Source organism: Micromonospora sp. NPDC049047, assembly GCF_040649135.1.
In the GTDB taxonomy this organism is placed as follows: domain Bacteria; phylum Actinomycetota; class Actinomycetes; order Mycobacteriales; family Micromonosporaceae; genus Micromonospora.
The window spans coordinates 343,469-458,811 of record NZ_JBEZEY010000002.1 but is presented as its reverse complement, the minus strand read 5'-3'; the positions used below and the strand labels follow the sequence as shown (position 1 = coordinate 458,811).

Sequence of the window (115,343 nt, the reverse complement as noted above, 5' to 3'; positions counted from 1 at the left end):
GTGTCCCGATGCAGGTATCCGGTGCGCAGCACGTCGTACTTGCGGACCAGCGCGGTCATCGCCGCTGCCAGCCGCAGCGGGTCGGTCGCGCCGACCAGGTCGGCCGTCACCTGCAGGTGGTAGATCGACCCGGCACCGGCACCGAACCGGCTGTGCGCGAGCATCCCGCGCTGGATGGCGGTCAACGGCCGCACGTCGGTGAGCTTCTGCCCGGCCGACCAGGTGTCCACCTCGTCTTGCTCGACGCTGACCAGCGGGAAGTCCGACGGGCTGTGCCCGCCGACGCCGGGGGTGCGACAGTGCGCCACCAGCAGCCGCAACGCGCTGAACCACGCCTGGGCGATCTCCTCGGCGTCCGGGCGGTCCAGCGCGCCGGGCGCCCAGAGCCAGTCCGCCACCAGGTGCGGGCCGTCGGCGCGCTGCTCGGTGAACGGGGTGACCGCCAGGGTGTGCCGCAGCGGCAGATCCGGGTGGAAGCCGGTGCCGATGCCGGTGCCCGCGTCCAGGGTCCACGGCGCGGACCCGTCCGAGGCGACGAACCGGCCCAGGTAGTTGAACCCGATCCGGGGCGGCTCGCCGGTCAGCAGCCGGGCGGTCTGCGGGTTGAGGTGCCGCAGCAGGCCGTGGCCGACGCCGCGCTGGGGCACCGCGTGCAGCAGCTCCTTGACGTGCTTGAGCAGGTCGCCCACGCCGGAAGGGCCGGACCAGGCAGCGTCCGGGTCGAGGCCGGCGGTGCTCAACCGCACCGGGAAGACGCTTGTGAACCAGCCGACGGTGCGGGACAGGTCGAGCCCGTCGCGCAGGTCCTCGCGGCCGTGCCCCTCCAGCTCCACGGTGTACTCGGTGATGCCCCGACACTCGACGATCGCCAGCGTCAGCGCGGTCAGCAGCACGTCGTTGATCTCGGCGTGGAAGACCGCCGGTAGCTCGGTGAGCAGCGCCGTGGTGGTGGCGGCGTCCAGCTCCAGCCGCAGCGTCGCGGAGGTGCCGTAGGTGTCGACCGCCGGGTCGGGCGACCGGGTGCCGAGCACGGCGGGCGCCTGTTGGCCGAGCCAGTAAGCCATCTCCGCGACCCGCGACGGGACGCGTGCCTCCTCGGCGAGCGTCGCCGCCCACCGGCGGTAGGAGACCGGCACGGCCTCCAGCCGCGGCTGCTCCCCCGCAGCGACAGCGGTCCACGCGGCCTCCAGGTCGGCGAGCAGGATGCGCCAGGAGACGCCGTCGACGGCGAGGTGGTGTACCACAAGCAACAGCCAGCCGGGCTGGTCGCCGTCGTCGAGCAGCGCGGCGCGCATCGTGGCGCCGCTGGCCGGGTCGAGCCGGTCGCGGGCGGCGGCCAGGTGCCGCTCGATCTCGGCGGGAACGTCGCGGCCGGCGCCGCGCGGCAGTTCGGCGTACGCCAGCAGCTCTCCCGCGTCGACCCGGCCGGCCGGCACGACCCGCTGCTGCCAGAAACCGGGGGACGGGCTGTCGACCGTCATCCGCAGCATGTCGTGGGTGTCCACCAGCGCCTGGAGCACCTGGGCCACCCGCTCGCGCCCGGCGCCTCCCGGCGTCCGGATCACCACGTGCTGGCTGTACGGCCGGGCCGCACCGGACAGGTCGCCCGCGTCCTCCCAGAGCTGGGCGGCGATCGGGGTCAGCAGCACCTCGCCGGTCCCGTCCGCGGCCACCGGCGGCGGCTCGGTCACCGTGGCGGCCGTCAGTGCGATCCCGTGCGGGGTGACCCCGGTGAGCACGTCGCGCGGTGTCACCACGACACCCCGCTGCCGCAGATGGCTGACCATCTGGATCGCGGTGATCGAGTCGCCGCCCAGGGCGAAGAAGCTGTCGGTGGCCGCCACCTGCTCCAGTTGCAGCACCGCGGCGAACACCTCGCGCACCACGGCGACCAGGTCGTAGTCGCCCGGCGCGGCGATCGCGGCCGCTGACGGGATCGTGGTCGTGGTCAGGGTGAGCAGCTTGGTGCGGTCCACCTTGCCGTGCGCGGTCAGCGGCAGCGCGTCCACCACGTGCCACGCCGCGGGGACCATGTAGTCCGGCAGCACGCTCGCCAACCGGGTGCGCACGAGCGCGGCGTCCGCCACCCCGGTCACGAAGGCCACCAGGCGGGTGCCGGCCGGGCCGGCCACCGCGGCCACCGCGGCGTCGACCACCTCGTCGACCGCCCGCAGCGCCGTCTCGACCTCGCCGAGCTCGATGCGGTGCCCACGAATCTTGACCTGGTGGTCGCGGCGCTCGATGAACTCGAGCTGACCGTCGGCGCGGCGGATCACCCGGTCGCCGGTGCGGTACATCCGCGTGCCGGGCCCGGCGAACGGGTCGGCCAGGAACCGGAAAGCGGTCTTGACCGGGTCGCCCACGTAACCCGGCCCGACGCCGACCCCACCGACGTACAGCTCGCCGGCCACCCCGACGCCGACCGGCGACAGGTGGTCGTCGAGCACGTAGAGCAGCGTGTTGCGGACCGGGTAACCGATCGGCACCCGGGCACCGACCGGATCGCCGGCCCGGATCACCGCGTGCGTCACGTCGTCGGAGCACTCGGTCGGCCCGTACGCGTTGATGATCGGCACCTCGGGGTGCCGGGCGAACCAGCGCTCGCACAGGTCGGCGGGCATCGCCTCGCCGGTGACCATGAGGTGGCGCAGCGTCGGCCGGACCGCCGGCGCGGGCAGCCCGGCGTCCCAGAGGTCCAATGCCGCGCGCAGCAGCGACGGCACCACCTCCAGCACCGTGATGCCGTCCGACCTGACCAGCCCGAACAGCTCCTGCGGGTCGCCCGCTCGGCGGCGGGAGACAGCCCGCACGGTGCCGCCGACGATCAGCGGGGCCAGCATCTGCCACACCGACACGTCGAAGGTCACCGGCGCGTTCTGCACCACCCGGCAGTCGGCACGCAGGTTCAGGTCCTCGACCTTGGCGAGCAGGTGGTTGACCAGCCCGCCGCGATGCACCATGGCGCCCTTGGGCCGGCCGGTCGAGCCGGACGTGAAGATGATGTACGCGACGTCGCCGGGCCGGTCGAGCGGCTCGGTCCATCGGCTGGGGATGTCGGCCTTGCGGGTCACCCGGGTCCGCCGCACCGCGGAGTCGCCGGCCTCGGCCAGGATCCGCTCGGCGAGCTCCGCGCAACGCGGATCGACGAGCAGGTGCTCGACGCCGGCGTCCTGCAACATGGCGACCGACCGGGCGACCGGCGCGTCGATGTCGAGCGGCGCCCAGACCGCGCCAGCGTGCAGGGTGGCCAGCACCGAGGTGATGAACGAGCCACCGGGCGGGGCGAGCACCGCCGCAACCGAGCCGGGCGCCAGCCGCCGGGACAGCGCGTTGGCCCGACCGACCAGCTCGCCGTATGTCATGGTGCCGTCCTCGTCGAGGACCGCCACGTCGTCCGGCCGGCTACGGGCCACCGCGCGGATCCGCTCGAACACGCCGACGAACTCCTCCGGGTGCACCTCGCCCTGCCAGCGGCGCAGCAGCTCGGCCTCGGCCTCGGTCACCATCGGCAGTGCGCTGACCGGAGTGTCGGACTCGGCCTGCGCGAACTCCTGCAGGAACGCGGTGTAGCGGGCCAGGTGGTCGTCCAGCTCGCTCTCGGCGTACCGGTCGGCGTTGCCGTTGAGGTGGACCTCGACGGCGTCGTCCGGCGCGTCCAACACGGTGATCATCAGGTCGTCGACGATGCCGGTGGACAGGTTGTGCAGCCGCGCCTCGGCCCCGCCCAGCTCGAAGGAGGGCTCCTGCGGCAGCACGTTGACGAACGGGCCGAACGGGCGGCGGTCCGCGGCGGTCATCCCCAGCTCGGTACGGATCTTGTCGACCCGGTACCGCTGGTGGCGCAGCGTGCGCAGCAGCGTACGCGAGGTCTGCCGCAGCAGGTCGTCGACCGTGGTCGCCGCGGTGAGACGCTGCCGGATCGGCAGGTAGTTGGCGACCATGCCGGGCACCGCGCGGGTGCCGGCACCGACCCGGCCGGCCACCGGCAGAGTGAGCAGCACGTCCTCGCGGCCAGCGGCCCGGCCGAGGTAGGCGGTGGCCGCCGCGAGCACGAAGGCCGGCCAGCTGACCTGGTACGCGGCGGCCCGGTCCCGCAGCTTGCGGCCGGTCATGCCGCCCAAGGTGAGGCTGCGCCGCAGCAGGCCGGTGGCCGGGGTGGCCGGGCGCGCCGACAGGCTCATCGGCTCCGGCGCCGGGCTCATCTGCTCGACCCAGAAGGTGCGGTCGGTGGCGAGGGCGGGCGAGGCCGCGTACGCCCGCTCCGCGTCGAGCAGCAGCCGCAGCGGTGCCAGCGGCTGGCCGCCGATCTCGGTGCCGGCGGCCAGCGCGGTGTAGATGTCGCCGAGCCGCCGGTACAGCACGACCCGGCTGTAGCCGTCGCAGAGCAGGTGGTGCATGGCCAGGTAGCACAGCGAGCGCTCGTCGGCGACCCGGAACACGACGACCCGGAACAGCGGGAAGCCAGCCGGGTCGAACGGGTCGGCCAGGTCCCGCCACATGGCGGCGACGGCCTCGCCGGCCGGGTCCTCGTGCCCGCGCAGATCCACCGAGCGGATCGGCAGGTCGGGCAGGTCGCGGACGACCACCACCGGACCGTCGTCGCCGAGCGAGAACTGCGATCGGGTGCACTCGGCTTCCTCCGCCAGCCGGTGCAGTGCCGCGCGGAACGTCTCGGCGTCGAACGGGCCGCGTACGTCGAGGTAGTCGGCCATGGTGTAGGCCAGCCGGTCGGTGGAGAACGCCTCGTCGAACCAGACGTCGGTCTGGGCCGCGGTCAGGGTCAGTCGCTCGCTCATGCCGACATCCGCTCGCTTCCGGTGCTGCCGGGGGCGGCGTGGTCGCCGTCCATCATCTCGGCGCCGTACAGGTCGGTGAACCACTGCGTCTGGTACACGGTGTCGAGGTAGCGCTCGCCGAAGTCCGGGCCGATCGCCACCGCGGTGCCGCCGGCGGCCTCCGGGTGCTCCTCGTACCAGCGGCTCGCGCCGGCGATCACGGTGCCGGTGGAGCCGCCGAACAGGAAGCCGGAGCGGGCCAGGTGCCAGCAGGCCCGGACGGTGTCGACCTCGGGGACCATCACCACGTCGTCGACGTACGAGACGTCGAGTTGCTTGGACGGGAGGGCTGAGCCCAGCCCCGGGATCATCCGGGGCAGGTTCGGGCCGCCGAAGGTCACCGAGCCGATGACGTCGATCGCGACCACCCTCACCGACGGGCGGTGCTCGCGCAGGTAGCGGGTGGTGCCCATCAGCGTCCCGGCCGTGCCGACCCCGACGAACAGCAGGTCGAGGTCGGGGAACGCGTCCAGGATCTCCGGGCCGGTCCGGGTGTAGTGCGCCACCTGGTTGGCCGTGTTCGCGTACTGGTCGGGCCAGAAATAGTCGTCGTTGTCGGCGCAGAGCTGGCGTACGCGCCGGACCCGCGCGCCGACCAGCCCGTCCACCGGGTGCGGCTGGGTGACCACGTAGACCTCGGCGCCGAACGTACGCATGATCTGCCGGGCCGTGAGGGTGCAGCGCGCGTCGGTCACGCAGATGAAGTGGTAGCCGCGGCTGACCGCGACCATGCTGAGCGCGACCCCGAGGTTGCCGGAGGAGCTCTCCACGATGGTCGAGCCCGGGCGAAGCGTGCCGGCGCGCTCGGCGTGGTCGATCATCTCGACCGCGGCCTTCAGCTTGATCGACCCGGCGAAGTTGAAGCCCTCGCACTTCAGGAAGATCCGCTGGCCGACCAGCCGGGTGAGGTCCACGAAAACGTCGGGGACGTTGAAACGGTCAGGGGTGGTGACTATCTGCATCTCATCTCCGTCAGATCAGGCCGGGCGCCCAGCGCTCGATCCGTAGCGGTCGAGGTCGTGGAAGAAGCCGTCGACAGTGGTGAGCTGACCGGTGCGGGCCAGCTCGTCGTAGACGAACCTGCCGACCGCGAGGTCCAGCACGCCGAGGCCGAACGGTGAGAACACCAGCGGGCGGCCGGCGTCCGGGCGCACGGCGCCGGTGAGCACGTCGTGAAGGGTTCCGACGAGGAAGTCACGGTTGCCGGTCTGCTGCTCGGCGAGGTGCACCGAGGTGTTCGCGGTGAGGCAGTGATGGACGTCGTCGACCACGTTGGTCGCCGACAGGATCACCTCGGTGCCGAGGTCGCGCAGCGACACGTGCAGGACCAGCGGGTTGTGCGCGAACCAGGAGGGGTCGTGCACGTGCGGAGTGCCGGCGGTGGTGGCGTAGACGACCAGGTCGCTGTCGCGCACCAGCTGCTCGTGCGAGTCGTGCACGACGATCTCGCCGCTCACCCCGGTGCGCCGTAGGTGGTCGCCGAAGGACTGCGCGTACCCGGCGGACAGATCGTGCACGCCGAGCTGCTCGAAGGACCAGCCGGCGGCCTTGAGGTAGGTGTGGATGTAGCGGGCGATCAGCCCGGCGCCCACGAAGCCGATCCGGGTCGGACGAGTGCGGCCCTCGCTGAGCCGGCCGGCGGCGAGTGCCGCCGAGGCGGCGGTCCGGCTGGCGCTGATGATCGAACTTTCCAGGCACCCGATCGGGTATCCGGTCGCCGGGTCGTTGAGGATCAGCACGGCGGAGGCCCGCGGGATGCCCCGCTCCAGGTTGGTCGGGAAACTCGAGATCCACTTGATCCCGTCCACCGGGGCGTCGCCGCCGAGCGAGGCCGGCAGGGCGATGATGCGGGCGGTCGGCCGGTCCGGGAAACGCAGGAAGTACGAGCGCGGATTGATGGTGAGCGCCTCGCCGTGCAGCCGGTAGGCCTGCTCGACCACATCGATGATCGCCTTCTCCTGGCCGTCCAGCACCGAGCTCACCTGCGCGCCCGGGACAACCGAGAAACCCGGCAGATCGACTGACATGACGACTCCCTTGCACGATTGGACGAACTGTCTTTCACGGCAAGATCAGGCTCGCGGAGAGCGCTGACGAGTGACTGACCGCGGGCTGACCGGCCGTGCGGGTGCGCTATGTTCGGCAGGCCCGGCGGAGGAGTGCCGCCGACGACACGGGGGGACACACCGGTGCGCCTGATACTCGCGGAGGACCAGTTCCTGCTCCGTGAGGGCCTGGTCAAGCTACTCGAGGCGCACGGCGACGAGGTGGTCACCGCAGTGACCAGCGGGCCCGAACTGCGGGACGCTCTGACCACTGAGGATTTCGACCTCGCCCTGATCGACATCCGGCTGCCGCCCACGTTCACCGACGAGGGACTGCAGGCCGCGCTCGAGGGCCGGCGGCTGCGTCCCGGCCTGCCGGTGCTGCTGCTCTCGCAGTACGTCGAGCAGCTCTACGCCACCGAGTTGCTCGCCGACGGCGCGGGCGGCATCGGCTATCTCCTCAAGGACCGGGTGTTCGACGGCGAGCAGTTCATCTCGGCGCTGCGGACGGTCGCCGGCGGCGGCACGGTGATGGACGAGGACGTGGTCTCCGGCATGGTGCGCCGCAGCGACCATCTGGCCCAGCTGACCGCCCGGGAGCTGGAGACGCTGGCGTTGGTCGCGCAGGGCCGGTCCAACGCGGCGATCGCCGCCGCCATGTTCGTGACCGAGAAGGCGATCGCCAAGAACATCAACAGCATCCTGGCCAAGTTGCAGCTACCGCCGTCCACCGACGACAACCGGCGCGTGATGGCGGTGCTCGCCTACCTGGGCCAGTGAGCCCGGCCGGAGAACACCGCGAGGAGACTCAGCGCAGGTCGTGCCCGAGCAGTCCCGGTATCACGTTGAGCCGCTGGATGTTCGAGGTGCCTTCCATGAACTCCAGCCCCTGAGCGTCGCGGACGAACTTGTCAAGCAGCGGATGCTCGATCCGGGCCGCCGGGCCGAGCAGCGCCGCCGCGCGCAGCGTCACCGACGCTGCCAGCCGGCAGGCGCTGACCTTCGCCACCGACGCCGGCTGACCGTCGCCGTGGGCGTCGACAGCCCGCGCCGCCCGGTGCACCAGCGCGCGGCTCAGGTCGATGCGCGAACCGAGCACGGCGAGTTCCTCCTGCACAGCGGGGGGCGCCAGCCTCCGCTCGGTCCCGGCGTACTCCAGGGCGGCCCGCGCCACGCCGACCGCCATCGCCGCGACCGTGGGCCGCAGCCGGTTGAAGACCTGCAGGAAGCCCCACATGCCGCGACGGGTCGTCGGCAGGTGCGCACCCAGCAGCCCCTCGACCGGGACCGGGACGGCCTTGAGTTGCAGGTGCGAGATCTGCACCGCGCGCAGGCCGATCATGTCGAGTGGTTCGGCGGTGAACCCCGGGCTGTCGGCCTCGACGATCGCCGCCGACACCCCGAACGGCCCCGGCCCCGTACGGCAGAACACCGCACCGAACGTGGCCCGCGAGCCGTTGCCGATGTAGCGTTTCGCGCCGTCCAGCAGGAAGCCGGACTGTTCCGGTACGGGGGTCAGCGCCGTGGTGATGGCGGTAGCGTCCGAACCGCGGTCCGGCTCGGTGAGCCCGAAGAACGTCCACGTCGGACGCTCCAGCAGGCGGTCGAAGTAGGTCGTCTTCTGTTTCTCGTTGCCGAGCTGGCACAGCAGCACGCCGAACATCGACGGGCCCGGTGCGGCGAGCAGGATGCCCGCGTCGCCGAACGCGAGCTCCTCCAGGGAGACCACCCGCTCGATCGCCGACATGCCGTCGTACCGGTACCCGCCCACGCGCAGCACCGGCCCGCCGAACTCCGGTGGGATGCCCAGCGTCTCCATGTAGGCGACACCGGGCTGCGCCAGCAGCTCGTGCACGCGGGCCGGGTCGGCGTCCACGTCGAGCGAGTGCCGGCGCAGCTCGCGCGCCCATCCGTACACCTCGCGGCGCAGCGCGTACAAGCGGTCGTCCACGGGGTCACCCCCTTCCTTCGGCATAGACGTCGGCCAGCAGCTCGGACACGTGCGCCTCGCCGCCCGGGCCGTCGCGCAGGAAGCCGGCGGCGCCGAACAGGCCGAGCACGGCCCGGTCGGCGGCGGTGATCCGGTCATGCAGGTGCAGGGTCATGGCCGGGCTCAGCGAGATGCCGTCGAGCGCGGCCGCGATCTCCTGGTGCTCCACCAGCACGTCGGCCAGCTGTCCTTTGATCATTTGGAAGCGGAGCAGGTCGCCGCCACCGGAACGGCGCGAGGCCAGCCACCGTACGCAGGTACGGCGCCGACCGGCCGACGATCCCAGCCGCAACCAGAGCAGGCCGAGGCGCCACCGGTCCGGTGCCAGGAAGGGCGCACCTCGTCCGAACGACACCGCGCCGCCCGGCAGGGTGAAGCCGGCCAGCGGCGGGACCCCCGGGACCCCGCCGATGACGCTGGCCGCCACCCCGCCGTCGCGGTGCGCCGGCGGCTCCGCCTCCATCAACACGCTCAGCGCCCGCAGCGCCGGGACGATCCCGTCCTGCTCGGCGGCCCGGAACACCGGCTCGTAGAGGCCGGCGTCCAAGGCGAACGGCGTGCCCCGGCGGGTGTTCATCGCGGCGGCGCTCCGGTGTCGAGCCGGCATCCGGACAGGTCGCCGGTACTGGGATCCAGATCGATCAGCACCACAGTGCCGCGCGCCGTACCGGAGTGCCGGGCCGCGGCTTCGCGCCACAGTCCGGTGCCCGGCTGGCCCGGAGCCACGTGCCGGACGTCCACCGCGCTGATCGGCAGCGACCAGGCCGGATCGACGCCCGGCCCGAACAGCACCGGGGTGTCCTCGTCGTCGGCAAGCTGCTTCCACAGCCGCCCGATCCGCTCGGTGAACTCCGCGGCCGGCACGCCGCTGTCCTGCTGGATCTCGTAGCCGCCCCGACCGTCGTCCGCACCGGGGCGCTCCAGTACCAGCACGACCACCGCGTCGCCGTCGACCCGCACCGCCGGGGAGTCCGGCACCTCGTACGGGAAGCTGGCCTGGTCCAGCAGTAGCACCACGATCCGTTCGAGGCCGGTACGGGCCGCGTACAGCTCGGCCAACGCCAGCGCGGTGAACGGTGCCGCGACGCCCTGATCGGTGACCGCGAACGCGGACGGGTTGCCGGGCAGGACCGCGGTGGCCAGCGGGCCGGCCACCGCACCCGGCACGGCGTCCGGCGTCGCGTACGCCAGCACGACCAGGTCGACCGGTCCGCGCAGCTCGGCGAACGCCGGGCTGAGGCGCTCAATCATCGCGGAGTAGGTGTTACCGGGGCGCTCCAGCGCCCCGGGCCGGAAGGCGAGGCCGCCGCTCGCGACCACCGCCGGCAGAAACGCCGTGGTGACCGGGTCGTCCAGGCGGGTGCCGCCGGTGTCGAAGGTTTGGCTGATCATCTGCGTCACCGTGAGGACCGGCCGCCGGTCGGTGAGCCGCGGTGACGCCGCAGTCGTCCGGAACACGACTACGACATCTCGGTGTGGATGAAGTCGGCGAGCGCCCCGACGGTGAGGAAGTGGCTCATCTCCAGGTTTTCGGTGTAGAACTGCATCTCCAGGGCTTCCTCGAGGTACATCATCAGGTCCAGGACGCCGGTGGAGTCCAGCCCGATCTCCTCGAAGAGCTTGGTGTCGCGGTCGATCTCGCCGATGTCGCGCTCCAGGACTGCGCTGAGCGCCTCGGCGACCACGTCGATGACGCGGTCTGTGCTCGGCTGCGCTGCGATGGTCATGACAAGGCCTCTCTCGATTCGTCGCATCAGGTGCCCGCGACGGCCACGGCGGCCGGCGCGGGTAGTTGCTGGCGGGCCAGCAGGTCGGTGGGCTGGTCGCGGCGGCTCACCAGGTGCGCGACGCCGTCCAGGACCAGCACCTCGGCGGGGTAGCCGTGGCTGAGGAACAGCACCGGCGAGGCGGTCGGCCCGTACGCGCCCGAGCGCAGAACGCCGATGAGGTCGCCGGCCTTCAGCGGCGGCAGGTTCACCTTCTTGCCGACGGTGTCGTTCGGGGTGCACAGCGGTCCGGTGATGTTCCACGCCTCGGTCGCCGGCCGGTCCATCGCGGTCAGCGCCACGATCGGGAAGTTGCGCTTGACGAACGATCCGATGCCCACGGCCGCCATGTGGTGATTGGTGCCGCCGTCGGCGATCGCGAAGTTCTCCCCGTACGACTGCTTGGTGTAGCGGACCCGGGTGACGTAGACGCCGGCCGTCGCGGTGAGGTAGCGGCCCAGTTCCATCAGCATCCGGGTGCGCGGGTGCGCGTCGGCGAACGCGGCCAGCACCGGGTTGAGCAGCGCGGCCAGGTCGGGCACCGACAGGTCCCGCTCGTTGTCGAAGTAGGCGACGCCGAGGCCACCGCCGACGTCGACCATCTCCAGCTCGAAGCCGAGCACGCCGGCCAGGTGCACCGCCATGGAGAGGATCTGCTCGGTGTTGCGGGCGATCGACTCCTCGCTGAGGATCCGGGTGCCCAGGTAGCACTGCACGCCCATCAGCCGCACGTGCGGGAACCGGGCGGCCAGGCCCGGATCGTCGAGCAGATGCTGCTCGTCAATGCCGAACTGGCGGGCCTTGCCGCCCATGGTCAGCCCGGAGCCCTTGGTCTGGAAGCTCGGGTTGACCCGCAGCGCGACCGGTGCCCGCGTACCGCGCCGCCCGGCCAGCGCGTCGATCAGCTCCAGCTCGGCCGGCGACTCGCAGATGATCGCGTAGATCCCGTGGTCGAGGCAGGCCTCGATCTCCTCGGCGCTCTTGCCGGGCCCCAGGAACACGATGTCCCGCGGGTCGACGCCGGCGCGCCGGGCGGTGAGCAGCTCGGCGAGCGAGGAGACCTCGGCGCCGGCGCCGGCCCGGTGCAGGGTCGCGCAGACGGCGACGTTCGGGTTCGCCTTGAGGGAGTAGACGACACCGAGGCGCTCGTGCAGCGCCGCGGCGAGAGTGGTGAGCCGCTCGCTCAGCACGTCGCCGTCGTAGACGTACAGCGGAGTGCCGAACTGCTCGGCGAGCTCGGTGATCCCGATTCCCTGGACTTCGTACTCGCGAATCATCGCCCGCCTCCCGCAATCTCGTCGACTCGTTCGCTGATCGCCCGGTCGAGCCCGCTCAGCCGCTCGGCGGTGGGCGCCACCAGGAAGGTGTAGAGCCGCCCGTCGAACTCCTCCGCCGTACCGGCGGCGGCGTTCACTGTGGCGAAGTTCGCGATCACGACACCCTCGCCACCGGGTCCGGTCAGCAGCAGGTCGCCGAGGGCGGTGCGGAGGCCGGAGAAGGGCAGGGGCTGACGCAGGCGTACCGGATAGTGGCGTGCGAGCGCGGCGTGACCGCCCGGCAGCAGTTTCTCCTGCAGTGCCACCTGGTAGGTGGACATGTTGTTCCGTGCGTTGATCTCCAGCACCGGGTAGAGCCCGTCGTCGTCGGTGCGGATGGCATCGATGCCCACCACGCCGAAGAAGCCGTCGGCGGCGAGCTTCTTGCCGAGCGCCTCCGCCGTGTCCCGCACGATCTGCAGGTGCCGGTCGCCGAGCTGTGCCGGGATCCGGTGACCGCGGTGCACGCCGCCCTCGGTGAGCGCGGTCTTGACGAAGTCGAAGTGGACGCCGCCGTCGCGGGAGACGGTGAACTGGTAGTTCAGGTCGCCGCGGTTGCTGACCCACTCCTCGATCACGAACGCCGCGTGGTCCGCGCCGGACCGCTCGACCTTGGTCGCGATGATCTGCTGCAGGCGCCGCAGCCGGGCCACCTTGTCGACCACCGCGATGCCCTTGCCGGAGACGCCGAACGCCTCCTTGACCACTACCGTGCGGCCCTGCTCGATGAGCGCGGCGGCCTCCGTGCATGCCTGCTCCAGCTCGGCCAGGTTGCTTGCGGCCCAGCCGCGCGGCTGGACGATGCCGAGCTCGTCGGCGGCCCGACGGCTGTACACCTTGCTGTTTACCGCTTTGCAGACCTCGGCGGCCGGTGCGGCCGCGGCGATGCCGGCCCGCAGGGACAGGTGCTCCTCGTCCGTGGACATGCCGTGTGCCAACAGGTGGGCGCCCGCGGCGCCCAGGCGGCCGAGCGTCTCCTGCAGCCGCTTGTCAGCCAGCGCGTCCTTGGTCACCGTACGCATCGGATCCTGCTCGGCAGGCGTGTGGATGGTCGGCAGCGGCAGTCCCAGCGAGCGCAGGTGCTCCAGATGGTCCTCGTCCGGTGCCGCCTTGACGATCACGTGATCCTCGGCGCCGCCCAGCAGCACCGCGAACTCGTCCATGCGGTTGACCATCGCGGCACCGGACGCCGAGGTGAGCCGGGGCAGGGCGACCTCGCCTCGCGCCCACTGCTCCTCGACCTCGAAGTTGCCCACGAAGATCAGGGGCGCCCGGTCGGCGAGGACCGCGGTCCTCAGTCGTTCGACAAAGGGTGTCTCGTGCGACATTCTTCTCGCTTCCGTCATCAGTGTTCAAAGACCATCGCGGAGAACGTGGCGCCGAGACCGACGGAGGTCATCACGTACTTGTCGCCGGGGCGCAGCAGCCCCTGTGCGGCCACGGTCCAGTGGTTGAGGAACGGGTCGGCGCCGAAGCAGTGCCCGGTGCGCGGCACGTTGTCCAGGAAGACCCGCTCCAGCGGCAGGCCCAGCCCGGCGGCCAGGCCGATCCAGGCCACCCGGTTCACGTTGTGCGGCAACAGCAACGCGATGTCGTCGACGGTCACCGCGGCGTCGTCGAGCGCGGCGCGCAGGACGCCGATCAGTGTGGGTGCGTACGTCTTGCGGAACACCTGGTAGTCGTCGTGGCCCATCACCATGCCGGCGGCGGGCATCGGGACGGTCTCGGAGGCGTACGACAACAGTCGGTCGGTGGACCCGCTGCCCGAGACGAGCACCGCCGCGGTGCCCTCGCCGGTCACCGCGACACCGGGGACCACCTGGCTGTACCGCTGGACCGCCTTCTCACCGGCGAGCACCAGCGCCAGCGCGGTGGGGTCCGGGTCGGCAGCCAGCAGCATGCCGGCGAGGTCCAGGGCGAGCAGCCCCGACGCGCAGGCGTGCTCGGTCACCGCGAACGTCTGCGCGTGCCGCAGGCCGAGCGCGGCGCGCACGTCCTGCAAGGGGCTCTGGGGGTACGGCGACGGCGAGCGCACCGTGCGGCCGCGTACCACGTATTTGACGCGCTCGTGCTGCCCTTCCAGCTTGGACAGGGACCGCGCCGCCGATGTCAACAGGTCAGCCTCGGAACGTTCCTGCTCCCACAGCACTTCGCGCAGGCCGAAACCGCGCTTGTATCGGCGGAGCTCGACATCGGACAGACCCAGGGCCTCCTGGCGTTCGCCTATCTCCACGGCGGCGGGCCAACACGTTGCTATCTCAACGATTGACGTCACGAGCAATCAGGCCGATCTCGGTAGAGGGTCGGTGGAACGATCCCTTCGTGGGTCGTTGCCGAAAAGCTACGGAGCGGCGTTGACGAGTCGCTGACCAACCGCTGACAAGGACCGGGGGCCCTCAGCCGAGGCGTTGTCGGCGTCGTATCGGGGCGTGCACTCGCACATGATTGCCCCGAGCGGTCTCTGGCCCACCCTCTGGCTGCCACCTAAACTTCGCTCGTGCGGGGAGGACACTTTCCCGGACTCACCCGGCACGCGACATAGCGGTAGACTCCTTGCAAGACGCCTCAGAGTTTCCGCAAATCGAACAACGAGGGGCCGATTTCGAACGCAGTCTTGCCGCACATCGAATGCGAACGCCCCCGCAGATCGAAACCGAAGCCGGTCACGATTCCGCCTTGCGTGGGCTCTCCGAGGGCGCTCGATGCTTGTCCTCGGCAGCCGCCGTCCACGTATCGCCGCTCCACAGAGATGAAGCCCTCCTCGCCCTCGCCGAGCCGCCGACAGTGGTTTCGACAGGCGCGTCTTCGCCGACGCGCTCGGTCAAGCCACCCGGCTCGATTGCGAGGACTTCGCCCAGTACGGCGTTACGGGCCGAGCACTGGACAAACTCCGAAGCCGATTTGCGGAGTGGCGCCGCGAACTGCTCGACGACAAGGCAGGATGACTCGGCTCTCGACTCGCGGCAGCGTCAAGCCCGCACCCTCAAGACCGACACCGTTCCGGCTGATCTTCGGCAAGCGATCGCAGCGAGCCCGCGAAGCGACCGACACACGAAGGCGCGAAATAAGAAGTCCAGGGATGTCGGACCGCAGGCGGATGGTCTGGGCGATGACCACCGCGTCGCGGGCGTCGGTCTGGTTCTCACCGGCAAAGGCGGCGGCCAGGTGGAACGCGACGGTCCCGGAGACGTAGCGACCCTGAACCTGGCGCCGCCACAGCAGGGTCAACAGCAGGGCGGAGAGGCCGGTGGTGACGTCGACCGCCCAGCAGACCGGACGGCCCACGGCGGAGACTTCGGCCATGACGGCAAGGAGGGCAAGATCCGCTGGCTGCGGTTCATGTGGCAGCCGACGCCGGACCGACCACACCGTGCAGGAACACGTCAACAAGCGTCTCGACGGGAGTCTCCGCACTGCCGTGCCCTCCTCGACGGCCCATGAGAATGCCGAGGAAAATGACGGCGAGTTGTTCGATCGGCAGTCGCAGCGCGGCCCGGTCGGGTTCGAGCAGTCGAATCACCGCCCGGTCAGTGCGCTCGGCCGCCGCTGCCCGACCGCCGGTCGCACTGCTGTCGACCGGCCCTCGACGCTCCCCTCGGCGGCCACTGACCCGCAGCGCCCCGGTCACCGCGCCCATCCGATCCAGGTAGGCATGCAGGGTCGCTGCCGCCTCGGTCAACCTGGCGGCCAGGGGCTGATCCAACGGCACCGCGTCGAGTTCGGCCAGAACATGGTCGTTACGCAGGGCAGCCGACATGCATGCGACCAACAGCTCGTCCTTGTCGGCGAAGGCCCGAAAGACGGTCGCCTCACCGATCCCGGCCGCTTTCGCTATCTGCAGGGTGGTCACCGCCGAGCCGTGCTCGACCAGCAGCGGCAGTGCCGCAGCCACGATCATCTCGCGTCGATCTTCCGCACTCATCCCCGGCGCTCTGCGCCGGCTGGGCGTCTCAGTCATGCCGATCAATCTACGGAGTGAGTACTCACTCCGTCAACGGCGTTTACTGCAAGAGATCGAACTCGACGCCAGGAGTCCGAGTGCGGTGCCGATCCCGGGAACGCGGGGGTCGACGGGACACCCTCCTCCGATCCCTTTCGGTGCGTACCACCTCCTTCATAGGCGCATAAAACGCCCACTGTCTCACCCTCTGCCCTGATTTCGGGCTTAAGTAGTCGCCCGGCTATTTAGCGTAAAAACCGACATCTCTCCTCTAGAGGGATTTGGCCTTTACGGGCGCTTGCCACAAGTTGGTAGTGTGATACACGTCACAGTCATTTCCCGCGCCTGGACTACCCCTTGCGTCAGGGGTGGGGGTAGAGGATTGTTCGCAACGATCTTTTCGGCTGACACGGGGGTTCAGTTGACCATAGAGGTTGTTCCTGTCCACGACGGCTCTGTTGCGATGTACGGCGCCGTCGAATTGTTACGAGCCCATGAATCCTTCACCTTGCTTGATGCAGCTCAGACGACGCGTGACCTACCGGCTCTGGGCGGCGGTGAACGGGTAGTCCTCCTCGTCGACCCGTTCAGCACGTGCGACGTGCACCTCAACGACATGCCCGACGTGCCGAAGCGGTACGCCGTACTCGCCATGTCGGCCCGCACCCATCCCGACACCGTGCGGCAGGCGCTTCAGGTCGGTGTCGCCGGCTACGTCAGCAAGGCGGTCGACGCCGCGACGCTCCTGGACGCGATCAGCGCGGTCGGGGTCGGCGGCATTTACCTTGGCCAACTCCTGAACGATCTGTTCAAGGACGAGACCACTCCTCCGCCGGCACCCCGCGCGGCCCTCGACAAGCTCACGCCGCGCGAGCGCGACGTGCTGGCGATGGTGGCGATGGGACTCACCCACCGGCAGATCGGATCCAAGCTTCAGCTCTCGAAAGCGACTGTCGACACGTACGTGCACCGCGTGCGGCAAAAGGCCGGAACTGTCAACAAAGCCGGTCTCACACGGCTGGCCATGGATCTCGGGCTGCTGTATCCCGAAACCGTACAGAGCAGCGCCTGACGATGCATGACACAGCATTATGACATTGATCGACCATATCGGCTGTGGCAGCGTCGGTCGCATGTCGACCGAAGATGAACGGGCCACCCCAGCCGCCGAGACCGCCCTGTCGCCGAACGGTCCGGAACTCCCGGACAGCGCCGCGCAGAGCGAACGGGTGCGGGCCATCGCCGCGCACGGACCGGTTGGCCACCTGCGGCACTGCCTCACGGTCGGCATCGAGATCCGCGGCCCGGTCGACGAGGACGAGCTACAGGCCCGCCTCGTCCGTCTGGTGGCCCGGCGCCCGGCGCTCGGCTGCGTGTTCACCGACGGTGGCAAGCACCTTCTCACCACCGGCGCGAAGCCCCAACTGCTCCGTCGGCAGGTGGAAGCGCCGAGCGCGGTCGCCCGATGGGCGATCGCGCACGACATCGCGGGCTTCGAGGCGGAGCGACCGTTCGCGCTCGGCGAGCACCCACTGGTGCGGGCGACCCTGCTCAGCGCGGAGCCGGACCGGCACCTGCTCGTGGTCAACCTCGATCAGCTCGTGTGTGACGCCTGGTCGGCGAACCTCGTGGTGACCGACCTGCTCAGCGCGGACACCGACGAGACGCCCGACGCGTACCCGGCGGCGCGGCGGGCGTTGGCGGAGTGGACGAACGGGCCCGAGGGCACGGCGGCGATCGACCGCCGGCGCGAGCACATCGCCGACGCGTGGAACCGCTGGCCGGTACGGGTCGAGAACGATCCCGCCGACCCACACGAAGCGGTCGAACGGTTCCTCGCCGTCGACGACCGGATCACCGGGTTGCTGCGCGAGCGGGTCCGCACCGCACGCGGTTCCCTGCTGGCGGCGGGCGCCCTGGCCCTCGCGACCGCGATCACCGACGACGCTACCGTGCCGCTCGCGCTGCGGACCACCCTCGCCGGACGCCAGTCGACGGCCGAGGAGACGGTGGTCGGCTGGTTCGCCAACGAGGCGGTGCTCCGGCTGCCACCTCGGGCCGGGACCATCCACGAGTACGCCACAGCTCTGCGCGGGGAGATCTTCGCGGCCCTCGCCGATCAGCGGGTCCCGTACCCGCTGGTGTCGGACGCGTTGTCTGATGGTGACGAATCCGGGCCGTCGTGTGCGCTGGTCTTCCTGCCACGCGGGCTCAGTGGCGGCGAGCAGGCCGGACAGCGCCTCGGCGATGCGATCGCCACCCGTACCGCCGTTTCGATCTGTCCCACCGGCGCGGACGTCGACTTCTTCATGATCGAGGACGCGCCGCCGATCGAAGGTAGTCCGCGCGCGATGCTCACCGTCGGTGCCACGACCCGTCGGGCCATCGCCGACCCGGCGGCCGTCGACGACCTGCTGGACCGGTGGATCGCGGCCTTGGACGAGCTGACCCGCCACGACTGGACCACCTACCCGGTGACCCGGATCGGCGGCTGACCGCTACCCGGTCAGCCGCCGATCCACAGGGCTTCACCCGCCCGTCGGCCCGCTGTCGGCGCTCATCTCGTCGATCTGGGCGGCCAGACCACGCACGGTCGGGAAGCCCATCACGGCGGAGGTCGGGACGGGCACCTTCAACGTCTTGCGGATGCGGGCGACCAGTTCGATGGCGAGCACCGAATTGCCGCCGAGGCGGAAGAAGTCGTCGTCGAGTCCCACCATCTCCAGGCGCAGCACCCGCGACCAGACCTCGGCGAGCTGCACCTCGGTCCCTTCCCGGGGAGCGATGTACGGCGTGGAGAGGTCCGGACGAGGGTCACGCTCGCCGTCGTCGTCGGAGAGCGCCGCGCTCATGCCGCCCCGCTCGACGACCCACTGCTGGTACCGGGCCGGCAGGGAGCCGGTGGAGATGACCACGTGGTCGACCTGGTCGATCGCGGCGAGCGCCCGGTCGAAGACCGCCACCGCCTCGTCCGGGCTCATGTCGAACTCGCCAGCCTCCTCGCCGTTCGACTTACCCCAGGTGTCCCAGTCCACGGTGATCCAACGGATGCCTTCGCGCTCGCGCGCCAGCAGCACGTACGCGTCGAGTGCCGCGTTCGACGCCGAGTACGGGCCGAGGGCGAGACCGCCGAGCACTGCCGACAGCGAGGACAGGGTGATGCCCGCGATGTCACGGCCGGTCAGTGCCGTACGGAGGTTCGCCAGGCCGGTGATCTTGGCGTCGAAGTGGGTGTCCGCGTGGGTGTGGGCGACGAGATGGGCCGGCCCGAACGCGCGTGGGTCGGAGATGCCGGCGGCGTGCACCACCAGGTCGAGGCCGCCGAACCGCGCGTCGATCGCGTCGATCGCGGCCCGGGCCTGCTCGCCGTCGGTGAGGTCGGCGGCGACGGGCAGGATCTCCGCGCCGAGCGCCTCGAGTTCGAGCAGGGTGGCCACGATCTGCGCGGTCCGTGTTTGACCTGTCGCGTGCTGTGCCCACTCCGCGTGCGGTGGCAGCGTGGTGCGCGCGACGAGGGCGACCCGGCATCCTCGTGCCACGGCGAGGTGTCGGGCGAGGAGCAGTCCGACGTACCCGAGGCCACCGGTGATCATCACCCGTGAGCCGGGCGGCAGCGGCTGCTCCGGCTCGGGCAACGCGAGCGGCGTGAACGTCCGGACCCAGCGGCTCGTGCCCCGCAACGCGACCTGGCCCGGGTACGGGGCGACCGCCTCGGCGACGATGGCGCTGGCCTGGTTGGCGACGGCCCGCTGGTTTCCGGGCACTGCATCGACATCGACGTGCCGGGCGAGCCAGCCCGGGTTTTCCTGGGCCAGGGTCGGCAGTAGGCCGGCAAGCGCGGCCTGGGCCGGCCGGGTGGGCGCGACGCCCGCGAACCCCACCGCCCCCGCGGTCACGGCGAGCAGGTTCAGCTCGATGTCCGGCGCCTCCCTGGAGTACGCGATGGTCACCGCGACCGCCGCGTCGTAGCCGGCGGCCTGGTCTCGGGTGACCTCGTCGGTGCGGTCACCGAGGGTGTGGGCGAGGACCACGGTGCGTGGGATGGCGGCGCGGGAGGAGAGCAGTTGGCCCAGGTCGTCGGCGCAGTCGGCCTTCACCTCGTAGTCACCGTTGCCGACGTCCCGGAACCCGGGACCGATGCGGGCGACGGCCACGTCGGCCCCGATCTCACGCAGGTGGGCTGCGATCGCCTCACCTCGTTGGTCATCGGAGAGCACGAGCCATGGACCCACCGAGCGCAGACTCTCCGTCCGGTTCTCGACCGGCAGGGGTGCGCTGCGCCACGTCGGGAGGTACGTCCAGGAGTCGAGATCGTCGACCCGCCCATCGGGTTCCGCCGCGGCTGCCGGGTCGAATCCCGACTGCCGTTCGACCCAGAACCGCTTGCGCTGGAACGGATACGTGGGCAGCGGCACGCGCCGGGGACTACCGGTGTGCAACGCGGCCCAGTGTGGTTCCGCGCCGGCACACCAGAGTCGGGCGATCACCCGGTGCAGCCAGTGGGCCGTCGACGCGCCGTCCGGCGCCAGGGCCACCTCGGCCTGGCACTCGGTGTCCTGGTTGAGGCCCAGCTCGACGGCGAGCTTCGCGACCTGCTCGGCGGCGCTGTCCGGGCCGCTGATCCGCCCGACCGACAGACCCACGTGGCGCAACGCGTGCGCGACGGCGAGCGCCGCCTCGTACAGCGTCGCATCGGCAGGCGGCTGGTCGGTTCCGGTGAGCCGGCCGGCGGCGGACCGCACGGTGGCGCACCAGGCGAGGTCGACCGCTGCCGGGTCGGGCAGCGTCAGCGCCACCTGCGTAACCCGTTGGCGCACCTCACCGACGATGTCGGTGGCCGTCTCGGCGAGCCCGTCCCGTCCGTCCGGCAGGTCGTCGCAGACGACGGCGCGCCGGACCGGGAAGTACGACCGGGACTGTTGCAGGGTGTACGCCACGTCGGCGATGTTGAGCGCGGGAGACCGGTCCAGGTGAGTGGCCAGGTCCGCGGCGGCCTGCTGCACGGCGGCGTCATCCCGGGCGGAGACGGTCAGCAGATGGGGACCGGGGCGCTCGGGTGCCGGCGGCAGGGTAGGCGGTTCCTCGATCACCACGTGCGAGTTAGTGCCGCCGAGACCGAACGAGCTCACCCCCGCCCGCCGCGGCTCGCCATTCTCCGGCCAGGGCTGCGTCTCGGTCCGCACTGTGAACTTCTTGCGTTCCGCGGTCAGCGCCGAGTTCGGCGTGGAGAAGTTGGGGGTGCCGGGCAGTACGCCGTGGCGTACCGCCAGCGCGGCCCGGATGAGGCTCGACGTGCCGGCCGCCCGATCGAGGTGACCGATGGATGCCTTGAGCGAGCCGAGCACCAACTGGTTGTCCGGGCGGTCCGGGAAGACCCGCGCCATGGCCGCCAGCTCGATGGAGTCACCGAGCACCGTGCCGGTGCCGTGGCACTCCACGTAGCCGATGGACCGGGGCTCGACACCGGCGAAGCTGATCGCGTCCGCGATGACCGTGGCCTGACCGTCGACGCCAGGGGCGGTGTAGCCCGCGCAGGCGCTGCCATCGTTGTTGACCGCCGAGCCGAGGACCACAGCGGTGATGTGGTCGCCGTCGGCGATCGCGTCGGCGAGCCGCTTGAGCACCACAGTGGAGACGCCGCTCGCCGCGACGCTGCCTCGGGCGCCAGCGTCGAAGGCACGGATCTTGCCGTCCGGGGAGTAGATGCTGCCCTCCTCGAACATGTATCCGGTGTCCTGCGGCAGGGGAATGAACGAGCCGCCGGCGAGGACGTACTCGCACTCGAAGTTCAGCAGCGCCTGGACCCCGAGGTGGACGGCCACCAGCGACGAGGAGCAGAAGGTCTGGACCGTGACGCTGGGTCCGCTCAGGTTCAACTTGTACGACACCTGAGAGGTGAACGAGTCGCGCTCGGTGCCGATCCCGAGCATCAGGGCGCCACCGGCTTCCGCGCCGAGGCTCATCACGTTCCACAGGTACTCCGGGAAGCCGCAGCCGCCGAAGACACCGACCCGTCCCGGCATCCGGGTGGGCGGATAGCCCGCGTTCTCCAGTGCGGCGTAGCAGCACTCGAGAAACAGCCGGTGCTGCGGATCCATGGTCTCCGCCTCGCGCCGGCTGACGCCGAACAGCGTCGCGTCGAACCTGTCGTACCCGTCGATGCTGCCGCTGGTACGCACGTACGACGGATCGGCGAGTTGTGCCGGGCTGACCCCGGCGGCAATCAGCTCCTCCTCGGATAGCTCACGCAGCCCGGACACACCGGCGAGGAGGTTGTTCCACAGCCCGTCCACGCTGTCGGCACCCGGGAATCGCCCGGCCATCCCGATCAGCGCGACGGCGGAGTCGTAGTCGACGTCACTCATTATCGGATCCCTTGACGTTGGCCCGGCGACGGGCGAGCCGCTGTTGGCGTTGCGCTGCCCGGGCGTCGCCGGACTCCTGCTTGGTCGGTTCTTCCTTGGTGCTCGTCACGGTGGCTGCGAGCGCCGACACGGTGGGTGCCTGATAGAGGAGATGGGCCGGAAGGTGGTCGAGATCCAGCGCGCGTCGGATCGCGTCCATGAGGCCGACACCGATCAACGAGTTACCACCGAGGTCAAAGAAGTTGTCGTGCAGACCGACCTGTTCGATACCGATCCACTCGGCCCAGAGGTCCGCGATGGTGGCCTCCGTCTCGTTCGACGGCGCCAGAAACGGAGTGGACAGATCAGGTCGCGGATACCGGGCTTCACCCCGGCCCTTGCGCGCCCCCGCCTGCAGGTCGTGGACGGTGTAGCTGCGGCTGCCCTCCACCGAGGCCGCGAAGTCCTGGGTGTTGACGACCAGGTACGGCTCCGGGCGATCGAGGATCTGTTGCAGGCAGCGCCACCCGGCGTCGAACCCGATACCGAACACCTTGCGGTGGTGGATGTACAACTCGCGTAGGACGGGTTCGTAGCCCTCCAGGCCGTCGGCCCAGCCGTTCCACGTCCACTCACCCCACCCGATCGACACGACCTTCGCCTGGGGCAGTGCCCCGCTGCGGGCGAACGCGTCGAGAAAGGAGTTCGCGGCGGAGTAGTCGGCCTGTCCGAGCGCACCGGTCCACGAGGCCACCGACGAGAACAGCACCAGGAAGTCGAGTGGCTCGTCGCGCAGCACCTCGGCCAGCGCGAGCGTCCCGCCGACCTTCGACGCGAGCACCCGGTTCATGTCGTCGACGGTCTTGAACTGCATCATGCCGAGCGCCGGCACACCGGCGGCGTGCAACACGCCGTGCAGCGCCCCGAAACGTGTCCTGGCCGCCTCGACCGCACGCCGGACCGCCTCGACATCGGACACGTCGCCGGAGACCAGTTCGAACTCGATGCCCTTGGACTCGAAGTGGCGCAGACCCTCGATCCGACGCCGGACCTCCGCGCTCACCGTGGGATCGGCCAGGATCTCGTCCCAACTCTCCCGAGCCGGGACCGGCGTGCGTCCGAACAGCACCAGCTTGCCACGGTAGGTGTCCGCGATGCGCTCAGCCAGGGCCATGCCGATGCCGCCGAGGCCACCGGTGACGAGGTACACCCCACCCTCGCGGAACCGACCGGTCGGCACCGGCGGCTCCTCGTCGGCGTCGGTCAGCTCCAGGACGTCGAAGTCGGGGATCCACCGGCGTCCCGACCGCAGCGCGATGATCTGGTTGCCGGGGTCGGTGCGCAGTTCGGCGAGTACGTCACCGACGGGTGCTGGTGCGTCGTCGCGCAGATCGACGAGGCGGACGGCGGCACCGGCGTACTCGACCGGCAGGATCGTGCACGGTCCTTGGGTGGTGGCACGGGCCGGCACGATCGGCTCGTCGCCGGTGACCTGGAACGTGCCGGCGGTGACCACGTCGAGTTTCCAGTCGCCGAAACCGACCTCGTGCGCGGCGCGGGCGATGGCGACAAGCGTGTGCAGGCCGCGGCTGATGTCCTCGGTCGCGGACGTCCCGCTCAGTGTCCACATGTGCACGACCCGGTCCGGCACGCAGCCCCGTTCCTTCAGGGCGGCGAACAGGTCGAGGGTGTCCTCGATGTTGCCGGGTCTGATCCGGTACCCCTCGCCGTCGAACCCGTACGCCGCCCCAGGTCGGACGAGCGTCACCTGCGCCTCGCCGGTGTGGAACGCCTCGACAATCGGGCCGGCCAACGCGTCGGCCCGGCCCTCGTCGGTGAAGACGACCCACTGGCTACCCGGGTCGGTCATCGGGGGCTTCGGTGCGCGCTCCCGCCAGACCTGGAGGTTGAGCCATTGCCGCTCGGGCAGCAGCGGGAGCTTCGCGTACTCGCTGAACATCTCCTCGCGGCTCTTCGAGTCACCGGAGTCGAGCAGGGGCGTACCGCCGACGGTGTCCTCGTTGAACCAGTACGGCTGCCGCTCGAACGGGTAGGTCGGCAGCGGCACGCGGCCCGGGCACCACACCTGGTTCGTCTGGTGGTACGCCGCCCAGTCCACGTCGACGCCGTTGAGCCACAACTCGGCGAGCGCGGTGGCGAGGGCCCTGGCACCGGAGGTGCTGTCCTCACCGGCGCCCGGCATGGTCGCGATGATGAACGGCCACCGGGCGCGGTCGCACTCCGGATGCGACCGGGCCATCGCGCCCAGCGACCGACCCGGCCCGATTTCGAGCAACGCGTTACTTGTCCGTTCGAAGGCTGTGGCGAGGCACGCGGAGAACTGCACCGGGCGGCACATGTGCTCGGCCCAGTAGCCGGGATCGGTGACCAGCTCGGCGGTGGCCAACTCGCCGGTGACGTTGGAGACGTACGGCAGCGTCGGCGGGTGCAGCGTGATGTTGTCGGCGATCCACCGGGTCAGTTCGGCGGCCACCGGCTCCAACATCCGGGTGTGGAACGCATGGGTGGTGTCCAGCTCACGACAGACCACGCCGTTCTCGCGCAACCAGACGGCCAGCTCGGCGACGGCCGCGGTCGGGCCGCCGACGACGACCTGCCCCGGCGTGATGGCGGCGAGGTCGATGTCGCGCTCGGCGAGGTCCGCCCGCAGCGCGCTCAGCTCCTCCCAGGTTTTGCCGACGGCGAGCATCGCACCGGGCGGCATGCCGGCGATCAGGTCGGCCCGGTGGGCGACCAGCCGTACGGCGTCCGGCAGGGTCAGCACACCGGCGAGGCAGGCGGCGACATATTCGCCGACGCTGTAGCCGAGCACCAGGTCGGGCGCGACGCCCCAGTCCATGAGGGTGCGGGCGAGCGCGTACTCGGCCAGGAAGACGCCGGTCTGCGCGACCCGCGTGTCGCTGAACGGGCTGGGCCCGGTCGCCTCTCCGGTGCGCCGGCCGAGCAGCGCGGCGAGGTCGTTCGTACCGGCACCGGCCTGTCGTTCGCCGGTCAGCAGCGGCACCACCTCCAGCGACGCCGCCGCGGAGAGGAGCTTCTGACCCTCGTCGAGGTGGAGACGGAAGTTGGGTTCGGTGCGGTACAGCTCGGCGACCATACCGGCGTAGTGCTCACCCACCCCGGCGAACAGGAAGCTGGAGCGGGTGCCCCGCACCTTGACCTGCCGGGCCAGCAGGTTGGCGTCGGGTGTGACGTGCATGCCGAACGCGGAGGCGGCCGACCCGGCGTCGCTCGCGACCACGACCCTGCGGTGCGGCAGCAGGGTTCGGCCGACCTGGAGCGTGTACGCGACGTCGCCGAGTTCCTGCTGGTGGTCGCCACCGAGGTGGGTGGCCATGCGCTCGCAGTAGGTGGCGGCGGCGCTCTCCGTCTTGGCGGAGAGCGGCAGCACCTGCCAGCTGCGACCGTTCGCCGTGCGCGGCGCCGGTTCCGGTGCCTCCTGCAGGACGATGTGCACGTTGGTGCCGCCCATGCCGAGGCCGTTCAGGCCGGCGATGCGCGGTCTGCCGCTCTGGCGGGGCCACGGCACCGGGTCACCCGCCACGTAGAACGGGCTGCGCTCGAAGTCGATCTCGGGGTTGGGCGACTCGTAGTTGAGCGACTTGGGAATGAGCTCGTGGCGCAGGGCCTCGACGACCTTGACCATGCCAGCGATGGTCGCGGCCCGGTCGAGGTGGCCGATGTTTGTCTTCACCGACCCGACCGCGCAGTACTGCCGATCGCGTAGGTCAGCGCCGGAGCGGGCCACCTCGGCGGCACGGAAGGCACGTGTCAGCGCCGCGACCTCGATCGGGTCGCCCAACTCCGTCGCCGTGCCGTGGGCCTCGACGTAGGAGACGTCGGCCGGTGCGACGTCCGCGTCGGCGAGGGCGTCGGCCACCGCCGTCGACTGGCCGACCACGCTCGGCGCGGTGTAGCTGAACTTCGCGGCGCCGTCGTTGTTCATCGCCGAGCCGCGGATGACCGCGAGGACGTGGTCCCGGTCGGCGATCGCCTTACGCAGCGGCTTGAGCAGCACCGCAGCCGACCCGTCACCGAAGATGCCGCCCTGGGCCTTCGCGTCGAAGGTGCGGATGTGACCGTCTGGCGAGGCCATTCCACCCTCGACGTAGACGTGTCCGATCCGGTCCGGCACCCGGACACAGACACCACCGGCCACCGCCATCTCGCACTCGTTGCGACGCAGGCTCTGACAGGCCATGTGGATGGCGACGGCGGAGGTCGAGCAGAACGTCTGCACGGAGACGGCCGGTCCGGTCAGGTCCAACCGGTAGGCGACCACTGTGGTGAGCGCGTCCTTGTCGTTCCCGATGATCATTTCGTACGGGTCGACCCGCAACAACGTCTCGGGATCGTTGAACCTGTCGATCATGTACGTGCTGACGTTGTTGCCGGCGAAGATGCCGACCCGGCCCCGCTCGCCGGCGCGGCCGTACCCGGCCCCTTCCAGCGCCTCGTGTACGCATTCCAGGAAGATGCGCTGCTGCGGGTCGGCGACCGCCGCCTCCCGAGGGCTGTAGCCGAAGAACCCGGCGTCGAAGCCCTTGATGTCGTCGAGCACGGGCCGCACCCGAACATAGTCCGGATGGTTGGCGAAGATTTTGTGGTACCCCGAGTTCGCGATGTCCTCGTCGGTTATCTCGGCGAACGACTCCACACCGTTACGCAGGTTTTCCCACAGGGTGGGGACGTCGGGCGCGCCGGGGAACCGGCCCGCCATTCCAATCACGGCAATATCGTGGTTACGTAGCGGTTGTTCGTGCATCACATTCCCCAATCGCACCGCCTCGGCAGTCCGGTCGAGTTGATCCCGTCTGCCGTGGCGCGTCCACCCCTTCGCCGCTGACAGCAAGGTGCCGTCCATTAGTTGCCAGGCACACGCACTACGACAACGGGGCCGGGTGACCGACGATCGTGAGTCGACGGGACATGCGCGGATCCACCGGAGGGGAGCATCAATGGCCGTGACAGGCGTCGCCGGCGCCGGCGTGATGGGTGTCGGAGTGGCCCAGAACCTCGCTACGGCTGGTCACGAGGTAATTCTCATGGACGTCGACACCGGGGCGCTCGACCGCGCCCGGGCCGACATAACGCGCAACTGCCGATCGAGTCGACTGCTCGGCGGGCCGGCTGTCGATCCGGACGCGGTACTCGGCGCGATAACCTTCGGCGTCGGCGCCCCGGCGCTGGCCAAGGCCGAATTGGTCATCGAGAACATCGTCGAGGACTGGGCCACCAAGCGCACGCTGTACGGCGAGATGGACGAGATCTGCGGGCCGGGAACCATTTTCGTGGCGAACACCTCGGCGATCCCGATCACCCGGATCGGCGCCGCGACGAGGCGACCGGAAAAGGTCATCGGCGTGCACTTCATGAACCCGGTCCCGCACAAGGCCGTGGTGGAGTTGATCCCCGGGCTACTGACCAGCACCGACACAATCGATCGCACCCGTACCCTGCTCGCCGAGATGGGCAAGCGCCCGGTCGAGGTGAAGGACTCGTGCGGGTTCGTGTCCAACCGGGTGCTGATGCCCACCATCAATGAGGCCGCGTTCCTGGTGCACGAAGGCGTGGCCTCGGCCGCTGCGGTCGACGAGGTGTTCCGCGGCTGCTTCGGGCACCCGATGGGCCCGCTGGAGACCGCCGACCTGATCGGGGTCGACACGATCCTCTACAGCATCGAGGTGCTGTACGAGCACTTCGGTGATCCCAAGTACCGGCCCTGTCCGCTGCTGAAGCAGATGACCGACGCCGGCCTGCACGGCCGCAAGACCGGCCAGGGCTTCTACCCGTACTCGACGCCAGGAAGGTGACCAGAACCGTGGAAGACGCACACATCCACAAGGCACTGTTCGAGTTCATCGAGGGTCGCCACCCCGACATCCGGTTCGGTCCGGCGGACGACATCTTCGCACTCGGCTTCGTCAACTCGCTCTTCGCCATGGAGCTGGTGCTGTTCCTGGAGAGCACGTTCGAGTTCACGGTGCCGGTCGATGCCCTGCGGTTGGAGAACTTCCGTACCGTCGAGGCCATGGCCGCGCTGGTCAACAAGTACGCGGCCGCATGACCGTGACGGCGCCGGCCGTCGACGTCACGGCCGCTCGAGAGTTCGTCGATCGCCACGTCATCGGCGAGGCGGACGCCTGGGACCGGCAGGAACGGATTCCCGAGGCCGTCCTCGACGCCGTGTCGGCGGCCGGCATGTGGGCCCCGTTCCTCTCCCCCGAGGTGGGCGGATCCGGCCTCTCGTGGCGAGCGTTCGGGCAGCTGCACGAGGAGTTCGGCAGGGGCTGCTCATCGCTGCGTAGCCTGCTGACCGTCCATTCGATGGCGGCCTGGACGGTGATGCGGTGGGGGTCATCGGCACTACAGGCCGAATGGCTGCCCCGGTTCGCCACCGGCGAGGCGCTCGGGGCCGTCTGTATGACCGAGCCGCAGGCGGGCAGCGACACTGCCGGATTCGACACCCGCGCCACCCGCAGCGCCGACGGTTGGCGGTTGTCGGGTGTGAAGACCTGGATCACCGGAGCCCTCCGCGCGGACGTCTTCCTGGTGTACGCCCGTAACCGGCACGGGCTCGCCGCGTACCTGGTGCCGCGCGACAGCGCGGGACTGTCCGTCGAGCCGGTTCCGGACCCGCTCGGCACCCGGGCGAGCATGATCGGCACCGTTCGCCTGGACGACGTGCGGGTCGCCCCGGACGCCCTGGTGGGACCGGAGTCGTTCCTGTCCGGCGCGGTCCTCACCGGCATGCTGGACATTGGACGGCTCAGTGTGGCCGCCGGGTCTCTCGGCATCCTGCAGGGTTGCCTCGACGCCTGCGCGACCTACACCACCGAACGCACGGTCGGCGGTACCAGGCTGCGTGACCTGCAACTGATCCGAGCGAAGGTCTCCGACATGGTGACCGACGCGGCGGCGGCCCGGCTGCTGGTCACCCAGGCCGCGGAGCTCAAGGACGCGGGCGACCCCGAGACAATCATGGCGACCTGGATCGCGAAGTACTTCGCCTCGGTCGCCGCCGCCCGGCACGCCCGGGAAGCCGTCCAGGTCCACGGCGCGCACGGCATGAGCTCCCGGTTTCCGGTTGCCCGCCTTTACCGCGACGCCAAGGTCATGGAAATCATCGAAGGCAGCACCGAACTGCAACAGCTGACCATCGCCGACTCCGCGTACCAGAGGTGATACCGAATGACGATCGATGACGACAGCCGGCGCGGCCGGATCAAATGCGTGGTCTGGGACCTCGACAACACCCTGTGGGACGGGGTGCTGCTCGAGGGCGACGCCGGCGGCCTGCGCCCCGAGATGAAGACCGCGATCGACGCACTCGACGCCCGGGGCGTCCTGCAGTCCGTGGCGAGCAAGAACGATCCGGACACCGCCCTGGAGCGCCTGCGGGCGCTCGGCCTGGCGGACATGTTCGTGTACCCACAGATCGGGTGGAACGCGAAGTCCGAAGCGGTGGCGCACATCGCCAAGTCGCTCAACTTCGGCATCGACGCCATCGCCTTCGTCGACGACCAGGAGTTCGAACGTGCCGAGGTGGCGTACGCGCACCCCACGGTCTGGTGCCTCGACCCGGCCGAGGTGACCGCGGCGCTGGCCGCCCCGGAGATGAATCCGCGCTTCATCACCGAGGAGTCGCGCCAACGCCGGCAGCTGTACCTGAGCCAGATCGCGCGGGACGAGGACGAACGGGCCTACACCGGTACGAGTGCGGAGTTCCTCGCCTCACTCCAGATGACTTTCGTCATCCGCGAGGCGAGCCGTGACGACCTGCAACGAGCCGAGGAACTGACCGTCCGGACAAACCAACTCAACTCGACCGGACGGACGTACTCCTACGACGACCTCGACGCGCTGCGCAGCAGCCCGGACCACCTGGTGCTGGTCGCCGAACTCGAGGACCGGTTCGGTGCCTACGGCACGATCGGGCTGTCACTTGTGGAGCGGGGAGAGGAGTACTGGCACCTGCTGCTACTCCTGATGTCCTGCCGAACCATGTCCCGCGGGGTGGGCACCATCCTGCTGAACCACATCATGGCCCAGGCCCGGGACGCGGGAGTGCGGCTGCGTGCCGACTTCGTGGAGACCGGCCGCAACCGGATGATGCAGATCACCTACGCGTTCGCCGGGTTCGTCGAGGTGGCGCGCAGCGGATCGCAGGTGCTGCTGGAGTCCGACCTGACAAACGTGCAACCGCCGGCTCCGTACGTGAAGGTGGCGACGGTGGCCAACCGGTAACAGCCGATCCGGCGGCGTACGGCTCAGCCGGCGACGCGGGAGATCGGCAGCGTGGTGACGCGCAGCCGGCGCGGATCGATCATGCCGGCTGCGGTCGCCATGACACCGGCCTGGAATCGGCTGACCGCGTCGAGATCCGCCAGCATGCCGGCGATGTGCCGACGGCAGGTACGGACCGAGATGCCCAGACGTCGGGCGATCGCCTCGTCCGTGAAGCCGTTGGCGAGGAGCTCGACGATGCTCTGTTGCATGCTGTCGGCCGCATCGTGGTATCCGATTCCCACCGGCGAGTAGGCCTGCGCCGCGTCCCAGGTCGGTTCGGCCAGGTCGCGCAGCAACCGGACCGTGTCGGCATGCCGGATGACCACCCCGATCGGCCCGGCCGGCGACTCGTCGTGCAACAGGAACGCCACCTCGTCGTCGAAGACGATCAGCTGCTGCGGCAGTGGGCCGGTCGTACGGATCTCACCCCCACCGGCGACCAGATCCTTGAGCTGAGCCCGGACGCGCAGGTCGGAGCGGCGCACGTGGGACAGCAGCAGCCGGACGGACACACCCTGGCGGGCAAGCTCGATGGCGCGATCCAGTCCGAGCCAGCCCTCCGGACGGAAGCCGAGGATGTCGCGACGACACCGCTGTAGCGCGAGGTGCAGGTGCCCGGCCATCTCGTTGGCATCGTGCAGAGCCACGATTCCGCCGCCCGCCGCCGCCCCCGTCCGCAACCGGTCGTACTGGGGGCGGAACTCGTCGAGCTGAGCCCGGATGCGACTGATCTCGGCCCGGCGGCGGTGGATCTCGTCGCCGATCGGGGCGATGAGCGATGCGGCCGCCACCTCCGGGCTCACCGGCACGTACCGCACCCGCCCACCCTCGCGGTCCTCCCGCAACAGACGCAGCGTCAGCAGGTCGGCCAGCGCCCTGGCCAGGAGGGTGGGTGACAGCTCGAGTTCGGCACCGACCTGGTCCTGCTCGTCGGCCGCGATGCCGCCCTGGCGCACTGTGTACGAGTAGACGGCCATCGACTCGGCCTGGATACCGACGTCTGGTGATTCGGCGAGTCTGGTCATCACGACCGACCGGCGGCGGCTTCGGAGTCGATGAAGTCCGCCAGGGCGCGCACCGTCGAGTACTCAAGCACTGCGACGCCCGGTACGTTCACCCCGAACCGCTCCCGGATCCGCACCGCCAGTTGCACCGCCACCAGCGAATTGCCGCCGAGGTCGAAGAAGTCCTCGTCGAGGCCGAGGTTGCTGACCGCGAAGGCGTCCTCCCACAGCGGTAGCAGCGCCTCCTGGGTGGGTGTCTGCGGCGGGCTATCGGGCCGGTTCGCCGGTACCACCCGAGCCGCGGCGTTGGCGATCCGCCCGCTGCCGGCAGCGGAGATCATCGCGGCGAGGCGGGCCGCGATGCCGGCCAGCCGCTTCGTCTTGGCGGGAATCGACTCGACAGTCACCACGTACTGGTGCTCCGTCCGGCTGTCGAGCATGCGCCAGAGCAGGTCGAGGGCGTGTGCCGGCTCGATCAGCAGTTCCTCCCGACCCAACGACGGGCGGGCCGGTGTCGCCTCGCCGGTGTCGAGACCGGTGTGCACGGCTTCGATGTCGATCAGACGCACCGAGAAGCCTTCGATGCTCACCAACTCGCGGCCGTCGTCATCGATCAGCGACACGTCGTAGGACAGGATGCCGCTGGTGGCCGCAGCCGAGCGGCGGTTACGCACGTGGCTGTGAAAGCGCGGCGGCAGTTGGCCCCGGACGACGATCCGGTCGTAGGCGATCGGCAGGATGCTGCTCTCACCGCCCACCGCCTCTGGCACGTAGAGCGAACAGGCGGTCGCGCCGTCGAGCAGTGCCGGGTGCAGCTGGTAGGCGGAGGTGTCGTCGTCGACATCGGCGGGCAGTTCGAGGCGGGCGATCTGCTCCTGCGTACCGAGCCGTACATCCTCGACGCCCTGCCAGCGCGGTCCGAAGACCACCACGTTGTCCGGGCCGTCGAGGTCGGGCTTCCAGCGCAGGACGTCGCAGCGATCGATGATCGCCGGCACGTCGACGCGGGCGGGCTCGCCCGCGTCGATGGGCGCCGCGCTCGCGTCGGCGTGCCGTTCCCACTGGGCGCCGGCCTCCGAACGGCGCGAGGAGACGGTGAACTGGTAACCGCCCGAGCCGAGCGGAGTGCCGGAGACCCGCAGCTCGCGTGGGCCGTCGATGGGAATCGGCTGGCCGAAGATCACGTCCCGGACCTCGACCGAGTCGGCCCCGGTGCTGGCCCGGCAGGCCGCCACGATCATCTCGACGTACGACGTACCGGGGAAGACCGAGCGACCCGACATTTGGTGGTCGGTGAGCACCCAGTGGAAGTCCGGTCCGATCGCGTTGGAGTAGATGACGTCGGTGGTGTCGAGTACGCGCCGGCCCAGCAGCGGATGGACCACCTCACCCAGCCGTACCGCCGGCTCCGGCGGCCCGGCGGGAGTGTCCTTCAACTCCTCCGCGAGCATGCCGATGCCCTCCCAACCGCACCAGTTCACGGTCAGCGTGTGCATCCGACCGCCGGCTCTGGCCTGGGCGTAGGCGTCCATGAACGCGTTGCCGGCGCAGTAGTCGATCTGGCCGTACCCACCGGTGACCGCGATGATCGAGGAGAAGAGCACGAACAGGTCGACCTCGTCGCCGAGCAACCGGTCGAGGATGAGGGTGCCGTCCACCTTCGGAGACAGCACGGCGTCGGATTGCTCCCGGCTGCGCATCGAGCTGAGGCCACCGCCGGCGACCCCGGCGGCGTGGAAGACACCGTCGATGCGGCCGAAACGGTCCCGGGCCGCGTCGACGGCCACGCGCATGGCTGCCTCGTCACGCACGTCGGCCGCGACGGTGAGCACCTCACCGCCGAGGGCCTCGAGTTCGCGGACACCGCGGATGGCCGCGCTGATCTTGTCGGCACCGTGCTCGGCGAGGTAGTCGTCCCAGGTGTCGCGCTGCGGCAGCCTCGTTCGTGCGGTGAGCACGAGCCGGGCGGACACGGTCCGGGCGAGCTCCTGCGCCACCCGCAGACCGATGTCGCCGAGCCCACCGGTGACCAGGTAGACACCCCGTCGGCGGAGCAGGTAGGGGACCGCCACCGGCTCCTCGGGCAGCTTCGCGGGCTCGAAGCCGGCGATCCAGCGCCGGTCTCCCCGGTACGCCACCACGCGGTCGGCGACCGGCGCCGTCACCTCCTCGAGCAGCGTCTCGACGCCGGTGGTCGCGGACAGGTCGATGAGCTGGCACGCGAGTTCGTTGGTCTCGATCGGGATCACCCGGGTGGGACCCAACAGCAGGGCCTTCGCCGGCTCGATCCGCTCGGTGCCGGAGACGTCGGCCGAGCCCGTCGTGGCGATGCGCAGCCGTACCTCGTGGCCCGGCCAACGGGTGACCATCGCCTGCGACAGGTAGAGCAGGCTGTAGTAGCCCGCATCGCGGACGAGGTCGACCTCGCTCTGGTCGAGAGCCGCACCGGTCGCCGCGTGCGCAGTCCAGCCGTGCAGCACCGACGCCGGCCGCCCGCCGCCGACCTCCATCGCCGCGCACAGCTCGTCGTAGTCGCCGCGGTGCGCGACGCGGATCTGGAAGCGACCGTCACCGAGGTCGGCGAAGCCGTCGCCGGCCACGACCCGGACGACCGTCTCGCCGCGGGTGGCCAGGCGGTCGGCGACCTTCTCGACGATGCCACTGCCGGTGGTGAAGACCAGCCACGGGCCGCCCGGCGATCGGGCCGGCTGCGACGCCAGACGGGCCTGCCGCCAGGCGGGCACGATGGTGATGTCCTCCCCTTCGGCCGGCGGTTCCGCCTCGACCTGCTCCGCCTTGTCGAGAGTGCGGTCGACGCTGTCGATCCAGTAGCGGGTCCGCTCGTACGGGTACGTCGGTAGCGCGACCCGGCGGCGGCGCTCGCCGGCGTGCAGCGCGGTCCAGTCGATCGTGGCGCCAGCCGCCCAGAGCTGCCCGAGCGCCTGCGCCAGGCTCTGCCCGTCCGGCTGGTTGCCGCCGACCCGCCCGAGGGAGGGGATCGTGGGGGTGGACTTCGCGACCGTTTGCCTGGCGAGTTGGGTGAGGCTCCGGCCCGGTCCGACCTCGAGCAGCACCGCACCGGTCTCCGCCGCGGTCTGGCAGGCCTGCGCGAAGCGCACCGGCTGGCGCAGGTGGTCGGCCCAGTAGCCGGGATCGGTGGCCTGCTCGTCGGTGATCCAGGTGCCGGTCAGGGTGGAGATGAAGCGGCGGGTCGGCGGCTGTAGCCCGGCATCGGCCGCAGCCGCCCGCATCTGCCCGACGATCGGGTCGAGCATGGCCGAGTGGAAGGCGTGCGAGGTGCGCAGCAGGGTGCCCTGGACGCCGGTCCGGGTGAGCAGGTCGTGCAGGGCCGCGATGGCCTCGGTCGGCCCGCCGACGACGGTGGCCTGGGGCGCGTTGACCGCGGCGAGACTGATCTCGTCCGTCAGCACCGGCTCGATGTCCCGCTCGGCCAGCGGCAGCGCGAGCATCGCACCGGCCGGCATCGACTGGATCAGCCGACCGCGGGTGGCGACCAGCTCCAGGGCGACCGGAAGGGGGAACACCCCGGCGAGGCAGGCGGCCACGTACTCGCCGATGGAGTGGCCGACCATCGCCACCGGTTCGACACCCCAGCTCATCCACAGCCGCGCGAGTGCGTACTCGATCACGAAGAGGGCGGGCTGGGTGATGCTGGTCTGCCGCAACCGCTCGGCCAACTCCTGCTCAGCACCGGCGGCACGAGCGCTGAACAGCACGTCGCGCAGATCGAGACCGAGGTGGGGCACGAGGAGTTCCGCGCACTCGTCGATGGTGTCGCGGACCACCCGCTCGGTCCGGTAGGCCTCCTCGGCCATGTCGACGAACTGGGCGCCCTGTCCCGGGAAGAGGAAGGCAACCGGAGTCGGCTGCTTCGGCTTCACAGTGCTGCTCTCGCCCACGGCGAGGCCGACCACCGCGCTGTCCACATCGTTACACACCGTCACCGCCCGATGGCCCAGCTCCGGCCGCCCCACCTGCAGCGTGTACGCGATATCGGCGAGTGACTTCTCTGGATGGTCCTTGAGGTAACCCGCCAGCTCGGCGCCCATCGTCGTCAGTGCGGCCGGCGTCTTGGCCGAGAGCGGGAGCACCTGCCAGGTGCGACCCTCGTCGGTCGGCGGCAGCGCCTCGGCCTCCTCGAGAATGACGTGGGCGTTGGTCCCGCCGATGCCGAACGAGCTGACTCCGGCCCGCTTCGGGCCGTCGACGCGCGGCCAGCTGCGCTGTTTGCGAACCACGTGGAACGGCGTCTCCGCAAAGTTGATCTGCGGATTCGGCCGCTGGTAGTGCAGCGTCGCGGGTAACTTGCCGTGCTGCATGGCCAGCACCGTCTTGATCAGGGCCGGTGCGCCAGCGGCCGCGCCCAGGTGCCCGATGTTGGTCTTCACGCTACCGATCGGGATCTGCTGGGCGCCGACGGCGCCGGCCTGCCGGTACGCCGCCGAGAGTGCGGCCACCTCGATGGGGTCACCGAGCGCGGTGCCGGTGCCGTGCGCCTCGATGTAGCCGATCGAGTCCGGCGGGACGTTGGCGGCGTGCAGCGCCCGCCGGACGACAGCGGTCTGGCCGTCCACACCGGGAGCGCTGAAGCTGGCTCGACGGGCGCCGTCGTTGTTGATGGCGGAACCGATGATCGTCGCGTACACGGTGTCGCCGTCGGCGACCGCCTCCTCGTACCGCTTGAGCACGAGGACGCCGGCCCCGTGGCCGAAGTTGGTCCCGGAGGCGTCCGCGTCGAAGGCACGGATGTGCCCGTCGCGCGAGTAGATGCTGTTCTCCGCCCACATGTGCCCGCGTTGGTTCGGGACCCGGATGTTGACCCCGCCCGCCACCGCCATCGCGCACTCGTCGTCGGCCAGCGCCTTGCAGGCCATGTGCACAGCGACCAGAGCGGTGGAACAGGCGGTGGTCACCGACACGGCCGGGCCGGTCAGGCCGAGTGCGTAGGCGACGCGGGTGGCGATGTAGTCGGAGGCATTGTTGATCTCGATGGTCAGATCGCCGACCGTGGCCCGTACGGACGGGTCCTCGTAGACGTACTCGTTGCTGTACGTGTTCGGGGCGCCACCGCCGAACACACCGATCGACGGGTGGCGGGCCGGGTCGTACCCGGCGTGCTGCAGGGCGGTGTGGCAGACCTCGAGAAAGACCCGCTGCTGGGGATCGGCCACCTGAGCCTCGCGTGTGTGGTACCCGAAGTAGCGCGCGTCGAAGGTCGCGATGTCATCCAGCAACGGTGCGAGTCGCACGTAGTTCGGGTTGGCGATGACCGAATCGGAGACACCGGCGGCACGGAGCTGGTCCTCGCTGATCTCGGTGAGAGATTCCACGCCGTTGACCAGGTTCGTCCAAAATTCGTCGATGTCGTCTGCACCTGGAAAACGGCCGGCCATTCCGACGATCGCAATGCGTCGGCCATTCGTCGTGGAGACATCCTCTGCTGCGCTCACCGGCACGGCTCCTCTCGCGGGTCGGAGCGAGACTAAGCCGAACCCTGTCGACGCGGGTACATCCGTTTTTGGTGACTCGTGCCCCGCCGGGTAATACCGGCCATGCGATCTACCGCTGCTAGACGTGGATGGTGCGTTCGATGGACAGCCAAGTAGGACTACCCATCGCAGGAGTGGATCAGTTTAGGCTCGGGCCGTTCTAATGGGCGTGCGAGGGAGCAGGCATGTCGGACGTTGCCAACGACGACCACATCGCGATTGTCGGTATGGCGTGCCGGTTCCCCGGTGCTAACTCACCTGACGAATATTGGGAGAATCTCGCAAAGGGCGTCGGGTCGGTCACCTGGCTGACCGACGAGGAACTCGCTGCCAGCGGAGTCTCCGCGCGGGAGTACCGGCATCCGCACTACGTCAATGCCGCGTACCTCATGGACGACATGGAGGGCTTCGACGCCCGGTTCTTCGGATACACCCCGCGCGAGGCCGAAGTGGCCGACCCGCAGAACCGCTGGTTCCTGGAAATGTGCCACGCGGCCATCGAGGACAGCGGGTACGACCCGACCCGCATCGACGGGCTCGTCGGCGTGGTCGGCGGCACCGCGCACAACGGCTACGGCGAACACCACGTCAAGAGGAACTCGGCGCTCAACACCACAGTCGGCACGATGGCCATCGATGTCGGCAACCGCTCCGACTACCTGGCCACCACCGTGTCGTACCGGCTGGGCTTCCAGGGGCCCAGCATCAACGTGCAGACCGCCTGTTCGACGGCCCTGCTCGCGATCCACACGGCGAGCCAGATGTTACGCAACGGGGAGTGCGACTACGCCCTGGCCGGCGGGGTGGAGGTGGAGCTGCCGTACCGGGCCGGCCAGATGTGGGTCGAGGGAAGCATCTACACCCGCGACGGACACATCCGACCGTTCGACGCGGACGCCTCCGGCACCATGTTCAGCACCGGCGTCGGCGTCGTCGCGCTCAAACGGCTCACCGACGCGATAAACGATGGCGACCACGTCCACGCGGTGTTGCGCGGTTCCGCGGTCAACAACGACGGTGGCAACCGGGCCGGCTTCACCGCCCCGGGCGTCGAGGGTCAGGCGCAGCTCGTCGTCGAGGCCCTGGCGGTCGCCGAGGTGCACCCGGACAGCATCGGTTTCGTCGAGGCGCACGCGACCGGCACCCTGGTCGGCGACCCGATCGAGGTGGCCGGGTTGACCCGGGCGTACCGGGCGGCCGGCGCCAGCGGGGTCGGGACGATCCCGATCGGCTCGGTGAAGGGAAACATCGGCCACCTCGGGCCGGCCTCCGGCATGGCCGGGCTCATCAAGGTCTGCCTCGCGATGCGCCACGGTGCCATCCCACCCACCATCAACTTCTCCCGTCCCAACCCCAACCTCGACCTTGAGAACAGCCCGTTCTACGTGGTGTCCGAGCTGACGCCGTGGCCGCAGGGCGAGACACCGCGCCGCGCGGGGGTGAGCTCGTTCGGCATCGGCGGCACCAACGTCCACGTCATCGTCGAGGAGCCGCCGGCCAGCGCGAACCGCCCCCGGCCGGGTCCTGCCTCCCGCCGCTGGCACACCGTGCCGGTGTCCGCCAAGACCGCTTCCGCCTGCGAGGCGGGCGCCCGGGCGCTCGGCGCCGCACTCGCCGGCCCGGCCGGTGGGTACGAACTGGGCGACGTCGCGTACACCGCGCAGGTCGGGCGGACCGCGTTCCCGCACCGCGTGGCCGTTGCGGCGTCCGGAGCCGTGGACGCCAGCGAAGCCCTCACCACGCCGAGCCGGCACATCAAGGGAAAGGCGGTGCCGCGCCGGATCGCGATGATGTTTCCGGGCCAGGGCACCCAGTACCCCAACATGACCCGCGACCTGTACGACACCGAGCCGGCGTACCGGGCCGCGTTGGACGAGTGCGCGACTCTGCTGCTCCCGCACCTCGACGACGTCGACCTCCGTGAGCTGTTGTTCTGCTCGGCGACCGACGTCGAGGCCGCGGCGACGCGACTGCGCGAGACCCGGTACAGCCAACCCGCGCTGTTCGCCGTGGAGTATGCGTTGGCGACACTGCTCGGTGCCGCCGGGATCACGCCGGCACGGATGATCGGCCACTCCGTCGGCGAGTACGTCGCGGCCTGCCTCGCCGGGGTGTTCACGCTGGCCGACGCCCTGGCCGTGGTGGCCGCGCGGGGACGCCTGATGCAGGCGATGGCACCCGGTGCGATGCTCGCGGTGGACGGTCCAGCCTTCGTCATCGGGCAGTTCCTGTCCGGCGACGTGGAGGTGGCGGCAGTCAACGGCCCGCGCGCCACAGTCGTCGCCGGGACGGTCGAGGCGGTGGCCAAGAGTCGCGAGACGCTCGACGCCAACCACATCGCCTACACCGCGTTGGTCACCTCGCACGCCTTCCACACCCAGCTGATGGAGCCGTGTCTCGAGGAGTTCACAGCTGTCGTCGCCGGGGTGCCCCGGTCGGCGCCGCAGGTGCCGTTCGTGTCGAACGTGACCGGCACCTGGATCACCGACGCGGAGGCGACAGATCCGGCCTACTGGGCCCGGCACCTGCGCTCGACGGTGATGTTCGCGGACGGCATCACCACAGTCGCCGCCGACGACGACACGTTGCTGGTGGAGGTGGGACCGGGCGACACCCTGTCCCGGCTCGCCCGTCAGTCGGTGGCGCGCAGGGCGGTCCCGATGGTCGCCACGACACGTCATCCGTTGCGCAACGTGCCGGACGACAGGGTGTTCGCCGAGGCGTTGGCGGGGATCTGGTGCCGTGGCGGCGACGTCGACTGGGCACTGTGGAGCACCGGCCGCCGGGTGCCGCTGCCGGGGTACCGGTTCGAGCGGCAGCCGTACTTCGTGGAGCCGGACCCGGCGCTGCCAGCGGCGCAGGCGGGACCCGAGGAGGAGGCCGGCTGGCCGCTGCCCGCCGACCGCTGCTCCTTCGTCCCGATCTGGCGCGAGGCGCCGCACTCGGAGCCGCCGAGTGATCTCACCGGCCGGCACGTCCTGGTCTTCGACAGCGGCCACCCCGTGGTCGCGGCGCTCACCGCGAACCTCACCCGCGCCGGCGCGGTGGTAACCGTCGCGCGCCCGGGCGGGACCTTCAACCGGGTCGGCGACCGGGAGTTCCAGCTGCGGCCGGGGGACGCCGGGGACATGAGCGAACTGTTCACGGCCCTCTCCAGCGATCCGCCCGTGGACGTGGTCCACGCGCTGAACCTCACCGAGCCGGCGCCGGACACCATCGGCGTGGACGCGATCGGTGCGGGCCAGCGCGACGGCTTCTCCGATCTGCTGCATCTGGGCCAACAACTGGCAATCCTCGGCACCCCCGCCCGGGTCCACGTCCTCTCCAGCAACATGCAGGAGATCTCCGGCGCGGAACGGCTGGAGCCGGCCAAGGCACTGCTGCTCGGCCCGGTCCTGTTGATGCAGCGCGAGGTCGTCGAGGTCACCGCCCGCAGCGTGGACATCGCCCTGCCCTCGGAGCTGCCGGCCGCCGCGCTCGCCCGCCAACTGAGCACCGAGATCGCCACCCCGAGCCCGCAGGCGCAGGTCGGCTGGCGCGGTCGCAAGCGCTGGCGCCTGGACTACCAGATGGAGCCGATGGACACGCCGCCGCGCGCTCAGGATGCCGGCGGGGTGTACGTGATCACTGGGGGCCTCGGCGCACTCGGGCTGATCACCGTTGCGGAGCTGGCCGACGGCAGCGCGCACACCGTCGTACTGCTCGGCCGCTCCCCCGTGCCGGACCGGGCGGATTGGCCGGCCCTCATCGCCAGCCCGGAGACCGGCGCGCAGCTGCGCACCACGTTGTCCCGTCTGCGCGCGGTGGAGGAGCGCGGCATCACCGTGGTGCCGCTGCGCTGCGACGTCGTCGACGACGCCTCGCTCGCGGCGGCGGTGGCGACGGTGCACGAGAGGTACGGCCGGATCCGTGGGGTGTTCCACTCCGCCGGTGTGGCCGGCGGCGCGATGATGGCGGTACGGACCGACGCCGACGCGGCCGCCGTGCTCGCCCCCAAGGTGAACGGGACCTTGAACCTGTACCGGCAGCTCGGTGACGAGGTCGACTTCTTCGTCGTGTACTCCTCGTTGACCGCCGCGACCGGGACCTTCGGGCAGGTCGACTACTGCGCGGCGAACAACTTCCTCGACGCCTTCGCCCGATGGGCCGCACAGCGTGACCGGCCCGTCTACTCCATCGGCTGGACCCAGTGGACCGAGTCCGGCATGTCCGCCGACTCCGAGGCCGCCGCACCGCAGGCGTTCCGTGAGTTGCAGACCGGTGCCCGCTCGGAGCCCGCCGCCCATCCCCTGCTGGATCGTCGCATCCTCGCCCCCGGCGAGGTGGTCGCGTTCAGTACGACGCTCACGCCGGGCAGCCACTGGATCGCCAGCGAACACCGGTTGGGCGACCGGGAGGTCGTCGTCGGGACCGGCCTGCTCGAGATGGTCGACGGCGCGTACCGCGAGGGCGTCGGCGGCGTTCCGGAGATCCGTGACGTCATCTTCCTCGGCCCGGTAGGGGTCACCGAACCCACCGAGATCCGCATCGAGCTGCGCCCGGACGGCGCGGGACATGATGTCGTGGTCACCGCGGCCACCACGGGCCCGGACGGTCCGGTCCGGACCGAGCGACTGCGCTGCCAGGCCCGCCCGTACCAGGCCGAGCAGGTGCCGGTGCACGATCTCGAGGCGATCAGGTCCCGTTGTTCCCGGTTCACAGTGACGGCCGAGGAGCTGCGGTCCGCGGGCGGCATGATCGACCATGGCCCGCGCTGGGCCGGCAACATCAAGGGCACCTCGGTGGGTGACCGCGAGGAGCTTTCCCGGGTGGAGATGGCCGAGCAGTACTGGCCCGAGTGCGGGCAGTTGCGCCTGCACCCGGCGCTGCTGGACACCGCGGTCGCCGAGGCGAACTACGCCGAGGACCGGTTGCAGGCCGGGGAGAACTACCTGCCGTTGGGCTACGGCCGCATCCGGGCGCACGAGCCGTTACCGCCACGCTTCTGGGTGCACATCCGCCATCTCGGTGAACCCGGGGCCGAGATCGACCGAATGACCACGATCCTCATGCACGACGACGGCCAGGAGATCGCGCGAATCGACGAGTACGCCGAGCGTCGGGTCGATCCGGCCGCGATCCGCGCGGCGGTGCAGGGGGCGGACGTCCCCGTGGCGGCGGCACCGCACGCGCAGACAGTTCAGGATGTGAGCATCACCCCGGAACTGGGCCGCGATGTGCTGCGCCGAATCCTGCACTGGCGCCCGGCTCCGCACCTGCTCGTGGTGCCCGAGGGCATCCACCGCAATCTGCGCCGCACGCAGGCGATCACCATGGACCTGGTCCAGCGCGAGCTGGTCGGTGCCCGGCTCACCGGCACGTCCGCGGCGCAGGACCGACTCGTCGAGACCGATTACGTCGGGCCCGAGACGGACCTACAGCGCAAGCTGGCGGACCTGTGGGGCGCCGCGCTCGGGATCGCGCAGATCGGCATCGACGACGCCTTCCTCGAACTCGGCGGGAACTCGCTGGTCGCGGTGCAGCTGGCGTCGCGGATGCGGGACACGCTCGGGGTGGAGCTGCCCATCGCCATCCTGTTCGACCATCCCACGGTCCGGTCCCTTGCGGGTTTCCTGGGGAGCGCCGCGTGAACGAGACCGACACCGCGTCGCTCGCTCCCTGGATCCAGTACGCGCAGCCGGTACCCGGGGTCCGGCTGGTGCTGCTCTGCATCCCGCACGCGGGTGGATCGGCTTCCAGCTTCCGAGACTGGACGACAAAGCTCGCCAGCCGGGGCATCGAGGTCTGGCCGGTCCAGTTGCCGGGACGGGAGACGCGGTACAACGAACCGCTCCTGACCGACCTTGGCGGGATGGTCAAGGCACTCTCCGATGTCGTCCTGCCGCAACTACGCGACCGGCCGTACGCGGTGTTCGGGCACAGCGCCGGCTCGGTCATGGCGTACGCGTTCGCCCGGCACGCCGTGGCGCACGGACAGCCGCCTCCCCGGCACCTGTTCGTCAGCGCGTGCCGACCGCCCCAGCACCCGGATCCGGACTTCCCGATCCACCTGCTCCCCGACGACCGGTTACTCGACCGCCTGGTCGGATACGGGCGGATGCCCATGGAGGTGCTGCGCTACCCGGATCTCACCAAGTCGATGATCAACACCGCCCGGGCCGACCTGCAGCTGGTCGAGACCTACCCGTGGCCTGACGACCCGGCGCTCGACTGCCCGGTCACCGCGCTGGGCGGCCTTGAGGACGTGGACGTTCCGGTGCATCTCCTGCCGGACTGGCGAGTGATCAGCCGGCGCCGGACCGAATCCCACACCGTGCCGGGTGGGCACTTCCCGGAGGCCGCCGGCCAGCAACGGATCCTTGAGGTGGTGCGCCGTGCCCTCAGCGAGTACTGACGTCGGTGGCCGGCAGGCACCGGCGCTGAGCAGTCGGGCACCCACGGTGCCCGCTGTGGAACTCGTGGACCTCACCAAGTTCTATCCGAAACGGCGCGCCACCGACGGCTCCCCGATCGCCTCGGTCGACCACGTCAACCTGACGATCGACGCGGGCCAGGTGTACGGCCTGCTCGGCCCGAACGGCGCGGGCAAGTCGACGACGATCCGCATGATCGCCACGCTGCTCGAGCCGACCTCCGGTCAGGTCCGGGTCGGTGGGCTCGACACCCGCACCCACGAGCGGGAGATCCGGGCGATGTTGGGCGTCGCCCTGGGCGGTGAACGCAGCGTCTACTGGAAGCTGACCGCCAGGCAGAACCTGGAGTACTTCGCGGCCCTGCACGGTCACTCCCGGCGCCGGTCGCAGCGGCGCATCATCGAGGTGCTCGACCAGATGGAGCTCGCGGACCGGGCCGACGACCACATCGAGACCTGGTCCACCGGCATGCGTCAACGCCTGGTGATGGCCCGGGCCCTGCTGAACCACCCGCAGGTGCTCCTGCTCGACGAACCGTCAAGCGGCCTCGACCCTCATGCCAGCCAGAACATGCACGAGCGCATCGTCGCGTTGAAGGACATGGGCCACACGATCCTGCTCACCACGCACGACATGGCCGAGGCCGACTCGCTCTCCGACCGGCTCGGCATCATCGATGGCGGCAAGCTCGTCGGTGAGGGCACGTCGGCGCAGCTCAAGCGATCGGTCGGGGTCACCACCATCGCGCACGCCCGGATCATCGCGCGCTCCAGTGCGGACGTGGACAACCTGGTGCTCGATCTGGCCGGTGCCGCCACCACCACTGTCGAGTCGGAGGGCCAGGACGGCTACACCCTGACCCTGCGCGGCGACCTCGGCGACGAACTCATCCCGACGTTCATCTCCGCCGCGCTCCGGCACGGGGTCACCGTGCTGCGGCTGGAGAACGAGCCGGTGAGCCTCAAGGACGTGTTCCTCGCCCTCACCGGGAGGAGGCTCTCCGCTGAACCGGATCCGAGCTGACGTCATCGCGTTCACCGCCACCGCTCGCAAGGAGTGGCAGGTGATGATGCGGTACAGGAGCAACTTCCTGCTGCTGCTCGCCGAGACGGTCCTCATGCCGATCGCCTACTGGGCGCAGGCGGCGGGCTTCGAGGGCGGCGACCCGAACGCTGCCGACGCCTTCGCCCAACGGTCCGGCACCTCCAGCGTCGCCGGCTTCATCTACCTCGGCTGGGCCGTTTACATGTGGATGACCGAGGTGGTCTGGGGTCCGGGCTCGGCGCTGCGCAAGGAGCGGATGCAGGGCTCGTTGGAGAGCCTCGTGCTCACCCCGGTCTCCGGTTTCACGCTGCTGTTCGGGCCGGCCGCCACCCAACTGTTCCCCGCCGCGCTGGTGTTCACGGCGGTCGGACTCATGATGCGCTTCGCCTTCGGCGTTCCGCTGGACGCCGGCCAGATCGTGGGTGGCGTGCTGGTGGTGCTCGCGTCGGTCCCGGTGCTGTTCGCGCTGGGCGCTGTGGTGGGGGTTTCCGTCATGCGGATACGGGACTCCGCCGGAGTGAACTCCTCCGTCCGCGGTCTGGTGGGCATCCTCTGCGGGATCACCTATCCCGTCGCGGTACTGCCCGAGTGGGTGCGTCCGGTCAGCGAGGCCATCCCGATCACACACGTGCTCGACGCGCTGCGGTTCGCGGTGCTCAACCACGGTGGCATCGCCGAGTTGTGGCGGCGGGCACTCGTCCTGCTGTTGTTCGCCCTGGTGATCGGCACTGTCGCCATGGTGATGTTCCGGCTGACCATGATCAGCGTGCGCCGGACCGGCCGATTGGGGCAGTTTTGATCCGCGAAGCCGTCGCTGTCGTGGTGCGGGAGTGGCAGGTCCAGCGCCGCTACCCCATCAGCATGGTCAATCTCGTGCTGTTCACCCCGCTCTACCGACTCGCCCTGCCAACGCTGCTGCTCGGTGCGACGTTCACGGTGGGTGGCACCTCCCTGGGGCTGTCCCGGATGACCGGGACGACCGACCTGGCCGGCTGGATCGGGCTCGGCGTGCTCTCCGCCTCACTGCTGGTCGGAGCGGTCACCAGTGTCTTCTCGACGCTCGACGCCGACCGGTCCACCGGGGTGATCGAGCACTCCTGGTGCTCGCCCGCCCCCCGCGAGGCGTACGTGGTCGGCGCTGTGCTGACCGGATCCATGTTCGCCTCGGCGGCCAGTCTGGTGCTGCTGGCGTTCGCGGTGATCGGATTGGGTGCGTCGTTGTCCGCCCTCGGATCGTTGCTGTCACTACCCGTCCTCGCCGTCATGATCGTCGGCAACTGCGGGTTCGGCTACCTGGTCGCGGCGGCGCTGCTCGCGATGCGGCGGGCGGAGGCCCTGGTCGAGGTGACCGCGATGGTGGCCATGCTCTTCTCCGGGGTGTCGTTCCCGCTCACCCTGCTGCCCGGCGTCAGCCGTTGGCCGACCTACCTGTTGCCGGGCACCTGGGGCTTGGACCTGACCCGTCATCTGACGATGAATACGCTCCCGTTGGTACCGCTGCCGGTGGAGGTCATCGCGCTGGTACTGACCTCGACCGGCTGGCTGCTCGTGGGCCGGCGCGTATTCATCCGCACCGAACGGCGACTACGCGTCACCGGCTCTCTCGCACAGTTCTGATCCGACGAGGGGAACGAGATACCGATGAAACACGCACAACGGCCCGTGGTGCTCTCGGCCCGGTCCGGGCCCGCCGACGAGCAGACCGGCCGGGCGCGGATCGCCGAGGAACTGGGCGTTGACCAGATCTGGATCGAGCAGCAGCCCGACCAGCGGGATTCGACAATCGTCGCGGCCAACTACCTGCACCATGCGCCGTCCGCCGCGGTCGGCACCTCGGTGCTACCGGTCTACACCCGAAACCCGGTGACCACCGCCCAGGCCGCGCTCACCCTCGCCGACTTCTCCGGTGGCCGGTTCATGCTCGGCCTGGGCTTCAGCCACCAGTTCGTCAACGAGTACGTCCTGGGTTGCCAGCAGGGGCCACCGATCGCGGTGATGCGGGAGTACCTGAAGATCGTCAAGGGCATGATGCACCAGGGCTCCGTCATGTTCGAAGGCAAGTACTTCACCGCCCACGCGAACTACCTCGGCTTCCGCCACCCCGTACCGCTCTATCTGGCCGCGTTGCGACCGCAGATGATCCGGCTGGCGGTCACCGAGTGCGATGGCATCGTGCTGTGGCTGTGCAGTCACCGGTTCGTGCGTGAACACATCACACCCATGGTCGAGCGGGTCTGTGCCGAGGTCGGCAAGGACCCCGACGAGTTCAAAGTCATCACCATCCTGCCGACGTACACGGGAAAAACCCATGCGAAGAGCACGTTCGAACAGTTCTGTCAGACCGTCAAGGCGTACCGGCTGATCCCCTATTACCGCTACGTCCTGGAGGCGCACGGCACCATCGAACCGGAACAGCTCTGCCTCATCGGCTCCGAGGAGCACATCCGCGAACGCATGGCCGAGTTCCGCGACGCCGGTTGCACACCGATCCCCTCGCCGCTCGGCGCCACCTACGAGGAGTTCGCCGAGGACGTGCTCGCCGCCTACGGGCCGAAGCCCAGCTGAGCCCGATGCTGCACCACTGGTTCCTCGACAGCGTCCGCAAGACCCCGGACGCGATCGCGCTCGTCGTGGGCTCCGCCGACTACACCTACGCGGACCTGGACGCGGTGTCGCGCGGCATCGGCCACCGGCTGCGGCAGGTGGCCGAGCGCCCCCGGGTGGGCCTACTCGCGTCCCGCTCGGCCGCGGCCTACGGGGGATATCTGGCAGCATTGCGCAGCGGCGGCGTCGCCGTACCGATGAACGATGCCAACCCGCCCGAGCGGCTGGCACAGCTCACCCGGGCCGCGGGGCTCGACGTGGTGGTTGTCGACCGCGACCAGGACGCGTCGTTCGCCGGCGCCGTCCCGGTCGTCCGGATCGGTGCGCAGTCGGTCGCCGGATTCTGTGCCACCGACGCCGGTCCGGACGATGTCGACCACCTCGACGGCACCCCGGACGACCTGGCCTACCTGCTGTTCACCTCCGGCTCGACCGGCGTGCCCAAGGGCGTACCCATCCGGCACCGCAACCTCGACGAGTTCGTCAGCTACAACATCGCACGCTACGACGTGGGGCCGGGATCGCGGCTGTCCGCGACCTTCCACCTGACGTTCGACCCGTCGGTGTTCGACATGTTCGTCGCCTGGGGGGCCGGCGCGACGCTCGTGTCCCCGTCCCAACAGGACCTCTTCGACCCGGCCGCGTTCGTGAACCGGCACCGGATCACCCACTGGTACTCGGTGCCGTCGATGATCTCCACCGGGTACGCGGCGGGGTTGCTGCCCGCCGGATGCATGCCGGAGCTGCGCTGGAGCCTGTTCTGCGGTGAACAGATCACCCTTGACCAGGCGGCCCAGTGGATGGACGCGGCACCGCACAGCACGCTCGAGAACGTCTACGGACCTACCGAGTTGACCGTGACCGTGGCCGCCTACCGGCTACCGGCCGAGCGGGCGGCCTGGCCGCAGACCGTCAACGGCACGATTCCGATCGGGGCCATCTACCCCCACCTCGAGCACCGGGTCGACCCGGAGACCGGTGAGTTGCAGGTGCGCGGGCCGCAGCGGTTCGGGGGATATCTGGACCCGGCGGACAACGTGGGGCGTTTCGTGCCGTCGCCGACCACCACCGACGGGGTGCCCGGCCCGGACGCCTGGTACCGCACCGGCGACCGGGTCGGCCGGCACGACGGGCAGTTCGTCCACCTGGGCCGGATCGACCATCAGGTGAAAGTCTTCGGCCAACGCGTGGAGCTGCCCGAGATCGAGCATGCGATGCGCACCTGGGCCGGCGTGACCGACGCGGTGGTGGTACTCGTCGACGTCGCGGGCGGGCGGGAACTCGCCGCCGTCTACACCGGCCCGGAGGTGGCCGCCCGCGAGCTGCGCGGCCGACTCCGGCCGCACCTACCGCTCGCGCTGATCCCGAAGCGGTACCTGCGGGTGGACCTCCTGCCCCTCAACGACCGCGGCAAGACCGACCGGTTGGCCTGCCGCGACCTGCTCACCGCGAACCCGGCTTAGCGTCCCCGGTCGGTCGGCGCCGACGCGGGCCGGCCGGGCGCCGCCCGGATCAGCCACGGTCGACAACGGCGATCCGCAGTTCGCTGGTGCAGCGCTCGCCCGCGTCGCCGGACGGCAGCCAGACCTCGTCCGGGCCGGGGTACATCTCGGTGACGGTGACGGCCGAGTCCGGTGCGGTGCGGGCCGCCGCACGCACCGACGCCGCGATCATCGAGATCAGCAGTGGGCTGGTCAGGTCGACGTAGTACGGCTTCGCCTGCCCGGCCACCCGGACGAAGACGTAGCGGGGCAGCCCGAGCGCATCCGCCCAGCGCCGGACGGCCCGGTAGCGGTCGGCTTCGTCACGCAGCCCCGCCCAGCTCACCTCGGCGACCGGGACGGTCCACTGCTCGCGGCTGACCACCAGTCGGTCGATCGCTATGCGGGGGCGGTGCGCGGCCGCCGCGAACGGGTGGAAGAGCTGCCCGACGCCGTCCAACAGGAAGTCGCCGAGCACCGCCAGCGGATGCCAGAACCGGCCGTCCTCGGCCTCCACCCAGAGGTCGTCGTGTCGATCCCGGACCAGGCTGAGGGCCGAGATCGGCACCCCCGCCGGCACCCCGTCACGGGGCGGCTCCGCGGCGAAGCGCAGGTACTCGTAGGCGTCACTGGCCAGGTAGGGCGGCGGGTAGGACCGCCCGCTGACCATCGGCCAGCTCGCCGGGAAGATCGGAACGAGACCGGGCACCCGACGGGCGTCCTCGGTGGCCATCGCCCGCGCCCGCGCGGGATCAGGGTGCGACAACATGAACACGCCCTGGTTGAGGCTGTTCTGCCCGGAGTGCAACTCGCCGAGCACCCATTCGTACTCGCCACGGGACACCGCCTCGACGTCGGAGGCGGCGATCATCACGTCGGGGCAGTGGAACCGGCCGGACAGCCACTGCGCGGGCGGCGCGGCGAACCGTTGCCGCACGGCGGCGGCGATGTCGACGGCCGCCGCCCGATGACGCGACACACCGTCGGGCACCGCGATGATCTCTGCCCAGTGCCGGCGCAGCTCGGCCATGTCGGGGGCCATCTCCTGCTCCACCACGTCGGCGGCGCAGCGCGGCCAGAACTCGTAACAGACAGCGGCGAGGCCGACCCGGTCAGCGCCGCGCGCCATCGTCCGGTGGATGTCGCCGAGGATCGCGAGGTAGCGGGTCGCGACCCGGTCCACCATCCACCGGGCCGAGGTGAGGACGAGGTCGAGCGGCGCGGCGAGGTCGTCGCGCATGCCCAGCGGCAGGTCGATGTCGACAGCGCTGCGGCAGTCCTCGACGAGGACGGCCCGGCCGGTGGCGTGCGTGTCGTCCGCCGGCCGCTCCGGCGCACGTCCGCTCGCCGGGGCGAAGGCGCCGGCCAGCTCACGGAACGCGCTGTCGAGTGCCACCGGATCACCGGCCGCCGCGCGCACCCGCTCGGCCGCCGCCGACACACCGTCCAGCAGGTCAAGCGCTCGTTGCCGGAGCCCGGCGTCCGGAATTGCCTCGAGTCGCCGCCGCAGGTACCGGTCCGGGTGACAGGTCGGTGGCACCGCCATCCCGACACTCACCTGCCCGGCTCGTTCCAGCCCGGACAGCACCCGCTGCACGTCGTCGTGTCCCGAGACGCCGGGAACCCCGGCGGCCAGCAGCCGGTCAGTGATCTCGGCGACCGTTCGCGTGCCGTCGCACAGCGCCAGCACGTCGAGCCGTGGGCGGGGCATCTCGAACCAGCCCCGCACCGCCGACCAGACCTTTCCGTCCGCGACCCGGACGGTCGGGGCGAGGACCGGCGTGAGGTACGGCCGCAGCAGCGGGTCGGCCGAGAACCGGTCGGCGATCGCCTGCACCGCCCAGTGCTCGAACTGGACCCGGCGCTCGACGATCTCGCCGTGCCGACCCCGGACCGCGAACGCCGAGCGCTCGTCGTCGGCCCACCGCGCCCAGCCCACCGGCCCGAAGAAGCCGATCGACTCGTTCTTGGCGTGGTAGCGCTGCGCGTACTTGGTGAGGGCGACCTCGTGCTGACGCTGGCTCTTGTTCCGCGGCGCGCCCGCGCGGTGCCCGGTGAGCCACGGCTCCAGCACCCAGCCGACGAGCTTGCGGTTCTGCCACAGCAGCGCGGCCCGGAAGGGGTCGCTGTCGACGATCTCGGCCAGCACCGCACAACTGTGCGCGACCGCCGTGTCGTACGTGACCCGGAAGCCGTCGGCGTCGGCGTCGGCATCCTCGGCCAGTTTCGGCTGCCCCAGACGGAGCAGGTCGTCGACGGGAGATCCGGCACCCCGGACCGCGACATCCCGCCACATCCACAAGGACCCGGCGAGTTGCACGCTCAACGGCCAGTCCGAGCCCGTCATGACGCCTCCGGCAGGGTCGTGTCGGCCACCACGAGCCGCAACTCGCTGGTGTACCGACGGCCCTGCGCGTCCGGCAACCACAGCTGGCCGGGCCCCGGCAGCATCTCGGTGAAGGTGACCTCGTCCCCGTCGTCGAGACGCCGACGGATCTCGCGCTGCAGGACCGCCGCGAGCAGAGGGCTGTGCAGGTCGAGGTAGACCGGCTTGACACCGCTGCCGATCCGCCAGTAGCTGTGCCGCGGGATGCCGTACTCGGCGGCCACCCGCCGCAGGGCGGCGTAGCCGTCCGGTTCGGAGAGCCGGGCCAGCGGCGCGATGTCGTCGCGGAGCCGCCAGGACTCACGGGCCACCACCAGACGGTCGATCACGACCCGTGGGGTGTGCGGCCGAGGTGGCAGCATCCGGAGCCGGTTGGCCAGCGCGTAGGAGATGTATTCGCCGAGCACGTTCTGGATCGGATGCCGCGCACCGTTGGGCAGTTGGGCCACCAGCGCGGCGTTGTCGTCGACGACGGTGACCGCCGAGGCCGGCACCGGATCCGGCATCTTTCGCTCTCCGATCCGGGTGCCGAAGGAGAGGTAGGTGTAGCCCGGCACGTGGGCGTCCGGCGGCGGGTGGTCCCACCCACTGGTTGGGGTGCTCGCCCAACGACCGTGCAGCGGAACGAACCGTGGCTGGCCGTCGAGGCTGCCACGGGAGATCAGTCGTGGCACGAGATCGGCGTCAGAAGCGAAGTCGAGGAACGATTGACCGTCCACGGTGACCATCGCGGCGTGCACTTCGCCGAGAACAGCGACATAGTCGCCCGCATTGATCGCCTCGGGACCGCTCGACGCGATCATGACATCGGGACTGTGGTGGCGACCGGCGAAGAATGCCGGAGCGGGTCCCCCGAACGCCCGCTGTACGCCGTCGGCCAGCTCCGCAGCGCTCCGAACGGTAGACGTGGCGGTGAAGTCCGGACGCAGCACATCGACCCAGCGCCGTTGGAACTCCACGGTGAGTGGATCCAGCCAGTCTGGTTGTTGGGTGGCTGGAACGAGCCTGGCGCACAGCGCGTCGAGCGGCACGGCACCCGCCGCGAACAGGGTTGCCAGGTCCCCGTACATCGAGCGGGCGAGTATCTCGAACTCTTCGCCCGCACGTCGGGCGAGCCACCGTGCGCCGGCCAGTACGTGTTCGAGCGGACCGGCGAGGTCGTCTATCAGCCGGGTCCCGAGCGTGACCGAAACGTTCCGCTCGGCCTGCGCGACGAGCGGACGGCGACCGATCTTCGAGTCGTCACCGTTGCGCGTGGCGGACGTGCCGGCGGTCGACGTGAAGAGATCGTCGAACTTGGCGAACGCGGCGGCGAGGTCGGTGGAGGTCTGCGCCCTGGCGACCTCGGACCGTGCGGCCTCGATCTCGCCGAGCGTGGCCAGGGCCCGCCGCACGGCCGGCCCCGGCGCGAGGCAACGCAGTTCCGCTTCGACAGCTCGTTCGGCGCGCAGCTCGTGCGGAACGTCGAAGGTGCGGGTGACCAGCCCCTGCGCGGACAGCGCGTTGAGTACGTCCTCGACGTCGTCTTCCGGTATGCCCAGGTCGACGGCGATCATCGCACCTGTCCGGACGCCGTCCACCCGCTTGACGACCTCCAGCTCGAGCTGGCCCAGACGGACGAGACCGCCCTCCGGCCGGCTCAACGCGCGGCCCGTACGGCTGACCGCCGGCGCCAGGGCGGGAGGTAGTTGCGCGGCGATCTCCGGGTCCGCCGCGAAGGCTCGGCCAACCGCATCCAGCGCCCAGTCCTCCACGTAGACCTGGGACCGGCGCACGAGGGGTGTCTCCGCCACCACCGCGATGCGGTCCGGACCGGATCCCGTCGTACCCCACACGACAGGGCCGAAGAAGCCGACCGACTCGTTGCGGGTGTAGTAACGCTGGAGATACTTGGTCACTGTGCGCTCGCTCGCCCGGCACCGCTGGTTGCGCGGAGCGTCGGCGGCGCGCCTTCGCAGAAAGTCGACGGAGAGGGCGAGCACACCCGGGTTCTGCCACAGCAGCGCGGTGCGGATCGGTTCCGATGCGGCGAGTCCGACGGCTCGGGGGGCGGTGGCCGACCGCGCGGAGGACCAGTCGGTGACCTCCTCCTCGCTCACCGCGGCGGTCAGGTCAGCGAAGGGAAACCCCGTGCTTCGCAGCACGAATTGCGGCCACACGAGAAATCCACTGCTGCCCAGTGGAATCCGTTCGTCTCCAGCCATCGGAGCGTCCTCTCCGGCTCTCACTCGCACGGTCACCGCGTTTCGCGCTCGTACGCGGCGTGGCTGCGTCGCGCCGCGATGCGCTTTCCCTGCTCGCGTTGGCGGGAAGCTCGAGCCTGCGCGGCCGCGGGGGCCGGCGCGGGATCCACTGTCAGGCTGCGGGCCAACGCCCGTACCGTGGGGTTCTGGTACAGCGCCAGCAGCGGAATCGGCTGTTGGAGTTCGCGTCGGATCAGGGTGTGCAGCCGCAGCATGCTCAGCGAGGTGCCACCGAGGTCGAAGAAGTTGTCGGTGACGTCAACATGTTCCTGCCCGAGCACTATCGACCAGAGCTTGGCCAGGCGGTCCTCCATGCTGTTGTCCGCTGTGGCACTGACCCGGCCCACCTCGGTCGGTGCGGACAGTGGTCTCTCCCGTAGCGCGGCCCGGTCAACCTTGCCGTTGACGGTCAGCGGTAGTCGGTCGACGATGACGATCCTGGTCGGCAGCAGATACCCGGGCAGCGACCGAGCCAGCCGGGAACGTAGCTCGACCGGCGTGGCACCTTCGGCCACCACGTAGCTGACCAGCTCAGGTCCGTCAGGGCCGTCGTGCGCAACGGTCGCGGCACCGGACACCCGGTGATCGCCGAGAAGCTCGGCATCGGTCTCGGCGGTGGCTGCGCGAAATCCACGGACGTTTACCGTCTCGTCGGCACGTCCGAGGTACGCCACGGTGCCGTCGGTGCGGTACCGCCCGACATCGCCAGTGACGAAGCGTCCGACGCCCGGCACCTCCTCAGCCGGGCGGTCGGTGTCTCTGGCCTCCAGGGGCTCCGGACCGCTCTCGCCGTCCGCACCCCGGTCCGGGTCGCTCAGGAGGGCCGCGAGGTGACGGCTACGGACCACTATCGCACCGGGCTCGCCGATCCCGCAGCGGGCTCCGGTTGGGTCGACCACGAGTAGCTGACTGCCCGGAGCCGTTGCCCCCAGTGCGACGGGGGCACCGACCTTGAGGACGTGCCGCGAGACGAGCTGCGGAGTCTCGGTGGTGCCGTATCCGTTGAGCAGCACCGCAGCGGGGGCGAGGCGGGCGAGCTGCGCGACGTCGACAGCCGTCACGGCGTCCCCGGCCAGGCAGAGCAGGCGTACGTCCGGCAACTCGACGCCGGTATCGGCGAGGAGGCGGGCCAGCGGTGGAGTCAGGTGGACCACTGTCACCCGCTCCTCCCGCAACCATCCGGCGAGCTCGTCTGGTGACCGGTAGGTGTCAGGTGCCGGAACGCACAGTGTGGCGCCGGTCCACAGTGGCAACAGGACGTCGCGGAAGACGGGGTCGTGGGAGACCCCGGCCAGCAGCGCGAAACGGTCGGTCGCGGTCATCTCGTGCTCGGCGGCGTACCACTGAAGGAAGTGTTCGAGTGGGCCGAAGTCCCCCACGACGCCCAACGGAGTGCCTGTCGACCCCGAGGTGAACGCGAGATAGGCCCCGTTGGCTGGCCCGCCACCGGCAGGCGATGTTCGGTGCACCTCGGGTGGAGCATCGTGGTGCAGGGCAACGAGTGCCTCAGTGCTCAGATCGAGACGGCTCGGCCCCGTACGGATCAGGCAGCGGGCCCCGCCCCTGGCGACGTAGCGCGCCAGACGCGCTACCGGGTAGCTGGGGTCCAGCAGCAGCAGCCGGCCGCCGGACGCCCAGACCGCGAGCATCGCGGTCACCAGGGCGCAGGTCCGGTCCGCGGACACGGCGACGGTGTCCCCGGGCCGGACGCCGGCATCGTGGAGGGCCGTGGCCGCCGCACGAACCTCGCCGCGCAGCTGGGCGTAGCTGTGCACGCCAGCGGCGTCGCGAATGGCCACCCCATCCGGGTTGGCCCGCGCGACCCGGGCGAGACGGACGCCGAGATGCGGTGCGGCGGGGATGAGCAGTGCGTCGGTCGGGTCGGGTAGGCGTAGGGACCGGGGCGTGTCCGGTCGGTGTGCACGTAACGGCGCGACCGGTTCGTCGAGCGCCGCGGCGAGCACCGTCGTGTACTGGTCGAGTAGCTCCGAAGCGGTCTCCGTGGAGCAGCGCGGCAGTTGGTGGACGAGGTCGATCCGGATGTCGTCGTCGTGCTCGGTCACGTACACGTTGAGATCGAAAATGGCCGGTGGGACTGCCGCATCGCGGATCGAGGTGCGCAGACCGTGCAGCTGTGGCGGCCGCTCGGCGTCCCCCAGGTGGTTGAACCAGATCTGGAACAGCGGGCCCCGGTGACCCCGCTCGGCGGCGACCGCCTCGCCCAGCGCGTCGAACGGAACGGCGTCCGCGGCCGCGGCGACGAACGCGCCGTGGGTTTGGTCCACCACCGATTCGAAGGACGGTCGACCGTCGAGGTCGACGCGGAGCACCCGCGTGGTGATGAAGAAGCCGACGAGTTCGCGCGCGGCGGTTGGTTCGCGCACACTCACCGGGTACCCGACGCAGACGTCGTCGCCGCCCGACCAACGGGCGGCGATCTCCGCGAAGGCGGCGAGCAGGGTGACGAACACAGTGGTCCGCCGGGTGTGTGCGAGAACGCGTACCGCCTCGGTGAGACCTGGCCCCAGCCAACGGGTCTGCCGGGCGCTCGTCACCGCCCCGGCCTCGCCCGACGGCTCCAGCGAGATCGGTCGGCCCTGCGCGCCGCGGAGCCGCGCCACCTGGCGCCCGAGCCGATCCGGCAGCCCGTCATCGTCCCGGCCGATCCGCCACGCGGCAATGTCGCCGTAGCCCGCCGTGAGCGGGTGGAGGTCCGCCTCCCCGGCGGTGGCCGCAGCGTTGTACAGGCGGCTCAACTCGTGCCGGATGATCGCGAGGGAATCACCGTCGGTGGCGATGTGGTGTATCGAGAGCACCAGCCAGTGCCGTTGCGCCTCAAGCTCGATCAACATCACCCGGAACGGCGGTTGCGCGGCGAGCGCGAATGGGCGCCGGAGGAACTCCGTGGCCAGACTGTCCGCGTCGGACTCGTCAGCTGCCGCCGCCACGGGCACCGGGACCGGAGCGGGCGGCAGGACACGAACGGTAGTAGCGTCCAGCACGACGCTGCGCAGCGGTTCGTGCCGGCCGACGATGGCCGTCAACGCGCCGGCCAGGGCGGAGCGATCGAGGTCACCGATCAGCTCGAGGATCATCGGCACGTTGTACGACAGGTCTGTCGGCTGCAGTTGGTGCAGCAGCCACAGCCGCTGCTGGTCGGGCCCGAGGGGGTGCACTGTCGGATCTGGGCGGGGCGTCAGCACTGCCGCCGGTTCACGCAACGACTCGAGATAGCCGACGAAGGCGCTGAACGTCGGGCGCTGGTGCAACGCCAGGATCGGCACCTGCAGCCCGAGGGCATCCCCTACCCGACGGGCGATCCCGGCCGCTGCGATCGAGTCCCCACCGAGGGCGAAGAAGTCGTCATCTGCCGTGTACGTGTCGTCGTCAAGGACGTCGGCCCAGGCAGCGGAGACGACCTCGACAGCGCTGGCAGCCAGGTTGAAACTGGTAGCGGCCCGTGAGTCGCCGGAGGGTAACTCCACGTCGATCATGCTTGCAGTGGCACCCAGGTCGGGCAATACCACTTTGCTTGTCATGCATCGCCGCTACAGCTGTGGTTTTGTCGTGCGACAACCACGGTGGTCAGTAGCACCCCTCGGACGATCCGCCAGCGACCGGTAAGCATGGACAGCGGACCGCCTCCGAGAGCAACTCCCGGCTGATGCACTGTCGCGGTGAAGGTCTCGGTAGGCGGATCGAAGCGCAAGCTGGCTTCCTGGAAGCCGAGCCAGCGCCGCATCAGCGGATACCAGGCCTTGTAGATGGACTCCTTGGCGCTGAAGGTCACCCGGTCCCAATGCACCTCACCATGGGCCGACCGCAGCGCTGCCAGCGAGGCCAACTCGTCGGGGCGCGCGATCAGGCGCAGGAGCCCGTCGGGAAGTGACTCGTGCGGCTCGGCATCGATCCCGATCGAGTCCAGCATCGTGGCCGGAGCCAGCGCCGCAGCCCGGTAACCGGCACAGTGCGTCATGCTGCCCACGATGCCGGCCGGCCAGATCGGTGCCCGGTCGGGGCCGCTCGGCACGGCCACGGGTGGCAGACCCAGTTGGGTGAGCGCAAGCCGGGCGCAGTGCCGGACGGTGGCGTACTCCAGGCGGCGCTCCGGCACCGCCCCGGCGATGGCCGCTTCCTCCTGCGGGTACAGGCGCGCCTCGGCCGGGTCGCGCAGGAACTCCGCGACAGCTACGCCCTCGGGCAGGATCTTCGCGAGCACAGCCGATTGTGGATGACGCACGGGCCGTCCGTCGACACGATCTTTACCGAGACCGGCGCGGAACAGGATCCCGGGCCCTCAGATCAGGCCGTGGCCCAGCGCCGTGATGACCGCGGCGGTGCGGTCGGCCACGTCCAGCTTGCTGAAGACGCGCAGCAGGTACGTCTTCACTGTGGCCTCACTGATGTGGAGCTCGCGTCCGATGTCGGCGTTCGTGAACCCTCGCGCGACAAGGCGCAGCACCTCGGTCTCGCGGGCTGAGAGGGCCGGCGGTGCGGGGCGCCGTACCTGCCGCACCAGCGTGGAGGCGACGCTCGGCGCGAGCACCGTCTCACCACGGGAAGCGGCCCGGATTGCCTCCGCCAGCTCCGTTGGCGAGGCGTCCTTGAGGAGATAACCGCTGGCACCGGCCTCGATCGCCCGCAGAATGTCGCGGTCCGACTCGTATGTCGTGAGCACCACTACGCGTACGCCTGGAGCACGCGTGAGGATCCGGCCGGTCGCCTCGACTCCGTCGCCGCCCGGCATGCGTAGGTCCATGAGCACGATGTCGGGGCGCTGCTCTGCGGCGACCTCCACGCCCTCCGGCCCCGACGACGCCTCGCCGACCACTGTCAGGTCCGCCTCGGCGTCGAGCATGCCGCGCAACCCGAGCCGCACAACCGGGTGGTCGTCGACGAGCACGATGCGGATCACGCGGGGACCTCCAGCTCGACGGTAGTGCCGCCCGGTCGTCCGCCGTCAACGGTCAGAGTGCCACGCACCTGCTCGACGCGTGAGCGCATGCCGGCGAGCCCGAACCCGTCGGCGCGGTCTGCGGCGATGCCGCATCCGTCGTCGCGCACGACCAGGCGCACGCCCCGCTCGCCGTACGCGAGCACCACCTGCGCCTCGGTGGCGTGAGCGTGCCGGCGCACGTTGGTGAGCGCCTCCTGAGCGGCCCGCAGCAGTACGACCTCCACAGGTGTGGGCAGCTTCCGCGGCGTCCCGGTCACTCGCACTGTGGCGTGCACCCCGGCCTCCTCGGTGAAACGGACAGCCTGACGGTGCACCGCGTCGGGCAGCGATCCCGACGCGAGCGCGGCGGGCGAGAGCGCCGCCACCAGGGCTCTCGCCTCGGCCAGGTTCTCCTTTGCGGTGTGCACCGCCAGCGCCAGGCGCTCGTCGCGTAGCTGCGGGTCGTACGCCTGCAGCAGCGTGACGATACTCGTGAAGCCCTGCGCGAGAGTGTCGTGGATCTCGCTGGCGAGACGGGCCCGCTCGGTGGCGATCCCCGCGTCGCGCGAGAGTCGGGCCACCTCGGCGCGGCTCGCCTCGAGTTCGTCGATGAGCATGCCGCGCTCCACGTGCTGCCGGAGCACTCGGACGATCCAGAAGCTGACCCAGGTGCTCGCTGCCCCCGTGATGACTGCGATCAGCAGGTCGGTGGTCACCGCGTGCGGGTCCTCGACGAGGTCGACAGCGGGGGTGACCAGGTTCGCGAGGATCGCCAGCACGATCCCGACACGTACGTCCACGAGCTGGAAGATGAGCGGGATGACCGCGAACAGCAGCCAGCTCGTGAAGGGTGCGGCCGCCACTGCGACGACGTAGAGCATGAGGTACGTCAGCGTGACGGCCAGGACCGCGCCGTCCTCGACGTTGCGCCGGATCTGCCGCCGCCCGACCGTCACGTGCAGCAACGCCATGGCGGCGATGGCACCCGTGGCCAGCCCGCGGCGCCACGGCTGGTGGTCGTCGACCACGAGGGTCGCGGCGGCCACCGTCACCGCCACCACCCCGAAGTAGGTGTCCCACCAGCGGGAGTGGCCAGCAAGCGCCTCGCCACCCCTCAGCGATCTCTCTGATCCCACCGGAAGGTCACCAGGCATAGCACCAATCCGATCACAGTCCAAGCGCCGAGCACCAACGCCGTGCGGCCGAGCTCCCACTGGCCGGCGGCCTCAAGCGCCTTCATGCCGTCGGGCAGAAAGACATAGCGGAAGCCTTGACTCATCCATTTCACGGGAAAGAACGAGGCCACCACAATCAGCCAGTGCGGCAGCTCTGTGATGGGGTGGATGAACACGCCGGAGACGAACTGCAACGCCACCACCGGCACATTGAGGATCGTGCCCGCCGTGCGGGCCTGCTTGACCATCGCGCTCACCGCCACGCCGAGCAGGCCGCACGACGCGGTCGACAGCAGGAAGAGCCAGGCGAACGTGCCCCAGTGCGACGCGTCGGGCATCGGCATGCCGAAGACGAGCGCGCCCACGCCGACCAGCACGATCACCTCGGCGGTGCTGAGCACGAGGACCAACACGAGCTTGCCGATCAGATACGAGGCGGCCGGGATCGGCGTGCCGTGCAGGCGCTTGAGCGTGCCGTCCTCGCGGTCCATGGCGAGACCGGAGCCCATTGTCACGAACGCGGTTGTCAGCACGCCATACGCGATCATGCTGGCCGCATAGACCTGGCTCGCACTGACACCGATCTGATCCTGCTCGTTGTCGAAGATGGTCCCGAACAGCAGCAGGATCATGGCAGGAAACGCGAACGTGAACACCATGGCGGTGCGGTCGCGCAGGAACAGGAGCAGTTCGGTACGGCCCCGGCTCAGACCGTTCCGCACCGGCGAAGGAAGGGCGGTCGATGGCCGGGCGGCGATGGTCATTTCGTGGCTCCGATCAGGTTCAGGTAGACGTCCTCGAGGGTGGGGCGGGTGATCGTGAGGCTGCTCAGGTCGACGTCCTCGGCGACCAGCTTGCGGATCAGCTCGGTCGGATCAGTGACCTTCTCGACGCGCGGCTCGCCGTTGTGGCGCCACCGCACTGTGGCGCCGGCCGCACCGCGCCCACCCAGCGTCGCCGGGGTGCCCTCGGCGACGATCTGGCCGTCCGCGAGCACCGCGAGCCGGTCGGCCAACGCCTCGGCCTCCTCGAGATAGTGCGTGGTGAGCAGGATCGTGGTGCCCTCCGCGGCGAGCGCGCGCACCAGCTCCCAGAACTGCCGGCGCGCCTGCGGGTCGAAGCCGGTCGTGGGCTCGTCCAGGAAGAGCAGATCCGGGCGTCCCACGATGCCGAGCGCCACGTCGACGCGGCGGCGCTGCCCGCCGGAGAGCGCTCGAATCCTGCTGTCGCGCTTCTCGGTGAGGCCAACCAGCTCGATCACCTCGTCGGCCGGTCGCGGATCGGGATAGAACCCGGCAATGTGCCGCACCATCTCGCGGACCGTGAGGTCGGCCGCATCGTTGGCGTCCTGCAGGACGATCCCGATCCGCGAGCGCCACGTCCGCCCCGCAGTGCCCGGGTCCTCGCCGAGAACCCGGACGTCGCCAGCGTCGCGGCGGCGGTGTCCCTCGAGTATCTCCACAGTCGTGGTCTTACCCGCCCCGTTCGGGCCGAGCAGCGCAAAGGCCTCCCCTCGGTCGACCGTGAGATCGATGCCACGGACCACCTCGTGCCCCCGATAGGTCTTCCGGAGGCCTCTCACCTCGATGGTTGTCATACCGTCGAGAGTGCCGGTTGCCAACCTTCCCGAGGAACGACCGCCCGGCCGTCAGCGGCTGTCCACCGATCGGTGGACACTCGCGGGTCTCGTTGATCGGGCGACGATCGGCCGTGACCTGGCTCCGCACTCGGCAACGTGCTTCCTGGACGCTCATGACGTCTGCGATGCTCTGGGCGTGCAGTACGTGTCCAGAGTGCCGCGACCGCCGCTGGACGGGCTGATCGACGACCTGTACTACCTGGAGGGTCCGCCGCCGTACGCCCGGCTGACGCTGCCGCCCGCGCCGTCGGCGCTGCTCATCGTCAACCTCGGGGCACCGTTTCACATCCGTGCCGGCACCGACATCGAGGCGGCCGAGTACGCCGACGGCTGCGTGGTCACCACGCCCACCCGCGCGTGGGAGTTCGGCTACCCCCGGCGGACCCGGTCCGTCGGCGCGCACGTCAAACCGTGGGGACTGGCGCCGTTCCTGCCGATGCCCGCGGCCGAGCTGGCTGACCGGCCGGTGACGGTGGAGCAGGTGTGGGGCCGACCCGCCGTCGCTGAGCTGCGAGAGCGGCTGGCCTCGGCGGACGGACCACACGAGATGCTGACACTGCTCGAGGAGGAGCTGATGCGGCGGCTGCGGGCGACCGCCGGCCTGGGGTTGGTCCGCCATACGAGCAGCGTCATCGCGGCGACGAGCGGGGGCGTGACGATCGGCGGCCTGAGTGTGGCGGCCGGTGTCAGCAGCACCCATCTGGCCCAGCGGTTCAAGGAGCTGATCGGCGTCACGCCGAAGCGGCTGGCCCGCACCTACCGGTTCACCGCCACCGTGTTCGCGATCGACCTCGCCGGGCCGATCGACTGGGGCGAGCTCGCCGGTGCCGCGGGTTACTTCGACCAGGCCCACTTCGGCCACGAGTTCCGGGCGTTCACCGGGCTCACGCCGACCCGCTACGTCGAAGTCCGGCGGCGGTTCCAGCGCGAACATCCCGGCCACGTGGTGGACGGTTGGCCGCTGCCGGCGGATTGATTTCCTACAAGAGGGACAGCTCCCGAGACGCTAATTTGGGGTTCCCGAAATCAGAGGAGAGCTCCGTGGGCAAGGTGGTCATGTACAGCTCGGTGTCGGTGGACGGCTTCGTCGCGGACGTGAACGACAGCCCCGGACCGCTGTTCGACTGGTTGTCCGGTGGGGACGTCCCGTTGGACGACAGCGGTGCGCTGAAGGTGTCGCAGACCTCGTACGACTACACCCGGCCGTACTGGGACCAGATCGGGGTGACGGTCGTCGGCCGGCACGTCTTCGACATGACCGACGGCTGGGACGGGAAGCCTCCGGGCGGAATCGAGCACGTGGTCGTCGTGACGCACCGGCCGGCGCCGGCGGGCTGGGACCCGGCGGCGCCGTTCCACTTCGTCGCCGGCGTCAAGGCAGCCATGGCCACGGCGCAGCAGCTGGCGGGTGACCGCATCGTCGAGGTCGCCGCCGGCGACGTGGGCGGCCAGGTGCTGGCCGCGGGCCTGATCGACGAGGTACGCATGGACGTCGTACCCGTCGTGTTCGGGTCCGGCAAGCGCTACTTCGGGTCGGTCGACGCACAGCACCTGTTGGCGGATCCGGACGCGGTGATCCAGGGCAACCGGGTGCTTCACCTGCGCTATCAGGTGCGCCGTTGACCAACCTGAGCCGGTACGCGAGGAGACGTCGCGGAGGTGCCGGTGGGTTCCGGCAACCAGTCGCGGTTCGGGTCGTACTCCAGCCAGCGATTGCTCCCGGCCTCCGCCACGTAGGCGTTGATCAGGACGCCCAGCAGTGGATGCTCGTCGGTGCGCCACAGCAGCGACCAGGCGTAGAGGGGTGTCGGTTCCACAAGCGGGACCAGCCGGATCCTCGGATCATCGGGGAGCGGCACGTCCGCCGGCAGCAGAGAGAAGCGGCGCGGGTCCGCAGCCACGTCGGCGAGAAAATGGTCAAGCCCCAGGTTGGCGCCCTCAGCGTGCTCGCGGATGCCGAAACGCTCGGCGAAACTGTGGAGGAAGTCCAGCCGGTTCAGCGCTCCCGGTGTCCACAGCACACTGTCACCCAGTTGCTCGGGCCGCAGCACGGGCTCGGCCGCCAACGGATGATCCGCGCTGAGGATCGCGTCCACCGGCTCCAGGCGTACGAGGCGGTGGGTCAGCCCGGCGGGCAGGGGCGGGTGAACGCGGCCGAAGGCGGCGTCGATCTCGCCGTGCAGCAGCGCGGCCGCCACCGACGGCAGGTCGCGCCCGTGTCCCAACTCCAGCCGTAGCTCGCTGGTACGCGCCGCCACCTGCGCCAGCGTGCGCATCGGCGCGTACAGGTGGCCCCACACATCGACTCGTAGCGGCCGGCGCAGATCCAGCACCGCGGCCACGGCCAGGTCACCGGTGGCCAACGCCCGCCTGGCCGGTTCCAGAAACCGTTGCCCGGGTTCGGTGAGCCGCACTCCCTGGCCGCCGCGTTCGAACAGCCGCATACGAAGCCTGAATTCCAGGCGGGCGATTCGTTTGGACAGCGCCTGCTGTGAGATCGACAGTTCCTCGGCCGCCCGGCCGAAGTGCAACTCCTCCGCCGCGACCACGAACGCGCGAACCTGAGCCAGGTCAAGATCCACGCCGTCACCTTAGTTGACAACCGATGGTTGTCGCTCGATCTCGAATGTTGTTGGAGGGCGCGGCACCACCGCCGGTTTCATGATCGGCATGAAGAGATTGGTCCCCACCGGAGATCCAGCCCGTCCGGTTGAGTTTGCCCAGGATGCCCAGCCCGTTCCGGCGGCGGACGAGGCATTGATCAGGGTTGAGGCGTTCGCTCCGAACCGGGGCGAGACGTTCCTGCTGGAAGAGCCGGGTCCAGATCTCATTCCGGGCAAGGACGTCGCAGGCTTGGTGGTTCAGGCGGCGGCCGACGGTTCCGGCCCGTCGATCGGCACCCGGGTGGTGGGCCATCCGGCGATGGGCGGCTGGGCCGAGTACGTGGCCGTGCCCACCCACTCGCTTGCCGTACTGCCCGACGAGATCAGCGCCGTCCAGGCGGCCGCCCTGCCACTGGCCGGGATCACCGCCCTCCGGTTGCTACGAACGGCCGGCGCCGTGGCGGGCCAGCGGATACTGCTGACCGGCGCCTCCGGCGGGGTGGGTCACTACCTGACCGAACTGGCCGCCGCCGCGGGCGCGGAACTCACAGTGGTGACCGCCACGCCAGCGCGTGGTGAGCGGTTACGCGAAGTGGGCGCGACAACTGTCGTACACGATGTGGACGACGCGCAGGGGCCATTCGACCTGGTGCTGGAATCTACCGGCGGCGCCCAGCTACCGGTCGCGCTTGCCCGACTGGCCGCCGGAGGCACGCTTATCTGGTTCGGTCAAGCCAGCCGCACTCCGGTGACGCTCGACTTCTTCGACTTCTTCGCCGGCCCGGAAGGGGCGGCGATCCGGCATTTCCACTACGCCGGCGCGCCGTACGGCCGGGACCTGGCCACCCTGGTGCGTCTGGTCGACGGCGGGCGGCTGCACCCGGAGATCGACCGCGTGGCCGACTGGAGCCAGACCGCCCAGGTCCTGGTCGACCTGCGGGAACGCCGAATTCGCGGCAAGGCTGTCCTGACGACGGGAGTAGCACGATGAGCGTCGCAGAGTTCGCCGCCGCCAATCTGACCCGCGCCACCGGCGCCGGACTGGACCCGCACGAGTACCGGCGCGTCACCGCCGAACTGGCGTCCCTCAACGATTGGGGTCAGGCCTTCATCCGCGCCGCACGGCAGCACCTCGCCCGCGCGGAACAGGCGACCTCGCCCGTGTCGGCAGGCGAGCACTACCAGGTGGCGGCGCGCTGGTTCCACTTCGCCACCCTGGCACCGGATCCCGAGCACGCGCTGGCCGCCAGCGAAGCCGACGCCGCCATGGGCCGCGCGCTGGCTCTCCTGGAGCCGCACGCCCGGCGGATCGAGGGGCCCGGCTTCACCGGTTGGCTGCGAGGCTCCGCCGACACGCCGACCACCGTCATAGTCGTGCCCGGCATGGACTCCAGCAAGGAGGAGTTCCACACCGTCACCTCAGCCTTACTGCGAAGGGGCATGGCGGTCTTCGCGATGGACGGCCCCGGGCAGGGCACCCTCGCGTCCACCTCGACGGTCCGGCCCGACTACCACCAGGTGATCGCACAGGTCATCGACGCGCTCGGCGTCGCACGTGTCGGGCTCATCGGGCTCAGCCTGGGCGGCTACTACGTCGCGGAGACCGCCGCCCACGAAACCCGCGTCGCGGCCGCCGCCACCGTCAGCGGCCCTTTCCGCCTGGACTGGGATGCCCTGCCGCCCTTCGTGCAGGGCCTCCTCAGTTGGCGAGCCGGCGGGGCCCAGGCGGCCCGCGATTTCGCCCGCCAGGTCGACCTCTCCACGCTGGCACCACGCATCACCGTCCCACTGCTGGTGGTGGACGGTGGCCAGGACGTCATCCCCGGCGTGACAAACGGCGAACCGCTGGCCCACCTCGCCCCGCGAGGCGAATACCTGCTCGTACCGCACGGCGACCACCTGCTCGGCAGCGCCCAACCCGACTGGCTCGCCGCAACCGCCGACTGGCTGTCCGGAGAACTCAGATGAACCGTCTCAGCAACAAGATCGCCCTGATCACCGGTGGCACCAGCGGCATGGGACTGGCCGCCGCGCACCGCCTCATCGCCGAAGGCGCCCACGTGGTCATCACCGGCCGTACCCATCAGCGGGTGGAAGCCGCTGTCGCCGAGCTCGGCCCGCGTGCGCTGGGCGTGGCGGCCGACGCCGCCGAGCTGGCCGGGCTGGACGCGCTGATGGACACGATCAGAGCCCAGCACGGCCGGCTGGATGTCATCTTCGCCAACGCCGGCGTGGGTACCTTCCTGCCCTTCGCCGACATCACCGAGGCGGACTTCGACCACGCCGTCGGCGTGAACCTCAAAGGCGTGTTCTTCACCATTCAGAAGGCGCTCCCGCTGCTTACCGACGGTGGCTCGATCATCATCAATGCCTCCTGGACCCTGCATCGGGGCAACGGCGTCCTCACCCTGTACTCGGCGACCAAGGCGGCAGCACACAACCTGGCGCGCACCCTCGCCGCGGAACTGGGGCCGCGGGGCATCCGCGTCAACTCCATCAGCCCGGGGTACATCGACACGCCGATGTATCCGGCAGCGGCGTTGAGCGAGGCTGAGGCTGCGGCCGTGACCAGCCGAGTGGTAGCCGGCCGGTTCGGCAGACCGGAAGAGGTCGCCACCGCGGTGGCGTTCCTCGCCTCGGCTGACGCGTCCTACATCAACGGCCAGGACCTGGTCATCGACGGAGGCCTGGTGACCGCCATGCCAGCCTGATCGATCCGGCTACGACGCCGGTACCTCGTTGGCGTCGTAGCCCCCACGGCCCTCATCATCGTGCCCCTTCCCGACCAACGAGCTGCGCTGACGCAGCCATCGTCGACTGCCTACGCGCGGTTTGCCCGGACGGCACGGCGACGTTCAGTGAGGCGTCGCGCCTTCACCGCGTTGCCGCAGTCGGCCATGCGACACCATCTGCGGGAACCGCTGCGACTCTGGTCCAGGAACATCCAGCCACAACCACCTTCGCCCACCGGGCAGCGGCGCACCCGGGTCAGGTCGGCGGTCAGCATGACGTCGAGGGCGGCGTCGGCGATCCGGTCGGGCACCATCATGGCCGGCACCGTGCCGTAGGTCAGCCGCACCCGCGACGAGTCGAGCACGAAGCTCGCTCGGGCGGCCGCGCCCGACCAGCGTTGATGTAATGCGACAAGCGCGGCGCCGGCCGCGACAGGGTCACCCGTCGTCCCACCGTCCGCGATCGTCGCGAGCAGCACGAGATGCAGCCCTTCGCGCACGTCCCGCACCGCGGCCAGACCGGCCTGCGCCGCCGCGGGCTCGTCGCGCCAGACGCGGCCGACCTGGTCGGCCTCGGCGTCGCTGACCACGCCCACCCGGACCGACCAACGCAGCAGAGCGGGGCTGTCGCCCAGGAAGTCGTGTGGCGAGCCACCCCCTCGCTCGAGTGTGTTGACCAGGTCGAGCGCGGGGTGGCCGCCAACCAACGGTAGCTGGGAGACATCGAGCGGCATGCCCAGGATGCTACCAGCTATATCGGCATAGACGGTGGTTATGAGCCGAGCAGATGGGCCCGGCGAAGTTCGCCGTGGCCTGTGTCCACCCGTGATACACCCCCGCTCGACGACAACGGGCAGAGATAACGGCACGTCTATGCTACCTTCAAAACCCAGCTAGCAGGAATCACTCCGGTGTGGCTCGTGCCATTGATCGCGGGTCGGCTGCGTACCGCTTGCGTGGCGGCTTCTTGCTGCGTCCTGTCGAGAATCTGGGAGGTAACCAATGGCGCACCAACGACGCGCGGTGTATGCCCTCGCCGCGTTGTCCGCCGCGACCTTCTGTTACGTCACCACCGAGGTGCTTCCGATCGGGTTGCTCACGCTGATCGCGCCAGACCTGGGACGCACCAGGTCCGAGGCAGGTCTGCTGGTGACCGGGTACGCCGTGGTGGTCATGATTGTGGCGCTTCCACTGACCCGGATCACCCGGCGAGTGCCCCGGCGCCCACTGCTCGCCGGCTCGCTCGGTGTGTTCGCCGCGGCGACTGCGGTGTCGGCCTTCGCGTCCTCCTACGAGGTGTTGCTCGCCGCACGGCTGGTCTCCGCCACCACCAACGGCATCTTCTGGGCGGTGGTGTTCCCCGTGGCGATCTCGATGTTCCCCGCGAACATCCGCGGCCGCATCGTGGCCCGACTGTCGATCGGCAACGCTCTCGGCCCGGTCCTCGGCGTACCGCTGAGCACCTGGCTGGGCGGGCAGGCCGGGTGGCGGGCGGCGTTTCTCGCGATGGCCGTTCTCGGCTTCGTCACGTGCATCGCGGTGGTCCTGCTGCTGCCGAACGTCACAACACAGGAGAGTGCTGCCGACACCGGCCCACTGCCGGATCGGCACCGCTTCGTCGTAATCCTTGTCGCCACCGTCCTCGCGGTCACCGGCGCCATGGGCGCGTTCACCTACATGACCGTCTTCCTCCTCGACGTCAGCGGGTTCGCTGCGGCGTCTCTCGGCATACTGCTGTTCGTCCAGGGCTCGTTCGGCGTCGCCGGCACCTGGGCGGTGGGCCGGGTCCTGGACCGGTTTCCGCTCGGTGTCGTGCTGGCACTGCTCGGGCTCATTACCGCCGCGATGCTCGGCCTCTACGGGGTGGGCACGAGCAAGGTACTGACGATCCCGTTGCTCGCCGTGGCGGGGATGTCGTTCAGCTCGCTCATCGCAAGCATCCAGCACCGCATCATGCAGGTGACCCCGTCGACCACCGACATGGCGTCGGCAAGCCTCAGCGTCGCGTTCAACGTCGGCCTCGCCGTCGGCTCGCTCATCGGCGCGGGCCTGCTGGCGACGGCCGGGGTACGCGTCATCCCGTTGTTCGCCGGCCTGCTGACGGGCGCGGCGTTCGCGTTGCTCGCCTGCCACGAGCTGTCCCGCAGGAGGGGAGTCGGCCAGGAGACTGTCAGTCGTGGTCGCGATCCACAGCCGGTCGGACACTCCGCAGCCGGTGCGTGAGTCCCACGGCCCGAAAGGCGTGACTCACGATGCCGACAGCTCGGCCGTCGTCACGGCGCACACCCCCGGGCGCCCGTGCCGCAGGGCCCGGCGTGGAGGATGCTCCTCCGCGCCGGGCCCTGGCATCGGGTGTGGTCAGCTGGCCGCGCAGGTGACGGTCGTGCCCGGACCGGTGCCGGTGCCCTGGAAGCCGAAGTTGGTCGACTGCCCGGCGCCGACGCGTCCGTTGTAGCCCACGTTCGTGTATTGGACGGTGCCGCTGCTGCCACTGGCCTGGGCGTTCCAGACGCTGGTGACAGCGGCGCCGCCGGGCAGCGTGAGGGTCGCGGTCCAGCCGTTGATGTCTGCGGAGCCGGCGGTGACCGTCACGCTGGCGGTGAAGCCGCCGGGCCACTGGTTGACCGACACCGACGCGGAGCAGCCGTTACCGGTCGGCGGCGGGGTGGTCGGCGGGGCCGTGGTCGGCGGGGCCGTCGTGGGCGGCGCCGTGGTCGGCGGCGCGGTCGTCGGCGGCGCGGTCGTCGGCGGCGCGGTCGTCGGCGGCGCGGTGGTGGGCGGGTTGGGCACACCGTTGGCCAGGCTGTAGGCCAGGTCGGGCTGGAACGAACCGGCCGTGTAGCGGCAGCCGTCAGCCTCCCCCGGCGGCTTCACCCAGAGGTACGCGTCGATGTTGCTGTCGCCGGTGTTGGTCGTCGGGTACTGCCCGATGCGCCGGTCGGTGTTGTCGTCGCCGCACCAGTCGCCGCTGGCACCACCGTTGCGGCTGGTGTCGATGACCTGGCGCTTGCCCGAGAGGCCCATGCCGTTGAGGGCGGAGATGACCGCCCGGCCGAAGTTCGCCTCGCTGGAGGTGGAGTTGTAGTTCGACACGTTGCTGAAGAAGCCGTCGGCGTACTGCACTCCGGCCGCTCGGAGCCGGTTGGCCGTCTCATTCGCGCTGTTCCAGGTGGAGTGGCCCGCGTCCAGGTACACCTTGGCGTTGGGGTTGGCCGACTTGATGGTCCGGGTGGCCGTCGAGATCGCCTGGTTACGCGCGTTGATCTCGCTGCTGTTCAGACACGTCAGCAGGGCGAGCGAGTCGGTTTCCAGGATGATGATGACGGTCTGGTTGCCCAGCCCTCTGGCGAAGTTGGACACCCAGGTCTGGTACTGGTTGAGGTCCGGTGCCCCACCGGCGCTGGCTCCGCCGCAGTCCCGGTTGGTGATCTCGTACACCGCCAGCACCGGGATCTGCTGTGCCGAGTTGGCGGCGCCGATGAACCCGGAGACCTCGGACTGCACTGTCGAGGGGTTGAAGTTGGCGAACCAGCGGGCCTGCGGCTGACTCGCGATCTTGTCGCGGATGACGGCGGCACGCGAGTCACCGGGGTTGGCGGCGACCCAGCGTACGACGGCCGAACTCGGGTCGCGGTAGAGCGATCCGGACAGCGTGCCGGCGGAGGCGCTGCCGACGGCCAGACAGACGCCGATGGCAGTGGCGCCCGCGACGGCCGCCACGCTGGTGGCCACCGATCTGCGGAGGAGCGAGCTAAACATAGCCACGACGTGTTGCCTCCTGATCACATAGATGTTACCGAATTCATGGGAGCGTTCCCATGGACGGTAGCGGAGGCACGCCCCGCTGCCAAGGTGTCCGGACTCGTTCTTGAGGCAGTGATCCTTGTTTATATTCCAAACTCACTACCGCATCGCGCCGGCGCGCTCGCCGGCCTCCACGGCAGCCGGGGTCGCCCTGCTGACCTCGGTCAGCGCCGGGCTCCATGCGCCACTTATGTTGTCCCGCTTCCCGGTCCGCCACCTACGCGACGCCGCCTACCCCTCGGGTCCGACCCGGAGCGGGCGGTCGGGACGAGCCGCCCGCAGTCAACCGGCACGAAGGCGCTGTCGGAAGGTCGGACCTTCCCGCCGGACGTGACCTTGAGCCGCGAGCGGCAGCCGTCGGGAGCCGGGCCGGCAGCGCCGCAACCCAGGAGCCGGCCGGCGGCGGGCGCCCGGCACGGGTCGAGGGCGGCGCGGTACGGCATCGATCGCGGAGACGCGCCCCTGGAGGCACCGGGACTGGCCCGCATTTTGCCGGCCCGGGCCCGACGGGGGCATGCCGCCACCGGCGCAGACGCGCTAGTGACAGTCGCCGTACCGGAACCGGTCGCGCCGACGGGCTCGGGGCCGAGTCGCAACCCGCCGGACACAGCATTGACATACTTCACTGCTCAATCTAGCGTCGGGGCGAATCGATTCAAGGGTCGAGCGGGGTGCTCCGGCACCGTCCGGCGGTCGGCCGTCGAGGTTCGGGACGCCCCCGGTGTCGGCCACCAAAGATCCGACGACCAACTGGTCCCGCATGGGCGGCGAGACCAGCCGCAGGGAGCCGTGGCGATTAGCGGCCGGATGCCGTGGACAGGTCGCGTCTGCCGAGGTTCCTCCGCGCCGAGCATGGTCGGCGGAGTGACCCGAGGTGGCGCGTGGTAGCGGTGCGGGTGTCGCCGTGGACTCCCCGCACCTGAGTCAGTTCGTGTCGAGTGGCGGGAGCCCCATCGTGACAAGACGTAGACCCATCCTTGGCTTTCTGGCAACGGCGGCGGCTGTCGTCGTGACCGTGAGCGCGGCGGCACTGGCTGGCGGCCTGAGCACCACCGCGTCGGCCGCGGACATCGTGCCGGCCGCGGCGACCGCCGGGTGCGGCAAGGCGCCCACGCTGACCAGCGGTTCACGAACCATCCAGAGCGGCGGCCAGAACCGCACCTTCATCCTGAGGATTCCTGACAACTACGACCGGAACCACCCGTACCGGTTGATCTTCGGGTTCCACTGGAACGGCGGCACCGCCAACGACGTCGACGGCGGCGGGGCGGACGGGGCAGCCTGGTCCTACTACGGGCTGCGGCAGCAGGCGAACAACAGCACCATTTTCGTCGCCCCGCAGGGCAACGGCAACGGCTGGGCCAACCCCGGCGGCCAGGACGTCACCTTCGTCGACAACATGATCAGCCTGATCGAGGCAGACCTCTGTGTCGACACGACGCAGCTCTTCGCGCTCGGCTTCAGCTACGGCGGCGGCATGAGTTACTCGCTCGCCTGCTCCCGGGCGAATGTCTTCCGCGCTGTCGCGGTGTACTCCGGCGGGCAGCTCAGCGGGTGCGGCGGCGGTACGCAGCCGATCGCGTACATGGGCATCCACGGCATCGGGGACCCGGTGCTGAACGTCTCCGCCGGACGGTCCCTGCGAGACACCTTCGTCCGGGCCAACGGGTGCACCGCACAGAACCCACCCGAGCCGAGGGCGGGCAGCCTGACCCACATCACCACCACCTACTCCGGCTGCCGATCCGGCTATCCGGTGGTGTGGGCGGCCTTCGACGGCGGGCACACCCCCGGTCCGGTGGACGGCGGCGGGGACAGCGGAGCCAGGACCTGGACCAAGGGCGAGGTGTGGAGGTTCTTCACCCAGTTCGGCAGCACCGACCCCACGCCGACTCCGACGACGTCGCCGACCGCCAGCCCGACCAGCACCCCGCCGCCGGGTGGCACCTCGACCCTGCGCAACGCGGCCTCCGGACGGTGCCTGGACGTCAACGGCGCCTCCCAGACCAACGGCGCGGCGGCGATCATCTGGGACTGCCACGGCCAGAGCAACCAGAGCTGGACGTTGACCGGGGCCCAGGAGCTGCGCGTCTTCGGTGGTAAGTGTCTCGACGTCAACGGCGCCAGCACCGCGAACGGCAGCTCGGTGATCATTTGGGACTGCAACGGCCAGTCCAACCAGCGGTGGCGGCCCAACGCCGACGGTTCGATCACCGGCGTTGGTTCGGGCCGGTGCCTGGACGTGGTCAGCAACGGCACTGCCAACGGCACGCGCGTCCAGATCTGGGACTGCAACGGCGCGGCCAACCAACGATGGAGCCGCATCTGATTCCGGCGGACCTCTCGGGAGGCCACCGGTAGGCCCGGTTCGGCGGCGGAACCAGCCGGTTTCGCCGCCGGACCGGTCGGGCGCGCGGCACCGCACATTCATCTGATATTTCTGCGCCCCAACACATGTCCCACCGGCACCGATCGGCGACTTTTACCTGGTCCACACGGTTGACCGGCGATCGATTCGGTGCCTAACATACGACGTCTATTTATTAGTGATCTTCGATTGAAGCGACTGCGCGCAGTACGCCAGCTCACCGTGTGACGTACGGCTTCGCTGTCGAAACCGGCTGGGGAGGCGGGTCAGATGTTCGATCGAGAGAGTCATCGGCACAGTGCAGGCGAGGTGGAGCCACGCGGACGGTCCCGGCGGCGCCTGTGGCGTCCGCGCCAATGGACCGCCTCGCTTGTGGGATCGGTGGTGATGGCGGCAGCGGTGCTCACCGGCTTCGCCTCGCCGGCCCAGGCGGCAACCGCCATCACGATCAACGGTGGGTCCGGTGGACGGGCGCTCGACGGGATCGGCGCGGTAAGCGGTGGCGGCGGCAACAGCCGGTTGCTTGTCGACTACCCGGAACCGCAACGCAGCGACATCCTGGACTACCTGTTCAAGCCGGGCCGCGGCGCCGCCATGCAGCTACTGAAGACGGAGATCGGCGGGGACACCAACTCCACCTCCGGCGCGGAGCCCAGCCACGAGCACACCCGGGGCAACATCAACTGCAACCGGGGCTACGAGTGGTGGCTGATGGAGCAGGCGAGGGCGCGTAACGCCAACATCGCCCTGGCGGGCCTGTCGTGGGGAGCGCCGGGCTGGATCGGGAACGGCAACTTCTGGTCCAACGACTCGATCGACTACCTGGTGGCCTGGCTGGACTGCGCGGCCACCCACGGGCTGACCATCAACTATCTCGGCGGGTGGAACGAGAAGGGCTTCAACGCCACCTGGTACAAGAACCTGCGCTCGGCCCTCAACTCCCACGGCTACAGCAGCGTGAAGATCGTCGCCTCGGACGACTTCGGCTGGGGCGCCGCCGACGAGGCCCTGCGGGACCCGGCGTTCGCCAACGCCGTGCAGGTCTTCGGCAGCCACTACGTCTGCGGCTACCGCAGCGCGCAGACCAGCTGCCCCAGCTCCGGCAACGCGGTCTCCACCGGCAAGTCGCTGTGGGCGAGTGAGAACGGCTCCGACGACTACAACGCCGGGGCACAGGCGCTCGCCCGGGGCATCAACCGTGGCTACATCGACGGCAAGATGACCGGCTACATCAACTGGCCCGCCATCGCCGCCATCACCCCCAACATCCCGTGGGCGACCACCGGCGTGGCGGTGGCCCAGCAGCCCTGGTCCGGCGCGTACTCGATCGGCAAGAGCGCGTGGGTGATGGCGCAGACCACGCAGTTCACCGCCCCCGGCTGGCGCTACCTCGACGGTTCGACCGGCTACCTCGGCGGTAACCGCAACAACGGCAGCTACGTCTCGCTGAAGTCCACAAACAACAGCGACTACAGCACCATCATCGAGACGATGGACGCCGGGTCGGCGCAGACCCTCGACTTCACCGTCACCGGCGGGTTGTCCTCCGGGACCGTGCACGTCTGGTCGACGAACGTCCGGTCGAACAACACCGCCGACCACTTCGTCCGGGGCAACGACATCACGCCGAGCGGGGGGCGTTTCTCACTCACCGTCCAGCCCGGCTACGTCTACAGCATCACCACCACCAGCGGCCAGGGCAAGGGCACGGCGACCAGCCCGGCACAGGGCACCCTGAAGCTGCCGTACAGCGACACCTTCGACAGCTACGACGTCGGGCGTGAGGCCAAGTACCTCATGGACCAGCAGGGCTCGTTCGAGATCGCCGCCTGCGGCGGTGGCCGCTCCGGCCGGTGCGTACGGCAGATGTCCGAGCAGACGCCGATCTTCTGGACGTCCGGCCAGGCCGAGCCGTACACGCTGCTGGGTGACCTGAGCTGGCGCAACTACACGGTCTCCTCCGACGTCATGCTGGAGAAGTCCGGCTACGCGCAGCTCGTCGGCCGCGCGAACACCTACAACCACCAGGGGCCACAGAACCTCAACGGCTACTACTTCCGGGTGACCGACGGTGGCGCGTGGTCGATCCGCAGCAACAACACAAGCGGCAACTGGCGCACGCTGGCCAGCGGTAACACCTCCGCGCTGGGCACCGGACGCTGGCACACCCTGGCGCTCACTCTCAACGGAAGCACCCTCACCGCGAGCATCGACGGCGCCACCGTCGGCACGGCCTCCGACTCGACCTGGGTCGCCGGCCAGATCGGGTACGGCACCGGTCAGGGAGTCACCGCCCAGTTCGACAACCTCACCATCACGCCGGTCGGCAACTCCGGTGAGCCGGGCGCGACCACGGCTATCCGCGGCGCGGGCTCCAACCGGTGCCTGGACGTCAACGGCCAGAGCCAGGCCGACGGTTCGGTCGTGCAGATCTGGGACTGCAACGGCGGCGCGAACCAGCAGTGGACGCTCACCTCGAGCAACCAGCTGACCGTCTACGGCAACAAGTGCCTCGACGTGGCGGGCACCACTGCGGGAAGCCGCGCGCGGATCATGTCCTGCAGCGGCGGTAGCGGCCAGCAGTGGCGGGTCAACGCCGACGGCACGATCACCGGGATCGGATCGGGGCTCTGCCTGGACGTCAACGGCGCGGGCACCGCAAACGGCACCGCCGTGCAGATCTGGACCTGCACCGGTGGCAGCAACCAGCAGTGGATCCGCGGCTGACCGGCTGACCTGCGGGCGAAGGCCCGTACCCGGGTCGTGGCTGCCGGCCGCTCGACTGAGCGGCCGGCAGTCGTCTGCCGCGGCTCGGGCGCTTCGGCGCGCGGGCCGGGTTCCTGCCGGGTGGTGCGCTGCCTATGCTCGACGGGTGCAGGACAACGATCAGACCGTGCTGGCCGGGATGCTCCAGTCGGCCGAGGAGGCCGCGCCCGTCGAGGCGGTCGAGGCGGTCACCGACACCATCGCCAAGGCCCTGGACGCGCTCGACGTGTCGCTGCTCATCGCCGACCTCAGCGGCCGAGCGCTGGTCCGGCTGACCCACCAGACGCTCGCCGACCGCCCCGGTCGGCGGCAGGGCGAGGAGGCCGCCGAGGTTCTCCACTTCGACGGCGGCCCGCACGAGCAGGCACTGCGCCAGCAGACCACGCTCGTGCTGCCCGGTGAGCGCCGCTGGACGGTGCTCGCACCCGTCACCGAGCGCGGCGAGACCATCGGCCTGCTGGAGATCGACCTGCCCGTCGAACCGGGTGCCGCCACGATCGCGGAGATCGCCCGCACCGCGCACGCGCTGGCGTTCGTGGTCATCGCCAACCGCCGGCACACCGACCTGTTCGAGTGGGGGCAACGCAGCACCCCGTTCACGCTCTCCGCCGAGATCCAACGCCGCCTGCTACCCGCCGCGTTCACCTGCGAGGCGAACACATTCGCCCTCTCCGGCTGGCTGGAGCCCGCCGCGAGCGTCGGCGGAGACACCTTCGACTACAGCGTGGCCCGCGACGCGTTGCACGTCAGCGTCACCGACGCGATGGGCCACGGCGTGGCCAGCGCACTGACCGCCACCCTCGGCGTGGGTAGCCTGCGCAACACCCGCCGGCGCGGCGACAGCCTGATCGCACAGGCCGAGACAGCCAACCGGGCCATCGCCGAGAACGCGAACGTACGCGGCACGTACATGACCGCCGTACTGGGCCGCATCGACCTGGGCACCGGTCGGGGCGAGCTGCTCAACGCGGGGCACGTGCCGCCGATGCTGGTCCGCGACGGCCGGGCCGCGCCTGTGGAACTGCCCGCCAACTTTCCGTTGGGCATGTTTCCCGACGAGGGCTACCGCAGCGGCGAGGTGTCCCTGAGGCCCGGTGACCGGCTGGTCATCGTCACCGACGGGATGCGCGAACGCAACGCCAGCAACCTCGACCTGCCCGCCGCCCTGCTCCGCATCGCCCATCTGCATCCACGCGAGGCGGTCCGGGCGCTGTCCGACGAGGTGCTGGCGATCGCCGGGCCGGCCCTGGCCGACGACGCGACCCTGCTCATCATCGACTGGTACGGGAGCCAGGAACCGCGGTCGAGCCGGGCCGGCGCCGACACCGCCCGCGCCAGCGACTTTCCCTAGCGAGGGTGGTCACGACGCCGCCCGTGCCGCCTCCTCGGCGTCGTCCACCGTGTCGAAGATGTCGATCACGCGGTCCACCGAGGTGATCGACAACACCTTACGCACCGTGCGGCGGACCCCGGCCAGGGCGAGCGAACCGCCCCGCGCCTGCAGGTCCTTGTAGGCGACCACGAGCGCGCCGAGGCCGCTGGAGTCTATGAATCCGACGTCGGTCAGGTCGACCACCACCACCTGGACACCGTTCTGCACCAGTTGGTGCAACTGGTCCCGTAGCTCGGGCGTGGTGCTCATGTCGAGGTCGCCGGCGGCCTCCACGACGGTGCCGACCCGCCCCTGCCGCGTTGACAGCGTGAAGTTCACCCAACCCCCTCGGTACGGCCGTCGCCGGCAACTCGGCGACCCAACGCGCCACCCTCACCGTGCCAGAAGTCGGCGGCAACCGCTCGTCGGGGCGCGCCCCCGTCACGGAACTTCCCGCCCCACCAGATCGGGACGGGTGGCCCATTCGACGGCCACCCGCAGCGGGTCGCCGGTGCGGAAGATCGGCGGTTCGTGCAGCAGGAAGTCGCGGTGGCTGATGTTCCAGGCGTACGCGCCGGCCATGGCGAAGGCCAGCACGTCACCCACGCCGATCGGCCCGGCGGTGGCCGAGGAGGACAGCACGTCCTTCGGCGTGCAGAGCTGCCCGACCACGGTGATCGGCCCACCGTCGGTGCGGGCGCCGTCGACACCGCGCCGCCGGTGCACGGTGAACGGCTGCGGGTGTCCCTTCGCCGCCGGTGTGCGCAGGTGGTGGGTGCCGCCGGCGACCACCACGAACCACTCACCGTAGGAGCGCTTCACGTCGATCACCTCGGTGAGGTACGCCCCGCAGTACGCGGTGACCGACCGGCCCGGCTCGATCCGCAACCGCACCCCCGGGTACGCGTCGAGGACCTCGCCAAGTGCCCGGCCGTAGCCGACCCAGTCGAATCGCGCCGCCGGGTCGGCGTAGTCGACGGCCATGCCCCCGCCGACGTCGACCTCGACGGCACCGAGCTCGGCCGTCGCCCAGCGGACCACTGCGGCGGCGACAGTGGCCGCGAGCGGGGCGTCCAGCCCGCTGGCCAGATGCGCGTGGACTCCGCGTACGTCGATGCCGGCGGGTGGTCGGCTTGCGCACTCCACCGCGTCGGCCGGGTCCATCCCGAACGGGCTGGGCCCACCGCCCATGACCAGGCTCGCGCCGGGCGCGTCGACCGGCAGGTTCACCCGCAGCAGCACCTGGGCGGACCGGCCGGCGGCGGCGGCCAGCGCGCCGAGTCGCCGCAGCTCGGCCGGCGATTCGACGTGGATGCGGCGCACCCCGGCGGCCAGCGCGGCGGCGAGGTCCGCGTCGGTCTTACCCGGCCCGGCGTACGCGGCCGGGACGCGACCCGGCGACACCTCGGCCAGTCTCCGCAGCTCGCCCCGACTCGCCGCCTCGAACCCGTCGACGATCGGGGCGAGGGTCCGTAGGACGCCGGGATCCGGGTTGGCCTTTACCGCGTAGAGCAGCTCGACCGCCCGGGGCAGCGCCGCCCGGATCGCGCCGGCATGTGCGGCAAGCGCATCGAGGTCGTGGACGTAGACCGGGCGGGTCACCGCGGCCGGCCCAGCGGGTTGGGCACCGGCACGAACGGTGCGGCCCGGTCCGCGTCGCGCCGCCACCGGACCAGCAGGTTGGCCTTGGCCACAAGCGGCTCGCCGGCCAGCAGCGCACGCAGCTCGGGCGGATCGTCGAGGTCGGCGGCGACCGCCTCGACGACGGCCCGCAGCTCCTGCCACAGCCGCCGTTCGAGGCCCGGCCGCGCATCGGCGAGCGCCCCGCAGATGCCGCCGAGGTGGTTGACGAACAGGCAGTAGACGATCCGGCGGTGGGCGTCCCGGGGGCCGTAGCGGACCTGCGCCGGAACACCCTCCGGCCAGGCGGCCCACCGGTCGGCGGCAAGCTTCACCCCCTCCAGGTCGCGCAGCAGCATGCGTACCGGGCTGCGGTCGCCGTCGAGGACGACGACCACGTTCTGCAGGTGCGCCTCGTACACCACGCCGTGGCTGAGCCAGCCGCGCAGCACCGCCGGCACCAGCAGCTCGACGTACGCCCGCCACCAGGCCACCGGGTCCGGTGTCGCCAGCGGCTCGGCGGCCAGCGCCGCCGCCAGGATCGGGGTGTCCTCGGGTCGCAGGTGCGGGCGCAGGCCGGTGCGCAGGATCGTCCCGTACGCCTCGTCCGGGCCGGGGATGTCGACAGTGCGGTAGGCGGGCTCGGCGAGCAGCCCGACCCCGTCCGGCAGCGGCACCCGGGACAGCAGGTCGGTAAGCGCGACCGCGCCGGTGAGTTCGTAGCGGGCGTTCTTGCGCAGGCAGTTGGTGATCCGCACGTGCAGGCTGGTCTTGACGAAGAGGTCGGCCGCCGGGGCGTAGAGGGTGCGCACGCTCGCCGTCGGCCGCACCGGTACGCCGGCCGCCCCCAGGTCGCGCAGCCGGGGGTGGGCGGGCGGAAGCAGTGCCAGCTGCCAGGGGTGCACCGGCAGGACGCGGTGCCCGCGCGGCGGCCGGGGCGGGTCGAGGGCCGCCACGAGTGGATCGAACGGCCCGGCCCCGGCGACCAGGTCTTCCGGTACGGCGAGCCAGTGCAGCCGGAACGAGGTGCGCAGCTCCGGCGCGTACGCCCGCCAACGCTCCGGGTCGCCGCTGCGCCACTTCGGGGTGGGGTGGTGGGGGTGACCGAAGACGAGTGACTGCTCCGAGTCGACGTACGCGTCGATGGCGGCCTCGCCGGTGCGGGCGCGATCCTCGGTCGGTCGTTCGGCGAGCAGCCGGGCCACGGTGTCCCGGCTGGCGTGGACCTGCTCGACGAACTCGTCGTTCACCAGGCCGGTCCGGGTGGTGAGTTCCGCCGCGACCAACGCGGCCAGCCCGTCGGCGTCCAGGTCCGCCCAGCACCCCGCGTCGGTCATCCGCTGCACCGGACCGGCGTAGCGGTGCGCGCCGAGCGGGTCGGCCCGGGCGACCGCGCAGCGCAGCGTGACCTGGAGGTGTGGCAGCAGCACCCGGGCTGCGCCGTCGACCACGGTCGGTGCACCGTCCGGTGGGGCGAGTTCGCGGATCAGGCACCCGAAAACGGCGTGGGCGGCGGCCAGGTCGGCGAGCTGGCCGGAGGCGGTGGCCGGCCGGGAGCACAACCGCACGCTCGTCATTGTGTCTCCCGCAGGTAGTTCGGGCCGGTACGCAGGTAGTACTTGTTGATGTCGGCGCAGCCCAGCCGCTGTTTGGGCAGCAGGGTGCCGGCGGTGAGCATCGCCTTAACGGGCAGGTGGGCGGCGCGCAGCACCCGTTCGGTGAGGGTCCGCGCCGCCGGTCCGTCGCCCCACCGGTCCCGGGCGGCGGCGAGCCGGGGCGCCAGCGCCTCGGCGGGGGACGGCACGGGCAGCCCGCGGGCGGCCAGCGCGACGAGCGGCGCCGCCGCGGCCAGGTGCAGGGTGATGGTGATGAACACGTCGGCCAGTTCCTGTGGATCGCGCGCCCACATCCGGTGGTCGTGCAGGGTGAGCCCGGTCGGGCCACCGTAACGCGGGTCGAGTCGGGCGCCGTCGTTGTCCTTGTAGAGCAGGCCGACCGAGCCGTCGGCGTGCACCAACAGGTGGATGTTCTGCGGGTGTGCCTCAAGGGCGATGCCGTGGCGCAACCACAGGAAGACGTGCCAGTCGAGGAGCAGGTCCAGGTAGGAATCCAGCAGTGCCGCGGGCCGGTCGGGGCTGATCCGGGCCAGCACCGTGCCCGCGACCGGGTCGGGTGCGGCCAGGGCCGCGACCGGCACCACCTGGACCCCATCCAGGTCGCGCGGAAACCGGCGGAGCAGGAAGCCGCGCCGTTCGTCGCCGTCGACGTGCGCCCAGGTGCTCTCGTCGGCGTGCCGGATCCGCCCGGCGAAGGCGGGTTCGGCGTGGGCGGTCCGGTCGAGCAGCGCGGCGACCGCCGCGCCGTCGGCGAGCGAGCCCGGGTGCAGGGTGCGTCGGTTGCGGGCGCCGAGGCTCGCGGTTGGTAACGGCAGCTTGAGGTGCAGGTACGGGTCGCTGTCGAGCGCCACCGTCCGCATCGAGAGGGTGGGCCGCACCGGTGTCACAGGCAGGTCGGTCACCGGGAGCGCGGCGCGGGCCACGGTGATCGGATGCGCGGGCAGCAGCAGCTGGTCCGGTCGCGCCGCGCGTGGCCACCAGGCCGGCAGCTCACCCGCGAGCCGGACGTCCTGGGCGGGTACGGCGTACCAGCGCAGCGCGAACCGCGGGGCGTGCTCCGGGGCGTACCTGAGCAGTTCGTCGTCGGTGAGACCGTGCCGGCACCGGTCGGTGGGGTAGACGGGGTGCCCGTGGTGGGCGGCGAGCACGTCGTCGAGGAGCGCCGCCGGCAGCCCGGTCGGAGTGTTCGCCCGGGCGGCGGCCACGTCGGCGAGCACCCGTGGCCGGTGCCGGGCGGCGAGCCGCCGGGCCCGGAGGTCGGCGCGGCACTCGGCGCGGAAGTCCCGCCAGCCGGCCGCCGCCTCGCCGTCGTCCCGGGGGGCGAGCAACGTCAGCAGCCCGGCCACGGTGTCCGTCCGGTGGGTGACGGCGTCGGCGAGCACCAGTACGGCCGGCGCGGCGCTACGCAGGGCGTGTTGGAAGCCGTCCGGCCGCACCGGGATGCGCAGCAGGCCGGCGGGGTGCGGCACCTGCCACCAGTCCGGCCCGTCCGGGCGGCCGGTGCTGAGCAGACCGAGGTGATCCTCGCGCAGCAGGGCGTCGAGCACCCGGGTGAACACCTCCCGCTCGCAGTCGTCGCTCACTCGACGATGGTCCACTCAAGACCGCTGCGGAAGGCGGCCAACGACGTCCGGACGCTGTCCCGGTCCGGGGCGATCGCGTGCAGCACGGCCAGGTAGTCGCGGTTCGTGCCGGTGCGCTCGGCGAAGCGGCCCACCGCGCGCAGCGGACGGCAGCCCAGCCGGACCTCGCCGTGCCGGGTGTCGAGCGGCCCGGGTGCGGCGGTGAGTCGGCCCGACCGGTCCGCGCAGACGTACTCGACCTGGGCGTATCCGTCGACGGTGGCGGGCAGCGCGAGGGCGGCCAGCGGCTCGCCGAGGTGCAGCCGGATGACGTGTTCGAACAGCGGAACGCCGAGCAGGTCGGCGAGGATCAGGTCCATCCGGTCGCCGATGAGGCGGTAGTTCACCTCGATCAGCCGGACCCGACCGTCGCCGGTGACGACGTACTCGGTGTGGCAGGCACCGAAGCCGACCCCGAGCGCGGCGAGGCAGGCCCGCAGTCGGGTGCTCGCCGACTCGGTCGGGGGTGACCAGGAGAGGCTCTCCTCGGTGAAGGTCGGTGGTGGGCCGAGGCCGGTGCGCCACCCGCCGAGGGAGGCGAGACCGGTGCCGTCGCCGAGGGTCTCGAAGGTCCGCAGCTCACCGTCGAGGTACTCCTCGACCACCAGGGCCACGTCCGGCCGGCGGCTCCGGATCTCGGCGACCCGGGCGACCAGCTCGGCGTGGTCGGCCACCAGGTACGCGTCCTCGCTGGCCACCCCTTCGCGGGGTTTGACCACCGCCGGGAACATGCCGACCGGCACCCGCGGCGCGGCTGCCGGGTCGACGGTGACGGTGCGTACCAGATCGAGGCCGGCGGCGGCGATCGCCCGCCGGGCCGCGGCCTTGTCCTTGCAGAGCCGGGCGGCCTCCGGGTCCTTGCCGGGCAGGCCCAGCTCTCGGGCGGCGATCGCGGTGGCCTCCTGGAGATGGTCGCTGTTGGACAGTAGCGCCATCGGCGGGTTCGGTGCCGCCGCCGCGACCACCGCTGTCGCGTCCCGGACCGCGCAGCGCGTCACCGGCACGTCCGCCGGCCATTCCGTGGGCCGATCGGTGAGCACCGTGGCCGACAGCCCCAGCGCCGCCGCCGCCGGCAGGAACCCGTCCAGGACGGCGTCGGTGGGGTTGAGCGCGGTCAGCCAGATCCTCATACCGCCCTCCGTCTGACTACCCGATCACGCCGCTGCCCGCGCGTCGTGCGGCACCGGCTGCTCCACGATCGGGTCGGCGCCGGGACCCGGCCGGTGCGGGAATCGCCGCTGGTGCGCGAGGCCGAGGACGACGCCGGCGGCCACCAGCACGATGGCCGCGACCGCGACCGCCGGGTAGCCGACCCGGTCGGCCGCCGCGAGGCCGACGGACGCCGCCACGAACGAGCAGACCAGGCCGAACGACGACAGGACGGTGAAGTCGGTGCCGCCGGTGTCGGGGCGCGAGTAGTCCATGTTGACCGTGTAGAGCACGACGTTGGCGACGGTGTAGGCCACCATGAAGCAGCAGAGCGCGACGACCGTCGCCGCCAGCGGCGCACGCCCGTTCATCAGCGGCAACAGCAGCAACGTCGACACCGTGAGGGTCACCCCGCCGACCACGAGCACGCCACTGCGCCCGAAGCGACTGACCCCGAGCCCCGCGACCAGGCCCGCCACGATGGCCGGAGCGCTCGTCACCACGCCCGTCACGACACCGATCCGACCCAACGACCAGCCCGCGTCGACAAGGGCCGGCGTGACCAGGGCGTACGCCATTCCGGCGCCGACGTAGACAAGCGGCACCACGCCGAAGGTCCACCATCGGCAGCCCGGCTGGCCGAACACCGACAGCAACGCCCGGTAGGCAGTGCCCACCCGGGCCACCCGATCGGTCCGGGCCGGCTCCCGGAACCGCCACACCACGAGCAGACCGACAGCGGTCATCGCGGCCAGCAGACCGATCGCCGGTGCCCAGCCGAACCTGTCGTAGACCAGCACGCAGGCACCGCCGCCGAGCAGGTTGCCGAGGTAGCTGGCGGCGACCTGGATGCCGTTGCCGGTGCCCCGGGCCGACTCGGCGAGCATCCGGACGGCCACGGCGTCGACGGCGATGTCCTGGGTGGCGGAGAAGAAGACGTACGCGGCGCAGATCGCGATGATCGGCCCCAGCGCGTCGGCCGGGTCGGCGAACGGCAGCAGCGCCAGCAGGGCGAGCACCAGGGCGCTCTGGAGCACGAGCAGCCAGGATCGGTAGTGGCCGCGGTGTCGCGACCCGTACCTGTCGAGGATCGGCGCCCAGAGGAACTTGATGGGCCAGATCAGCCCGACGATCTGCAACAACGCAAGGGTGTCGAGTGAGGTGCCGCCGTCGCGCAGGATGGCGGTCAACCCGACGGTGATGAAACCGACGCCGAGGTACTGGGTGACGTACAGCGCGGTGAGCGTGCCGAGCCGGCCCTTCATGCGGCTTTCCAGTAGCCGAGGGAGGTCAACCGGTCCTTGTCGACGCCGAGCGTCCGTCGAATGTGCCGGGTGATGCCACGGGTGCTGGCGGCCTCGCAGGCCACCCAGTAGTGCGCCGCGCCGCTGGCCGGCAGCGCCGCGCACACAGTGTCGACGAGGTGTTGACCGGCGTCGCGCCGAGGCACCCAGGTGACGTCGTGGTGCTCGCGGGTGCGCAGCGCGAGCGCCTTCTCGCCCTCGTGGGCGTACTCCAGCCAGACCGTGGCCGGGATGTCGGCGCCGGCGTCGAGCAGGCTGTTCACCGCGGGTAGCGACGCGGCGTCGCCGACGAGGTAGAGGTGTTCGGGCGCCGGGTCGGGCAGTTCGAACGCGCTGCCCTGGACGGTCGCGGTGATGGTGTCGCCGACCTGCGCCCCGGTGGCCCAGTTGGCCGCGCAGCCGTCGTGGAGGGCGAATTCGAGCGTGAACCGACCGGTGGCCGGGTCGGGGTCGACAAGCGTGTACGCGCGCTGGTGGGCCCGCCCGTCGTTGTCGAACCACAGCCGGATCCACATCGTGGGGTGCACCCCGCACGCCGCCAGCAGGCCGCCCCCGTCGAGGAGCAGGCGCTGGTAGTGCCCGTCGATCGACTCGGTGCCCAGCACGGTCAACCGAAAGTCCCGGCCGCCCATGGCCTTGAGGACCAGGGCCTCCCAGTTCCGTTTCACGCACCCCTCCAGGTAAGGTCATCCTTGGTTAGGGGAGGTTAACCTAAGTTGCGCCCCCGATGGAACAGAGGAGCGCGCCCGATGACACACCTGGAGAAGGTCGCCGGTCTCGGTGAGTTGTCGTTGCTGACAGTGGACCCCGACCGGCACGCCGCCCTCCTGCACGGCTGGGTCAGCCAACCCCGGAACTCCTTCTGGGGCATGGGCGCACACACAGTCGACGAGGTCCGCGACATCTACGCCTTCGTGGACAGCCTGCCGACGCACCACGCGTACCTGATCATGGTGGAAGCCGAGCCGGTCGGCCTGTTCCAGACCTACCAGCCCGAGGCCGACCCGGTCGGCGAGCGTTACCGGGTCCAGCCCGGCGACATCGGGATGCACCTGCTGCTCAGTCCGGACCGGCGGATCGCCCGCGGCCTCACCAACGCCGTCGGGCCGGCGCTGGCCCGCTTCCTGTTCCGCGACCCGGCCGCCCAGCGGATCGTCGTCGAGCCGGACGTCCGCAACCACCTCGCCCTGCGCCGGTTGGAGATCGAGGGCTTCACCTTCGACTCGGAGATCGACATGCCGGACAAGCGGGCTCAGCTCGCGTTCCTCACCCGCGCCCGCTTCGTGGCGAAGCACCCGACGCCGGCCTGAACACCGACCCTTGTCGGTGGCGGCCAGGGGCGACCCAGGCGTAGCGCCGCAGGTGGGAGAGCTGGCCGTGCATGGCGGCGGCGGGCGCGGTGTGTCACTGCCGCAAACACTAACGGTCCATATCGACTCATCCTTTCGGCTAGGAAACTCTCAATCTTTCGGGTAGTGTCCAGGTCGACAGGTGAATGACATGACGCGGCGGCGAGGCCCGTGATCGTGGCCATGCGTTGCGACAGCGCACCCCGCCCGCACGTGCGCCCCGGCGACAGCCAGTTCGGAGAACTTCTTCCGGTCGATCCGATTGACGGGCAACTGTGGGAAGGACCACCTCATGGCCAGCATCGCCGGAACCGCTACCAGCACCCTCCGCGGCAACCGAAGCAGTGACCAGAGCCCGGACGAACTGCTGGCCACCCTGGCGGCGACCCCGGCCGACGACCCGCGCCGCCAAGCGCTGCGGGACCGCGTCATCGAGGCCTGGCTGCCGCTCGCCCGACACCTGGCCCGCCGCTACGGCGGGCGCGGCGCCGCCGACGAGGACCTGAGCCAGACCGCCTCGGTCGGGCTGATCAAGGCGGTCGACAACTTCGACCCCAGCCGCGGCATCGACTTCGCCGGGTACGCCATCCCCACCATCATCGGCGAGATCAAGCGGTACTTCCGGGACCGCACCTGGGCGGTCCGCGTGCCCCGCCGCCTCCAGGAGTTGCGCCTGTCGATAAGCGCGGCGAACAGCGCGCTGACCCAGACCCTCGGCCGCTCGCCGACAGTGGCCGACATCGCGTCCCACCTCGACCTCTCCGAGGAGACCGTCCTGGAAGGGTTGGAGGGTGCCCGCGCCTACCGGGCCACCTCACTGTCCACCCCGATCGGGGCCGGCGACCGGGAGCTCGGCGACACTCTCGGCGGCGACGACCACGAATTCGACGTCGTGGAGATCCGGGTGGCCCTCGGGCCGGCCCTCGCCACTCTGCCGGAGCGCGAACGCGAGATCCTGAGCCTGCGCTTCCACGGCAACCTGACCCAGTCCCAGATCGCCGAGCGGGTCGGTGTCTCGCAGATGCACGTCTCCCGGCTGATCAACCGGTCGTTGGCCACGCTGCGTCGCCACCTCTCCGGCGACAACTCGTTCTGACCGTCGGCGTCGTCGACCGCTCAGAGCTGGACGACGTGACCCACCCGTGGCGGCGTACGACCGGCGAGGACGTCGAGCCAGGCCCGCTGGAGGGCCGCCGGCCCGGCACCGACCTGGACGTCGAGCCACCCGCCCACGATCGCGGTGAAGCGTTGCCAGGCCTCGGTGAACCGCTCGTCGAGCCCCGCACGGCCCCAGTCCTGGCCGCGTTTGCGCATCTGTACCGGCGCGAAGAACACCTCGTCGGCGGCGTCGGCGTTCGGCGTCTGGGTGGTGAGGCCGACAGCGATGTCCCGGACCAACCGGTCGCCGAGGTGCCGACGCAGGGCGGCCCGGGTCGAGGGCGCGCCGGACAGGTCGAGGTACACCGAGGCAACGGCGTCCAGTGCCTCGATGTCGTCGTACGCGACGACCTGGTCGTAGCAGCCGAGCGAGCGGGTGAAGGTCAGGTTGCCGGGTGAGGTGAGCCCGACCAGGCGCGGCCCGCGCCCACGCAGCTCGAACGCGGCGGCGTACGCGGTCTTGCTCGACGCCGAGGACAGCAGCAGCGACTCGGCACCGTAGCAGTCGTTGTCGAGAACCTGGTCGGCAAGCATGAACGAGGTGAAGAACAACGGCCGGAACAGGATCAGCAGATCCTCCTGGTCGGGCCGGTACGCCGGGTCGCCCGTGGTCGACCGGTACGCGTTGTACGGGGACGGCAGCTCGGCCCGGTGCGGGCTGGCGTCCCGGAACCCGGACGCGTCCACCCGGTCCGGCCGGACCAGCAGGTGACCCGCGGGCGGGAGATAGCCGTAGATCCGCTGCCCCACCACGACGCCCGCGACAGTGGAGGCGACCACCTCGGCGAAGCCCCAGAGCGGCGGCAGACCCCACTGTGGCCCGAGCCCCACCGGCGGAAAGAACTGCCAGTAACGCATCGCCTCACCGAGCACCGCGTAGGTCACGTTGTTGGCGGTCAGGCCGACCCGGTCCACCCGCAGCAGCGCCTCGCCGTCGGCCACCGCGGGCGGGTCGCCATCGACGAGCGTGGTCCGTCCGAGGTCGTCACGCGCCACGGCGAAGGTCCATGAGTCGGCCATGAGGTGACGCTAGACACCCGCGCCGACCCAGACAAGTGCACTGAGAGTGCAAAATCCCACTGCTCCGGTCAGGACCGGGAAGCGGCGAGGTCGCGGAGGTGCGCGAGCGGCAGATGCGGGGGCCGCCACTCCAGGAAGAGCGCTGTGGCGTCGTCCTCAAGCCGATCGTCCTGGTAGCCGACGACGGCACGCACCAGGCGACGCATCGTCTCCGGGCTGGGCAACCCGTCGTTGAGGGCGCGGTTGACGAAGTCGATGAGCCGCTCCAACCCGAACTGGATGCCGTCGGAGCTCCGCGCGTCGGTGATGCCGTCGGTGTAGGCGAGGATCCGGTCGCCCGGGTGCAACTCCTCCACGTGCACCGTCGGGCGGCGGGCCGACAGGTGACCCAGGCCGAGCGGCAACGCCGTCGGCCCCGGCAGCTCCCGAATGGCCTTGCCGTCGCGCAGCAACATCGCACCCGGGTGACCCGCGTTGATCGTGCTCAGTCTGCCGGTCCGATGGTCCAGCTCGATGAGCAGCCCGGTCGCGAAGAAGTTGGGGTGCTCGGAACGCACCCACTTGTCGATGCTGATCGCCGTGTCGACCAGGTCGAGCCCACACCGGCGGGCGTTGCGGTACGCGCTGACCACGAGTGAGGCAAGCGTGCTCGCCTTGATGCCGTGCCCACAGGTGTCGAAGAGCCCGACGCTGAGCACGTCCCCGTTCAACGCGTAGTCGAAGATGTCGCCGCCGACGTCGTAACAGGGTTCGAGGATCGCGGTGATCACCAGGTCGTCGGTGGCGAAGGTCAGCGGCGGCAGCAGCCCCCACACGATCTCGGCGGCGACCTGCATCGGCAGCCGCCGCCGCATCCGCTCGACCACGTCACCGTAGAGCCGCCGGTTGACCAGGATCTGGGCGATGTTCACCGCCACCTCCCAGGCTGGGCCGTCCATCGCCGGGTCGGCGGCGGCCGGCGAGACGACCTCCAGCACGCCCATCCGTTCGCACCCGAGCAGCAGTGGCACCCAGACCCGATCCGGGCTGTCGGGGGCGCGCTGGATGTCGAGGTTGGTGAAGGCCCGCCCGGCGAGAGTCGTCTCGATCGACAACGCGTCCCGGACCAGACCCGCGCCGAGCAGCGGCACGAGCAGGGACTGCGTGTAGTCGGCCAGGTAGATCACGATCTCGGTGGCGTCGATGGCGGGAGCCGCCTGGGCCACGAGCTGGGACAGCTCGTCCGGACCGCCCCTGGGTGCGTTGAGCTGGAGCCAACGCACCATCTCGCCGACGTCACCCAAGCTCCCACCTCCCCGAATCCTCCCCGACCGCGGGAGCACGTGGTGCGACCGTGAGGCTACCTTGCCCTCAGCGAGTTGGGACATCGGCGAGGTCGGCCGGGTCGAGGTGCAGGGTGGCGAGCAACCCCGAGTGCTTGGCCGGGTCCACCCGCTCCGGCAGTTCGCGCTCGACCCAGTCGGCTCTGGCCTGCTGGCCCCGGTCGCGCAGCGCGGTGACGATCCGGTGCCTGGCGATGCTCATCTGGTGCTCTCCTCTTAGGCGTTCAGGACTGTCATTCGCACGGACGGCGGCGGTCCGGACCACCGCCGTCCCGGCGGTGCTGACAGGCGGACCCGACAGCCGGGACGGGGCCGGCGGTCACTAACACGACCAGCCGTCGCGGCGGTGGGGATGACGATCGGTAAGGCCCTGTTTCGGCTGGTGGCGGACGGCGTCCGGCGGCCACCGCAGTCCCGGGCGACGTGTTCACCGTACGCCCTCGCGGTGCGCCACCGCACCGGCACCGGCCACCCGACCGACCGGGACGCGCTGCCGGCGCCTCGGATCGATTGATCAGGGCTCCAGCACCACCTTGCCGGCCCGGCTGCGTGTCTCGGCGAACACCAGCGCGGTGGAGACCTCGCTGAGCGGGTAGCGGGCGGCGATCTGCGGCACGATCACCCCCTGCCGCAGCAGGTCGAGCACGATGCCCAGGTCGGTGCGCAGGCGACGCCGGAACGCGGTACGGCGGGTGAGGTGACCGGCCCAGAAGTTGTAGAAGCCGACCTGGTGGCCGTTCGGCAGCGCGTTCCAGGTGTAAAGGCGCGTCAGCACCTTCACGAAGACCCACCCGATCGGCTGGCCGGAGTTCACGGCGGCGGCGTTGCCGTAGACCACGAGCGAGCCGCCGGGGGCGAGCAGGCCGTACGAGGTTCGTACACCCGGGCCACCCACCGGGTCGAAGACGGCGTCGACACCGCCCGGCGACAGCGCACGCACGTGGGCGGCCAGATCCGGGTCACGGTAGTCGAGCGGTTCGACGCCGAGTTCACGCAGCGCGGCGTGGTGCCGTGCGGCGGCGGTGCCGATGACCCGCAGGCCGAGGTGTCGTCCGAGTTGGACGAGTACCGTGCCGACGCCACCGTTCGCGCCGTGCACGAGGATGGTCTGCCCGGCCCGCAGGCCCGCCTTCCGCAACATCTGCCAGGCCGTCACACCGTTGACGACTACCGTCTCGGCGGCGGCGGGGTCCAGATCCGCGGGTACGGGGGTCAGGGCGTCGATGTCGACGAGCGCGTGGGAGGCCCACCCGCCGGTCTTGGTGACCGCCGCGACCCGGGTGCCGATGAGTGCGTCGTCCGCGCCGGGGCCGACCGCCCGGACCGTGCCGACGAGGTCGTAGCCGGGCACGAAGGGGAACTTCGGCTGGCCGGGGTAGCGGTCGTGGCGCATCTGTTGTTCGGCGAACGAGATGCCGGTGGCCTCGACCTGGACGAGCGCCTGCCCCCGGGCGGGGACGGGCATGGCGCGTCGGCGCAGGTGGAGTCCGTCGGGCTCCACCACGCCGGGCAGCACCACTTCGGTGATCGTCGCATCCGGGTTCATCGGATTCTCCTTGTTTGTAAGTGTGCACTCACACACTTGTCCGGGTCAAAAAATGGGCCACTGTCGTGGCCCAGGGTCGGTGGTCGGGTCAGGGGTGGCGGATGCCGGCGGTCAGCGCGCGGGCCCACGGCTCGGAGACCTGCTCCAGGCCGGCCGTGACGATCAGGTGACAGAGCTGGCCGTACGCGAAGAAGCGCTGCACCTGCGCGTCGTCGGCACCGGCCCGGTCCTGCACGAAGGTCGCGATCCGCCGGTAGCCGGCCCGCACCGCCTCGGCGATCTCGGGGATGTCCGTGACGGCCTGCGCCTGCACCTGGAAGAGCAACAGGTCACGGTCGGCGATCAACTCCGCGTACGCGCGGCCCATGGCGTCGAGGATCTCCTCGGGGCTGCTCCCCGCGGCCTGCTCCGCGCCCGCCTCGATCGCCGCGGCGATCCTGTCGAAACACGCCCCGGCCGCCGCCACGAACAACCCGAGCTTGCCGGCGAAGAGCCGGAAGACGTACGCCTCGGAGATGCCGGCGGCGGCGGCCACTGCGGTGACCGGGGTGGCATGGAAGCCGGTGCGGGCGAACGCCGACACCGCGGCGTTCAGCACGGTGACCCGACGGGCCTCGGCGGTGGATCGCATGTTTGTAAGTGTGCACTCACAAACAATGGTCGTCAAGTCCGTCGGCCCGGCCGCCGGTGCGCAGCGCTACGCGCACGTCCCCACCCACGCAGCTCACTCGGACGGGTAGAGCCGGGCCGGGTCACCGGGTCGGACGCTGTCCGGAAGGTCGTCCCGGGTGCTGGCGGCGAGCGAGCCGAGCAGCGCCAGCGAGCGCGCGGACTCCGTACCCGGCTCGGCGTGGTAGATCACCAGCAGCTGCCCGTCGGCGCCCGCGACGGCGAGCTTGTCGCAGTACAGGTCGAGGTCACCCACCTCGGGATGATGCAGTCGGCTGACCACACCCTCCCGCCTACGCACCTCGTGCCGCGCCCACAGTTGGCGGAAGCAGTCGCTCTTGAGGGACAACTCCCCCACCAGCGCCGTCAACCGGGGGTCGTCGGTGGCCCCGCCCGAGTCGGCGCGCATCTGCCCCACCACGCTCTGCATCGCCTGCCGCCAGTCGCGGAACAGCTCCCGTTCGGCAGGGTCCAGGAACACCGCGCGGAGTCGGTTCGCGCCCGGGGCGAGATTCGGCGACAGGACCCTCGCCATCGGGTTCGAGGCCAGGATGTCGAGGTAGCGGTTCTGCACGAAGGCCGGCATGTCGAGCTGCCGCAGCAGGTGCAGGATGCTGGCCGGCACCCGATCGGCGGCCGGTCGGACCGCCCGACGCGACCGCGCCCGGCTCAACCCGATCAGGTACGCGGTCGCCTCCGGATCCAACCGCAGCACCCCGGCCAGGGCATCGAGCACCTGCACCGAGGGGTGCCGTTCGCGTCCCTGCTCCAACCGCAGGTAGTAGTCGGCGCTGATGCCGGCCAGCATCGCCACCTCCTCGCGCCGCAGCCCCGGCACCCGGCGCAGGCCCACGCCGGGACCGAGCCCGACGTCCTCGGGCCGGGTCTGCTCCCGACGGGCACGCAGAAAGTCGCCGAGTGGGTTCATCGCGTCCATACCACCGACGGTAGATCGCCCGGCCGTCCGTTGACTGGGCGTGTCACTACCAGGAACAGCTCGCCCTGCCGGTCGGCCGACCGTCGGCGCACAGTCGAGGCGTACCGACTCCCAGCACGGATAGAGGACCACATGAGCGAGAACCTTCCCGGCGGATCCCTGACCCTGGCTGACGGCCTCACCCTGAGCCGGATGGGCTACGGGGCGATGCAGTTGGCCGGCCCGGGTGTGTTCGGCCCGCCCCGCGACCGCGAGCAGGCGCTCGCCGTGCTCCGCGAGGCCGTCGAGCGCGGGGTCCGGCACATCGACACGAGCGACTTCTACGGCCCGGTGGTGGTGAACGAGCTGATCCGCGAGGCGCTGCACCCGTACCCCGAGGATCTGCACCTGGTCACCAAGGTCGGCGCGCGACGCGGCGCCGACCGCTCCTGGATCCCGGCGCTGGAGCCGGACGAACTGAAGGCCCAGGTCCGGGACAACCTCCGACACCTCGGCCTGGACGTCCTCGACGTGGTCAACCTGCGGGTCGGGGTGGCCGAGGGCACCGGCGACGATCCCCTCTCCGAGCAGTTCGGCGCCCTCGCGGACCTGCGACAGGAAGGGCTGATCCGGCACCTCGGGCTCAGCAACGTCACGCTCGACCAGCTCACCGAGGCCCAGGCCATCGCCCCGGTGGTCACCGTCCAGAACCTCTACAACCTCGCCAACCGCAAGGACGACGCCCTGGTGGACAGGTGCGCGGCGGAGAACATCGCGTTCGCGGCGTTCTTCCCGCTCGGCGGGTTCACGCCGTTGCAGTCCGACACCCTCAACGACGTGGCCGCCCGGGTGGGCGCCTCGCCGCAGCAGGTCGCCCTCGCCTGGCTCCTCCAGCGCTCCCCGACGACCGTGCTGATCCCGGGCACCTCGACGCTGGCGCACCTGCGGGAGAACCTCGCGGCGGCCGAGCTGAAGCTGCCGGCCGACGCGATCGAGGAACTGGACACCATCGGTTCCTAGGGCTGTTTCATCAGGACTGGCCGACAGCCCCTAGTGCTGGCGCGGGCGGTTGCGGACGAGTGCGAGCGTGAGCACGGCGGTGACCAGGAAGACGATCCCGGTGATGCGCAGGCCGGCCTGGACGCCGGAGGTCAGCGCCTCGGCCAGTGCCGCCCGGACCGGATCGGGCAGCGGTTGGTCGCCGGTGGCACCGGCGGCCACCGCCGCCCGCACGGCGGACCGGGTGGGTTCGCCGACCTGGTGCGCGGCCAGCCGGTCGGGCAGGTCGGCAAGCATGGTGGTGGTCAGGAGCGTGCCCAGCAGGGACGCGCCGAGCACGGAGCCGACCTGGCGGGCGGCGTTCACCGCACCGGAGGCCATGCCGGCCTGAGCGGGCGCGACGCTGGCCAGGGCCGCCGCCGTCGCCGGGGCCACCACCAGAGCACTGGCGACGCCGAACAACGCGAACAGCGCCCAGCGAGCACCGAACGAGGTGGTGGGGCCCTGGGCCGCCAGCGCGAAGCTGGCCACCGCACCCAGGACCAGGCCGAGGGCGATCGGTGCCTTGAAGCCGGTACGACGGATCGCCTGCCCGACGCCGAAGGCGGTGAGCGCGTAGGCGCCGAAGAGCACGAGCATCCGCCAGCCGGTGTCCAGCGGGCTGAGCGCCTGGGCCCGCTCGTGGAAGAGGACAAGCAGGATCGCCACGCCGGTGAAGCCGAACAGCGATACCGCGGCGACGACCATGACGGCGCTGAACGACGCGGACCGGAACAGCCGTACGTCGAGCATTGGCGCACCGGCCCGTAGCTCGACAAACACGAACCCCACAAGTGCGACAAGCGCGACGATCCACGCCACCAGCACCACCGGGCTGGCGTAGCCGGCCTTGCCACCCTGGATCATCGCGTAGACGGCGGCGGCGATGGCGACGGTGCCCAGCAGGAGGCCGGGTACGTCGAGTCGGGCGGCGCTCGGCTGGGACTCGGCCACCCCGACGGCGGCGACGACGAGAGTGATGACGCCGAGCACGATGGTCGACAGGTAGACGCTGTGCCACCGGTGGTGCTGGAGCAGCGTGCCGGCGATGAGCGGGCCGACCGCGAGCCCGATGCCGGAGGCCGCCGACCACGCGGTGATGACCTCGGTACGTCGGTGCGGATCGGTGAAGGTCGCGCCGAGGATCGCCAGGCTGTTCGGCAGGATCAGGGCTCCGCCGAGGCCGGCGACCAGCTGCCCGACGATCACCCAGGCCACGGTCGGGGCGCTGGCCACGACGGCGGCACCAACGATCATCGCGATGACTCCGGCACCGAACATGCGCTTGCGCCCGTAGCGGTTGCCGAGGGTGGCCGCGGACAGCACCACGCTCGCCACCATCAGCGTGTAGGCGCTGGGGACCCAGATCAGGGTGGTCGGATCGACCCGCAGATCCTGCTGGATCGTGGTCAGCGCGGATACCGTCGCGGTGATCTGGAAGAACGTGATCATCGCGCCCAGACACATGGCGATCAGGGTCACCGGACGGGAGCCACGGACCGACGACCGGACGACGCCGGCCGGTCCGGGCGCGGGTGGGGCTGCGGTGTTGCTGGTCACTGGCATCCTCAGGGACGGGCGGGCTGACTTGCATATGCAGAAGTCAGCACGCCCCAGTGAAGCACCTGACTAATCGCAATGCAAGTCAGATAGGCTGGGTGACATGGAAGACCTACGGGAAGACCGCGACTCCTGGTCGAGCGAGAACTGCTCGGTGGCCCGGGCGATGGACATCGTGGGCAGCAGGTCGACGGTCCTGATCATGCGCGAGGCCCTGCTCGGCACGCGCCGCTTCGACGACTTCGTCCGCCGGGTCGGCGTCGGTGAACCCGCAATGGCCGCCCGACTCAAGGAAATGCTCGCCGCCGGCCTACTCGAACGCATCCCGTACCGGGAGCCCGGGCAGCGCACCCGCCACGAGTACCAACTCACCCGCAAAGGCCGCGAACTCCTGCCGGTCATCACCGCCCTGCGCAACTGGGGCGACACCTGGGCCGCCGACGACGCCGGCCCATCCGTCGTCGCCACCCACCACGACTGCGGCGAGCCGGTCCGCGCGGTACTCCGCTGCGCCGCCGGCCACGAGATCACGGACGGCGACATCGACATCGCCGCCGGCCCGGGCATCATCCGACGCGCCTGACGGCCGAGCCGGCCGGGCACGGGAGCCGCCGGGCGCGCGGGGCCGCCGGGCGCGCGGGCCGCCGGGCGCGCGGGCCGCCGGGGCGGGCTCGATCCGAGGCGACCGGCAGGCGGGCGGGCTCATTCCTCGCGGCGGCCGGGCGCGCGGGCCGCCGGGGCGGCCGTCATTCCTCGCGGCGGCCGGGCAGGCGGGCCGCCGGGCCGGGCGTCATTCCTCGCAAATCGGCATGCGGGCCGCCAACCTGAGGTCCCGATGGCACCAGCACAGCACCACTTATCAATCGATTTTGATCGCTAAAACTGTCGTACACCTGTTCTAGTCTCTGGTCATGGTTGAGGAGTTGGCGCGGGCAGACGACGCCGTCGCCGTCTGCGTCGACGACGCCGCCTGGGCCCTCGCCGACGATGAGCTGATCGCGGCGCTCGACGCCGCACACCGCCTGGCGCAACGCCTCGCCGCCGTCACGCTCGCCCTGGTTCGCGAGATCGACGGTCGGGGCACCGCCCGCGCGCAGGGCGCGTCCAGCACAGCGGTCTGGCTGCGCGAACGACTCCGGCTCACCGTTCCCGCCGCCCGCCGGCTCGTCGACCTCGCCGCCGCCCTGGAAAGCGGCAATCCTGGGGTACGCGCCGCTCTGGCCAACGGGGACATCACCCTCGACCAGGCCCGGGTCATCGCCGACACCGTCACCACCGTGCACACGGCCGCCGGCGCGGAGGCCGCCGACAAGGCCGTCGGTGTGCTCACCGAGTGGGCCGGCCAGTTCGACAGCACCCTCCTGCGCAAACTCGGCACCCGCATCCTCGACCACGTCGCACCCGAGGCCGCCGACGCCGCCGCTCGGGCAGCACTGGAAGCCGAAGCCCGCCAAGCGACCCGCGACCGTCACCTCACCCTCTCCGAACTGTCCGACGGGCGGCTCCGACTCACCGGCACCCTCGACACCGAAACCGCCGGCCTGCTCCGCGCCGCCATCGACCCGCTGACCGCCCCGTCCGGTCCAGACGACAGACGCTCCCCCGGGCAACGCCGCCACGACGCACTCGCCGACCTGTGCCGACTCAGCCTGCGCACCGGCGACCTACCCGAGCACGGCGGCGATCCCGCGCAGATCGTCGTCACCACCAGCTACGACATGCTCGCGAGACAACTCGACGCCGGCACCCTCGACACCGGGCTGCGGCTCACCCCGGAGACGGTGCGTCGGCTCGCCTGCGACGCCGCGATCCTGCCCGCCATCCTCGGCAGCGCCGGCCAGGTCCTCGACGTCGGAAGACAACGCCGCCTCATCACCGGCCCACTCCGACGCGCACTCGTCCTCCGCGACCGCGGCTGCGCCTTCCCCGGCTGCGACCGCCCACCCCGCTGGTGCGACGCCCACCACATCCGACACTGGGCCGACGGCGGCGACACCAGCCTGGCCAACGCCGTCCTGCTCTGCGGCCACCACCACCGACACCTCCACCACAGCGACTGGACCGTCCGCTTGGCCGGCGACGGTCAGCCCGAATTCATCCCACCGGCCTGGCTCGACCCCGAACAACTCCCCCGCCGCAACCACTACCACCGGCGGACATAGACACGACCTACCGACGCTGAACCCACCTTCGCCACGCAGTCGGTTCCAGGCAGGTCTCCACGTCGCTGGGCCGGGGTGCTCGATGACCCGCGCGCGCTCGGCGGGACCACCACGGTGGCGCGACCGCACAGGCCGGCGCCGGGTGTGAGCCCGGCCCGCCGCGGGCCACGTCCCTACCCACAGCCACCCACCCCCGTGACGGCCGACCACCTTCGGAGACGACCACCCGCGGGGAGTGCCACCCGCGCGGGGAAGGCCATTCGCGGGGAGAGCCACCACGGAGACGACCACCCGCGGGGAAGGCCACCCCGGAGACGGCCACCCGCGGGGAGGGCCACCGCGGGGAGGGCCACCCCGGGGAGGGCCACCCCGGGGAGGGCCACCCGCGGGGAGGGCCACCCCGGGGAGGGCCACCCCGGGGAGGGTCAGGATGTCGCGGGCCGGCGTCATGGGCTTCCTGGGCGGCGAGCCGCCTCCCGCCATGCGCGGACCAGCGCCGGTACGCCGGAGTAACGCTCGGCAGGGGCCGCCCTGGTCGCCCGGTCCACGACGCGACGCTTGTCGTCGTTGCCCCGCCAGCCCGCGGGCGAGTCAAGCAGGTGGCGCAGGGTGCGGCCGAGCAGGTGCACGGTGGTCCGCTCGTCGATCACCGCGCCCCGGACGAACTCCTCCGGCGCCATGTAGCGCCGCGAGCCGGGCAGCCGTTCGGCGTCGAGCACAAAGGGTCCGGGGCGGTACTCGTCCAGGTCGATCAACCGCATCCGTGCGGCGGAGAAGTCGTACAGGAAGCAGCCGTCGTAGAGGTCGACCGCGACGAGGCCGGCGGCGCTGACGGCGAGATGAGCGTCGAGGATCGCGTCGAGGGCCGCCTCGACCTGCGGCAACGGCAGTTGCTGGAACCGGGAGAGCCCGGTCCGGTCCGCACCATGCACGGTGGCGTGGTTCAACACGTCGCCGTCGTACCAGGGGTAGACGAGCGTTGGCCCGGCCGGTCCGTCGACCGTCCGGATTGGACGGACGATCGTGCGGTGGCTGACTGCGGCGTGCACCGCGCGGGCTCGGTCGAGGGAGGCTCTGCCCTCGGCCGTGATGGCCGTCTTGACGAGCCACCGCCGGCCCGCCTGCTCGACCCCGTAGGAGAGGCAGCCGGAGTCCTGTTCGTCGAAGACCACGAAGGCCGTCTCGATCGCCGGCACCGAAAACCGCTGAAATGACATCGACACCCCCGAGTCGGCGTCGTCCAAATGACGCGCAAAGTACCCCTTGTGTTACGAGCCTGTTTCCAAGATGACAGCCAGGTTACGAGTGCTTCTCGATGATCGGTGCCGAACCTAGGTTTCGGCCACCGTCATCAGTCGTGGCGGCCGGCACCGAACGTGGAGGCAACGACGTGCCACAACCGAACACACATCGGACCGGACGGGTCAGGCGCGGGGTCAGCATGCTGGCCGCCGTGGCACTGACCACGGCCGGCCTGACCAGCCTGCCCGGCAGCGCCACCGCGGCGCCGACAAGCAGTGGACCGACCGCCCGCTACCTGGTCCAGCTCGACGAGGAGCCGCTGGCCACGTACACCGGCGGGGTGCCCGGGATCGCGGCGACCAAGCCGACCGTCGGCGCCAAGCTGAACCGCACGTCGGGCAGCGCCAAGGCGTACCGCGACCACCTGCGGCAGCAGCGCACGTCAGTCTTGGACCGTGTCGGTGTGCCGGCCGACCGCACCCGCGTCACGATGGAGACCGCGTTCAACGGCTTCGCCGCCGACCTGACCGGGCCGCAGGCCGCCCGGCTGCGCGCCACCCGCGGGGTGCGGGCGGTCTACGAGAGCCACCAGGTGCACGCGACCACCTCACACACTCCGGACTACCTGGGCCTGACCGGCAAGGGTGGGGTGTGGCAGAACGAGTTCCGCGGCGACTCCCACGCGGGCGAGGGCGTCATCGTCGGGGTCATCGACAGTGGTTACTGGCCGGAGAGCGCGAGCTTCGCGCCGCTGCCCAGCCCGCGCCCGGACCAGGCAGTCATCGACGCCAAGTGGAAGGGCACCTGCGACGTCGGCATCGAAGCGCCGGTCACCTGCAACAACAAGGTGATCGGCGCCCGCTGGTACAACGACAGCGGCATCGCCGACACGTTCCCGGACGACTACTCCTCGCCGCGTGACCGCAACGGCCACGGCACCCACACCGCCAGCACCGCGGCCGGCCTGCACGGCGTCCGGGCGACCTCGGGCACCCAGGACCTGGGCCTGATCTCCGGAATGGCGCCGGCCGCGCGCCTGGCGATCTACAAGGCGCTGTACGACAACGGGGCGGGCGGCGCGACAGGTACCGACATCGACATCGTGCACGCCATCGACGACGCGGTCGCCGACGGCGTGGACGTGATCAACTATTCGATCGGTGACGACACCGAGCAGTTCGGGGCAGTCGACGCCACGTTCTTCAACGCCGCCGCCGCTGGGGTGTTCGTCGCCGCCGCCGCCGGCAACTCCGGCCCCTTCGCCAACACCGTCGACAACTCGACGCCGTGGCTTACCACTGTGGCCGCGAGCACCACCGACCGGCAGAACACCCGGCAGCTCAACCTCGGCGACGGCACCACGATCGCCGGTGTGGGCATGGGCGAGACCGGTGTCGGGCCGGCCCCGCTGGTCTTCGCGAAGGACAGCGCGCTCGACCCGGACGGGGCCTACGGCGCCGGCCTCTGCGCCGACGACACACTCGACCCCGCCAAGGTCAAGGGCGCTATCGTGCTCTGCCTGCGCGGCGAGATCCCGCGTACCGACAAGAGCATCGAGGTGGCCCGGGCCGGCGGCGTCGGCATGGTGCTGTACAACGAGGAGCTGAACTCCCTCAACGCCGACGTGCAGACCGTGCCGACAGTGCACATCAACGAGGTCGACCTGGCCACTGTCAGCGCGTACGTCGCGAAGGGCAACGCCACGGCGACCATCTCGCCAAGCAGGCTGGAGACCGTCGAGGCACCCGCGGTCGCCGCGTTCTCCTCGGCCGGCCCGTCCAACCTGAACGCCGGTGAGCTGCTCAAGCCGGACATCAGCGCGCCCGGCCAGGACATCGTCGCGGCGTTCTCGCCGTCCATCGGCGGCAACGACTTCGCCCTGGAGTCGGGCACCTCGATGGCCGCGCCACACATCGCCGGCATCGCCGCGCTGCTGCTGGCCAAGCACCCCGGCTGGTCGCCGGCGGCGGTCCGCTCGGCGCTCATGACAAGCGCCGTGGACAAGACCGACAAGGGCAACCCGATCAAGATCGGCACGTACGACGCCACCCCGCTGAACTACGGCGCCGGTCAGGTGAAGCCGGGCAGCGCCTTCGACCCGGGCCTGGTCTACGACTCCAACCAGCAGGACTGGATCAAGTACCTGTGCGGGGTGTCGGCCGACCGGGGCGGCGACTACGGGCTCGGTGACCTGGACGGCTGCGACACCATCGGCGCGATCGACACCGCGCAGCTCAACTACCCGTCGATCTCGCTGGGCCGGATGGTCGGCAAGCAGAGCGTGACCCGCACGGTCACCAACGTCAGCGACAAGACCAGCACCTACACGTCGTCGGTGCAGGCCCCGCCGGGCTACCAGGTCACTGTCACCCCGAAGAAGTTGCAGATCCGTCCGGGCCAGAGCGCCCGCTTCACCGTCGAGGTCACCAACACCGGCGGGGCGTTCGACACCTGGGCCGACGGCTCGCTGACCTGGCGCGACCAGTTCACGCACGAGGTACGCAGCCCACTGGTCGTGCGCAACTCGGGGCTGGTCGCGCCCGACGCCATCACCGGCACGGGCACCTCCGGCAGCGTCCGGATCGCCGCCGAGGTCGGTTACAAGGGTCAGCTGATCTCCCAGCTCTCCGGCCTGACCGCGGGCACCAGCACCGCGGTCACCCTGACGGGCGAGGGGCCGAGCTGGGACTGGAGCACGTCGAACAACCTGCCGGTGCCGCTGCCCGCGGCCATCAGCAAGACCACCCTGCACGTACCGGCCGGCACCCGCAGCCCGGAGATCCACGTGACATCGGCACGACCCACCTGCTCCCACATCGACTGGGAGGACGAGGAGGGCGTGATGGAGTGCACCGAGTTCAGCCTCAACGTCTACGACACGTCCGGGAAGTTCGTCACGGCCACGGCCAGCACCCGGATCGGCGCCAAGGTCAGCCTGCCGGACGGCGCCGGCGACTACATAGTGGTCGTCGAGCAGGAGTTCACCGAGAACATCAAGGACGAAGCCAACGCGTACACCATCACCAGCTACCTGCCGGGAGCGCCGGGCACCTCGACCGGCCGGTTCACCATCGACCCGAAGCAGCGCAGCGTGCAGCCGGGCGCGACGGCGAACCTGACAGTGCGCTGGTCCGGCCTCGCGGCGGGTCAGCGCTACGTCGGGCTGGTCGAGTTCCGCAACGGTGACGGCTCGCTGAAGACCGTGCCGGTCACCATCCAGTCCTGACCCTCTCCCCCAACCCGGCGGATCGGCGTGTGACCCAGGTCACCGCCGGTCCGCCGGCCCATTGTCCCGCCGGACGGAGGTGATCTGCTCGCCCCACGGTGATCGACGGCGGCGAGGACACGACACGGGGCGGCGGGAGCCCAACTCCCGTCCGCCCCGAACGTCTGCGTGGACCCGTGGAGTTCGTCGGACGAGCGGCGGAGTTGGCCCAGTTGCGTCGGCTCGCCGCAGCCCCACCGTGCCTGATCCTGCTGGAGGGCGAGCCCGGGATCGGCAAGAGCCGCCTGGTCACCGAGTTGCTCACCGAACTTCCCGGTCACCACCTGGTCGGCGAGTGCGACGACGTGCCGGAGCCCTTCCCGCTCGGCGTACTGCTCGACGCGATCCGGGGCAGCGCCAACCGACTCGGCACCCTCAGCCCGGTGGCTGGCGCCCTCGCGCCGCTGCTGCCCGAACTGGCCGACGTGCTGCCCGACCCGCCACCCCCGCTTACCGACCCGGCAGCCGAGCGGCACCGGCTGCTCCGAGCCGTCGGGGCGGTGCTCGCCGCGTTGAGCCCCGCCACGCTGCTCCTTGAGGACCTGCACTGGGCCGACCCGGCGACCTGTGAATTCCTCGCCTACCTGAGCACCCACCCGGTCGACGGGTTGGCGGTCGTGCTGACCACCCGCACGGTGACGGCCGGCGGCAGCACCCCGATCCACGACGCCCTGGCCCGAACTCCACCGTGGAGCGTCACGCGGGTCGCGCTCGGTCCGCTGGACACCAGCGACGTACGCCGGCTCGCCGCCCGGACCCTGCGGCTCGACGACCCGCCGCAACAGTTGGTCGCCACCCTGCTCGACCGCACCGCCGGCATCCCGTTCGTCGTCGAGGAGGTACTGCGGACGCTCGCGGAGCGGGGCGGCGACCCGTTGGCGGACGACAGCGTCCCGTTCGTCCTGCGGGACGTGCTGCTCTGGCGGTTGCGGGCGCTCGACGAGGCGACCCGGGAGGTGCTCGGCGCCGCCGCCGTACTCGGGTTGGCACCGGACCAGCGCATCCTCGCCGCGGTGCTCAGCCTGGACCGGGTGGCGGTCGGCACGGCACTGACCGCGGCCCACCGGGCCGGCCTGCTGCACGACGCCGGGGACGGCCTGCGGTTCCGCCACGACCTGGCCCGGCAGGTGGTGTACGACCTGGTGCCCCGGGAGAGCCGGGAGTGGCTGCACCTACGCGTCGCCCGGGTGCTGGAGCAGGAGTTGCCCCGGCCGGTCGCCCAACTCGCGCACCACTACCGTCGGGCCGGCAGCGGCGCGGACTTCGTCCGCAACGCCGAGGCGGCCGCCGACCTGGCCACCGAGCGTGGCGACGACGCGACAGCCGCCAGCTTCCTGCTCCAGACCATGGACGTCGCCGAACTGCCTCGACCCGTACGGGTACGGCTCGCCGCCAAGCTGGGCCGGTATGCCATCGACGGGCTCAGCCAGGCCGAGGCGATCCCGGTGCTGGAGCGGCTGCTCGCCGACCGACGCCTGCCGCCCGGAGCCCGCGGTGAGCTGGGTCTGGTCCTCGGCCGGATGCTGCGTCAGCAGGGTGAGGCGCTGCGCGGGTACACCGAGATCGAACGGGCCGTGCCGTACCTGCGCGCACCCCGACGCAAGGCGCCGGCACTCGCGGTGTTGGCGGCCCCCGACACCGTCGTCGGCCGGCACGTCGACGACCACCTGGCCCGCTGCGCGGAGGCGGAGAGCGCCGCTGCGGCCAGCGGGGACCCGGGGGCGCACCTCGCGGTCCGGATCGCCCGGGCCTCGCTGCTGCTGGAGCTGGGCGACCCGGCCGCCTGGGCGATCATCGGGGAGTTGCGGGCCTCCGCCGAGTTGGCCGACCGGCCGCGGGAGCACGCTCGGGCCTGCCTGAACTGGGCGCAGGGCGCGTTGCACGCCGGCCACCCGGAGCAGGCCGAGGCGCTCCTGGCGGCGGGTCGGACGCTCGTCGACGAGACCGGGTACGAGCGACTGACCGCCCTGGTGGATGCGACCGAGCTGTCGCTTGACCGGGCCGCCGGCCGGCTGGACGGTCTCGTCGAGCGGCTCACCCGTCTTGTCGCAGGCGCGGCGCGGATGCCGGTCACCCTGCTCGACGCGCGGGCCGAACTGGCCACCGTGCTGGCCCGCACCGCGAACAAGGACGACGAGGAACGGCGGGCGGAAGAGGCGCTGCGGGAGGTGGTGGCCGACGCTCGGCGGGTCGGCGCGATCTGGCCGCTGGTGCAGGCGCTCTCGGCGCTGGCCCGGCTGACCCTGGCCGGACGGCCGGGCGAGGCGGTCGGGCATGCGACGGAGGCGCTGTCGCTGGTCCGCGGCAAGGGCATCCTGGCGTGGGCCGCCGAGGCGGTGCTGGTGCTGGCGGAGGCTGCCGCCACGGCGGGGGCACCGGAGTGGGCCGCGGCGGCGGTGACCGAACTGGAGGCCGGGATCGCCGGCCGGGACGCCCCACTCGCCGTGGCCACCCTGCGTCGGTGCCGCGAAATCCTGCCGGCCTGAGGCCGGTCCGGCCGGCTGTCGGGCCCGCCGCAGGGTGGTGGGGCTCCGGCCTCAGTCGCGGGTCAACACGATGAGGTCGGCGTCGTGGGTCGGACTCCACTGCACCGGCAGGCCCACCGTGGCGAGGTGGCTGCCGGAGTAGTGGCGGTCGCCGTGGGAGTAACGAGCCGCCGGGTCGAGGCCGCGCAGCGGCAGCCGCACCGGGCGCGACGGCAGCAGGCCGGTGCCGTCGAGCCGGCCGGTGTGCCAGGCCAGGACGACCACCCGACGCTGGTCCGGGGCGGTGTACTGCACCGCGCAGCGGGCCTGGTCGGGGCCACCGATCAGGTGCACCTCGCCGTGAGTGACGACGTCCCGGATCTCCTTGTAGCGGGCGATCCAGCCGGCCGCCTCGACCCGCTCCGCAGGGGTCCACGCGCGGATGTCCGCGCCGATGCCGAGCACACCTGCCATCGCGAGGACGAACCGGAACGCCAGCGAGCGGGGGCGCGTGTCGAACAGGCCGGGGGCATCGGTGACCCAGGAGCTGAGCAGGTGCGGGGCGTTGGCGTGCAGGAAGCCGTACTGGATGGCCAGCCGGTCGAGTGGGCCGGTGTTGTCGCTGGGCCAGAAGACGTCGGCGCGGGCGGCCATCGCCAGGTCGGTCCGCGCGCCACCGCCGGCGCAGGCCTCGATCAGCACGCCGGGGTGGTCCCGGCGCAGCTGCTCGTAGATCCGGTGCAGGTTGGCGACGTGCGCACCGTCCAGGTCGAGCGGTGCGACCCCACCGGGCCGACCCGGCTCGGTACGCGGCCGGTTGAAGTCCCACTTCAGGTAGTCGATGTCGTACCGGCGCAGCAGGCCGTCCACTGTGGCGTGCACGAACTCGGCGACCTCCGGCCGGCCCAGGTCGAGCAGGTACTGGTTGCGCACCGGGGTGAGCGGTCGGCCGTCGACGGCGTAGACCCAGTCCGGGTGCTCGGCATAGAGGGTCGACTTGGGGTTGACGCACTCCGGCTCGACCCAGAGCCCGAAGTTCAGCCCGAGCGCGCGGACGTCGGCGATGAACGCGTCGAACCCGGCCGGGAACTTCGCCGGATCGGGCGTCCAGTCACCCAGCCCGGCGGTGTCGTCGTTACGGCCGACGAACCAGCCGTCGTCCACCACGAACGTCTCCACGCCCAACTCGGCGGCGACCCGGGCGAGCGCGAGCTGGCTCTGTGCCTCGACCGCGAAGTAGGTGGCCTCCCACGAGTTGTAGAGCACCGGGCGCGGGGTGAGCCGGTCGGCGGCCAACAACCGCTGGTGGGTGTGCCAGACCCGGGCCAGCCCGTCCAGGCCGTCCGGGCTGTACGCGCCGGTGACCACCGGCAGGGTCAGCGACTCACCGGGGGCCAGGTCAAGCGGGCCGTCGACCAACTGCCGGCCGGCCCGGACCCGGGTCAGCCCACCGGTGTCCCGCTCCGCGCTGATCTCCCACGAGCCGGTCCAGGCCAACCCCATCCCCCAGGCCGCGCCGGCCGGGTCCGCGGTGTCCCGCACGGCCAGCCAGGGCACGTGCAGATGCCCGGGTACGCCCTGGGAGCTGCCGATGCTGAACGTGCCGTGATCCAGCTCGACGTGGGCGAGTTGGAACTCCTGCGCCCACTGCCCCCACTGGTGGCTGAGCAGCGCGCCGTGCGGGGTCGGCACGTTGAACCCGCCCGAGACGGCCCGGAGCACCCGCAGTACGCCGGTGCCGTCGTTTGTCAGCTCCACCCAGCGCTGCACCACGTCGGTGCCGGCCGGCACCCGGTAGCGCACCGTGGCGCGCAGCCCGGTCACCGGGTCGGCGAGGTCGACGGCCAGCTCCCGCTGGTCGGCGTCGACCCGCTCACCGGTGTGGGCGAAGCCGACCCGGCGCTGCCCGTTGGCGGTCTCCACCACCAGGTCGGCGCCGGTGAACGGGCGGTCGGCGTCGGTGGCGTACTCGATGGGGGCGGCGTCGCCGGCGGTGAGGAACGGCACCGGGCCGTCGTAGGCCACCGGCGACGGCCCGTCCGAGACGCCGTGCGGGCCCCACGCGACAAGCTCCAGCCAGCGACCGTGCGCGGGCACTGTCACCGTGTACTCGGTGTTCGTGCCGCGCAGCGTCCAGCGCTGCCCGGTCGCGGCGGTCACTTGACCGCTCCGAGCGCCAGACCGGACACGAAGTGCCGCTGGAAGCGCAGGAAGACCGCGACAGTGGGGACGGCCGCGATGACAGTGCCGGCGGCGATGACGTTCCAGGACGAGACGAACTGCCCCTGCAGGGCGAGCAGCGCCGGAGTGACGGGCATGTTGTCGTCGGTACGCAGCACGGTGATCGCCCAGAGCAGGTCGTTGAAGATCCAGGTGAAGGACAACGCACCGAGGGCGGCGAGCGCGGGGCGGGTCAGCGGCAGCATCACCTTCGTGAAGATCTGCGCTGTGCCGGCGCCGTCGATGGTGGCCGCCTCCTGGATCTCGTTCGGCAGGTCCCGCATGAAGCCGTGCAGGACGAAGGTGTAGAAACCCAGCCCGAAGCCGACCTGCACCGTAATCAGCGCCCAGAGCGTGTCGTACATGCCGGTCAGCTCGCTGAACTTGGCCACCGGGATGAGCAGGATCTGTGGTGGCAGCAGGTTGCCGGCGAGCATCAGCAGCAGGATGGTGCGTCGGCCGGGGATCCGGAACCGGCTCAGCGCGAACGCGGCCATCGCGGCCAGCCCGAGGCTCAACGCCACCGACGGGATGGTGACGAGCATGCTGTTGATCAGGGCGCGCAGCTCACCGCCGTCGGTCCACGCCTGCCGGTACGTGTCCAGTGTGAACGACCGGGGCAGGCTGCCCACCCCGTGCGCGGCGATGTCGTCGAACGACCGGGTGGACATCACCACCACCCAGAGCACCGGCCCGAGCCAGAGCACTGACAGCAGGATCATGCCGGTGTGGAAGGCCCCGGTACGGAGCTTGTTCATCAGGCTTCCTCCCGGAACGCGCGGACCAGGTAGCCGAGGATGACGGCCAGCGCGAGCACGAAGATCACGACGGCGATCGCTGAGGCGTAGCCCAGCCGCAGGCTCTGGAACGCTGTCGAGTACATGTAGGTGCTGAGCAGCTCCGACGAGTGGTACGGGCCGCCCTTGGTGAGCGACCAGACGATGTCGAAGGAGCGCAGCGAGTCGATGACGATGACCGACAACACGACGGCGTTGACCCCCTTGAGCTGGGGAATGGTGACGTGCCGCAGCCGTTGCCAGGAGTTGGCGCCGTCCATCCGGGCCGCCTCGTGCAGCGCCGGGTCGATGGCCTTCAGGCCGGCCAGGAACAGCACCATCACGTAGCCGATCTGCCGCCACAGGGCGGGCAGGATCACCGCGTACAGGGCGGTCTGCGGGTCCGCGAGCCAGGGCCGGATCAGGCTCTCCAGGCCGACCGCCCGCAGCAACGTGTCGGCGATGCCGTCGGGCTGGTAGAACACCCGCCAGACCAGCGCCGTCACCACGAGCGAGAACACCACAGGGGTGAACAGCGCGGCCCGGTAGAAGCCGACCCCGCGCCGCTCCTTCTGCAGGACCAGCGCCATCCCGAAGCCGCCGAGCACGGAGAGGCCACCGAAGAGCACCAGCCAGATCACCGTGTTGACGAGCGCACCGCGGAAGGTGGCGTCACCGGCCAGCTCGACGTAGTTGTCGGTGCCGACGAAGGCCGGCGACGACATGCCGTCCCAGCGGGTGAGCGAGAACCAGAAACCCTGCAGCGCCGGCCAGAACACCCAGATGCTCTCGACCGCGAACGGCACCAGGACGAACGCCACAAGCAGCGGCGACAGTCGAGCCGACCGTCGCCGCCGCGTGGGGGTGACCGAAGTCGTGGAGATCGTTGCTGTCACGTCAGCCCTTGAAGACCTTCTCGGCGCCGGCCTGCCACTCCCGCAGGATCGCGTCGATCTGGTCCGGCTTGTCGATGAACTTGGTGAGCGCGGTGTCCGCGGTCGGCTGGAGTGCGTCGCTGGAGTCGCGGTTGAAGAACTGGGTCAGCTCCTTGGCCTCGTCCAGCATCGCCTTGCCCTTGGCGACAAGCGGCGAGTCGGACGCCTTGGCCTTCGGGTTGGCCGGCAGCACGATGCCGGAGCTGGCCTTGACGTACGCCTCCTGCGCCTCGACCCCGGCCAGGTAGGTGAGCAGGGCCTTGGTGCCGGTCGGGTTGGCGGTCTTCGCGCTGGCGAAGAAGCCGTCCGTCGGCGCCTCCTCGGCCAGCGGGACCGCCGGGTCGATGATCGGGAACCGGAAGAAGTCCAGGTCACCGAGGGCGTCCTTGGGCGCGGCGTCGGCGAAGAACGTGCCGATCAGGAACATGCCGGTCTTGCCGGCCAGCAACGCGGTGGTGGCCTCCTGGAACGGGTACGCCTTGCCCTTCGGGTCGAAGTAGGGCAGGGCCTCGCGCCAGCGGGTGAAGACCGCCTTGACCTTCGGGTCGTCGAAGCGCTGCTTGCCGGCGAGCAGCTCGCGGTGGAACGGCGCGCCGTTGATCCGGATGTTGAGGTAGTCGAACCAGGCCGAGGCGATCCACGGGGTGTCGCCGAGACCGATGCCGATCGGCGGGATGCCCTTGCTCTTCAGCGTCTCGCACAGCGCCAGGAAGTCGGTCCAGGTCTTCGGCTCCTGCACGCCCCACTTGGCGAAGTTGGACTTGCGGTAGAAAAAGCCCCACCAGTAGTTGTTCATCGGCACGAAGACCTGCTTGCCGCTGGTATCGGTGGAGAGCGTGCGCAGCGACTGCGGGTAGTCGCCGAGCGACTTCCACACGTCGGAGACGTCGAGCAGCAGGTTCTTGCTGGCGTAGTCGTTGGCGACCGAGCCCGCGTACCAGGTGTAGAGGTCCGGTGGGTTGGCCGAGGTCAGGTAGGTCGGGAGCTGGGTCCGGAAGGTCTCCGAGGCGATCGTGTTGAGGCTCGCCGTGCCCTTGCCCTGCGCGTTGAACGTCTCGATCAGCTTCTCCATCGCGACCTTGGCCTGCGGCGAGGAGAGGTTGGACTGGATGGTGACCGCGCCTGAGCCGCCGCCCGTCGTCGGCCCGCTTGCGGAGCTGGCGCACGCGCTGAGGAACGAGCTGGCGCCGAGTGCACCCAGGCCGGCCAGCCCTAGGTGACCAAGGAATCGCCGGCGACCGGGGTCGAAGTCGCTCACGGAGGTATCCCTTCCTCTACGACACGCAGCGTCACCGCGCAGTGTGTCGTCCATGTGAATGCTGTGCCGAGAAGGTTGCATCGGACGTCGCCGACTGTCAAGATATCTTCGTAATTAATGATTAGATGAGATCAAGGCGAAGGTCAGGTGGATCAGCTTATGCGTCGGCTTGAAGGCAGAAACGCGCTGGTCACCGGTGCAATGGGCGGGATCGGCGCCGCCACGGCCCGGCGGCTCGCCGCCGAGGGCGCAGCGGTCGCGCTCCTCGATGTGCACGACCCGACCCCGCTGGCCGACGAACTGAAAGCTCACGGCGCACAAGCACTGTCCGTAGTGGCAGACGTCAGCGACGAGAGCGACTGGGCGGCTGCGGTGTCGGCCGCCCGCGACCGTCTCGGTCCGATCGACATCCTGGTGAGCACCGCGTACGCCGTGCGGGTCGCCCCGGCCCACGAGACCAGTCGACAGTCCTGGGACCAGCAACTCGGCGTCAGCCTCACCGGCTCCTTCCTCGGCGTCCGCGCCTGCCTCGACGACCTGCGGGCCCGCTCCGGCGCGGTGGTGCTGATCTCCTCCGTACACGCGCTCGTCGGGTTGCCCGGCCGCCCCGCCTACGCCGCGGCCAAGGGCGGCCTGGTCGCGCTCGGCCGCCAACTCGCCGTGGAGTACGGCCCGCAGGTGCGGGTCAACACGGTGCTGCCCGGCCCGATCCTCACCGCCGCCTGGGCCGACGTGTCCGAAGAGGACCGCGAGCGTAGCGTCGCCGAGACGGTGGCGAAACGCTTCGGCACCCCGGACGAGGTGGCCGCGACCGTCGCCTTCCTCGCCTCGCCGGACGCCGCCTACATCACCGGCGCGAGCCTGGTGGTGGACGGTGGCTGGACAGCGGTGAAAGCCTCGGCCTGAGAGATCGATCCGACAAGCGAAAAGGCCACGAGCATTGGCACAGTACGCACGCCGCGGCGTCCACGGGCAGACCGTCGAAGCGATCGCCCGACGCATCCTCACCGGTGAGATCCCTGCCGACGCGACACTGAACATCGTCGCCCTGCAGGAGGAGTTCGACGTCAGCCTGACCGCGCTCCGCGAGGCGCTGAAGGTCCTCTCCGCCAAGGGCCTCGTCGACGCCCGGCAGAAGCGCGGCACCTTCGTCCGACCCCGCGCCGACTGGAACCTGCTCGACGGCGACGTGATCCGCTGGCAGTTCGCCGAGGGCCCCGACGAACGACTGCTCGAAAAGCTGCACGAGGTGCGCGCGATCATCGAACCGGCCGCCGCCCGGCTGGCCGCCACCCGGGCGACCGAGGACGACCTGGCCGCCCTGGACCGGGCACTCGACGAGATGGCCGAGGCCAACGGTGACCCGGCCGCCGCCGTCGCCGCCGACCTCGCCTTCCACCGCGCGCTGCTCACCGCCACGCACAACGAGCTGCTGGAACGGATGGAGGTGGTGATGGAGACCGGGCTCGCCGAACGGGACCGCCTGGTGCACGGCGGCGCCGCGCACGACGATCCGGTGCCCAGCCACCGGGCCGTCGTCGACGCGCTGCGCGAGCGGAACGAGACAGCGGCCGAGACCGCCATGCGTGAGTTGCTGGACAAGGCCGTCCGCGACGTCGAGAAGGCACGGGGACGAAGGGGCAGTCAGTGAAGATCGAGCGCATCGAGACCTTCCTGGTCGCGCCACGGTGGTTGTTCTGCCGGGTGGAGACCGACGACGGGCTGGTCGGCTGGGGTGAACCGGTGGTGGAGGGGCGCGCCGAGGTGGTGCGCAGTGCCGTCGAGGTGCTCGCCGAATACCTGATCGGCGCCGATCCGCTGCGCATCGAGCAGCACTGGCAGGTGCTCACCAAGGGCGGCTTCTACCGGGGCGGCCCGATCCTCTCCAGCGCGGTCGCCGGCCTCGACCAGGCACTCTGGGACATCGCCGGGCAGGCGTACGGCGCACCTGTGCATGCGCTGCTCGGCGGACCGGTACGCGACAAGGTGCGGATCTACTCCTGGATCGGCGGGGACGAGCCCGACGAGGTAGCCGACGCCGCCGCCGCGCAGGTCGCCGCCGGGCTCACCGGGGTGAAGATGAACGCCTGCGGACGGCTCTCCCCCATCCCCACCTCCGCCGAGCTGGACGAGATCGTCGGTCGGGTCGCCGCCGCCCGCGAGGTCCTCGGCCCCGACCGGGACATCGCACTCGACTTCCACGGCCGGGCCGGGCTGGCCGCGGTCCGCCGGATCCTGCCCGAACTGACCGCCCTGCACCCGTTCTTCGTGGAGGAGCCGGTCCTGCCCGACCAGGCCCACCACCTGCGCGACATCGTCGCCAGCACACCGATCCCGGTGGCCACCGGGGAACGGCTCTACGGCCGCGGCGAGTTCCTCGGCCCGTTGCAGGCCGGAGTCGCAGTGGTGCAGCCGGACCTGTCGCACGCCGGCGGGATCTCCGAGGTCCGCCGGATCGCCGCGCTGGCCGAGACGTACGGCGCGCTGCTCGCCCCGCACTGCCCGCTCGGCCCGATCTCGCTGGCAGCCAGCCTCCAGGTGGCCTTCGCGACGCCGAACTTCCTGATCCAGGAGCAGAGCATCGGCATCCACTACAACGTGGGTTCCGAGTTGCTCGACTACCTGGTCGACCCGGAGCCGTTCCGGTTCGTGGACGGGCACATCGCCCGCCTCGACCGGCCCGGCCTGGGCATCACGGTGGACGAGACGGCCGTCCGCAAGGCCGCCCAGACACCGCACACCTGGCGCAACCCGGTCTGGCAGCACGCCGACGGATCGTTCGCGGAATGGTGACCGGCGCGACGCAGGTCCCGCTGCGCGTGGAGTACGACGCGGCGCACGGCGGCCGGTGGACCAGCCTGCGCGGCGGCGGGCGACAGTGGCTGTGGCGGGGCCCGCAGCAGGGCCGCCACGGGGTACGCCCCGACGACGCGTTCGTCGACGCCGGTGGCCTGGAGGAGTGCCTGCCCACGGTGCGCGGCGAGCCCGACCACGGCGAGGTGTGGTCACGCCCCTGGCGCAGCGCCGGGCCCGGCACTCTGGTCATCCAGCGCCCGACGTTCGTGCTGACCCGCCGGATCACCGACTCCGGCGGCGTGGTGGTGGCCGACTACCGGCTGGCCGCCGACCCCGGTCACCGGTTCGTCTGGGCCGCGCACGCCCTGCTCGGCCTCTCCCCCGAGGCCCGCCTCGACGCGCCCGCCGGCACGCCGACCCGGCTGCACCCGGAGGCCGCCGCGCTCCTGCCGCCGGGCACCTGGCCCACCGACGCCCCCTGGCTCACCGGGGCGTGGCCGGCCCCCGCCGGGCTGACGCTCGACACGTTCGGCCCGGACGACGGCACCGCGCTCGGCGCGGTACTGCTCGATTGCCCCCGCGTCCAGGTGGTCGACGAGTCCGACCGGCTGACAGTGGAGCTGGAGTGCGACGGCCAGCCCCGCAGCACCGCGCTCTGGCGCAACCTGGGCGGCTGGCCGGAGGACTGCCCCTACCGCAGCATCGGCGTCGAACCGATGCTCGGCGCGGCCTTCGACCTGGCCGACGCCGGCCCCGCCGACGCGGCGGTCGTACCCGCCACCGGTGAGGTCACCTGGCGACTCACCATCTCCGCCCACCGCACCCACTGAGGACACCCGCGATGAACCTGCTCGACGAGCTGCGTACCCACCGGTTGCTGGCCATCGTGCGCGGCCCGGACCCGGCCGCCGCGCTCGCCGCCGTACTCACCCTTGCCGAGAGCGGCGTCGCACTGGTCGAGGTCTCGCTCACCAGCGCCGACGCGCTCGACGTCATCCGACGTGCCCGGGCCGCCCTCGGGCCGGACTACGGCCTGGGAGCGGGCACCGTGCTCAGCGCCGAGGACGCCCGCGCGGCGGCCGACGCGGGCGCCGGTTTCCTGGTCACCCCGGCGCTCGCGCCGAGCCTCGCCGAGGGTGGCCGGCTCGGGTTGCCGGTCCTCGCCGGTGCGCTCACCCCCACCGAGATGGTGCAGGCCATCAGCGGCGGGGCCGCCGCGATCAAGCTCTTCCCGGCCTCCCTCGGTGGGCCCGACTATCTGGGCGCGCTGCGCGACCCGTTCCCCGGCACCGCGTTCGTACCGGTCGGCGGGGTCGACGCGGCCGGCGCGCGACACTACCTGGACCGGGGCGCGATCGCGGTGGGCGTCGGCTCCCCGCTGCTCGGTGACGCCGTCCGGGGCGGCGACCTGTCGGCGCTACGTGAGCGCGCTGCGACATTCCGCACGGCGGTCCAGCGGTGATCGACCTGCTCACGCTCGGCGAGACGATGGCGGCCTTCCGCAGCAGCGGCCCGCTGCGGCTGGGCGGCACCGCCGGGATCTCCGTCGCCGGGGCCGAGTCGACTGTGGCGATCGGCCTGGCCCGGCTCGGTCACCGGGCCGCCTGGATCGGGGTCACCGGCGCCGACGAGCCCGGTGCGCTGGTCCGCCGTACGCTGCACGCCGAGGGCGTCGACCTGACCTGGTCCCGGATCGACCCGAGTGCGCCCACCGGGCTGATCCTCTTCGAGAACCGGGTCGCCGACATCAATCGGGTGACCTACCACCGCGCGGGTTCCGCCGGCTCCCGGCTCGGCCCGGCCGATGTGACCCGGGCCTTCGACGCACCTGGGTCGCCGCCCCGGCTGCTGCACGTCACAGGCATTACCTGCGCGCTCGGCGTCGAGCCGTACCAGTCGGTGCTGGCGGCCGTGCGCCGGGCCCGCGCGGCCGGCAGCACCGTCTGCCTCGACGTCAACCACCGGCAGCGGCTCTGGTCGGTCACCGAGGCCGCCGCCGCGCTGCGACCGCTGGTGCCCTCGATCGATCTGGTGGTCGCCTCCGACGACGAGTTGGCAGTGCTCACCGACGCCGCCGACCCGGTCGCGGCGCTGCTCTCGGCAGGGGTGACCGAGGTGGTCGTCAAGCACGGTGCCGGCGGGGCGAGCAGCCACCGGGCGACCGGCACGGTGCACCGTCCAGCCAGGACGGTGCCGGTGGTGGACACCGTCGGCGCCGGCGACGCGTTCGTGGCCGGACTGCTCTCCGGTTGGCTCGACGGCGTCGACGCGCCAGCCCGGCTGGACCGCGCGGTCACCACCGGCGCGTTCGCGGTGGCCACCCGAGGCGACTGGGAGGGCCTGCCCGAGCGGGCCGAGCTGACGCTGCTGGACCACGAGCCGGGCGGTACGGTCCGCTGACCGGGCAGTGGGCAGTCACAGCGGCGGGCCGCCCGCCGATCGTGCGACCGCCCACCGCCGCCCCCGCAGATCGTTTGGAGGAACACCATGGAGCTGACCGAACCGACAGTCTGGAGCACCGACCGGCTGGAGCTGGGCGAAGGACTGCGCTGGGTCGACGGGCGCCTGATCCTCGTCGACCTGCTGGCCGGACGGCTACTGGAAACCGACGGCGACGCCCCGGCCCCGCTGCGGGAGCTGCGCCGTCTCGACGTGCCGCTCGGCGCGGTCGCGCCGGTGGCCGGCCGACCCGGTGACTGGCTCGCCGCCGCCGGGACCGGCATCACCCTGCTGCCCGCGGGCGGCGACCCCCGACCGGTCGCCGACCTGGTCGGTGCCGCAGCCGAGCCGACCCGGATGAACGACGCGGTCGCCGACCCGCACGGCCGCTTCTGGGCCGGCAGCATGACGTACGCCGCGGTCCCCGGCGAGGGCGCGCTCTACCGGCTCACCCCGGGCGCGGCACCGGTGTCCGCGGTGACCGGGCTGACCATCCCGAACGGGCCGGCGTTCGACGCCACCGGCACCACCATGTACCTGGCCGACACGCCGCGTGGCGCGATCGACAGGTTCACCGTCGACCCGGCCACCGGTGACCTGCACGATCGGGAGCCGTTCCTGCGTCTCACCCCCGACGACGGCGGTCCGGACGGAATGACAGTCGACGCGGAGGGCCACCTCTGGGTGGCGTTCTGGGGCGGCTCGGCGGTTCGTCGCTACCGGCCCGACGGCACAGTGGACCGGGAGATCCGGCTGCCGGCGAAGCAGCCCGCCGGCATCTGCCTGGGCGGCCCCGACCTGCGCCGGCTCTTCATCGGCACCGCCCGGGTGGGGCTGACCACGCCCGGCCCGGCGGACGGAGCACTGCTCGCGGTGGACGTCCCGGTACCCGGCCTACCCGCCGCCGGGGCCGCCGCACCGGTGGCCTGAGGCAACCCGAACGGTTCGCCGCCCCGACCTCGCTGGCCGCCTCCCGACGATGCTTCCTGCCCGCGGTGAGGCATACCGGACGCCCGGGCGGGAATAGCGGCACCGGAGTGGGACAACCGGCAGGAGGCGGATGGTGAGCACCATGGGACGGGCGTCATGAGCGGGCCGGTCGGCGACGAGCCGGTCGGCGAGTTGGAGTTGGTGCACACCTTCACCGGCCCGATGCCGACCGGGGTGAGCGTCTCGCACTCCGGTCGAATCTTCGTCAACTTCCCGAAATGGGGCGACGAGGTACCGGCCACCGTCGTCGAGCTGCGCGACGGCCGGGAGATGCCCTACC

At 70.9% G+C, this 115,343-nt stretch carries 85 protein-coding genes (2 of these 85 running past the window's edge); 39 read left to right on the top strand and 46 right to left on the bottom strand.

The features are described 5' to 3' along the window. The 3 genes in view from AB0B86_RS05010 to sbnB are tightly spaced (at most 15 nt apart) and all read right to left on the bottom strand, a layout consistent with a single transcriptional unit that may run on beyond the window. Positions 1–4,796: the 5' portion of an amino acid adenylation domain-containing protein gene (locus AB0B86_RS05010; RefSeq protein ID WP_357415388.1), read on the bottom strand. The gene continues 1,447 nt to the left of window position 1, outside the view; 4,796 of the gene's 6,243 nt are visible here — the first part of the coding sequence; the start codon lies at positions 4,794–4,796; its stop codon lies off the left edge, out of view. Continuing rightward, positions 4,793–5,797, bottom strand: coding sequence for a 2,3-diaminopropionate biosynthesis protein SbnA (sbnA, locus tag AB0B86_RS05005; protein ID WP_357415386.1), 1,005 nt, complete (start codon positions 5,795–5,797; stop codon positions 4,793–4,795). Before sbnA ends, AB0B86_RS05010 begins: the two co-directional genes overlap by 4 nt. A gap of 15 nt (positions 5,798–5,812) precedes the next feature. After that, positions 5,813–6,862 (bottom strand): 2,3-diaminopropionate biosynthesis protein SbnB, encoded by a 1,050-nt coding sequence (gene sbnB, locus AB0B86_RS05000; protein WP_357402462.1) that lies wholly within the window; start codon positions 6,860–6,862, stop codon positions 5,813–5,815. A 162-nt stretch (positions 6,863–7,024) separates the two neighbouring features. On the opposite strand from sbnB, the gene AB0B86_RS04995 reads away from it, so the two are divergent. Next, the gene (locus AB0B86_RS04995; RefSeq protein ID WP_357402464.1) at positions 7,025–7,660 is read left to right on the top strand and encodes a response regulator transcription factor; all 636 of its coding nucleotides are present in this window, start codon (positions 7,025–7,027) and stop codon (positions 7,658–7,660) included. Between the two features lie 28 nt (positions 7,661–7,688). On the opposite strand, the gene AB0B86_RS04990 is transcribed toward AB0B86_RS04995, so the two are convergent. The 9 genes from AB0B86_RS04990 to AB0B86_RS04950 all read right to left on the bottom strand — a co-directional run bounded on the left by AB0B86_RS04990 (position 7,689) and on the right by AB0B86_RS04950 (position 15,910). Next, positions 7,689–8,831, bottom strand: a complete 1,143-nt coding sequence (locus AB0B86_RS04990; RefSeq protein ID WP_357402466.1) for an acyl-CoA dehydrogenase family protein — start codon at positions 8,829–8,831, stop codon at positions 7,689–7,691. A gap of 4 nt (positions 8,832–8,835) precedes the next feature. Continuing rightward, complete coding sequence (locus AB0B86_RS04985; RefSeq protein ID WP_357402468.1) at positions 8,836–9,447, bottom strand: hypothetical protein; 612 nt, start codon at positions 9,445–9,447, stop codon at positions 8,836–8,838. Further along, positions 9,444–10,262 (bottom strand): hypothetical protein, encoded by an 819-nt coding sequence (locus tag AB0B86_RS04980; protein ID WP_357402470.1) that lies wholly within the window; start codon positions 10,260–10,262, stop codon positions 9,444–9,446. Before AB0B86_RS04980 ends, AB0B86_RS04985 begins: the two co-directional genes overlap by 4 nt. Before the next feature lie 68 nt (positions 10,263–10,330). Then, a complete protein-coding gene (locus AB0B86_RS04975) occupies positions 10,331–10,597 on the bottom strand; it encodes an acyl carrier protein (protein ID WP_357402472.1) in 267 nt (88 codons plus the stop codon). A gap of 26 nt (positions 10,598–10,623) precedes the next feature. After that, positions 10,624–11,913 (bottom strand): type III PLP-dependent enzyme, encoded by a 1,290-nt coding sequence (locus tag AB0B86_RS04970; RefSeq protein WP_357402474.1) that lies wholly within the window; start codon positions 11,911–11,913, stop codon positions 10,624–10,626. Beyond that, positions 11,910–13,280, bottom strand: coding sequence for an ATP-grasp domain-containing protein (locus tag AB0B86_RS04965; protein ID WP_357402476.1), 1,371 nt, complete (start codon positions 13,278–13,280; stop codon positions 11,910–11,912). Before AB0B86_RS04965 ends, AB0B86_RS04970 begins: the two co-directional genes overlap by 4 nt. Before the next feature lie 17 nt (positions 13,281–13,297). Continuing rightward, the gene (locus tag AB0B86_RS04960; protein ID WP_357402478.1) at positions 13,298–14,185 is read right to left on the bottom strand and encodes a 3-oxoacyl-[acyl-carrier-protein] synthase III C-terminal domain-containing protein; all 888 of its coding nucleotides are present in this window, start codon (positions 14,183–14,185) and stop codon (positions 13,298–13,300) included. Between the two features lie 632 nt (positions 14,186–14,817). Further along, the gene (locus AB0B86_RS04955) at positions 14,818–15,321 is read right to left on the bottom strand and encodes a transposase (RefSeq protein WP_357415377.1); all 504 of its coding nucleotides are present in this window, start codon (positions 15,319–15,321) and stop codon (positions 14,818–14,820) included. After that, complete coding sequence (locus tag AB0B86_RS04950; RefSeq protein WP_357402482.1) at positions 15,290–15,910, bottom strand: TetR/AcrR family transcriptional regulator; 621 nt, start codon at positions 15,908–15,910, stop codon at positions 15,290–15,292. Before AB0B86_RS04950 ends, AB0B86_RS04955 begins: the two co-directional genes overlap by 32 nt. A 364-nt stretch (positions 15,911–16,274) precedes the next feature. Here AB0B86_RS04950 and AB0B86_RS04945 point away from each other — a divergent pair, with 364 nt between their 5' ends. Beyond that, positions 16,275–16,964 (top strand): response regulator transcription factor, encoded by a 690-nt coding sequence (locus AB0B86_RS04945; protein WP_357402484.1) that lies wholly within the window; start codon positions 16,275–16,277, stop codon positions 16,962–16,964. A 61-nt stretch (positions 16,965–17,025) separates the two neighbouring features. Beyond that, positions 17,026–18,387 carry a hypothetical protein gene (locus AB0B86_RS04940; RefSeq protein WP_357402486.1) on the top strand — a complete coding sequence of 454 codons (1,362 nt, stop codon included), beginning with the start codon at positions 17,026–17,028 and terminating at the stop codon, positions 18,385–18,387. A gap of 33 nt (positions 18,388–18,420) precedes the next feature. Here AB0B86_RS04940 and AB0B86_RS04935 read toward each other — a convergent pair whose 3' ends face one another. After that, complete coding sequence (locus AB0B86_RS04935; RefSeq protein ID WP_357402488.1) at positions 18,421–22,257, bottom strand: SDR family NAD(P)-dependent oxidoreductase; 3,837 nt, start codon at positions 22,255–22,257, stop codon at positions 18,421–18,423. Further along, positions 22,250–26,986 carry an SDR family NAD(P)-dependent oxidoreductase gene (locus AB0B86_RS04930; RefSeq protein ID WP_357415364.1) on the bottom strand — a complete coding sequence of 1,579 codons (4,737 nt, stop codon included), beginning with the start codon at positions 26,984–26,986 and terminating at the stop codon, positions 22,250–22,252. Before AB0B86_RS04930 ends, AB0B86_RS04935 begins: the two co-directional genes overlap by 8 nt. A 229-nt stretch (positions 26,987–27,215) precedes the next feature. On the opposite strand from AB0B86_RS04930, the gene AB0B86_RS04925 reads away from it, so the two are divergent. The 4 genes from AB0B86_RS04925 to AB0B86_RS04910 are packed head-to-tail and all read left to right on the top strand — an operon-like array spanning position 27,216 to position 30,504. After that, positions 27,216–28,070, top strand: a complete 855-nt coding sequence (locus AB0B86_RS04925; protein ID WP_357402492.1) for a 3-hydroxyacyl-CoA dehydrogenase NAD-binding domain-containing protein — start codon at positions 27,216–27,218, stop codon at positions 28,068–28,070. A gap of 8 nt (positions 28,071–28,078) precedes the next feature. Continuing rightward, entirely contained in the window at positions 28,079–28,324 is a 246-nt protein-coding gene (locus tag AB0B86_RS04920) for an acyl carrier protein (RefSeq protein ID WP_357402494.1), read from the top strand. Beyond that, complete coding sequence (locus AB0B86_RS04915) at positions 28,321–29,442, top strand: acyl-CoA dehydrogenase family protein (RefSeq protein WP_357402496.1); 1,122 nt, start codon at positions 28,321–28,323, stop codon at positions 29,440–29,442. Before AB0B86_RS04920 ends, AB0B86_RS04915 begins: the two co-directional genes overlap by 4 nt. A 6-nt stretch (positions 29,443–29,448) precedes the next feature. Beyond that, positions 29,449–30,504 (top strand): HAD-IIIC family phosphatase, encoded by a 1,056-nt coding sequence (locus AB0B86_RS04910; RefSeq protein WP_357402498.1) that lies wholly within the window; start codon positions 29,449–29,451, stop codon positions 30,502–30,504. A 23-nt stretch (positions 30,505–30,527) separates the two neighbouring features. On the opposite strand, the gene AB0B86_RS04905 is transcribed toward AB0B86_RS04910, so the two are convergent. Continuing rightward, positions 30,528–31,571 carry a LuxR C-terminal-related transcriptional regulator gene (locus AB0B86_RS04905; protein WP_357402500.1) on the bottom strand — a complete coding sequence of 348 codons (1,044 nt, stop codon included), beginning with the start codon at positions 31,569–31,571 and terminating at the stop codon, positions 30,528–30,530. Beyond that, positions 31,571–37,021: a type I polyketide synthase gene (locus tag AB0B86_RS04900; RefSeq protein WP_357415350.1), complete on the bottom strand. Its 5,451-nt coding sequence runs from the start codon at positions 37,019–37,021 to the stop codon at positions 31,571–31,573. The genes AB0B86_RS04905 and AB0B86_RS04900 overlap by 1 nt, the downstream gene beginning before the upstream one ends. Before the next feature lie 224 nt (positions 37,022–37,245). On the opposite strand from AB0B86_RS04900, the gene AB0B86_RS04895 reads away from it, so the two are divergent. Genes AB0B86_RS04895 through AB0B86_RS04865 form a run of 7 tightly spaced genes read left to right on the top strand, consistent with a single transcriptional unit; the run spans position 37,246 to position 48,584 of the window. Beyond that, positions 37,246–42,690, top strand: coding sequence for an SDR family oxidoreductase (locus AB0B86_RS04895; protein ID WP_357415348.1), 5,445 nt, complete (start codon positions 37,246–37,248; stop codon positions 42,688–42,690). Continuing rightward, positions 42,687–43,454, top strand: coding sequence for a thioesterase domain-containing protein (locus AB0B86_RS04890; protein WP_357402506.1), 768 nt, complete (start codon positions 42,687–42,689; stop codon positions 43,452–43,454). The genes AB0B86_RS04895 and AB0B86_RS04890 overlap by 4 nt, the downstream gene beginning before the upstream one ends. Beyond that, positions 43,435–44,496 (top strand): ABC transporter ATP-binding protein, encoded by a 1,062-nt coding sequence (locus AB0B86_RS04885; protein ID WP_357402508.1) that lies wholly within the window; start codon positions 43,435–43,437, stop codon positions 44,494–44,496. The genes AB0B86_RS04890 and AB0B86_RS04885 overlap by 20 nt, the downstream gene beginning before the upstream one ends. Beyond that, complete coding sequence (locus AB0B86_RS04880; RefSeq protein WP_357415648.1) at positions 44,477–45,316, top strand: ABC transporter permease; 840 nt, start codon at positions 44,477–44,479, stop codon at positions 45,314–45,316. Before AB0B86_RS04885 ends, AB0B86_RS04880 begins: the two co-directional genes overlap by 20 nt. Continuing rightward, positions 45,313–46,134, top strand: a complete 822-nt coding sequence (locus tag AB0B86_RS04875) for an ABC transporter permease (RefSeq protein ID WP_357402510.1) — start codon at positions 45,313–45,315, stop codon at positions 46,132–46,134. The genes AB0B86_RS04880 and AB0B86_RS04875 overlap by 4 nt, the downstream gene beginning before the upstream one ends. Before the next feature lie 24 nt (positions 46,135–46,158). Continuing rightward, on the top strand, positions 46,159–47,082 hold the full coding sequence (locus tag AB0B86_RS04870; RefSeq protein WP_357402512.1) for an LLM class flavin-dependent oxidoreductase: 924 nt from the start codon (positions 46,159–46,161) through the stop codon (positions 47,080–47,082). 5 nt (positions 47,083–47,087) lie between these two features. After that, positions 47,088–48,584 (top strand): AMP-binding protein, encoded by a 1,497-nt coding sequence (locus AB0B86_RS04865; RefSeq protein WP_357402514.1) that lies wholly within the window; start codon positions 47,088–47,090, stop codon positions 48,582–48,584. A gap of 49 nt (positions 48,585–48,633) precedes the next feature. Here AB0B86_RS04865 and AB0B86_RS04860 read toward each other — a convergent pair whose 3' ends face one another. Genes AB0B86_RS04860 through AB0B86_RS04825 form a run of 8 tightly spaced genes read right to left on the bottom strand, consistent with a single transcriptional unit; the run spans position 48,634 to position 60,939 of the window. Then, on the bottom strand, positions 48,634–50,949 hold the full coding sequence (locus AB0B86_RS04860) for a lantibiotic dehydratase (RefSeq protein WP_357402516.1): 2,316 nt from the start codon (positions 50,947–50,949) through the stop codon (positions 48,634–48,636). Then, the gene (locus tag AB0B86_RS04855) at positions 50,946–53,192 is read right to left on the bottom strand and encodes a lantibiotic dehydratase (RefSeq protein ID WP_357402518.1); all 2,247 of its coding nucleotides are present in this window, start codon (positions 53,190–53,192) and stop codon (positions 50,946–50,948) included. Before AB0B86_RS04855 ends, AB0B86_RS04860 begins: the two co-directional genes overlap by 4 nt. A gap of 32 nt (positions 53,193–53,224) precedes the next feature. Beyond that, positions 53,225–56,770 (bottom strand): AMP-binding protein, encoded by a 3,546-nt coding sequence (locus AB0B86_RS04850; RefSeq protein ID WP_357415339.1) that lies wholly within the window; start codon positions 56,768–56,770, stop codon positions 53,225–53,227. Next, positions 56,767–57,471, bottom strand: coding sequence for a 4'-phosphopantetheinyl transferase superfamily protein (locus AB0B86_RS04845; protein WP_357415336.1), 705 nt, complete (start codon positions 57,469–57,471; stop codon positions 56,767–56,769). The genes AB0B86_RS04850 and AB0B86_RS04845 overlap by 4 nt, the downstream gene beginning before the upstream one ends. 57 nt (positions 57,472–57,528) lie before the next feature. Further along, positions 57,529–58,146 (bottom strand): response regulator transcription factor, encoded by a 618-nt coding sequence (locus AB0B86_RS04840; RefSeq protein ID WP_357402524.1) that lies wholly within the window; start codon positions 58,144–58,146, stop codon positions 57,529–57,531. After that, positions 58,143–59,303, bottom strand: coding sequence for a sensor histidine kinase (locus tag AB0B86_RS04835; protein ID WP_357402526.1), 1,161 nt, complete (start codon positions 59,301–59,303; stop codon positions 58,143–58,145). Before AB0B86_RS04835 ends, AB0B86_RS04840 begins: the two co-directional genes overlap by 4 nt. Further along, complete coding sequence (locus AB0B86_RS04830) at positions 59,282–60,106, bottom strand: ABC transporter permease (RefSeq protein ID WP_357402528.1); 825 nt, start codon at positions 60,104–60,106, stop codon at positions 59,282–59,284. The genes AB0B86_RS04835 and AB0B86_RS04830 overlap by 22 nt, the downstream gene beginning before the upstream one ends. Then, positions 60,103–60,939 carry an ABC transporter ATP-binding protein gene (locus tag AB0B86_RS04825; RefSeq protein WP_357402530.1) on the bottom strand — a complete coding sequence of 279 codons (837 nt, stop codon included), beginning with the start codon at positions 60,937–60,939 and terminating at the stop codon, positions 60,103–60,105. The genes AB0B86_RS04830 and AB0B86_RS04825 overlap by 4 nt, the downstream gene beginning before the upstream one ends. 178 nt (positions 60,940–61,117) lie before the next feature. Between AB0B86_RS04825 and AB0B86_RS04820 the strand changes: the two genes are divergently transcribed. Continuing rightward, entirely contained in the window at positions 61,118–61,957 is an 840-nt protein-coding gene (locus AB0B86_RS04820) for a helix-turn-helix domain-containing protein (RefSeq protein WP_357402532.1), read from the top strand. 65 nt (positions 61,958–62,022) lie between these two features. Continuing rightward, positions 62,023–62,604 carry a dihydrofolate reductase family protein gene (locus tag AB0B86_RS04815; RefSeq protein ID WP_357402534.1) on the top strand — a complete coding sequence of 194 codons (582 nt, stop codon included), beginning with the start codon at positions 62,023–62,025 and terminating at the stop codon, positions 62,602–62,604. Here AB0B86_RS04815 and AB0B86_RS04810 read toward each other — a convergent pair. Further along, entirely contained in the window at positions 62,589–63,563 is a 975-nt protein-coding gene (locus tag AB0B86_RS04810; RefSeq protein ID WP_357402536.1) for a LysR family transcriptional regulator, read from the bottom strand. The two genes, AB0B86_RS04815 and AB0B86_RS04810, sit on opposite strands and share 16 nt — an antisense overlap. Before the next feature lie 175 nt (positions 63,564–63,738). On the opposite strand from AB0B86_RS04810, the gene AB0B86_RS04805 reads away from it, so the two are divergent. The 3 genes from AB0B86_RS04805 to AB0B86_RS04795 are packed head-to-tail and all read left to right on the top strand — an operon-like array spanning position 63,739 to position 66,295. Continuing rightward, complete coding sequence (locus AB0B86_RS04805) at positions 63,739–64,575, top strand: zinc-binding dehydrogenase (protein WP_357402538.1); 837 nt, start codon at positions 63,739–63,741, stop codon at positions 64,573–64,575. Beyond that, positions 64,572–65,552 carry an alpha/beta fold hydrolase gene (locus AB0B86_RS04800; RefSeq protein ID WP_357402540.1) on the top strand — a complete coding sequence of 327 codons (981 nt, stop codon included), beginning with the start codon at positions 64,572–64,574 and terminating at the stop codon, positions 65,550–65,552. Before AB0B86_RS04805 ends, AB0B86_RS04800 begins: the two co-directional genes overlap by 4 nt. After that, the gene (locus AB0B86_RS04795) at positions 65,549–66,295 is read left to right on the top strand and encodes a glucose 1-dehydrogenase (protein WP_357402542.1); all 747 of its coding nucleotides are present in this window, start codon (positions 65,549–65,551) and stop codon (positions 66,293–66,295) included. The genes AB0B86_RS04800 and AB0B86_RS04795 overlap by 4 nt, the downstream gene beginning before the upstream one ends. 110 nt (positions 66,296–66,405) lie before the next feature. On the opposite strand, the gene AB0B86_RS04790 is transcribed toward AB0B86_RS04795, so the two are convergent. Beyond that, on the bottom strand, positions 66,406–67,050 hold the full coding sequence (locus tag AB0B86_RS04790) for a CGNR zinc finger domain-containing protein (protein ID WP_357402544.1): 645 nt from the start codon (positions 67,048–67,050) through the stop codon (positions 66,406–66,408). A gap of 268 nt (positions 67,051–67,318) precedes the next feature. Here AB0B86_RS04790 and AB0B86_RS04785 point away from each other — a divergent pair, with 268 nt between their 5' ends. Then, positions 67,319–68,539 (top strand): MFS transporter, encoded by a 1,221-nt coding sequence (locus AB0B86_RS04785; RefSeq protein ID WP_357402546.1) that lies wholly within the window; start codon positions 67,319–67,321, stop codon positions 68,537–68,539. A gap of 135 nt (positions 68,540–68,674) precedes the next feature. Here the strand turns inward: AB0B86_RS04785 and AB0B86_RS04780 are convergent, their stop codons facing one another. Then, a complete protein-coding gene (locus AB0B86_RS04780; protein WP_357402548.1) occupies positions 68,675–70,081 on the bottom strand; it encodes a glycoside hydrolase family 6 protein in 1,407 nt (468 codons plus the stop codon). A 1,048-nt stretch (positions 70,082–71,129) separates the two neighbouring features. On the opposite strand from AB0B86_RS04780, the gene AB0B86_RS04775 reads away from it, so the two are divergent. From AB0B86_RS04775 to AB0B86_RS04765, 3 genes are all read left to right on the top strand, one after another. After that, positions 71,130–72,449: a lectin gene (locus AB0B86_RS04775; protein WP_357415301.1), complete on the top strand. Its 1,320-nt coding sequence runs from the start codon at positions 71,130–71,132 to the stop codon at positions 72,447–72,449. 426 nt (positions 72,450–72,875) lie between these two features. Further along, entirely contained in the window at positions 72,876–75,215 is a 2,340-nt protein-coding gene (locus AB0B86_RS04770; RefSeq protein ID WP_357415642.1) for a ricin-type beta-trefoil lectin domain protein, read from the top strand. 145 nt (positions 75,216–75,360) lie between these two features. Then, on the top strand, positions 75,361–76,605 hold the full coding sequence (locus AB0B86_RS04765) for a PP2C family protein-serine/threonine phosphatase (protein WP_357402554.1): 1,245 nt from the start codon (positions 75,361–75,363) through the stop codon (positions 76,603–76,605). A 9-nt stretch (positions 76,606–76,614) separates the two neighbouring features. Here the strand turns inward: AB0B86_RS04765 and AB0B86_RS04760 are convergent, their stop codons facing one another. The 7 genes from AB0B86_RS04760 to AB0B86_RS04730 all read right to left on the bottom strand — a co-directional run bounded on the left by AB0B86_RS04760 (position 76,615) and on the right by AB0B86_RS04730 (position 84,605). Next, entirely contained in the window at positions 76,615–76,965 is a 351-nt protein-coding gene (locus tag AB0B86_RS04760; RefSeq protein ID WP_357402556.1) for an STAS domain-containing protein, read from the bottom strand. A 102-nt stretch (positions 76,966–77,067) separates the two neighbouring features. Next, a complete protein-coding gene (locus AB0B86_RS04755) occupies positions 77,068–78,228 on the bottom strand; it encodes an alanine racemase (protein WP_357415295.1) in 1,161 nt (386 codons plus the stop codon). Continuing rightward, the gene (locus AB0B86_RS04750) at positions 78,225–79,823 is read right to left on the bottom strand and encodes an IucA/IucC family protein (protein ID WP_357415292.1); all 1,599 of its coding nucleotides are present in this window, start codon (positions 79,821–79,823) and stop codon (positions 78,225–78,227) included. Before AB0B86_RS04750 ends, AB0B86_RS04755 begins: the two co-directional genes overlap by 4 nt. Then, positions 79,820–81,445 (bottom strand): IucA/IucC family protein, encoded by a 1,626-nt coding sequence (locus AB0B86_RS04745; protein ID WP_357402562.1) that lies wholly within the window; start codon positions 81,443–81,445, stop codon positions 79,820–79,822. Before AB0B86_RS04745 ends, AB0B86_RS04750 begins: the two co-directional genes overlap by 4 nt. Next, positions 81,442–82,614 (bottom strand): siderophore biosynthesis protein, encoded by a 1,173-nt coding sequence (locus tag AB0B86_RS04740; protein ID WP_357402564.1) that lies wholly within the window; start codon positions 82,612–82,614, stop codon positions 81,442–81,444. The genes AB0B86_RS04745 and AB0B86_RS04740 overlap by 4 nt, the downstream gene beginning before the upstream one ends. Positions 82,615–82,638: 24 nt before the next feature. Next, a complete protein-coding gene (locus AB0B86_RS04735) occupies positions 82,639–83,898 on the bottom strand; it encodes an MFS transporter (protein WP_357402566.1) in 1,260 nt (419 codons plus the stop codon). Further along, positions 83,895–84,605 (bottom strand): siderophore-interacting protein, encoded by a 711-nt coding sequence (locus tag AB0B86_RS04730; RefSeq protein WP_357402568.1) that lies wholly within the window; start codon positions 84,603–84,605, stop codon positions 83,895–83,897. The genes AB0B86_RS04735 and AB0B86_RS04730 overlap by 4 nt, the downstream gene beginning before the upstream one ends. 81 nt (positions 84,606–84,686) lie before the next feature. Here AB0B86_RS04730 and AB0B86_RS04725 point away from each other — a divergent pair, with 81 nt between their 5' ends. Both AB0B86_RS04725 and AB0B86_RS04720 read left to right on the top strand, forming a co-directional pair. Beyond that, positions 84,687–85,247, top strand: a complete 561-nt coding sequence (locus AB0B86_RS04725; RefSeq protein WP_357402570.1) for a GNAT family N-acetyltransferase — start codon at positions 84,687–84,689, stop codon at positions 85,245–85,247. Positions 85,248–85,578: 331 nt separating this feature from the next. Continuing rightward, entirely contained in the window at positions 85,579–86,382 is an 804-nt protein-coding gene (locus tag AB0B86_RS04720) for an RNA polymerase sigma factor SigF (protein ID WP_357402572.1), read from the top strand. A gap of 20 nt (positions 86,383–86,402) precedes the next feature. Here the strand turns inward: AB0B86_RS04720 and AB0B86_RS04715 are convergent, their stop codons facing one another. The 3 genes from AB0B86_RS04715 to AB0B86_RS04705 form a co-directional block, all read right to left on the bottom strand. Then, the gene (locus AB0B86_RS04715) at positions 86,403–87,464 is read right to left on the bottom strand and encodes a DUF2855 family protein (RefSeq protein ID WP_357402574.1); all 1,062 of its coding nucleotides are present in this window, start codon (positions 87,462–87,464) and stop codon (positions 86,403–86,405) included. 68 nt (positions 87,465–87,532) lie between these two features. Further along, a complete protein-coding gene (locus AB0B86_RS04710) occupies positions 87,533–88,747 on the bottom strand; it encodes a PP2C family protein-serine/threonine phosphatase (RefSeq protein WP_357402576.1) in 1,215 nt (404 codons plus the stop codon). Between the two features lie 67 nt (positions 88,748–88,814). Then, complete coding sequence (locus tag AB0B86_RS04705) at positions 88,815–88,988, bottom strand: hypothetical protein (protein ID WP_357402578.1); 174 nt, start codon at positions 88,986–88,988, stop codon at positions 88,815–88,817. A 150-nt stretch (positions 88,989–89,138) separates the two neighbouring features. Here AB0B86_RS04705 and AB0B86_RS04700 point away from each other — a divergent pair, with 150 nt between their 5' ends. Then, positions 89,139–89,300, top strand: a complete 162-nt coding sequence (locus AB0B86_RS04700) for a hypothetical protein (protein WP_357415274.1) — start codon at positions 89,139–89,141, stop codon at positions 89,298–89,300. On the opposite strand, the gene AB0B86_RS04695 is transcribed toward AB0B86_RS04700, so the two are convergent. From AB0B86_RS04695 to AB0B86_RS04685, 3 genes are all read right to left on the bottom strand, one after another. Then, complete coding sequence (locus AB0B86_RS04695; RefSeq protein ID WP_357402580.1) at positions 89,301–90,332, bottom strand: zinc-binding dehydrogenase; 1,032 nt, start codon at positions 90,330–90,332, stop codon at positions 89,301–89,303. It lies immediately after the preceding gene. An 88-nt stretch (positions 90,333–90,420) separates the two neighbouring features. Next, positions 90,421–90,963 (bottom strand): TetR family transcriptional regulator, encoded by a 543-nt coding sequence (locus tag AB0B86_RS04690; RefSeq protein ID WP_357402582.1) that lies wholly within the window; start codon positions 90,961–90,963, stop codon positions 90,421–90,423. 93 nt (positions 90,964–91,056) lie between these two features. Beyond that, complete coding sequence (locus AB0B86_RS04685) at positions 91,057–91,938, bottom strand: helix-turn-helix transcriptional regulator (protein WP_357402584.1); 882 nt, start codon at positions 91,936–91,938, stop codon at positions 91,057–91,059. A gap of 132 nt (positions 91,939–92,070) precedes the next feature. Between AB0B86_RS04685 and AB0B86_RS04680 the strand changes: the two genes are divergently transcribed. Then, entirely contained in the window at positions 92,071–92,937 is an 867-nt protein-coding gene (locus AB0B86_RS04680; protein WP_357415271.1) for an oxidoreductase, read from the top strand. 30 nt (positions 92,938–92,967) lie between these two features. Here the strand turns inward: AB0B86_RS04680 and AB0B86_RS04675 are convergent, their stop codons facing one another. Next, positions 92,968–94,515 (bottom strand): MFS transporter, encoded by a 1,548-nt coding sequence (locus AB0B86_RS04675; RefSeq protein ID WP_357402588.1) that lies wholly within the window; start codon positions 94,513–94,515, stop codon positions 92,968–92,970. A gap of 103 nt (positions 94,516–94,618) precedes the next feature. On the opposite strand from AB0B86_RS04675, the gene AB0B86_RS04670 reads away from it, so the two are divergent. Further along, positions 94,619–95,098 carry a helix-turn-helix domain-containing protein gene (locus AB0B86_RS04670; RefSeq protein WP_357415269.1) on the top strand — a complete coding sequence of 160 codons (480 nt, stop codon included), beginning with the start codon at positions 94,619–94,621 and terminating at the stop codon, positions 95,096–95,098. Between the two features lie 328 nt (positions 95,099–95,426). Beyond that, positions 95,427–96,677 (top strand): DUF222 domain-containing protein, encoded by a 1,251-nt coding sequence (locus AB0B86_RS04665; protein ID WP_357402592.1) that lies wholly within the window; start codon positions 95,427–95,429, stop codon positions 96,675–96,677. Positions 96,678–97,123: 446 nt separating this feature from the next. Here AB0B86_RS04665 and AB0B86_RS04660 read toward each other — a convergent pair whose 3' ends face one another. Next, positions 97,124–97,894 (bottom strand): serine/threonine protein kinase, encoded by a 771-nt coding sequence (locus AB0B86_RS04660; protein ID WP_357402594.1) that lies wholly within the window; start codon positions 97,892–97,894, stop codon positions 97,124–97,126. A gap of 236 nt (positions 97,895–98,130) precedes the next feature. Here AB0B86_RS04660 and AB0B86_RS04655 point away from each other — a divergent pair, with 236 nt between their 5' ends. Next, positions 98,131–101,145, top strand: coding sequence for a S8 family serine peptidase (locus tag AB0B86_RS04655; RefSeq protein WP_357402596.1), 3,015 nt, complete (start codon positions 98,131–98,133; stop codon positions 101,143–101,145). A 176-nt stretch (positions 101,146–101,321) separates the two neighbouring features. Continuing rightward, positions 101,322–103,670, top strand: coding sequence for an AAA family ATPase (locus tag AB0B86_RS04650; protein WP_357415266.1), 2,349 nt, complete (start codon positions 101,322–101,324; stop codon positions 103,668–103,670). A 51-nt stretch (positions 103,671–103,721) separates the two neighbouring features. On the opposite strand, the gene AB0B86_RS04645 is transcribed toward AB0B86_RS04650, so the two are convergent. The 4 genes from AB0B86_RS04645 to AB0B86_RS04630 are packed head-to-tail and all read right to left on the bottom strand — an operon-like array spanning position 103,722 to position 108,838. Beyond that, complete coding sequence (locus tag AB0B86_RS04645; RefSeq protein ID WP_357415264.1) at positions 103,722–105,809, bottom strand: alpha-galactosidase; 2,088 nt, start codon at positions 105,807–105,809, stop codon at positions 103,722–103,724. Beyond that, positions 105,806–106,627: a carbohydrate ABC transporter permease gene (locus AB0B86_RS04640; protein ID WP_357415262.1), complete on the bottom strand. Its 822-nt coding sequence runs from the start codon at positions 106,625–106,627 to the stop codon at positions 105,806–105,808. The genes AB0B86_RS04645 and AB0B86_RS04640 overlap by 4 nt, the downstream gene beginning before the upstream one ends. Then, positions 106,627–107,541 (bottom strand): sugar ABC transporter permease, encoded by a 915-nt coding sequence (locus AB0B86_RS04635; protein ID WP_357402603.1) that lies wholly within the window; start codon positions 107,539–107,541, stop codon positions 106,627–106,629. The genes AB0B86_RS04640 and AB0B86_RS04635 overlap by 1 nt, the downstream gene beginning before the upstream one ends. A gap of 1 nt (position 107,542) precedes the next feature. Beyond that, on the bottom strand, positions 107,543–108,838 hold the full coding sequence (locus AB0B86_RS04630; protein ID WP_357402605.1) for an extracellular solute-binding protein: 1,296 nt from the start codon (positions 108,836–108,838) through the stop codon (positions 107,543–107,545). A gap of 159 nt (positions 108,839–108,997) precedes the next feature. Between AB0B86_RS04630 and AB0B86_RS04625 the strand changes: the two genes are divergently transcribed. The 8 genes from AB0B86_RS04625 to AB0B86_RS04590 form a co-directional block, all read left to right on the top strand. Beyond that, positions 108,998–109,744, top strand: coding sequence for an SDR family oxidoreductase (locus AB0B86_RS04625; RefSeq protein ID WP_357402607.1), 747 nt, complete (start codon positions 108,998–109,000; stop codon positions 109,742–109,744). A 34-nt stretch (positions 109,745–109,778) separates the two neighbouring features. Continuing rightward, a complete protein-coding gene (locus AB0B86_RS04620) occupies positions 109,779–110,489 on the top strand; it encodes an FCD domain-containing protein (protein ID WP_357402609.1) in 711 nt (236 codons plus the stop codon). Beyond that, positions 110,486–111,631 (top strand): galactonate dehydratase, encoded by a 1,146-nt coding sequence (gene dgoD, locus AB0B86_RS04615; RefSeq protein WP_357402611.1) that lies wholly within the window; start codon positions 110,486–110,488, stop codon positions 111,629–111,631. The genes AB0B86_RS04620 and dgoD overlap by 4 nt, the downstream gene beginning before the upstream one ends. Beyond that, positions 111,625–112,464, top strand: coding sequence for a hypothetical protein (locus AB0B86_RS04610; RefSeq protein WP_357415257.1), 840 nt, complete (start codon positions 111,625–111,627; stop codon positions 112,462–112,464). Before dgoD ends, AB0B86_RS04610 begins: the two co-directional genes overlap by 7 nt. A gap of 11 nt (positions 112,465–112,475) precedes the next feature. After that, entirely contained in the window at positions 112,476–113,096 is a 621-nt protein-coding gene (locus AB0B86_RS04605) for a bifunctional 4-hydroxy-2-oxoglutarate aldolase/2-dehydro-3-deoxy-phosphogluconate aldolase (RefSeq protein WP_357402615.1), read from the top strand. Next, positions 113,093–114,034: a sugar kinase gene (locus AB0B86_RS04600; protein WP_357415255.1), complete on the top strand. Its 942-nt coding sequence runs from the start codon at positions 113,093–113,095 to the stop codon at positions 114,032–114,034. The genes AB0B86_RS04605 and AB0B86_RS04600 overlap by 4 nt, the downstream gene beginning before the upstream one ends. 87 nt (positions 114,035–114,121) lie before the next feature. Next, complete coding sequence (locus tag AB0B86_RS04595; RefSeq protein ID WP_357415253.1) at positions 114,122–115,003, top strand: SMP-30/gluconolactonase/LRE family protein; 882 nt, start codon at positions 114,122–114,124, stop codon at positions 115,001–115,003. A gap of 156 nt (positions 115,004–115,159) precedes the next feature. Then, a protein-coding gene (locus AB0B86_RS04590; protein WP_357415250.1) for an L-dopachrome tautomerase-related protein crosses the window boundary here: on the top strand, positions 115,160–115,343 show its 5' portion. The gene runs 920 nt beyond the window's last position; the window shows 184 of its 1,104 coding nt (coding positions 1–184); the start codon lies at positions 115,160–115,162; its stop codon lies beyond the right edge, outside the window.

Bases quoted from the DNA above. Each gene is read 5' to 3' on its own strand.
- AB0B86_RS04670 (WP_357415269.1), top strand. From the start codon at position 94,619: ATGGAAGACCTACGGGAAGACCGCGACTCCTGGTCGAGCGAGAACTGC.
- AB0B86_RS04850 (WP_357415339.1), bottom strand. From the start codon at position 56,770: ATGACAAGCAAAGTGGTATTGCCCGACCTGGGTGCCACTGCAAGCATG.
- AB0B86_RS04785 (WP_357402546.1), top strand. From the start codon at position 67,319: ATGGCGCACCAACGACGCGCGGTGTATGCCCTCGCCGCGTTGTCCGCC.
- AB0B86_RS04595 (WP_357415253.1), top strand. From the start codon at position 114,122: ATGGAGCTGACCGAACCGACAGTCTGGAGCACCGACCGGCTGGAGCTG.
- AB0B86_RS04830 (WP_357402528.1), bottom strand. From the start codon at position 60,106: ATGACCATCGCCGCCCGGCCATCGACCGCCCTTCCTTCGCCGGTGCGG.
- AB0B86_RS04925 (WP_357402492.1), top strand. From the start codon at position 27,216: ATGGCCGTGACAGGCGTCGCCGGCGCCGGCGTGATGGGTGTCGGAGTG.
- AB0B86_RS04750 (WP_357415292.1), bottom strand. From the start codon at position 79,823: ATGACGAGCGTGCGGTTGTGCTCCCGGCCGGCCACCGCCTCCGGCCAG.
- AB0B86_RS04735 (WP_357402566.1), bottom strand. From the start codon at position 83,898: ATGAAGGGCCGGCTCGGCACGCTCACCGCGCTGTACGTCACCCAGTAC.
- AB0B86_RS04940 (WP_357402486.1), top strand. From the start codon at position 17,026: ATGTCGACCGAAGATGAACGGGCCACCCCAGCCGCCGAGACCGCCCTG.
- AB0B86_RS04625 (WP_357402607.1), top strand. From the start codon at position 108,998: ATGCGTCGGCTTGAAGGCAGAAACGCGCTGGTCACCGGTGCAATGGGC.
- AB0B86_RS04915 (WP_357402496.1), top strand. From the start codon at position 28,321: ATGACCGTGACGGCGCCGGCCGTCGACGTCACGGCCGCTCGAGAGTTC.
- AB0B86_RS04720 (WP_357402572.1), top strand. From the start codon at position 85,579: ATGGCCAGCATCGCCGGAACCGCTACCAGCACCCTCCGCGGCAACCGA.
- AB0B86_RS04910 (WP_357402498.1), top strand. From the start codon at position 29,449: ATGACGATCGATGACGACAGCCGGCGCGGCCGGATCAAATGCGTGGTC.
- AB0B86_RS04705 (WP_357402578.1), bottom strand. From the start codon at position 88,988: ATGAGCATCGCCAGGCACCGGATCGTCACCGCGCTGCGCGACCGGGGC.
- AB0B86_RS04685 (WP_357402584.1), bottom strand. From the start codon at position 91,938: ATGGACGCGATGAACCCACTCGGCGACTTTCTGCGTGCCCGTCGGGAG.
- AB0B86_RS04795 (WP_357402542.1), top strand. From the start codon at position 65,549: ATGAACCGTCTCAGCAACAAGATCGCCCTGATCACCGGTGGCACCAGC.
- AB0B86_RS04610 (WP_357415257.1), top strand. From the start codon at position 111,625: ATGGTGACCGGCGCGACGCAGGTCCCGCTGCGCGTGGAGTACGACGCG.
- AB0B86_RS04690 (WP_357402582.1), bottom strand. From the start codon at position 90,963: ATGCGATCCACCGCCGAGGCCCGTCGGGTCACCGTGCTGAACGCCGCG.
- AB0B86_RS04865 (WP_357402514.1), top strand. From the start codon at position 47,088: ATGCTGCACCACTGGTTCCTCGACAGCGTCCGCAAGACCCCGGACGCG.
- AB0B86_RS04855 (WP_357402518.1), bottom strand. From the start codon at position 53,192: ATGGCTGGAGACGAACGGATTCCACTGGGCAGCAGTGGATTTCTCGTG.
- AB0B86_RS04700 (WP_357415274.1), top strand. From the start codon at position 89,139: ATGACGATCGGTAAGGCCCTGTTTCGGCTGGTGGCGGACGGCGTCCGG.
- AB0B86_RS04905 (WP_357402500.1), bottom strand. From the start codon at position 31,571: ATGACCAGACTCGCCGAATCACCAGACGTCGGTATCCAGGCCGAGTCG.
- AB0B86_RS04800 (WP_357402540.1), top strand. From the start codon at position 64,572: ATGAGCGTCGCAGAGTTCGCCGCCGCCAATCTGACCCGCGCCACCGGC.
- AB0B86_RS04980 (WP_357402470.1), bottom strand. From the start codon at position 10,262: ATGATCAGCCAAACCTTCGACACCGGCGGCACCCGCCTGGACGACCCG.
- AB0B86_RS04975 (WP_357402472.1), bottom strand. From the start codon at position 10,597: ATGACCATCGCAGCGCAGCCGAGCACAGACCGCGTCATCGACGTGGTC.
- AB0B86_RS04605 (WP_357402615.1), top strand. From the start codon at position 112,476: ATGAACCTGCTCGACGAGCTGCGTACCCACCGGTTGCTGGCCATCGTG.
- AB0B86_RS04740 (WP_357402564.1), bottom strand. From the start codon at position 82,614: ATGAGGATCTGGCTGACCGCGCTCAACCCCACCGACGCCGTCCTGGAC.
- AB0B86_RS04825 (WP_357402530.1), bottom strand. From the start codon at position 60,939: ATGACAACCATCGAGGTGAGAGGCCTCCGGAAGACCTATCGGGGGCAC.
- sbnA (WP_357415386.1), bottom strand. From the start codon at position 5,797: ATGCAGATAGTCACCACCCCTGACCGTTTCAACGTCCCCGACGTTTTC.
- AB0B86_RS04860 (WP_357402516.1), bottom strand. From the start codon at position 50,949: ATGACGGGCTCGGACTGGCCGTTGAGCGTGCAACTCGCCGGGTCCTTG.
- AB0B86_RS04715 (WP_357402574.1), bottom strand. From the start codon at position 87,464: ATGGCCGACTCATGGACCTTCGCCGTGGCGCGTGACGACCTCGGACGG.
- AB0B86_RS04970 (WP_357402474.1), bottom strand. From the start codon at position 11,913: ATGATTCGCGAGTACGAAGTCCAGGGAATCGGGATCACCGAGCTCGCC.
- AB0B86_RS04935 (WP_357402488.1), bottom strand. From the start codon at position 22,257: ATGAGTGACGTCGACTACGACTCCGCCGTCGCGCTGATCGGGATGGCC.
- AB0B86_RS04725 (WP_357402570.1), top strand. From the start codon at position 84,687: ATGACACACCTGGAGAAGGTCGCCGGTCTCGGTGAGTTGTCGTTGCTG.
- AB0B86_RS04965 (WP_357402476.1), bottom strand. From the start codon at position 13,280: ATGTCGCACGAGACACCCTTTGTCGAACGACTGAGGACCGCGGTCCTC.
- AB0B86_RS04895 (WP_357415348.1), top strand. From the start codon at position 37,246: ATGTCGGACGTTGCCAACGACGACCACATCGCGATTGTCGGTATGGCG.
- AB0B86_RS04640 (WP_357415262.1), bottom strand. From the start codon at position 106,627: ATGAACAAGCTCCGTACCGGGGCCTTCCACACCGGCATGATCCTGCTG.
- AB0B86_RS04870 (WP_357402512.1), top strand. From the start codon at position 46,159: ATGAAACACGCACAACGGCCCGTGGTGCTCTCGGCCCGGTCCGGGCCC.
- sbnB (WP_357402462.1), bottom strand. From the start codon at position 6,862: ATGTCAGTCGATCTGCCGGGTTTCTCGGTTGTCCCGGGCGCGCAGGTG.
- AB0B86_RS04985 (WP_357402468.1), bottom strand. From the start codon at position 9,447: ATGAACACCCGCCGGGGCACGCCGTTCGCCTTGGACGCCGGCCTCTAC.
- AB0B86_RS04790 (WP_357402544.1), bottom strand. From the start codon at position 67,050: ATGCCGCTCGATGTCTCCCAGCTACCGTTGGTTGGCGGCCACCCCGCG.
- AB0B86_RS04695 (WP_357402580.1), bottom strand. From the start codon at position 90,332: ATGAACCCGGATGCGACGATCACCGAAGTGGTGCTGCCCGGCGTGGTG.
- AB0B86_RS04665 (WP_357402592.1), top strand. From the start codon at position 95,427: ATGGTTGAGGAGTTGGCGCGGGCAGACGACGCCGTCGCCGTCTGCGTC.
- AB0B86_RS04680 (WP_357415271.1), top strand. From the start codon at position 92,071: ATGAGCGAGAACCTTCCCGGCGGATCCCTGACCCTGGCTGACGGCCTC.
- AB0B86_RS04950 (WP_357402482.1), bottom strand. From the start codon at position 15,910: ATGACTGAGACGCCCAGCCGGCGCAGAGCGCCGGGGATGAGTGCGGAA.
- AB0B86_RS04770 (WP_357415642.1), top strand. From the start codon at position 72,876: ATGGCGGCAGCGGTGCTCACCGGCTTCGCCTCGCCGGCCCAGGCGGCA.
- AB0B86_RS04660 (WP_357402594.1), bottom strand. From the start codon at position 97,894: ATGTCATTTCAGCGGTTTTCGGTGCCGGCGATCGAGACGGCCTTCGTG.